This is a genomic window from Macrococcus brunensis (assembly GCF_004359615.1).
Lineage (GTDB): Bacteria > Bacillota > Bacilli > Staphylococcales > Staphylococcaceae > Macrococcus > Macrococcus brunensis.
On sequence record NZ_SCWA01000009.1, the window covers coordinates 1 to 89,506 of the forward strand.

Consider the following 89,506-nt stretch of genomic DNA (forward strand, 5'->3'; position numbering starts at 1 on the left):
AACTGGTTTCAAAGCTCCATCCCCATATTGTTCATGGTGTCCGTAAAGAGAATCAGGCCTTTGAATATAATAAGGATGCAGGTATGTTTGTATGTCCGGCAGGACAGTTAGCCGTTAGAAAAGCGCGACAGGGAAAAAAGCAGGGTCAAAACCAGACGGATACTTATTATTTTGACATTGATAAATGCCAGATCTGCCCTCTCAAAATAGGATGTTATAGAGATGGCGCTAAATCTAAAACATACAGCGTGACAATAAAATCAGAAACCCATAAACATCAGATGAAGTTCATGGATTCTGAAAGATTCAAGTTAATCTCAAGAAAACGATATATGATTGAGGCAAAGAACTCTGAATTAAAAAATAGACACGGTATGAAAAGATCAAAATACGCGGGTCTATTAAATATGGAAATGCAGACTGCTGCGACAATATTCGTAGTGAATATCAAAAGAATCATAAAACTTACGGATGAAAAATAGGATAAAAGAACCCGTCATTTCCTAATGTTGAGGAAATTGACGGGTTCTTTTACACTATTGAGTTGTTGGAATTAGTGAGCTTATAGAAAATCGTGAGATTTTCAGTGGCCTCTCATTTGATAGACTCTTTTTTAGCTTTTCTGTTATCTCTGATTTTTTTAATGGCTGCCAGTTTTTTGATCTCCGGGCGCATTGTCTTCATCTGCTGGTAACGCATAAAGTGAAAACTATTGGCAGAAATAAAGTCGATACGTTCAGCTGCATTCAGCGGTTTATATTCCAGTTGTTCAATCTGAGTAACATCAACAGACTTTTCATTGACTTCAAATAAGTATGCAATGAGCGCATCTTTATATTGTTCTAATAGGACTAACCCTTCTTCACTCTGCATCGCTTTGTCATCTGCTAATGCCTCAAGCTTCACTTCAAGTTCCTCAAAAATGGCCTCATTCTTCACCGACTAACACCTTCTTTCTTTTCTTTCCTTCTCGGCAGTCACTCAGCAGCGGACACTCATTACATTTAGGATTTTTAGCCGTACAGTGATAACGGCCAAAGAAGATAAGCTGGTGATGCGTTTTGGTCCAGCGTTCTTCAGGTACCTGCCGACATAGGGTCGCTTCAACTTCTGTGACATTATCTTTCCAGCGACAAATACCAAGACGCTTCGAGACCCTCTCAACATGTGTATCAACAGCCAGCGCAGGGACACCGAAAGCAACGGAGACAACGACATTAGCAGTCTTACGCCCGACGCCCGGTAGCTTGACCAGTTCTGCATGTTCTTTTGGCACCTGTCCTTCATATTCATCCAGCAGGATACGGCACAGCGACTGTATATTCTTCGCTTTATTTCTGTAGAGTCCTATAGAGCGTATATCCTCCATCAGTTCTTCTAGTGGCACACTGAGATAGTCGTGAGGTGTATGATACTTCTCAAAAAGTGATGCTGTCACTCTATTGACTGTTGCATCTGTACATTGTGCTGACAGTAAAACAGCAATCGTTAAGTCGAATGGATTGCGGTAGTTCAGCTCACACTCTGCATCAGGGAACATCTCCGCTATGACATTCAGCATCTCCATGGTCTTCTTTTTACTTAGCATAAGGATTCTCTCCGTTCACCCAGTCAAACACCGGAAAGTTTTGAATCGTTTTAGTCATTTTGCGGCCTGTCTTAAAATCGTTGCTGACTGTTTTAGAGTCATCTATCGTTTTGACATTCCGTTTCTGCCAGTTCAGCAAAATACGGTCTATATACTTAAAGCTGAGCTTATCATGTGATACGGCTTCGTCAAGAGCTGCCTCAATGATTTCCAGCGAGTGATGGTCACTATCCAGCCAGTGACTGAGTGTCTGCATCTCTATAGGGGTCAGCGGTCTGCTGAAGGCGGTTTCAAAGCGTTCGAACAGTGTATTGAAACTGACTTCATGACTGACTGTCTTTTCCTGAAAGCGTGCCTGCAGTTGTCGATCTAACGGCTCTAGTGAAATGATTTCACTGTATTGCTGATGACTGCGGTCCACATGTATCGTGATCAGGTCTTTTTGTATCAGTCCCTGAATCTGTGCAGCCACTTGTTCTGTCGATAACGACATCTCATCGGACAGCTCCTTAAACTCAGGCATCTCTTTGCCATCATATGGCATCAGTTTAAGCAGGACGACCAGCTCTGTTTCATTAATTTTTAAATGCCGGTAATCTTTTAAGAGAATGTGTGGCACTGATAAATGTTGATTAATAAGCATACTTTCACCTACAAGAAAACGCTAACGACTGTTAGCGTTTTGATTTTTATGGATAAAGTCTGTTCAGTAGACGTGGGAACGGACTTGTTTCTCTGACGTGTTCTACACCTGAAATCCAGGCCACTGTTCTTTCTAACCCAAGACCGAAGCCTGAATGCGGCACACTGCCGTATTTACGGAGGTCAGTATAGTAAGAATAAGCTGCCGGGTCAAGATCATGTTCTTTCAGGCGAGTTTCAAGAAGCTCAAGGTCGTTGATACGCTCTGAACCACCGATAATTTCACCGTAGCCTTCTGGTGCAATCAGGTCAGCACATTTCACTGTGCCTTCTTCCTCTGGATTTGGTTCCATATAGAATGGTTTGATTTTTGTCGGATAGTTGACGATGAATACAGGCAAATCAAAATGATTGGCAATCGCTGTTTCGTGCGGCGCACCGAAATCGTCGCCCCATTCAATATCATCGAAGGCCATTTCTTTCAGCATCTTGATCGCATCTGTATAAGTGATACGCGGGAATGGTGCTTTCACTTTTTCCAGCTTTTCAGTGTCACGTCCCAGCAACTTAAGATCAAGCTGACAGTTCTTAAGTACGGACTGTACGATATAGCTCACGTAGTCTTCCTGCACTTTCAGGCTGTCTTCATGCTGATAGAAGGCCATTTCCGGCTCAATCATCCAGAACTCAATTAAGTGACGGCGTGTTTTTGATTTCTCTGCACGGAAAGTCGGACCGAATGAGAAGACTTTACCATGTGCCATCGCTGCCGCTTCCATATATAACTGACCACTCTGTGAAAGAAATGCATCTTCGTCAAAGTATTTTGTATGGAAAAGTTCGCTTGTCCCTTCCGGTGCACTACCTGTTAAAATCGGCGGATCAATCTTAGTGAATCCTTCATTGTTGAAGAACTCATAAGTCGCACGGATGATTTCATTTCTAATTTTCATCACGGCGTGCTGACGTTTCGAACGTAGCCATAAGTGGCGGTGGTCCATAAGGAAGTCAGTACCGTGAGCTTTCGGTGTAATCGGATAATCCACTGCTTCGTGGATGATTTCAAGATCCGTCACTTCCATCTCGTAGCCGAAGTCAGAACGTTCGTCTTCTTTTATGACACCTGTAATATAAAGTGAAGTCTCCTGAGTGATGCCTTTAGCAACTTTAAAAAGGTCTTCACCGATATCTTCTTTGACAACGACTGCCTGCATAAATCCTGTACCATCACGTAACTGCAGGAATGCAATTTTGCCGCTAGAGCGTTTATTTAGGATCCATGCTCCAATAGTGACTGTCTGACCGACAAAATCGGCCGACTGATTGATAGTAATTTTATCTGCCATGTCTATTTCTCCATTCTTTCTTCTACAAATTGTTTGATACGTCTAATCGCTTCTGTCATCGAATCTAAATCTGTTGCGTATGACAGACGAATATTATCAGGTGAACCGAAGCTTGAGCCAGGAACAACAGCAACAAGTGACGTTTCAAGTAACTGCTCTACAAATTCGTCAGCACTATCTAGCCCACAAAGTCGAACTGTTTCTTTCACATTCGGATATAAATAGAACGCGCCTTTTGGCTTAATACATTCAATACCCGGTATTTCCATCAGCTGTGGATAAATCGTATCAAGACGAGACTTGAATGTCTTGTTCATTTCACGTAGGAAGGTCTGGTCACCGTCATACGCTTCGATAGCTGCCCACTGAGAAGGTGTTGTCGGATTACTTGTTGAATGACTCGCAAGATCCGTCATCGCTTTGATCAGCTGTCTATCACCGGCCGCATAACCGATACGCCAGCCTGTCATGGAGTGACTTTTCGATACACCGTTGATGATGACAGTCAGCTTTTTAATGTCCTCTCCTAAAGCAGCGATACTGATATGTTCGCCGTCATAGACAAGCGTCTCATATATTTCATCTGAAACGACAATGATTTGATTTTTTACTGCCCAATCAGCTACGGCCTGCAATTCTTCTTTAGAATAGATGGCACCTGTCGGGTTACTAGGTGTGTTCAAGATGATGGCTTTCGTCTTTTCTGATAACACGCCGTCCAGTTTATCTGTTGTCACTTTAAAAGCTGTTGATTCATCTGTCGTCACATAAACAGGTTCTCCGCCTGCCAGTTTGACCTGCTCTGGATAGCTGACCCAGAAAGGAATCGGAATAATGACTTCATCGCCTTCATCAAGTATCGACTGAAATAAATTGTAAAGTGCATGCTTAGCGCCTGATGCCACCATAATTTCGTTCAGTTCATAGCGCAGACCCTCATCGCGTTCCAGCTTCTCCTGAATCGCCTCTTTCAGCTTAGGAAGTCCGCCAGCTGGTGTATATTTCGTTTTGCCCGCTTCAACCGCCTTAAATGCAGCCTGAATGATATTTTCAGGTGTATTAAAATCCGGCTCACCTGCAGCAAGTCCGATGACATTTTGTCCTGCTGCTTTCAATTCATTCGCCTTAGCAGTGATCGCTAAAGTAGAAGAAGGGGTCAATTTTTGTACTCGTTGAGATAATTCCATTTCAACAGCTCCTTAATGATGATACTTTCAGTTTACCAAAGAAGCCCACTCAGGTTAAATCATTTCTTGTCTTCCGCTTCTTTTTTAGTGACTAAAGAAAGAAAATCTGTCACATCTCCTCTTTTAACGTCATATTTCGACAGAACACCGTCAAAAATATGATGGTAACTCGCTTCAACAATTCGCTTGTCCATACAGAGAATGATGCCCTGATCTTCTTCACGCCTGATCAGACGACCTGCAGCCTGTCTGATTTTAGTTGCTGCATACGGAAGCTGATAGTCATTGAAGCTATCCGCCAGTTCATCTTTCATGAGTAAGATTCGTCTGTCGCTTGGATGAATAAAGGGAATCGTGACAATCATGACACACTTAAATGCATCTGACTGATAATCCACCCCTTCATAAAACGACTGCGTCCCAAGCAGTACGGCACTGTCCAGCTGATTAAACTGATGCAGCAGTTTATGGGCATTGGACTGCGGCGTCTGTACGAGCGGTGTTGTGTCCAGTACATCTTTCAGATAGCTCTCCACTTCACCAATCATCTGATAATTATTGAATAAGACCAGCATTTTTTTATGGTCGGTTGCGAAATACGACGAAATGTAGAAGGCCAGCTGTTCGATATAAGTGTCGTAGTTCTGATACTGAAATTCAGGCATATCATCCGGTATAAAGAATGTCACTTTGTCCTGGCGCGTGACCGGATCAAAAACAGTGACATTTTTCTGGTGTGTGTCAAGCAGAGGACTCAGATGACTGAGTGACTCATTCAGCATCAGTGAACCTGATAGCAAAGTCAGTGAATCGAAATGACTGAAGAGTTGCGTGCTGAAAATATCACCCAGCTTTTTATCTTTAATGAATAAAGTAGTAGCTGTATAGTTGCGTCCAGGCTGAACAAAGACAAGTTTGTCAGCTGTAAGTGCAGTCGATATCTGCTGAAAAATCTGATAAACAAAGTTGACTTCTCTATTCACCATTCGATTTAGATCCAGCTGGTCTGTCATCGTTTTGAAGACGGTCATCTTGTCGAGCAGCTGAGACAGCACCTGAGAAGTTCTTATTCTGATGAAAATACTGCTATGGTCAAGTGCGATTTCCTGAAAGAACTGATCGTTCAGCTGTTCGACTTCCTGTATGACCGTCTTAAGTTCAAAGTGTGATACTGCCAGTTCATCGAGACTTCTTTTCGACTGATTCAGTAGCTGATATGCACTGAAGACCAGTCCATCTTCCTTCGCCAGCTGAGACAGATGATATTTCACGGTCTGGTAGTTCCAGGACGTATAAGTATGCTCAAGTGCAACTTCCTGCAGCTGATGACCTTCATCGATAATCAGATGACTGAACTGACCCGGAAATCCTTCTTTACCTGAATGCAGCAGATGTGCGTGATTCGTCACGCCAAGAACAGGCGCCTTGATTTTACGGACATCCTGATAGAGGTAGGTATCCTGCCTCCCCTTATAGAGTGTACGCATCAAATCCAGATAAATCTTGCGCCCACCGTTGATGTTCAGCTGACTGATATCTCCAGACTGTCCCGCGAGTAAAAAGACAAGTAACTGCATCTTAAGCAGCAGAATATCATGGTTTTCTTTCGTATCATCGAGCAAAAACTTAACAAACTCGACTGAAATATAATTGCGCTTACTTTTCAGCAGAATAAGCGGCACCTGCTGTCCAAGCGCTTTTTCAATCAATCCAGCGTCTGACTGAATCAACTGCTGTTGCAGTGCTTTTGTCGCAGTGGTCAGTAAGATGTTCTCTTCATGCTGTGCGAGATAGTAAGTAGCCGCTGTCAGATAAGCAAGTGATTTACCGCTCCCGACTTCCGCTTCTATCAGCTGCATATTATCCGTCACCATTGTCTCATAGATCAGTTCTGTTAAATAAAGCTGTTCCTGTCGGAAATGCAGCTGATTCACTTCTACAATTCTTCTATAAAATTCTGCCAGCGATTCATCAATCCTGACCTTCTGTGCGTCTATTTTTGTCATTCGATAAGCCAGACTTTTCAGTACTGGATACTGACTGACCGCCTGATGACGCTCTATCAATGGAAAGAGCAGTTTATCTATATCGTTACGCATCTTCTTTGAGAGATGATAAATCTGAATGAGCGTCTCTTTCGGCAGTGCAGCAAGCTTAGCGACAGCGAGCTGCATGATTTCAGCTGTTGCCTGAGCATCCGCAATCGCACTATGTGCATCATCCAGTCGTATACCCAGTGTCTCTGCTAAAGCACTTAACTGGTAACTTTCAGCATCGGGATAGACAATCTTAAAAAGATCGACTGTATCAATGCAGTGTCGTGGCTGAAAGGTAACACCCGCCTTATCAAAAAGCCCTGTCAGAAAATTAAGGTCGAAATTAATATTATGCGCGACAAATACTTTATCCTGTAAAAGAGCGAGTACATCCGGCATGATTTCTCTGAATGTCGGTGCCTGTCTGACCATGTCATCCGTGATACCGGTCAGTGATTCAATAAATGGAGGAATCGGCTGGTCGGTATAGACATAGCTGTCATAACAATCGATGATGGTCATATCATTCATAATGACAATACCAATCTGTATGATATCATCGACCGCAATATTATTCCCGGTTGTCTCTATATCGACTACTGCGTACTGCATGTCTTCCCTCCTAAAGTTCTATATCTGCGCTTATAAAGTGATGCAGTGTTCCTTCATCATCCTGAACAATTAAACGGCCATCATCCATCATCTCAACAGCTGTTCCCTCCACTACTTTCTTACCTTCTGTATAACGAAGTTTCCGCTGCCAGATGTTAGAATACTGCATATATTCCTCTTTGATATCACTGAATTCAAGAGTGATAAACTGCTGAAAAGCTTCTTCTATTTCAGTGAGCAGTTCCTCAAAAAACTGATAGCGGTTGATTTTCTGACCCGTTGCGGCCATAAGACTCGTTGCTTTCACTGCAAGTTCATCCTGAAAATCTGACAGTTCATGATTTAAATTGATACCAATTCCGCAGATAATATTTTGAATAGCTGAAGCATCGCCACTGATCTCAGTGAGAAATCCGCAGCATTTCCGGTCATCTATATAAATGTCGTTCGGCCATTTGATTTTTGCCTCAGCACCGCTCACACGACGAATCGTCTTAGCGATAGCAAGAGACATAAACAGGTTGAAAGTCATAATTTTATGGAGCGGTACCTCTTTTCTAAAGACCGCTGTCATCCACAGACCTTTAGACCCCTGGGAATCCCAGTTGCGGTTAAATCGGCCTCTTCCTGCTGTCTGCACTTCACTGACGACGATAAAAGGCTCATCTGTTTCCAGCATTTTTTCTTTTGCAACCAGCTGAGTGGATGTCACTTCTTTATAGACAAAGCGTTTCTTAAAATAAGAAGACTGCTTGATGATAAGTGCCATCATATCCTGATCCCATTCTTCCGGGAAACGAGTTAACTGATAGCCCTTATTCTGAACTGAACTCAGGCTAAATCCCTGCTGCTTGAGCAGCTCAATAGTCTTCCAGACAGCAGTCCGGCTGATGGACAGTTGTTCAGCAATCATCTGGCCGGATAAATAGGTCGACCGGTTATGATAGAGCAGCTCAAGAATGTCACTTTTATATTTTGCCATGTTGTTCCACCCATTTCAGTATCGAGTCACGCTGATTTTTCAACTGACCCGTAATAATCGCATCTTCAATCTCGGCAAGCATGTCCTTCAGCCAGCTGCCACCGCTTCGATCAAGATGTTTCATTAAATCATTGCCATTTACCTTTATATCCTGTCTTCTATGTATAATGCGATGCTGTGCATAGTCACTCGCATCTGCCTGATGACCCACCAGCGACTGGCATGATTGAATCATTGACAGTGGATAATGATAGACCAGACGCTCCATCATGTATTCTTCCTGCTGCTCAAGCTGCTGTAATACCATTACCGCTTGTTTAACTGCGCGGTAACTGTCATTAGATAGCTTCAGACTTTTAATCCCCTCTATGTCTGCATAACCTTTATAGATATGAAAGGCAATGTAGATTTCAAGTGATAAAGGAATTTCAAGTTTAAGCATTTCCTGCCACTCTCTGAAGTATGGCAGATGCTTGACAAGACCGCTTGCTGTCAATGTAGCGATTCCGGCAGATGGTATAGGACCATTCAGTAGTTTCTGTATTTCAACTATGATTCTTTCAATCGCCACATGGGCAATAAGGTGCGCACATATTTCAATAGCTTGCTGCGTCTTTTCTTCAATGCTGAAATCCAGAACACTCTGGAAGCGCGCCGCCCTGATCATACGAAGGGCATCTTCTGTAAAACGTGTTTCTGCATCGCCTACAGCACGAATCAAACGTTTCTTTAAATCATCCTGTCCTCCTGTATAATCGATGACTGACATGTTTTCATCAAGGGCCATCGCATTCACCGTAAAATCGCGCCTTAAGATATCCTCTTTAAGGTCTCTGACGAAGATCACAGTATCGGGCCGTCTATGGTCCTCATATTCTCCGTCTACTCTAAATGTCGTCACTTCAAATGTGCCGTTCAGGATGACCATCACCGTTCCATGCTCTTTACCAATCGGCACTGTCCGTTCAAATAACCCTTCAACTTCGTCAGGCAGAGCACTTGTCGTGATATCCACATCACTAATAGGCAGCTGCAGTAAATAGTTTCGGACGGCTCCTCCTACAATATAAGCCTCATACCCTGCACTTTTAAGTTGATTCAGTACAGGGATAGCAGACTTAAGCTTTTCCATCGATAAGCTCCTTGTAGAGCGCTTCGTATTGTGAAGTAATGGCTGTTGAAGAAAAACGTACTTTGATGTCTTCCAGCATATTGTGCTGCAGCTCTTTGTAATATTTCTCATCAGTCAACAGTTTAATGGCGTAGGCCGCTGCCTGTTCTGAATCTCCTACATCTACTAACAGCCCTGTTTCCTCGTGTCTGATCACTTCACCGATTCCGCCTGCTCTTGTACCAATACAGACGACTCCGCAGTTCATGGCTTCAAGGAGGACTAAACCAAAGCTTTCTTTCTCAGACATCAGTAAGAACAGATCTGACATCTGATAGAAGCTCGCCACTTGTTCCTGTTTACCGACAAACATGACATCTTCATCAACGCCAAGTTTAGAAGCTAGTCTTCTCATTTTAGATAGTTCAGGGCCATCACCGATCAGCAGCAGCTTGACTTTAATAGACTCGCGAACTTTTTTGAACGTATAGAGAATATCCTGTATCCTTTTCACTTTTCTGAAATTTGAGACATGTGAAATGACTTTATAGTCTGCCGGTATCCCGTACATTTTTTTCAGTTCAGTGTTATCGACCATCGTAAAATCATTTTCATTGATGAAGTTATACACCGTTCTGATCTGCTTATTCGGTGCAATGAGGGACATCGTGTCCGCAGTCAATGCATCGCTGACACTCGTGACAATATCGCTTTCTTCAATTCCAAAACGAATAGCACTTCTCAGTGTTGAATCATAGCCTAAAACAGTGATATCAGTTCCGTGCAATGTCGTGACGATTTTGACATCTTTACGGGCAATCTGGCGTCCTAAAATACCACAGATGGCATGAGGAACCGCGTAATGCATATGAAGCACATCTAAGTCATACGCATTGATGACTTCCGCTATTTTTGTGGCAAGCGTGATATCATACGGTGGATATTGAAAGACAGCATATTGATTGACATCGACCTGATGGATGGTAATATTCGGTCGCTGAAACTGTATTCTAAAAGGCGTATTGGAAGTGATGAAATGCACATCATGTCCTCGCTCGGCCATCTGTATACCGAGTTCTGTCGCAATAATGCCTGAACCCCCCATTGTCGGGTAGCAGGTTATCCCTATTTTCATGAAAGTCCTCCGTTCTCGTAATAAGTAATGACAGCAAGTGCTGTTCCTTCATTGGTTGCAAGCGGCACATCGTAGACGTCTGATAGCCTTAGCAGTGCTGAGACATCCGGTTCGTGCGGCTGAGCAGTCAGCGGGTCTCTGAAGAAGAAGATGGCATCTACTTCTTTGTTGGCGACAAGTGCCCCTATTTCCTGGTCTCCACCTAGCGGACCAGACTTAAAGCGATGGACGGTAAGTCCTGTCTCAGTAGATACCCGCAGTCCTGTAGTGCCGGTTGCATATAGTGTATGTTTACTGAATTCGTCCAGATGGTCCTGAATGAATCTGACCAGTGCTTCTTTCTTCTGATCATGTGCTATAATAGCAAATTTCATAGACTTATTTCCTTTCGAAGCGGTTAAAATCTCGCTCTTCGTATTTCTCCATCGTTGCATCAAAACTTTCAGTGAGATCAATACCCATAGAGTTGGCTAAGCAGATCAGCACAAATAAATTATCAGCTAGTTCGAGGCCGATTTCTTTTTGCTGTTCACTTAGCTTCTTCTGTTTAGGTCCGTAGACATGATTGACTTCCCTGGCCAGTTCGCCTACTTCTTCAGTCAGGCGAACCATGTTTTCCATCGGTGTAAAATAACCGACTTTAAAGCCGCTCATATAATCATCTACTTGCTGCTGCATGTCTTTTAATGTTTTCATAAGTCCTCCTATTGCGCCCTGACTTTCTTTCATTATATGATGGATAAAAGGGGTGTAACAATTTGAATATAAAATTAAAAGCAAGTAATATCATCTTGATATTAATCGGTAGTATTATCTTTAGTTTCGGTATCATCAACTTTAATATGGCTTACCATCTGACAGAAGGCGGCTTTACCGGTATCGCCCTCATATTATATCATTTATTTGGTATCAGCCCTGCTCTAATGAATCTGATTTTCAATATTCCGCTCTTTATCATCGGTTATAAGTTTCTCGGTAGAACGTCTTTTCTATATACATTAATCGGTTCGCTTAGTTCCAGTTTCTTTCTCTATATTTTCGAGAAATTTCCTTTTAACTTTTCTCTCGCAGAACAGGACCTGTTTCTTGTCGCTCTGCTAGGCGGTGTTATGATTGGCATCGGTCTCGGTATCATCCTACGAGCTGGCGGGACGACAGGCGGTGTTGATATTATCGCCCGTGTGACGAAAAAGGAATTCAACTGGCCGATGGGACAAGTCATCTTTATTTTTGACTGCATCGTACTCGTCATCACTTATTTCGCCCTAGGTGATATTAGAATCACGCTCTACACTTTAATCTGCGTCTTTGTGGGTGGTAAGATTATTGACATCGTTCAGGATGCAGGATATACAGCGCGAGGCGCACTTATTATCTCTGATGAATACAATCAAATCGGGGATGCTATCAATACCGTACTGGAAAGAGGCGTCACGCAGATTTCTGCGCATGGCCAGTATTCGAAGACAGAACGTCCCATGCTCTACTGCGTAGTCCCTAAAAACGAAATCTCAAGACTCCGTCAGTTGATCCATGCGATTGACCCTCATGCCTTTGTCTCTATGCTGGAAGTTCATGAGGTCCACGGTGAAGGATTTACGCTCGATGAAAATAAACAGCTGATACAGCAACATTAAAAAAAGTTCTATCCCGGAAGGATAGAACTTTTTAATTTAATCACTGCTTCTTGCCAGCATAAACATTCTCAGGAATTCTGCGACTGCGATAGCTGTAGCAGCAACATAGGTCATCGCAGCAGCTGAGAGCACTGACTTCGCATGACGGTATTCCTGTGTATCAACCATCTGTAACTTTTCAATTTGATTCATTGCGCGACGAGAAGCGTCAAATTCAACTGGCAATGTGACGATAGAAAACAGAACAGCGAAAAACATAAAGAATACGCCTGCCCAGATTGCTAAAGTCCCTAAACTGCTGCCAGATGATGAAATACCTGTTAAGACAGCACCGATCATAATAAGCAGATAGCTAAATGAAGTCCCTAAGTTCGCAAGGGGTAATAAACTAGAACGTACTTTCAAGAAGTTATAGCCTGTTGCATGCTGAATGGCATGTCCCACTTCGTGCGCGGCAATTGCAGTTGCTGCAACACTTGGCTGACGGAAGTTAGAAGGACTTAAAACCACTCGTTTTGTACGTGGATCATAATGGTCTGATAAGAAACCTTGACCTTCCAGTACTTGAACATCGTGAATGCCATTTGCAGCCAGAATTTCTTCTGCTACCTGTTTTCCGGACTTGCCTGAAGTCGATCTGACTTTAGAATATTTGTTGTATGTCGATTTAACCTTATGCTGGAAATACATAGGAATCAACATGATAATAACGAAATAAATAATATAGCTCATCGATTTCCTCCTAGATAATTTGCTTACCTCTATTTTATTGAGAAGGTCAGATTAAGTCAAATAATTCATGCCGACAAATTTACGCCACAGAATGACGATAGGTATGACCGTCAGCCAGAACGCAAAATAACCGATATGTCTGATGTAGGTCTCGAGCATACTATAGACCGGATACTGCATATAGACGTAATCAATCACATCATTATGAAAGACCCAGATAAGCGTCGCTAAAATATGCCATTTCTTTATCTTAAAAAACGGTAAAAATAAGAAAGCTTCTATCGCCATAATACCATGCGAGACACATAACATGAGTCCCGTAGCCGTCACTTCACCCATTTCAATGAAGGTGAAAATATTCATGACGACTGCCCACACACCATATTTAATCAGTGTGACAAAAGCGAGTGCCTCAAAAAGTCCAGAATGTTTTTTCAGGACAATGAAAAAGAGCGCGATACATAAAAAAAGACTCGCTGTCGGACTGTCAGGAACAAACGGCATGAAGTACCAGCGAGTATGTTCTAACTGCCCTAGATACCAGTAATAACCATAAAGTGTTCCTAAAAGATTGCAGATGATTAGAAAGATAAGAAAATAGCGGTTCGTCAACCAGAAATAAAGCTGCTGCATACAAATCCTCCTATAAAAAAAGAGTCATCTAAAAGATGACTCTCAATTGTTATTTCTTTAAAGGTTTACCGTTTTCATCAGTCAGTTCAAGTTTAGCTACATATTCAGCAACTTGCTTGATCTGATCTTTAGATAACGTATCTTTAAATGATGGCATTTTACCAGCACCATTTGTTACGAATGCTTCAACAGCTGCAGGCTGTAAGTTAGCTTCTACTAAGTTAGGACCTGCTCCACCTGTCAGCTCACCACCGTGACAACTTGTACAGTTAGACTTGATGATGTCTGTATAGACTGGATCTTTTTTATCTAAGTTAGAGAAAGTGATTTTACCTTGTGCTTCTTGTTTTTCCCAGTCATGATAGTGACTAGATTCCCAAGTTGTATAGAATAAAATAGCTACAGTCAGTAACATCATACCTGAAGCCACTGGACGTTTATACCATAAACGGTGACGGCTCGTATCTAACCAAGGCGCAAGCAGTAATGCTGCGAATGCGATACCTGGTAAGACGATAGCACCGAACGTGTTGAACGGACCAGAAGCGTAAGTGTATTTTAAGATCTGGTATAAGAATAAGAAATACCAGTCAGGAAGTGGTGTATACCCTGTATCAGAAGGATCAGCTACACGCTCAAGCGGCGCTGGATGCGCAACAGTTAAGCATAAGAATGCGATTAAGAAAACCGCACCTGTCATCCATTCTTTCAGTAAGAAGTCGGGCCAGAAACTTTCTGTTTTACCCGGAAATTCTGAATAATCTCTGTTTAATTTGGCTTTCTCGTATTTTTTAATACGTGAATCACCAACAAATGTCATCCCTTTACCGCGATGCATCTCTCATTACCTCCTTTTATATTCGGTTTATAATGGACCAGAAATACCTTGTTTACGAATCATAATAAAGTGAGCCGCTAATAACGCGAATAAACATGCAGGTAAGAAGAACACGTGAATCGCGAAGAAACGTGTTAACGTCTGAGCACCGACAATCTGTGCGTCACCGGCAAGCAACGTCTTCACCCATCCTCCGATGAATGGTACAGATTCTGCAATCTGAAGACCTACTTTAGTACCGAATAAAGCTTTCATATCCCATGGTAATAAGTAACCAGTGAAACTTAAACCAACCATAATAATAAAGATTAATACGCCGACAACCCAGTTTAATTCTCGAGGCTGTTTGTATGAACCTGTAAAGAATACACGAAGTGTATGCAGGAACATCATAACCACAACGATACTCGCACCCCAGTGGTGCATACCACGAACGATAACACCCGCTGCTACGTCATGCTGTAAATAGTAAACTGATTTCCATGCATTGACGATATCGGGTACGTAATACATAGTTAAGAACATACCTGATAATACTTGGATTACTGTGATGAAGAATGTTAAACCACCGAAGCAGTAGACGAATGCAGAAAAGTGATAAGCAGGGTTGACATGCTCAGGCACCTCATGATCCGCAATATCTCGCCAGATGGGTGTTACATCAAGTCGATCATCGACCCAGTCATAGATTTTCTCGATCATTTAATTACCCTCCTATTTCGCTAACTCATTCGGATGCTTTTTACCGATCGTCAGCATTCCGCCTTTTTCGCCTGTTTCATACTGATCAAGTGGTGCAAGTGGTGGTGTACCTGGAATATTCTTACCGTTCTTCTCGTAACGACCGTTATGACAAGGACAGAAGAATTGATTCGGATTGCTCGCATCACCATTCCAGTTAACCGTACAACCTAAGTGTTTACAAGTCGGTGAAAGTGCAACAATGTTTTCGCCGTCTTTATAAACCCAAGCGAATTCAGTAACTTCACTTGTATACCAAGCGTCTTTCTGTTCAAATTTAAAATCAACCTTAGTTGGTTCTTCTTTGATTTCAGAGACTTTGACACTTGTTGTAATCATATTTCCAGCCGCTCCACTCTTGAAGACTGGATCCAGCGCAAAACGACCTAATGGTAAAGCGATACCAGCAGCCATAAATGATCCAACTCCCATCAGGGAATAGTTTAAAAATTGGCGTCTTGTGACACGTTGGCTCATTTAGTTTTCCCCCCTCTAATGCTTTGTTAATTCAAAAATATACTAGGACATATCAATTTTAGCCTAATAAATTAGGATGGTCAATAAAATGTCGGAAATATGTCATGAAAATTTAATTACTTATTCCACATTGAAATAATCGTTCTCATCAAGTTTTTGACTTGTGGTTCAATCATTTCTTCACGCATGTCAGCATCCATTGAAGCAAGTGGAAATACATTCACTTTGAACTGTGTCTCAGCAGTTTCAAATCGAGAATGTGAAGGTGTCACAAAAAGGATATTTCTCATACCATAGCTTTTTAATTGTTCACCAATCACAGTCGCAAGTGTATAATCCTCCTGCACTTGTACAGGCGGAACAAGCAGGACTCTGCCTTTAAACTGATTTTCAACTGATAAGGTCATCATCTGAATCACTTCGTAGCTATCAACGATATTCAGAAGCTGGTTTCTATAATCCACATCGATAACAGGAATAATAGCTGTATCAATATATTCGAGCTGGTGCTTAATATCCTTTAAGTCCTGATGATTGAATAACATGTTAACGCTCCTTCAGTTTCTTAAGTAGCTTGCTGTAATAATCAAAATTTGATCTCTCATTCATGATCAGCGCTAAATCAATTCTTGTTTCGACCATCGCTGTCATCTGTCTTTTCATCCTGGCGGTTAAGATCACTTCGTCTGGCAGCTGCTGTTTCTCCATCTGTTCAAGCAGCCACTCGTATTCATACATCTGATTAATCTTATCATCTCTGAATGTGATATACAGATAAAATGGCTGTTCGATTTGGTTCAGAAGGTTAAAGATGACATCCGGTTCCGTCAATATCATATTGTCGTAGTTGAAGAGCAGCTGAAAGCTTGATGTTAGTGTCAGACCATTCTGTCCTTCCTCTGGTGCACTGAACCGGCAGTACTCCATGACAGGATGATCTTTCAGATAGTTAAGCACCCAGACTGTCTCTTTATTTCTAATATGATATTGAAAGAGAATATATTTGAGCAGACCGCGACGTTCTTCTACTAAATCAGTGACCATAAGGCTCAAAGTTCGGATCTAGTTTAATCAGCTGCTGTTCTACTTTGTCAGCCTGCTGGCCGATTTCAAGAAGATAGCTGTAATACTCGTTTAAATAATCTATATTTTCCTGCAGATCCGGATACACGTCCTCGAAGAAATGCTGAGCTTCTTTGTATCGTTCCAGCTGCTGATAACTGTATGCAAGCGTCCATTTAACGACTGGATCCATTTCTTCTTCATCAATCATTGAAAAGAGCTGAATCATCTCTTCAAACTTTTCTTCTTCTTTATAATAATCTGCAAGCAGCAATGACGCTTCTGTATAAGAAGGATCAATGGTCAGTGCCTGAATCAGCAGCTGCTCACCCTCTGTATCTTTCTGTCTTAACATAATGCGTGCAGTATCCACCATCAGTTCTTTGAAGAACTCATTGATCAGAAGCCCTTTTTTACCGACTAGTATCGCTTCATCGTACCTGCGCTCCGCTTCAAGCAAGTTGACAAGAACTAGATAAGCCTGCATATAGTCAGGATCTTTGTCTATTAAAGTGGTCAGCTCCTGCACGGCATCCTGCAGGTGATCATTTTTCTCAAGTGCCAGTGCTTTTTTAAAGAAATCGTCACTTGTCATATCTTCTTCATTCAGCGACTGATAATAGCTTTCAGCATCCTCGTAGTTACCTGCCTGAAGCATGCAGTCAGCTAACCGGCTTGTCAGATTGACACGGTTAATATGTGTCTCACCTGCTGATAACAGCTGTTCATAACGGCGCGCGGCCTGTAAATACTCACCATCATAGTAAAGCAGCTCCCCGAGCGCAAATGACACGATTAAATCGTCCGGTGCAAGTTCTTCTGCTTGTCGCAGCTTCTGCAGTGCCACTTCAAGCATATCCTGCTGCTGATAGAGGTCCGCTTCAAGCAGCAGACGTTCTGTTGTCAGTGGCGACTGGTGCAGAACTGTAAGAGCTTTATCAAGATCGTTTTCATCCACTAATCCTTCTATATAGTAGACGAGCAGTTCCTGTTCATCCGGATAAAGCAGATAAAGCTGTTCAAATACTTTAAGACCCTGTGGTACAAGACCATATTGATAAAGCGTTTCTCCTAATATAAATAAGGCATCATGGTCATCAGAACCAAGTGCACGATTTACATTGTCGTCCAGGTTCTCAATATGTTGCAGATGAATCTGATCAATCAGTTCATATATATTCATTCTTTCACTCCTAATTGCTCGAATTGTTTCATAAAGCCAGGGAAAGAGACATTGATACTATCAAAATCAGCTATCTCTACTTCACCTGTTATGAGGGTGGCAACGGCCAGCATCATGCCGATGCGATGATCACCATGACTATCGACACGCGTCGTCACCTGTTCTCTGCCTGGTGCTATTTCCATCCCGTCAGGTGTTGCCGACAGATTAAACCCTAGTCTGTTCAGTTCGCTCACCACTGTATCAATCCGGTTCGTCTCTTTTACCTTCAGTTCTTCGGCGTCACGAATGACACTTGTACCGTTCGCCTGTGTCATGAGTAAGGCGATAATCGGAACTTCATCTATTAAACGTGGAATCAGATCGCCTTCAAGTGTGACAGGTTTAAGGTCAGGCGTATAGCGTACTTCAATCATCGCGACCGGTTCGCCTTCATCAGTCTGATCGATAACACTGATATCGCCTCCCATCAGCTTGATGACTTCAATAATACCGTCTCTTGTCGGATTGACGCCTACGCGGTGCAATGTGACTGCACTACCTGGAGTAATAAGGGCTGCTACCATCAAAAAGGCAGCTGAGGAGATATCACCCGGTACTTTAAAATCAAAAGGCTTTAAATGTTCAATACCTCGTGCTGGTAGTTTAATTGTTTCTCCCGTTTCAAGCTCTACCCCGTATAAGGGCAGCATGGTTTCTGTATGATTTCTGGAAGCAGTCTTTTCAATGATGGTCACGTCACCTGCCGCATGCAGCCCCGCCAAGAGTATAGCTGACTTTACTTGAGCACTTGCAACCGGCATCGCATAATGAATACCTGTAATATCTGCAGGTTCAATGATGAGAGGCGTTCTGGTGTCATGATAGCTGCCTGAAATTTGCGCGTTCATCTCTTTAAGAGGTGCAATGACACGTTTCATCGGTCGACGTCCAATAGAAGCATCGCCTGACAGTACTGTCCGAAACGGCAGACCGGTCAGAAGACCTGCCAGTAGTCTTGTCGTTGTGCCTGAATTACCGGTGTCCAGCACTTGTGAAGGTTCAGTAAATTGCTTAAATCCTGGCGAATCAACCGTCACTGTGTTTCCCGAAATTTCAATCGTAACGCCTAACTGCCTGAAAATATTGATTGTACTCATACAATCTTCTCCCAGCAGTGCGCCTTCAATGATAGAGCGACCCGCCGCAATAGAGCTGAAAATAACAGCGCGATGGGTCATCGATTTATCGCCGGGCACATGTGTCTGACCTTTAAGAGGTCCAGTCAAATTAATATGCATCGTATGCTCCTAACTGATTAAATGCATGAAGTAATCGTTCTTTTGAAATGGCTTGTATACGCTGATCCATCAAAACAAACTGGATAGTACCGTCCTGATTTTTTTTATCCTTCAGCATCAGCTGATAATAGTTTTCAAATGGCAGGTAACGAACAGGCGTCAATCCTAGACGTCTGAACCAGTCTTTTAACGGTCTGATATCCATATCTGACAGAAGAGCTGTCAGCAGAAGACCATGCATCACTGCCTGGCCATGCGGAATGTGATGCGTGAATTCCACTGCATGACCAAACGTATGGCCAAGGTTCAGTACTTTTCTGAGCCCCGCTTCATGTTCATCTGCCTCTACTACTTTCAGTTTCTGCGCCATACCTTTTATCAGCCAGTAATCGATGGAATCTAAGTCAGCGAGCTTACTTTTATCAGCAAAGTCCTGCTGCAGCAATTGTACCGTCTCCGGTGAATCAAGTAAGGCATGTTTGATGATTTCTCCAAACCCGCTCAGCTTTTCCGCGTCAGGTAAGGTTGTTAAAAAATCAAGATCGTATACGACGGCTTTCGGTCGCTTAAATGCACCGATCAGATTTTTGCCGCTCTCGGCATTGATACCGACTTTGCCGCCAATAGCGGAATCATGAGCCAGAATAGTGGTCGGTACTTGAATAAAATCAATGCCTCTCAGAATAGTAGCTGCAATAAAGCCGGCGAAATCTCCGACACTGCCCCCACCGATAGCCACAATGACGGATTTCCTCGTCACGCCATTTTCAATAATCTCATTAATCGTCTTACTGTATTCAGTCAGCGTTTTTAACTTTTCCCCTGCTGTTACTTGATAGACGGTTGATAGAGAAGTGATGCATTCAAGACGTTCCCGGTGCAATGCCAGAACTTGATCATCGATAATAGCGATGACTTTATCGTAAGAGGACGTATCTAGTTTCTTAAGCGCGCCATGTTCGACATTAACTTTGTAATTGTCAGACGCATAATGTGTAGAGAGTTCCATTAAAATTGTCTCACTCTTTCTCTATGTGCTGTTATCTGCTCGGTTAACTGTTCCATATAGTTCGACTGGAATTCTTCTAAAACAGCTCGAGCAATTTCATACGCGACAGCATGTTCACAGACAATCGATGCAGCCGGCACCGCACAGCTGTCAGAACGCTCTATACTTGCCTGATAGCTTTCTTTCGTTTCAATATCAACTGACTGGAGCGGCTTATAAAGCGTGGGAATCGGCTTCATTACCGCATTGACTACAATAGGCATCCCGTTCGTCATGCCGCCTTCTAGTCCACCCAGATGATTGGATAATCTTGAGTATCCATGTTCATCAAACATAATAGCATCCTGAACTTCGCTGCCTGGCATATCTGCCATCTTAAATCCTTCTCCAAATGACACGCCTTTAAACGCATTGATGCTGATGACGCTTTGTGCGATGCGACCGTCCAGTTTACGGTCAAAGTGAACATAGCTGCCAAGTCCAGGGGGTGCATTCACGACTGTAACCTCTACTTCACCGCCGAGAGAGTCACCCGCTTTTTTAGCCGCATCTATACGGTCACGCATGCCCTGAGCGAGAGCATCATTGATTACTCTGACATCGTTGGAATCATTTTTACTTTTAATTTGCTCGATAGAATAAGTGCCCTCATCTCTGACTCCGCCAATTGATTTCACGCGACTGAAAATTTCGATATCCAGCTGCTGAAGTAAGATCTTACAGACCGCTCCCACTGCTACACGAGCAGCAGTCTCTCTGGCACTTGAACGCTCCAGTACATTTCGCAGATCACGGTGGTTATATTTCATACCGCCGACAAGATCAGCATGTCCTGGTCTCGGCTTAGTGATGACACGTTTCATTTCTTCTTGCGCGCTCTGTTCAATCGGTTCAACGCCCATAATATTCAGCCAGTGCTTGTGGTCGTCATTTTTAACAATCAGTGTGACCGGACTGCCCAGTGTTAAACCATGTCTGACACCCGACATAATTTCAACGGTATCCTTCTCAATCTGCATACGTCGACCACGGCCGTAACCACCTTGACGTTTAAACAGCTCCTGAGTGATGGCGTCTCCTGTCAGTTCAAGACCAGCCGGTAATCCTTCTATAATAACGGTGAGCTGCGGTCCATGAGACTCACCTGCTGTCAAAAATCGCAACATAATCTTCCTCCTGTAAATAACTATATTTTAGCACAAAAAAAGCCGTGTCATCACTGACACGACTTTTAAATTAGTAAACCCAGGCTGCATTTACTAATGAATAATCAATAATTTCGTCTTCTTTAAACCAGAGTGCGATTTCTTTCTCTGCAGAAGCCACTGAGTCTGAACCATGGATAATATTTTTACCCACTGTCATACCGTAATCTCCACGGATTGTGCCAGGAGCTGATTCTGCCGGATTCGTTTTACCGACTAAAGTACGGCCGATTTCAACAACGTTTTCCCCTTCAAGCACCATCGCGAAAACCGGTCCAGAAGTGATGAACTCAACCAGTTCACCAAAGAAAGGACGCTCGCTATGTTCGCCGTAGTGCGTTTTAGCTAAGTCTTCTGACACAGTCATTAATTTAGCACCTACAATTTTAAGTCCTTTGTTTTCGATACGGCTGACAATTGGTCCGATTAAGTTACGACCGACGCCGTCTGGTTTAATCATTAAAAAAGTTCTTTCCATGAAAAATACCCACCCTTTGTTTTTTTATAAAACCATAGATAGTGTACCATTGAAAACGATTTCTTTCAATTATCAAAATATTCTTTTTGTCATTTTAGCGAGCAGTTCTTCCATCTGCTGACGGTCATCACTCTCAGGTAACTGAAGTAAATGAAACTTTGCTTTTTCAGCATATTTTCTACTGACAGTAGAAGCAGGCTCTATTCCCTTCTTCTTAACATAGTCAATCAGCTGATTGAAATATTCATCAGTCTGACCTGCTGACAAACGGTTCAGTTCTTTTTTGACTGCAGCGTCTTCAGCTGCGAACATCAACGGCAATGTCACATGACCATTCCTGATGTCGCTGCCCACAGGTTTACCGAGCACCTCTTCAGAGCTGGTGTAATCAAGTATGTCATCAATAATCTGATAGCTCATGCCCATAAAGTGACCAAATTTAGCTAGATGGAAGACGGTCTGTGCATCGGTGTCTGTACTCATCGCACCTAATTTACAGCTTGCCTCTATCAGAACAGCTGTCTTACGATTAATCCGTCTCAAATATTCTGTCAGACTGACGGCTGAATCATAGCGGTCATATAACTGATCAAACTCTCCGTAACACACTTCGAGTATGATATCTGAGAAGTACTGATGAAAATCAGTGTTGTCTATATCAGAGATAAGCTGCAGTGCAGAAGCAAGCAGGTAATGACCTGTCTGGACAGAAGTCTGGCCATCCCACACTTCATGAATCGCATCTTTTCCCCGTCTTTTAGAGCTATTATCAATATAGTCATCATGAACAAGACTTGCCATATGCACGATTTCAAGTGCAGCAGCTGTCTTAATCAGTTCAACATGTCGATTTTGACCGAAACTACCTGACAGCAGGACAAAATAAGGACGTATTCTCTTGCCGCCTGATGACAGGATATGCGCGCTTGCCGCATTGATTCTCGATTCATCCCGGCTGACGATGTCATTAATAATCGCTTCAACCTCTTTAATTTGCCCCTTTAACATATAAGCTCATCCTTATTGTGGTTTATAGGCGAGATGCATAGCGCTCACGCCTCCTGTGAAACCTTTAAATTCAACTTTCTCAAATCCTGCCGCTGCAAATAATTTTGCCAGAGCGTAGCGATCCGGGAAATTAAAAGCTGATTGCTGTAACCAGCTGTATTCTTTCATCGACTTAGCAAAAACTTTACCAAACTGCGGCATCACATATTTGAAATACGCTTCATAACCTTGTTTAAATCCTGGCAGTGTCGGCTGACTCGTTTCCAGACATACGACCATACCACCGGGTTTTAGGACACGGTACATCTCTTCAATCGCCTTTGAATAGTCAGGCACATTCCGCAGACCGAAACCGATTGTCACGTAATCAAACGTATTATCTTCAAATGGCAGTTCCATCGCATTACCGAGCACAAGATTCACATTATCGTAAGCAGCTGTCTTCTGTTTGCCAACTTCAAGCATATTGGCACTGAAGTCAAGTCCAGTCACGTGTCCTGATTTGCCGACTGCCTGAGCAAGCTGAATCGTCCAGTCTGCAGTTCCGCAGCAGACATCAAGTGCCTGTGCACCGCGACTAACCTGCATACGTTTCATTACTTTTTTTCTCCAGCGCTTATGCTGGTTAAAACTGATGATATCGTTAAGACGGTCATAACGAGTTGATATATTTTCAAAGACACCATGAACGAGTTCTGTTTTCTCTTCTGGTGTGCGAGGCATTTCATTGTTAGTCATAGGGCACCTACTTTATTTAGTATAGAGTTCAGAGTGATTGATCAGCTGCTGGACAGTTGGATCATCTATTGAAACAAAAGGCAGAACAAATACAGCTTCTATTTCAGGTATTAACGCATCATCCTGTGACGTGTCATAAGCCGACATCAGAAGATTATAGCGTTTCACACATTCCGTCAGTTTTCTGAAAGTGGTCTGATCAAAATGTTCAGCGTTATAATGATAAAACTGTGCACTCAGCAGATCAGTTGCGAGTATGGTATGTGCTTTATTATGATTGTCTACTTTTCTACCGAGTCGCATTGCAGAATCAATAGCCAGTATACTTTTCTTGATATTGTCTGCGATGGAAAGTCGAGTCAGAATACTGACGAGATCAGCATTCGCTGCCGGACAGCGATAGAGAGGATAGCGTCTTTCCAGTTTTAAGTTGTCCTCTTTGTACTGTGTGTAAAAATCCATCCTGCAGCCTCCCAAACGTTATACTCCATTATAACTTAAAACAGGCGCTAATAAAGAAAAAAACTCAAGAAAAAAAGCCCTGATACAGGGCTTTCTTTTAAATCTCATTATTTCACTGCGTCTTTTAATGCTTTACCTGCTTTGAATGCAGGAACTTTGCTTGCAGGAATATCGATTTCTTTACCAGTTTGTGGGTTACGACCCTTACGAGCAGCACGTTCACGAACTTCAAAGTTACCGAAACCAATCAGTTGAACCTTATCTCCGTTTGATAAAGATTTTTGAATTGATTCAAAAACAGCATCAACAGCAAGACCTGCTTCTTTTTTAGTTAAGTTAGCACTCTCAGAAACTGCATTGATTAAGTCTGTTTTATTCATGTCAATTCACCTCCCCTAAGGTTATGTAATGATAAATGAATATCATTCTGTTATGACTTTAACACACAAAACGTTGATACTGCAACGTTTTATGTCCTGTTTCATCATTTTTTATCAGGATTAGCGTTCGATTTAAAGATAGGTTCGTTTTTCTCGTTCACCGTATAAGGCACACTGTATGCCGGCAGTATAGGTGAGTCTTTGTATAAAATGTAACGAATGTCTTCTCCCTGCTTTAACTTCAGCTTTTTCTCGCTGATGACTTTACCTAAATCCTGCGTGTAATCAATGATAAAGTCATTGCCGCCGTTGATATAAACAGGAAGCGCCTCACCACTATAAGGACTGTTGACAGTCGGATACTCATCCAGGCCATACTTTTTGTAAGCAATCTTATAGACATTCGGTCCTACTTTTTTATCAAGTGCGAGTGTTCTATCCTGAATATTCAACCTGATTCTTAAGTCTTTTAGCACTTCAGCATTGCGAAGATCGACAAGTTTCACTGTCGGATTTTTGTCCACGTCCATCATGACATATTGATAATAACCACCTTTTTCAAAGGATGAGCCAGGCAGTTCTGATATATAACGAGGCTGGAGTTTACCGAAGTCAACAGGATGCTTAACATACTGGTCATAAGACTGGTCACGGTCCTTTAAAGGCAATAGACCACTGTTATCCTGTCGGTACTGATCAACTGCCGTCTGTACCATATTGAGCTGGTCCAAAGGCGCGACCTGATTCTCCGCTTTCTCGACATTTGGATAGAAACATCCTGATAGAAAGAAGACTGGAACCACTAACATCAGCACTCGTTTAAGCATGACTGGAGCCACCTAAGACAATAATCATCAGCAGCCCACTGAGAAGCAGTGAACCATATGCCAGAATAGAAAGCGTAATTGATAACGCTCTATTCTTCACTTTAAAACGTGCTAAATATATCAGCACCATAGCCAGCATCATGAGTCCTAATGAATAAAAAGAGACCCACATTAAATCCATTCTTGTAATATTAAACATTTATTTCACCTATTCATTTGTTTTTTGACGGCTCATCAGTGCTCTGACGTTTTCTTCCACTGGACCTTTGTTAAACAGTACATCATAAAGCGCACCGGTAATCGGCATGTCTACTTCATAGGCAGCAGCCATCTCGTATGCCGCCTGAGTGGTTCTGACACCTTCTACAACCATGCCCATCTGATCAAGTGCTTCTTCGAGCGACTTACCTTTACCCAGCATTTCACCACAGCGCCAGTTACGCGAATGGACAGATGTACAAGTCACAATTAAGTCACCGAGACCTGCCATACCGAGATAAGTCATCGGATCAGCACCCATCTTGACGCCAAGACGGGTAATTTCAGCGAGTCCCCTGGTCATAAGAGCTGCTTTAGCATTATCTCCGTAACCTATACCGTCACTCAGACCCGCAGCAAGCGCGATGATATTTTTAAGTGCACCGCCTATTTCAACTCCGACCAGATCATCATTCGTATACACTCTAAAATAATCACACATGAATAAATCCTGACCGAGCTTTCTAATACTATCATCTGATGAAGCTATCGCGACAGTAGTCGGCTGGCGTGTCGCCACTTCTTCGGCATGACTCGGACCACTAAGTACTCCCACACCCTGCAGTTTATCTGCATCGATCTCTTCTTCAATAATTTCAGAAATCCGCTTGAAAGTCTTTGGTTCCAGACCTTTTGAGACGTGTATGACCGTTTTCTTGTCACGCACAATTGCATTGACCTGCTGACAGACATCACGCATCGCTTTTGTCGGTACAGCTGCTATTAAAATAGTGGCATGTGCAAGCGCAGCACTTAAGTCAGTCGTAGCTTTCATGCCATCATTTAAACGTATACCCGGTAAATAGCCTGGATTCATCTTTTCTTCTGTCAGTGCTTTAATGGTTTTGTCATCTCTGCCCCACATCAGGACATCATGATGATTGTCCAGAAGCACATTTGCAAGCGCTGTGCCCCAGCTTCCAGTCCCTAGTACCGTAATTGCTGTCATGAAATAACCTCCTAGTTACGTTTTCGAGTAATCAGATGAATAGGCGTCCCTTCAAATCCAAACGCATCACGAATTCTGTTTTCCAGGAAACGCTGATATGAGAAATGCATCATTTCTACATCATTGACAAAGACCACAAATGTCGGCGGCTCAATCGCAACTTGCGTCGTATAGAAAATATTCAGACGGCTGCCGTTATCAGTCGGTGTCGGATTCATTGCCACCGCATCTGTGATGACTTCATTAAGCGTACTGCTCTGAACACGTTTCTTATGGTTCTCACTCGCCATATTGATCAGCGGGAACAGTGTTTTCAGACGTTGATCTTTCAGTGCTGAAACAAATGCGATCGGCGCATAATCAAGGAACTGGAAGTGCGCACGGATATTGTCTTCAAATTTCTTCATCGTCTTAGAGTCTTTCTCAACAGTATCCCATTTATTGACAACGATGATGACTGCTTTACCTGCTTCATGAGCATAACCAGCGATCTTCTTATCCTGCTCAATAATACCTTCTTCTGCATCAATGACTACGAGCACTACATTTGAACGTTCAATAGCACGTAAGGCGCGCAGTACTGAATAGCGCTCTGTTGATTCATAGACCTTGCCCTTTTTACGCATACCTGCAGTATCAATCATGACATAGTCCTGGTCATCATAGCTGTATACCGTATCAATGGCATCACGCGTCGTACCCGCAATATTCGACACGATAACACGTTCTTCACCTAAAATACTGTTGATCAAGCTTGATTTGCCGACGTTTGGACGGCCGATCAGACTGAACTTGATGACATTGTCATCATATTCATCTTCTGCTTCTTCAGGGAAATGCTTACTTGCTTCGTCCAGAAGGTCACCGATACCGAGACCATGTGAGCCTGAAATCGGGAATGGATCGCCGAATCCGAGTGAATAGAATTCATAAATATCAGCACGCATCTCTGGATTATCAATTTTGTTGACCGCAAGCACAACAGGCTTGCTGGATTTAAACAGCAGCTTCGCGACGAAATCATCTTCATTCGTAATACCATCGCGCCCATTCACCATAAAAATAATGACATCTGCTTCGTCAATGGCGATTTCCGCCTGTGCACGAATCTGTTCCTGAAATGGCTCATCACCCAGCTCAATCCCACCTGTATCGATGATGTTAAATTCATGTGTCAGCCATTCGCCGCTTGAATAAATACGGTCACGCGTCACACCCGGTGTATCTTCAACGATTGATACCCGTTCTCCAATAATTCTATTAAATATCGTCGATTTACCGACATTTGCGCGGCCGACGATTGCTATAGTTGGTTTAGTCACTTTTTTCTTCCTCTCAATATATGATCTTTCCTATTTTAACACACCTTGATTTTTTCTCATAATCAAAAAAAGTAACGCCGAAGCGTTACTTTAAGAGTCAATCTTATAATTTTAAGTCTTTGAATTTATCAGCGAAAACGTCACCAAGTGTTGGTGCATCGTCGTTTGAGCTTGTATCTAAATATGAAGCGTCAAAGTCTTGACCTTGCTCTTCAGTTGCTTTAATAGATAAAGCGATACGCTCATCTTGTTTGTTGATGTCTAAGATTTTAACTTTAACTTCCTGACCGATTTCAAGCGCGTCTTCTACTTTCTCAAGACGGTCATGAGTGATTTGTGAGATGTGGACTAATCCGTCTACACCACCGATGTTAACGAAAGCACCGAAGCTTGTGATACGTGCGACTTTACCGTCAACAATTGAACCTACTTCAAGGTTTTGAAGTGTTTCAGCACGTTTCGCTTTGTTTTCTTCTTCTTCGATTGCACGGTGATTTAAAATCACACGATTTTTCTCCTGATCAAGCTCTTCAATTTTAAGTGTTAACTGGCGACCTTGATAATCAGAGAAGTCTTCGATGTATTCTGTTGAAATAAGAGAAGCAGGGATGAAACCACGAAGGCCGACATCTACTACTAAACCGCCCTTAACGACTTCTTTAACTTCAGCTTCGATTGTTTCGTTATTTTCGAATTTTTCTTTCAGGCTCTCGAAAGATTGTGATTCATCTAATTGACGTTTAGACAGGATGTAATGACCATCCTCTTCTTTATCTTCAATCTTCGTTACGAATGCTTCAATTTCATCTCCAACAGAAACAGCTTCTTCTGCTTTATCGATATGAAGACTTGTTAACTGGCTGATCGGAATAATTCCGTCAAATTTAGCACCTTCAATGAATACGATCACGTGTTTATCTTCGATCTTTTGAACCGTACCTTTAACTTTATCGCCTTCTTGAATTTCTGTAATCATGTTTTCGTTGAATTCTTCTGTCATAGTCTTATCCTCCTAAAATATAAAAGCTCTTTATCTAACGTTCTTATATTACCCTAAAAAAGTCAAGAAAATCGTCTTTATTCCAATTTATCTGACGCAAGTTTTAAAATAATTGCCGTTACGTCTTCAATAGAACGTCCTGTCGTGTCTATTTCAATTGCATCTCCTGCCTGAGTAAGCGGTGAGATCTCTCTTGTCATATCCAGATGATCGCGATGAGCAATATCTTCTTTGAGTTGTTCTACTGTACTTTCAATGCCACGAGCTTCGTTATCAAGCTGTCTTCTGTTCGCTCGTTCTTCAACAGACGCGACCATATAGATCTTCAGCTCTGCATCCGGAATAACAGTCGTCCCGATATCACGGCCATCCATGACGACCCCTTTATCGCGTGTCATCTGCTGCTGCAGTTCCACTAAAAAGCTGCGTACAGCACCCTGACTAGCGACATAAGAGACATTCTCTGTAATATCATTTTCACGAATACGTTCTGTGATATCTTCACCGGAGAGCAGTACACGCTGCCCGTTATCTGCTACAAGGCGTATGTCAATATCCTGCAACAAACGCTCAAAATCTTTGTCATCTGATTTTAAGTAAGCTAATGTAATGGCGCGGTACATGGCACCTGTATCTACATAAACCATATCGAGTGCAGCTGCTACTTTTTTAGCAATCGTACTTTTACCTGCTGCTGCTGGTCCATCTATCGCAATATTAATTTTTTTCATCATTCTTACCTGCCTTGTTGTTTTATCATTAATATTTTATCATAGAAGGATAAAGGAGGCACATATGAAAAAACTTCTCGTTATACATACCGGTGGCACTATCAGCATGTCTGAGAATTCAGATGGACAGGTCATCACCAATGAAATCAATCCTGTTTCAGGTCTCGCATCTGTTGAATCTCTTGCAGATATCACTGAACTGAATCCATTCCAGGTCCCTTCTCCGCATATGACTCTCCATCATATGAATACGCTCAGAAAACTGATCATCGAGCAGATCAATACAGATAATTATGAAGGCATCGTTATCACGCACGGTACTGATACACTTGAGGAAACAGCCTTTTTCCTGGACTTAACGCTGAATGTCAGTATTCCAGTCATTCTGACGGGCGCTATGCGTTCATCCAATGAAATCGGTACAGATGGACTCTACAACTATATCGCCGCAATCAGAACGGCCTGTGATGAACAGTCCAAAGGCAAAGGAGTGCTTGTCGTCTTCAACGATGAAATCCATAGTGCCATGAACGTCACTAAAACACATACATCTAATACAAGTACATTCCAGAGTCCGAACTATGGACCACTTGGCATCATCACCAAGAATACGATTTATTATCATCACCTGCCTGTTGTCAATCGTCCACTCGTCAAAGTAGATGAAACAGTCAAAGTCGGCCTGATTACAGCTCATAGTGATTTAGACGCTGAACTGCTGGAGTTCTTTATGACCCATGATTATGACGGGGTGGTCATCGAAGCTTTAGGACAGGGCAATCTGCCTCCGTCGTCGCTTGCCGGCCTGGATCAGCTTTTAGCAGCAGACATCCCTGTCGTGCTTGTCTCCCGTTGTTTCAACGGTATCGTCAGCAATAACTATGACTACGAGGGTGGCGGCTATGAACTGGAGAAGAAGGGCGTTATCTTCTCGAATGGTTTAAATGGCCAGAAGGCAAGACTGAAACTGATAGTCGGATTAAGCAACCATCTTAAAAAAGAAGATTTAAATACTTATTTCCGCAAATAAAAAAGAGGCTTATGCCTCTTTTTTATTTTTGATATCCTCTGCGATCAAGCCGCCATGAAACTTTCCATTTTCAATGAAAATGGAATTGGCATCATTGCCTGCTGCGATAACCCCTGCGATATAAAGATTGCTGATATTCGTCTCCATCGTCTCAGCATGGTATTTTGGTGCTGTACCGTATTCATTGGTCACAAGTTCCATCCCCATCGCCTGAAGGAAATCATAATCAGGATGATAGCCGATCATTGCGAATACATCATCATTCTGAATCGTCTGAGCCACACCGTCCACACTAAATGTAACGGTATCTTCAGTGATTTCGTTTAAGTTTGCATTGAAATACATCTTGATCTTCTCACTTCTGACCAGCCCGTCAAAGATAGGCAGAATCCAAGGTTTAACACTTTTGGAGTATTCGCTGCCACGATAAATAACGGTAACGTCAGCTCCCGCTTTCTCCAGTTCTATGGCAGCATCCACTGCTGAATTTTTCCCACCGATAATCAGGACTTTCTTATCGAAGAAAGGATGTGCCTCCTTAAAATAATGATGAACTTTCTCTAGCTCTGCACCAGGTACATCGAGTTTATTATGCTGCCCGTAGTAGCCGGTCGCCACTGTTAAATAGGTGCATGTGTAATTGTCTTTAGAAGTTTTCACTGTGAATGTATCATCTTCTTTCGTCACCGACAGTACTTCTTCACGTGTATTGATATTAAGGTTGTGATGTTTCACCACTTCTCGGTAATAGACGAGCGCCTGGTTTCTACGTGGTTTATGCTCTTCCACGATAAACGGTACGTCACCGATACCGAGCTTGTCACTCGACGAGAAGAATGTCTGGTGTGTCGGGTAATTATAGATGGCTTCTACTACATTCCCTTTTTCTATAATCAGAGTCTCTATTCCTTGACGGTTCTGTTCAATTGCCGCAGAAAGACCACAAGGACCTGCACCAATAATAATACTTTCTATATAACGCACAATGATCACCTTTCTCAAAAAAAGGAGCTCATATGAGCCCCTCTGTTAGTCTTGTTGAACATCCAGCACTTTAAATCCATTTTTAGCCAGATACTTCGTAAATTTTTCTACATCTTTTTGATTTCTATCGTCTACTTTTACAATCATTCGTCGATGCATTTTGTCTGTTTCATCAAACGTCACGAAAGAAATAGCATTGAGTTTGTATTTTTGCAGCGCCTGTGCCAGACGTTTAATACGACCTTCTGCATCAATTGATGTAATGGCAATTCGGGTACCAGACTGGTTCATACCGAACGCGCTCTTGAACTGTTCCATGACATCAAAACGTGTCACTACGCCTAAAAACTCATTGTTTTTGTTAATAATGCTTAGAATCGGGAAATCTTGCAGGCTTAAGAATGATTCTTCAAACAGCGAATCATCTGTCACGCTGTATTCATCAAGAGCCAGAATGTCCTTGATCTGAGTTTTCTCGATAAATTCTTCACGAGGCTGTGTATCTTTCTTGAAGAAATAGTGTCTGAAAATGTTATAACGAGTAACCGTGCCATGATAAACACCTTCGCTGACAACAGGCATCCCATCTATACCATGATGTTCAAGTTTATCAATGACTGATTTTACAGAATCATTTGGATTCGCAATATAACATTTCTCTTTTGGAATCATAATCGTTTTTAAATACATAAATCCATCCCCTTTGATGTTTTCTTATTTAGGAATAACAAGCTCCTGACCTACTGTCAGATTGTTGCCTGAAATGCCATTTGCTTTACGAATTTTGTCGACATTCGCCGGCGTACCGCTACCGTAATAACGGATTGCAATTCTATAAAGGTTTTCATTAGCGTTTACTGTATGCGTTGTGCCGCCACCTGTCGCTGCAGGTGCTTCTGTTGTTGCTGGTGCTTCAGTAGTCGCTTGAGTCGTTTTTTCAGTCGTTGCTTCTTCTACTGTCGCAGGTACTTCTGTTGTTGTTTCTTCCACTGTTGCAGGTACTTCTGTTGTTGTTTCTTCCACTGTTGCAGGTACTTCTGTTGTTGCTTTCTCAGTTGTTTTTTCTTCAGTTACTTTTTCTGTTGTTGCTTTTTCTGTAGTTGCTTCTTCTGTCGTCACTGCTTTTTCATTATGGTCATCTTTATTATCACGATTACCTAAGAACATGAATAACAGGAATAGAATCGGAATCAGAATTAATAATCCTGCCAGAATAGGCAACCAGCTATTTTTCTTTTCTTTTTCTTCTACTTCATGTTCTCTCTCTTCTTCATGATGGACAACTGGTTCTCCTGAGCCTGCAACAAATGTTTCTGATTTTACTTCACCTGTATGCGCTGGTTCTTCAATATGATGGTCTGCTGCTGCACCTGCTGCAACAGCACCTGTGCCTGCAGCGGCTGAACGACGGCGTTTCTTTTTAGAACCTTTGATGTTGTCAGCCGGTTCTTCTACTGACTCTTCTCGACGTCGACGATCAGCTGAACGGTTGCGTCTTGATACACCGCGTTTAGGAAATTCAGCTGAATCTGTATCATTAGAAAAATCTTCTCCGTCAAATACTAAATCGTCATTTCCTACTTCTTCCTGTCTCTCTACAGGTTGCTTACTTTTTTCGAACTCGTCTTTGAAATTATCTCTAGCCATTTTAACACCCACTTCATTTAAATTTATTTAAATATACCATTAATTATAGACAACTATAAAGCGAATAGTAAAGAGCTAGCCTTGTTTAAATAACGATTTTATATAATCCGCTCTGTTATCATTCTCTTTAACTTCCTGATACTTGTCAAAAGTGAATAAATTCTGGCCTTGACAGTACTCGCAGTGATTACAGGGCTTAATTCCATTATATAATTGATGACTCAGACACCCAGTCAGCTGTCCGTACTCCGCCATTTTTCTAAGCGCCGCTATTTTAGACAAATACTCCTTCTTTAGCACCTTTAAGACTTCAGTATCAGTGAAATTCGAACGAAGAATTCTCATTTGTTCCATCTTCTCTTCCGGTAATTGCGCGCCGTTGATATAAAGATTGAAATCTGATTCAGATAAATGATCTTCCTGCAGCAATCGATAGCTTAGGTTAAGGTCCTCGTCATCATAAAGAAGGATGGCCTGTGCTTGTTCACCGTCGCGGCCAGCACGTCCAATTTCCTGGATGTATTGAAGCGTTGACTTAGGCGCGTGGTAATGAATCACTGTCCGTACATTACTTTTATTGATTCCCATACCAAACGCACTGGTCGCACAGACGTAATGAATTCTGTCGCTGAGAAACGCAATCTGTACAGACATCCTTTCTTCATATGTCATATCAGCGTGGTAGGTCATGCCTTTATAGCGCTCCTTAAGCAGTTGATGAACTTCATTACAGCGCTTCTTAGATGAGAAATAAATAATAGTCGGCCCTGAAGTGTCAAGCAGTGTCTCGATTTCTTTCAGTTTATCTGCTGGATTTTTGACCGATAAAAAGATATTGCTGCGTTCCTCGCGTTTATCGACCAGTAACAGCTCCCTTCGTAATAGCTGGCTGATATCTCTAATAATTTTGTCATCAGCGGTCGCAGTCAAGGCGATTACCTGACAGCCAGGCTTCATCACTTCATGAAGCAATAGATAATGCGGCCTGAAGTCATATCCCCACTCAGAAATGCAGTGTGCTTCGTCTATGACCATGTGGGTCAGGTTCAGCTGTGCAACTGTCGCTCGTGCTTTGTCTGTTGCCAGCCATTCCGGTGAGCAGAAAATAAACTGATAGTCCTGCAGCTGACTAAAAATCAGACGTTTCTCCCGAATATCCAGATAGCTGTGAATACAGACTGCTTTCAGCCTTAAACGTTTCAGCTCAGCCACCTGGTCTTCCATCAATGAAATAAGCGGTGTGATCACCAGCGCCCGACCGTTTGAGGCTATTACAGGAAGCTGATAACAGAGTGATTTCCCTCCTCCCGTAGGCAGAAGCGCAAGTACGTCACGGCCTGTTTCAACCGCTTCAATCACTGCTTTCTGACTTGGCCGTAACTCTGAGAAGCCATATATTTTCTGCAGAATTTCTTCTGTTGTCATAGTTTCACTTCTTTCATAATCAGACAGAGAGCTATCTTGACTTTAAAGTAACTATCCATCTGAGATTCCTCGAAATAAGGTTTAAGCCGCTGATAATGATGCTGATGATAAAGAGAGCGTATCTCAGCGATTTCCGTTTCTGTCACATAGCGACTGACGTCTACCGGATAGTCTTTAATGATCATTTCTATGATATGGTCTTCAATGGTATGAAGTTTGACCCCTCTTTTTAATGCGATTGTATCAAGAGCCATTCCTTTAGTGATCCATTCTTTAGTCTGTTCAGTGGCACTGTGAAGTGGCATCCGGATATATAAGCCTTTAAAATAATCATGCTGATGGATTAGATGAGTCAGCAGATTGAGCTCTCGTAGCAGCATCAGAGAGTATTCTGTCTGTTCAAAGCCTGATGCTCTGCAGATCTCTTCTATCGAGAAATGGTTGCCTTTCGCATCCGGTAGCAGCTTGTAAGTGAATACAGGAAGTTCCTGCGCCATCTTGTCATACAGACTCAGCAGTTCTGTTTCGTATTCTTTAGGTTGACGCTTATATGAATGCAGCCAGCTTTTAACCTGATGCTGAATAAACAGATGATTTGAAACCGGATAGAAGTCTTTGATCTGATAAGACTGAGCTGCCATCGTCTGTGTCAGCAGTCTAAGTGCCTGAAATGTCATATGCGAAGCATCATAGAAATAGGGATAAAACCTGATATCTTCAGGCGTGTCACCAGTAAGTTCGGGCCGGCTATTATAAAAAGGAAGCTGTCCCTGCATCATCGCGTCAAAATAAGTCTGATGGGATCTGAAACCCATCAATATATTATTGAAGCTTTTATCTGTCTTCTCTGCGAATTTACGCTGTTTCGCCTGCTGATAAATAGAATCCATCAATGCCTCCAGATAATTTTTGTTGAAAAAAAGTGCATGAATCTCTAAAATATATATGTACTAGTTTAGCATTTTTAAGCAGGGAGGCGAACCATTTGGCTGGGAAATATACAATCGTAGATATGGATACATGCATCGCTTGTGGTGCTTGCGGTGCAGCAGCACCTGATATATATGATTATGATGATGAAGGCATTGCCTTTGTTATTCTTGATGATAACCAAGGAACTCAGGAAGTACCTGAAGAACTCGAAGAAGATATGATCGATGCGTTTGAAGGCTGTCCGACAGATTCTATTAAAGTAGCAGATGAATCATTTGACGGAGATGCACTTAAATACGAATAAAAAAGAAGGAATTCCACTGGAATTCCTTCTTTTTCATTTAAATCTCTTTTCAATAACAGGTAACAGCGGTCTGAAAATCAGCATAAAGACGATAGAAACTATCAGTCCTTTAATGATATTAAACGGAATAATACTTGCTGATACAATGGCTTTTAAGTTGTTAGTAATATCACTTAAGTTTGTAATCATACCGTATAAAGGCAGCAATATAAAATAATTCATGAGACTCATAATAAGCATCATGACTAACGTCGCTGCGATTAAACCGACCCATCTATTTCTGCGACCCGCATAATAAGCTGTTAAAACAAAACTAGCACCCGCTAAAAAGTTTGCGATAGGACCGATTGGTTCAACCGGCTTCACTGCAAAATTGAGTAAGTTTTTAATGAGTTCTATCATGACTGCGCCGATTGGTCCGACTGTAAACAGACCGATTAAAGCAGGTACATCACTGAAATCAATCGTTAAGTAAGGCGGCATAAAAGGCAGCGGAAACTTGAAGAACATCAGTACGAAACTGATGGCACTCAGCATGCTGATTAGAATCAGCTTCTTCGTTCTGTTGATACTTGACATATTCTTCTCCTTACATCCATCAACTGAAGGAAGGAGGCATCACAAATAAGCAAAGCTTTTTGCTCTGCGCTCCATCTTCTCCCATCCAGACTATACTGTCGGCTTCAGAATTACACTGAATCAGCCACCCGAAGGCAGGTCGCGGGCTATACCGCCGGTTCGGAATTACACCGTACCCCGAAGATGAATTATTTTATTTTTTCGGATTTTCATCCTTTTAATATATTAGCACAACTTTTTATTAAATCAATGTTTTGGAATCACAATTTTAAAAGTAGTCCCTCTACCCTGTTCGCTTGAAACTGTAATATGTCCACCGTGTGACTCAATGATGGACTTAACGATGAAAAGGCCGAGTCCGGTTCCATGTTTACCTCTCGTTCTTGCGGCATCCACTTTATAGAACCGGTCAAAAAGATGAGGCAGGTGTTCCGGTGAGATACCGACGCCTGAATCGCTGACTTCGATTGTGAGCGCGTCTCCTGCTTTCACGGTTAAATGAATCGCATCACCTTCGTGTGTATAACGAACAGCATTATCAACTAAATTTGTTAAAACCTGAATCATCTTGTCATAGTCAAGCGACCAGGCAAGTCCTGGCGGAGAATCTACGATAAGGCTGAGCTTATTATCAGTCAGAGACTGATTAAACGTTGATTTCACTTTATCAAGCAGCGCATCGACCGGCATTTCCTCAAGGTGCAGTTTAACGTCACCTGCGTCGTAGCGGGCGACATTAAGCAGTTCATTGACGAGGCGATTTAAACGTTTGCTCTCATCCAGAATGATATTTAAGAATTCTTTCCGGTCTTCCGGTGTTTCCACAATATCATCCAGTAACGCTTCCGTATAACCCTGCAGCATCTGAATTGGCGTTCTGAGCTCGTGCGACACATCAGCGACAAACCGCTTCTTCATCTCATCATTACGGTGCTCTTCAGTCATATCTCGAATCAGAGCAACTGCGCCTATCTGATTATTTGCAGCTGCACGTCTCACTGGTGAGATGATAACCACGAAGTAATGATTAAGTGTCGCGATTTCAACGACTTCTGAATCATTAGTTTTCACCACTTCTTCAAATGACTGTTCGAGCTGTATTTTGTCATCCTCACTAATCAAAGTAAGAAACTGCTCTGCTTTCGGATTCATCAGCTGTTGATCTAAATCCATATGATAACTGAGTACACCATCTGCCATGGCATTGATCAGTTTATCTCTCAGATTTCTTTCCGTTTCAATGGAAGCGATGTTGTTTCTGATGTCATCCTCCATTTTATTAAATGCAACAGTGAGTTCGCCTATTTCATCACGTGATGTCGTCTTGATTTTCTGGGCGCGTTCGCCTTTAGCCACCTGAAACGCTGATTCCTTAAGTCTGAGCAGCGGCTTCGTAATCTTATTGGATAAGAAAAAGGCAAAAATCGTTGACAGTACAATTAAAATTAAAGCCGTTATTAAGATAATCAGGCTGACATACTGGAGTGTCGAACTGATAGAGTTAATGTCCTGATAGAGAATAATCGCACCTTTGTCCTGAAATGCCTGAGACGGGAATCCAAGAAGAATGTAGCGATGTCTCTCATCCTGATAATTGACATCGATAATTTTAGTCACATGTTTGTTTTCATCAAAGACTGCATTAAAATCTGGATTGGTACGAAACTCATCAATCATGATTTGCTTCAGATCATCATGACGATCCGTCAGCTGTGATTTATTTTCAACGATAATCAGACCAGCGGGATTCTCAACAAGTTCCATGACATAGTTCATCGCGTCTTCCTGGTTATGCCGACTCATCAAAATACTTTCAATTTTATTCGCCTGCTGATAGAGGGTCTTCCCTGTCTCAGAGATAAAGTAGGAGTTGAAGAAACTGACGAGTGCAACCGATAATATAAGTAAAACTGTCGTTACTATCAAAATGATAGTGAACCACAGTTTTATGACAATACTATTTAAATAGTGCATCAGTCTCTTGCCTCGAACTTATAGCCGACGCCCCAGACTGTGTGAATCATCTCGGCAGCTTCTGGAGAAACTTTATTCAGCTTCTCACGTAAACGTTTGACATGGGTGTCCACAGTTCTCAGGTCACCGTAAAACTCATAATGCCAGACTTCTTTCAGCAGCTGCTCTCTATCAAAGACTTTGTCAGGTGACTTAGCAAGGAATAAAAGAAGTTCATATTCTTTCGGCGTCAAGCTGACTTCCTGATTGTTTGCCGTGACGCGGTGTGCATCATTATCAATGACAAGTGAATCAAACACGATCAGATCTTTCGCATGTGCGTCATTCTGGAAGAACATTGAAGACTGTGAACGTCTTAAAATGGCTTTGACCCGTAAGACGACTTCACGAGGCGAGAAAGGTTTGACGATATAATCATCAGCACCGATTTCAAAGCCTTCAACACGATTGTTTTCTTCACCTTTAGCAGTCAGCATAATGACCGGTGTCGATTTCTCTTCGCGGATTCTCTTGCAGACTGCCAGTCCGTCCATGCCTGGCAGCATGATGTCCAGCAGGACACAATGGAAATTCTGGCTGAGCGCCAGTTCCACTGCTGTTTCGCCGTCTGCTGCTTCTACTGTTTCGAATCCTTCGCGTTCAAGATACATTTTAGCAAGTTTTCTGATTCTATCCTCATCATCAACGATTAAAATTCTTTCCTTCATAAATGGACTGCCTCCTAAGCGTATGAATGTAAACCAGCAATAATTAAGTTAACAGCGATGACATTGAACAAGATAATCGCAAGACCTACTACAGCAAGCCAAGCTGATTTCTTACCTTCCCAGCCTCGACCGAGTCTTAAGTGAAGAAATACCGCATAGAATAAGAATGTAACAAGTGCCCATACTTCTTTAGGGTCCCAGCCCCAGAATCTGCTCCAGGCAATCTGTGCCCAGATACTAGCAAATAAAAGTCCTCCTAAAGCAAAGAGCGGGAAGCCGATAATAACGGAACGGTAACCAATCTCATCCATCAGCTGTAACGACACCTTGTTAGTAAGTGGCTTCACCATCGAGAAGATAGTTCTTCTCGTTATGAGACGAATTAATCCATATAAGATCGTCCCAATAATAATGGACCAGATCACTGTCGTCAGCTTCTGTGCATTTAAGACAGGCGGCACTTCAAGTCCAGTTGAGAAGCGTTCAACTTCCTGATAGTTATTATTGCCCTTAGGTACAACAGGGTAAGCATCTTTAAATGTCACGATGGCAGGCAGATGGTAATGGCTGACTGCATTGTTACCATTTTTATCAACATAAAAGTATTGATCATCATAATGGACAATACCTTTCATCACGATAGTTGTTAAAATAAATGCGATAACTAATACTGCGAAGTACATGACTACTTCAAGCCAGAAAGCATCTCGCGATTTCTCTTTCGCATCTACATAACGCAGTAAATAAATCAGACCAGCCATTGAGCTGACTGAGAGAATTCCGTATGAAATAGTCACTGTAATCACGTGAATCGCGAGCCAGTTACTTTGCAGTGCCGGAATAAGCGGGCTGACTTCACGCGAGAACATGCTGGCATAGACGATGACGAGCATGGCTACAGGCAGTGAGAACAAAGCCAGTATCGGCGTATGATAGATGGCGTTGATAATCAGGAAGCCACCGACCATCATGATACCGAACATCGTCAGGAACTCATACATATTGCTGACAGGTGCATGTCCTGCTGCAATCCAGCGGGTGATAAAATAAACAATCTGCATGATGAAACCGATTGTCGTTAAGATAATGCCTATCCGTTCATAGCGCTTATTTTTTGCTTTAATGCTAGCCGAAAATGGCAAGATAGCGATTAAATATAAAATAAAAGCGGCATACAAAGAGGTACTGCTGATATTCAGCCATGTTTCATGGTTCATTTTGTTTCCTCCGATTCGTACTTATCTTTAATAGCAGGCTGATTATTCTTTTCGAGAATAGTGTTCAGTTCATTTTTTAATCCAAAATAATTCTTACTTGTATGCGCTGCAATTTGATTGCCATTGACCCAGATTCTACGATGATTGATATATGATCCGATCGCCAGACCGAGCAGGAAGATAGTAAATCCGATAAAGAGATAAGGCAGAGTTAAATCCTTTTTAACATTGAGATAAGTCATCGTATGATTTGTGGCACTGACAAACTTGATAGCATGTTGATTATTCTGTGAAATATCCTGTGATGAACGGATTTTAAGCAGACTATACTCCGGCTGCTGATTAGCTTTATCCACTTCAAATACAAATGCAGGGTTCACTGTGTTAGGTGTTTTTGTAGCGAGTGTACCATTCGCTTCAATTTTATCAAAATCAGGTGCATAGTTTCGAAGATTAACAGTCAGATTATCTGCAATCTTGTATGTGGGTGCTGGTTCATCCAGATTAACTGTGAATGTCTGGCCGATTTCTTTTTCCGTCTTCTTATCAATCACTTTAAAGGTCATTGATTTAAGCAGGCTTTGATCATAACTGTTTTGATAGAGTTCAAAATGATCAAATTTAAAGGGGTGATTGACCTTGATGTTCCCTGTCTTCACTTCTTTCAGTTCTGGTTCAGCACCTGGTATCGAATCTTTCGTGTTTTCAAACAATGTCAGACGTGTCTCGTAATTTTTGGCAATTTTATTCATCGCACTGTCAGCTTTAGTCGATTCAGTGTTTGAGTTCATCTGCTGATCATAATGCTCGAGAATAAACTTATCGTTACGCATATAATATTGTTTGTCTGTACCAGGTATCGCTCTCGTATCGCCTTCTTTAACTGCAACTGCACCATCATAATACATGGCTGGCACAAATCTCAGCATACCCCCCATCAGCAGGATAATCAGACCAGTATGGTTGATATAAGGACCATATCTGCTGAGACGTCCTTTTTCAGCGAGAAGAGCATCGCCTTCACGCTTCACTTTATAGCGTTTCTCTTTCAGCGTCTGCTCAAGTTGATCTAAATCCGGATTGACGAGTTCCCCTGTCAGTCGCTGTCGTTTTAAGAATGAAGGATGCTTTCTAGTCGCCTGGTTACGGAGTGATTTAAAAAGGGGCACCCCGCGGTCAATACTCGCCGCTATAATAGAGAATGCTACAAGCCCCAGTAGAATCAGAAACCACCAGGACGTATATAAATTGTCGAGTCCCAGCTGGTGATATAGGTAACCGAGGGAACCATATTTCTCCTGGTAGAATGAAGCAGGATCAACGTTTGCAGGGATAAAATATTCCTGCGGCATGATGGAACCGATTGCTGCTGCAACGATAGTCAGTACAAGTAAGATAACACCTGTCTTCACAGAAGCGAAGAAATTCCATATCTTATCGGTTACTGTCTTATTTTTAGTTTTTGACCGTACAGCAGAACCGTCATAACGCATAATATCAGTCGTTTTTTTCTTATCGTAATCATCATTGATTAACCGGCCACAGTTCTGACAGAGCTGTGTGCCGGGTGGATTGACATGTCCACAAGTACAGACTATTGCTTTCTCATTCATATACTGACCTCACTTACGGTGTCACAGTGTTCATGTAATTTTTAATTGTCTGGTCGTTCATTTCACCTTTATGAATCGCTTTTACTTTACCATTTTTATCGATAACCACTGTCGTAGGCAGTGGATCAATTCCATAAGCATCAGCTACTTCGTTATCTTTATCAAAAGCAACAGGCAGATGAACTTCTTTTTTCAGTCCGCTGAAGAACTGTTCAACCTGTTGAGGCGTCTTTCTTAAGTGAATCGCTAATACCTCAACATTTTTACCTTTATATTCTTCATAGTTCTCGCTTAGTGCAGGCATCTCTCGTTTACAAGGCTCACACCAAGTACCCCAGAAATTAAGGATGACACCTTTTCCTTTATAGTCACTCATTTTGACGGTACTGCCGTCCATCTTCTGCAGCTCAAACTCCGGTGCATCGTCGCCTACTCCTACTGCTTTACTCTTACTCTGTGTCACTGTCGAATAGACGATGAAGGCAATCGCCAGTGCAATCAATGTCATTACTATATATTGAGTCCACTTTTTTGTTCTTTTATTCATTTTACTCCCTCTTTCTCACATAGATAGGTCTATTATATCACTCAGCTAAACGCCAATAGTGGCAACTATGTGAAATTTTAAGACTGGTTCTGAGCGAGGTTGCGTAAGGTTTTCACTTCATGAGGACTGAGATCTCTAGCGTCCCCTGCATTCAAACCTTTAAGATTGAGCGGACCGTATTCGACACGCGACAGCTTGACCACTTCATGACCGAAATGAGAAAACATTCTTCTGACCTGACGGTTGCGACCTTCTGAAATCGTGATCTCTACTAACGTCGAATTCTTTTCGCGGTCCTGAGATTTTACTTTGACGATAGCAGGTGCTGTTTTACCGTCCTCAAGCATAATGCCTTTCTCAAGTTGTCTGACTTGTTCACGAAGCAGATAGCCTTTTAGTTTGGCCACATATTTCTTCTTCACTTTATAACGCGGATGCGTCATCTGATTGGCAAATTCACCATCATTCGTCAAGAGCAGTAATCCAGACGTATCGTAATCAAGTCGACCTACAGGAAAGACGCGTTCTTCCAGCTGCGGGAAAAAGTCGGTGACAACAGTCCGGCCTTTATCATCTGATACACTGGTAATGACTTTAGTCGGTTTGTGAAAAAGAATATAGACCTTGTCAGGATTTTCGAGTGGAATTCCTTCCACTTCAATACGGTCAGAAGGTTTTACTTTAGTCCCAAGCGTCTTAACGACTTCTCCGTTAACAGTGACTTTACCTTCCTCTATCAGTGCTTCTGCCTTACGTCTCGAAGTGACACCGCTCCTCGCGATGACTTTCTGTAATCTATCTAACTGTTCCATGTTATTCTCCTTTTGTTGTTAATGACTTGAAGAAGAGATCCATCTCTTCTTTAGTATCTGTATCGCTGTCCTCGGGTAGTTCTTCAATGGACGTCAGACCAAATACTTGCAGGAAATAGTCGGTCGTATAGAGCTGCTGACTTCTTGATTCCTCAGTTTTGACAGCAACTAGCCCTCTTTCAATCAATGTTCTGACAGGTCCGTCAGAATTCACGCCTCGTAATGACTCAACATCACTTCTCGTCACCGGCTGGTTGTAAGCAATAATAGCCAGCGTCTCCATAGAAGCCTGAGTTAATTTTCGCTCTGACTGCTGGTCGACAAGTGAAGCCAGATAAGGCGTATATTCACTTTTCAGTTCTAAAAACCATTTACCGCCGTAACGTCGCAGCTGGAAAACCGCAGACGAAAAGTCAGCCGCCAGCTGTTCCACTTCATCATGGGTCATATTCAGTAAACTTTCAACTCTTTCACTTTCCAGCCCTTCATCTCCTACAGCATATAACAGAGCTTCGAATATATCTATTTTTGCCGGCATATTAGACTCCTTTTTCAATATAAATCTCACCGAACAGTTCCTGCTGTTCTACTTTAATTTCCTGGTTTTTCATCATTTCAAGCATGGCCATAAATAGCGTAATCAGCTGATGTTTCGTTTCTGAAAAATGAAAGAGTTCAGTAAACTTGATTTGTGAAGATCGTTTCAGCCTATCCTGAATCACGGTTGTGGCCTGTTGAATCGTATAATTCTCACGGCTGACTGTCATAACAGGAGCGACACGTTTTTTACGGCTTTTTGCTTTTTCATAGGCTGCTATTAAATCAGTTAATTTCAGTACCAGTTCAGCTGGCTCCGCTTTTTCAAATCCGGACAGATCCTGAGGTGCCTTAACAAAATGGTCACTTGCCGCTTCGCGTTTTTCCCCTAGTAAAGTTGCATAATATTTATAGTTCTGATATTCAATGAGCTGTGTCATGAGTTCTTCCCGCGGGTCTTCTTCATCCTCTTCTATTGCAGGCAGCAGCATACGGCTTTTAATGCGTAATAATTCGCTCGCCATGACCAGATACTCCCCTTGAATATTGATATCCCATTCAGACATCGAGTTGATATAATGAAGATATTGCTCTGTCAGATGTTTCATTGAAATATCATAAATATCTATTTCCAGTTTTTTAATGAGATGCAGCAGGAGGTCTAGTGGACCTTCAAATGCATCGAGTTTAACTTCATACATAATGAATCCTTTCAGGAGGTACTTTTAATGATCGATACGTTAGTTGAATTTTATTATTATTTTCTTCATGAGCGTCATTACTTCGAATGTCACGAAATTATGGAGGACGCCTGGAAAGAGAATTCAGTATACACTAAAAACGATATTGAAGTTGGCCTGATTCTACTGGCAACGAGTCAGTATCATCTGCGGCGGGGCAATAAGAAAGGTGCAAGAACCTGCCTTAAGAAGGCCTATCAGATTCTTAAAATGTACTCGCTCAGTGAAATAGGGCTTCATGACTCAGTCCTATATATTCTTGAAGAGAATATGACTTCGGAAGAATATGTGCCTCTTACGCTGCCCTTAACAAATGAAATGAAAGAGGCGATACATAAGCAGCATCCTGATTTTTCTGTGAAGCACGCGCCGGACGCTAGATGGATACATTTTCACAGGACGCGCGATAGAAGTGACGTCATTGAAGCGCGTCTAAAGTCAATGCGCGATAAACACCCAGTAGATGACACCCCAGATAAGCGCCATGATTAAGAGTGCAGTCAATGTGCAATATTTATTTTTCATAAGAACCTCCTACGCTCTAGGGTGTGTCTTCTTATAGACATCCCTAATCTGTTTCTTCGAGATATGAGTGTATAACTGTGTGGTGCTGATGTCGGCATGGCCCAGCATTTCCTGAACCGCTCTTAAATCAGCGCCATTTTCCAGCAGATGCGTTGCAAACGAATGTCTTAACGTATGGGGTGTCAGTTTTTTCTTGATGCCTGCGTCTTCTTTCAGCTGTCTGATGATCTTCCAGAACCCCTGGCGTGTCATTCTTCTCCCATGAAAATTCAGGAACAGACTATCTGTCATTTCTTTTTTCAGCATGCGTGGTCGTGTATGCTCAAGATAATGGCCGAGTACTTCCATAGAGGTTGTACCAAGTGGAATAATGCGTTCTTTGTTGCCTTTACCGAACACTCTGACGTAACCCATGATCAGATTGATATCATTGACGTTCAGATTGATCAGTTCACTCACACGCATGCCTGTCGCATAGAGCAGTTCGAGCATCGCCTGGTCCCTTTTACCGAACAGTTTGGACGTATCAGGTGACTTTAAGAACTGATCCACTTCCTGAATACTGAGGACATCCGGCAGATGCTGCGCAACTTTTGGCGGCTCTACCATAACGCTCGGATCTTTCACTGCATATTTCTCACGGAGCGCAAACTGGTGAAACCCTCTGATTGAAGCGGTCTGTCTGGCGATGGTTTTCTGAGATTTGTTCTGTTCTTTTAATTCGCCTAGATAAAGGCCGATTGTCACTCGGTCCACATTATCCAGGTGACCAATCTTTTCTTTATTTAAAAACTGCATATAGCCAGTTAAGTCCCGTCTATAGGCAGCAATGGTATTATCACTGAGTCCTTTTTCAATCGCGATAAAATGCAGAAATTCTTCTACGATATCTTCCATTTAATCACCTCTCTTAAAGTTTACCATAATCATTTTATAATCATATAAAAAACCGCAAATGATTGCGGTTATTTGTGGCATCTATGACAGATTCCATGAAATGTCAGTCGATGATCCATAATCTTAAATTGATAATCACGTTCTACTTTCTTCTCAACTTCACCGAGTAAGTCTTCTTCTATCTCATCAACCGCACCACATTCTACACATACGAGATGATGGTGAAAGTGTTCAGCTCCTTCTTTTCTAAGATCGAATCTTGCAACGCCGTCACCAAAGTTAATCTTATCAACCACTTTTAATTCTGCAAGTAGTTCCAGTGTTCTATAGACAGTTGCAAGTCCAATTTCAGGAGAACTTTCTCTTACTTTCAAAAAGACATCTTCAGCACTTAAATGATCTGATTCATTTTCCAGTAGAACCCGAACAGTTGATTCACGTTGAGGTGTCAATTTATAGGAAGCAGCGTGAAGCTGATCTTTAATTCTATTTATTCTTTCCTGCATAGTTCACCTACTCCTGACGGGCTTTTTATATTAATAAAATAGCAATAATCATCAGACAATGCAACTATCATTCACAATTAATTAGAATGATTATAATTTAGAAGAAGCGTCTGCAGAGCCAGAATCGTTTTTGCATCTCTCACCTGTCCAGATTGAAGCAAAGAATCGATCTCACTGAACGGTGTCCAGAAGAGTTCAATAAACTCATCATCATCTGCCGTATATTCAGTTGAATCTGTCAGCTCTTCTGCTTTATAGAGTGAGATCAGCTCATCACAAAATCCAGGTGACACATAAAATTCGTGAAGAAGAGTGAGCTTACCTGCTTCAAGTCCAGTTTCTTCAATCAGTTCTCTGCCGGCAGTCTTGACTCGTTCCTCGCCCGCTTCTACTTTCCCTGCAGGAATCTCAATCAGCACTTCGTCCATCGCTTTACGGAACTGTTTAATCAATAGTACTTGATCGTCTCTTACTGCAAGTATCGCCACCGCACCGGGATGTTTAACGACTTCACGTGTAGTCTGTCTGCCATTTGGCAGTTCCACTTGCTGCTTCTCTACTTTAATGATACGTCCATCGTAGATTTTTTCGACAGAAAGCGTTTTTTCAGTTAATGACATTGTTTTGCCCTCTTTTCCGTTCATGTTAAACTAATAATAATATAACACTAGGAGGTATTCATTTGAATTATAGAACAACTAAAAGTGGTCTGAAATTTTCTGAACTGGGTCTCGGATGTATGAATCTCCCTCTTGATTATCAGGAATCTAAAGAAATACTGAAAGAAGCATTATCATCAGAGATCAGTTATTTTGATACAGCGGACCTCTATAATAAAGGGGCGAATGAAGAACTACTCGGCAAGTTCTTCAAAGAGAATGGGCACCGCGAGGATATTATGATCGGCTCTAAAGTCGGCAATGAGTTCTTTCAGCATAGTGATGAAGTGAAATGGAATCCGTCACGAGAACATATTTTAAATAGTGTCAAGGATTCTCTCCACCGTCTTGGCACAGATTATATGGACCTCTATATGCTGCACGGCGGCATGATAGAAGATAATAAAGAAGAAACGATTGAAGCTTTCAATATATTGAAACAGGACGGCTTAATCAGAGCTTATGGCATCAGTTCTATTCGTCCTAACGTCATCCGTCATTATCTGGCGCACAGCGATATGGATGTCATCATGATGCAGTTCAACTTAATCGATAACCGTCCTGAAATGCTGCTCGATGAAATCAGCGCACGCGATGTCAAAATACTGGCGCGTGGGCCGGTGATGAAAGGGCTGCTGACTGAAAAATACGATTCTGTGGCAGATCGCAAGTTTGAAGAAGGTGTTTTTGACTACAGTCAGGATGAATTAAAAGAAATACTTGGTAAAATTGATGCACCTCTCACGGTCAGCACGATGAACTATCTGTTAAGCCAGCCGGTCGCAAGTATTGTAGGAGGCGCAAGTTCTGTCGACCAGTTAAAGGCAAATGTCGCTGCTTATCAGCAAGTGGACTACCAGACTCACGATAGAGCCTTATTTCACGACTTGAGCTACGAGGAACACCTATGAAACTGAGAAACATCGCAGTCTTTGCTTCAGCGCTGACGACACTGGCACTTGTCACCTCAGGCGCAGTGGGCAGTAACTATATCCTCAACTTTAAGATGCGGGATGTCGATGTCATCAGACGTCGCGAAATCAAGGCAAAGCGCTTGGACGAGAAAGCTTACCAGGCGCTGAATCCGAAGAAAGTTTCTATCGAATCGAAAAACGGCTACCACATCAATGCAGAAATCATTAAAAAGTATCCTCATAATCACTGGATGATTTTCTGTCACGGTGTTACAGAAAACAGTATTACTTCTATTAAATACATGAACCTTTTCCTTGAGCTGGGTTATAATGGTGTTATTTTTGACCACCGAAGACACGGTTCGAGTGGCGGCAAATTTTCAACCTATGGCTATTTTGAGAAACACGACCTGGAATCAGTCATCAGCTATCTCAAAGAAACATATGGTTTTGACCTGAAGTTTGGTGTCCATGGTGAATCGATGGGCGCTGCGACCATGCTTCTCTATGCAGGAGAACTGGCCAACGAAGCAGAGTTTTATATTTCTGACTGTTCATTTTCATCGTTTGAGAAGGTCCTGACACATATCATCGGCCAGAAACTGCAGATTGGTTCAGGCTTTCTGCTCAAATTCATTAATATTTTCCTTAGAATCCGTTCCAGATTTTCTCTTTATGCGGTCTCGCCTATCAAGGTTGTTCAGAATATAGAACAACCGATTCTTTTTATTCATTCTAAACCTGATCTTTTTATTCCTTACACGCATTCTGTTGACCTCTACAATAAAAAAGTGGGTCCTAAAAGAAAATGGTATCCGGAATATGGTGGTCACGCATCAAGCTTCAATGTGAATCCAGTGACATATCGCAAAAAAGTGAAGAATTTTCTGACAGAGTTTAACCTGCTGCCACAAGATTAAAACTTCTTCGACAAGAAGAATCTTCTTAATATTTTTTCGATTATTCGTGGCGCCAGATGATAGACAGTCAGGCTCTGATGCATCCAGCCTGGACGATTCACTTCCAGTTTTTTGTCGATCATCGCTTCGACAATGTCTCTTGCGAGTGCATCTTTATCCAGCTGGATGCTTTTTGTTGTGGACTCGTAAAGACCGGTCTTGTCTGCCCGGCTAAAGAAATTCGTCGCAATCGGACCTGGACTGACCGTCATGATGTGTAATTCCGGGTGCTCCAGTCTCAGAGCATTCGAAAAACTGAGCAAAGCGGCCTTAGTCGCTGCATAAACAGAACCATAAGGCGTCGTCACACGTGCAGCCTGCGAGGCAATATTGACGATGGATGCACCTGGTCTTAAAAGAGGTACCAGCCCCTTGATAAGTAACAAGGTATGTACAACATTCACGTTAAACATATCTGTAATATCTTCGTCTGTATGATGCTCAAACGATTTAAAGTAACCATAACCGGCATTGTTGACGATACCATCAAACGTCTGCCCGTCTCTCTGGACATCATTGATGAATTTTCTAACTTGCACTTTATCACCTAAATCAAGCTGAAAAACGGATATATTTTGATAGGTTTCTGAAAGTGACTTCAGACGTTGCTGGTTTCTACCGATCACTATAACATGTGCGCCGCGACCGATGAGTTCCTTAACAATAGATTCACCCAGTCCTCCTGTACCACCTGTCAAAATAATTTTTTTGCCTATCATCCTAACCCTCCACTGTTACTCATTTTCGTTCAATGTTACACTAGAATATATGAGAATGAAACCAAGGGGGCTACATCATGAAAATTGTTTTCTATGGTGCAGGAAATATGGCAAGTGCAATATTTGAAGGATTAATCAGCAGCAGTCTGTTGAACAGTCATGATATTTATCTGACAAACCGTTCAAGCGAGAACCAGCTGCAGGATTATCAGGAAAAACTGAACATCAGATACAGCTATGATGATATAGAACTCCTGACTGATGCTGACTATGTTTTTCTAGCGACTAAACCTTATGATTTCGATTCTTTGGCTGAACGCATCAAAGATAAAATTCAGCCAGGTAACCATTTCATTTCAATCATGGCAGGCATTTCGATCAATCAGATCAAGACTAAACTCCAGACACAGAACCCAATTGCTCGTATCATGCCAAATACTAATGCGCAAGTTCAGCAGTCCGTGACCGGCATTACTTTTTCAGAGTCTTTTGATGCGGGCCACAAGGACGAGCTATTTAAAATTCTCAACTCGTTTGGCACAGCACTAGAAGTAGAAGAAGATAAACTTCATCAGGTGACTGCCATTACAGGCAGTGGTCCTGCTTTTCTCTATTATATGTATGAACAATACATCAAAGCAGCGACGAAAATGGGTCTCGATAAAGACCATGTCGATGCTGCAGTGAGAAATCTCATCATCGGTACAGGACATATGCTGGAGGCAAGTGAGCTTGAAATTGAACAGTTAAGAGAAAACATCACTTCTAAAGGTGGGACAACGAAAGCAGGCCTTGATGCCCTGAAAAAGTATCCTGTTGAAGACATATTCACAGATTGTCTTGAACAGGCCATTAAACGAAGCAAAGAATTAGCAGATTAAAAAAGCGTCACTATCTTGAATTCAAGATAGTGACGCTTTTTTTGTTCAAAGTATCGTCCCGCTAATCCATTCTGCGGGACTTTACTGCCTCAGTCTATTGACACTGTCATAAAGTCATGTGCAATTTTAAAATTGAAATCAGGATTCGCCAGTCTGATTGCTTCTTCAAGCTCTGCAACATCCAACTGATGGTAGCGGTTGCTCACATGATTGATTAAAGTCAATTTAACTTGGTTTCGCTCTGCGAGACCGATTACATCTGCTATATGACTATGATGATATTGGTGGCTGAGCAAATGATCCCCTTCTAAATAAGTACTCTCATGCACGATAACATCTGCATTTACTGCAAGCAGGTCTTCATTTCTGTTCGGCATTGTATCGCCGAAAAATGTCACAATCTTGCCGGGCACCTCGTCAGCACGATAATCCTGAGTGTGATAAATCATACCTTCATATTCCACGGTATCTTGCATCTTGAAATCGCGATAAATAGGACCGGGCATAATACCTTCTGCTTGCAATTTTTCTTGCAGCAGTCGTCCCGGACTCGATGGGAACTCCAGTCTATAACCGTATGACGGAATACCGTGGGCTAACAGATGTATATTGATTGTAATCTCGTCTTCTATATAAATGTCTCCATCCTCTACTTCCACGACTTCCAGAGGATAATTCAGCCTTGACTCTGACAGCTTCAAAGTGGTCTCAATAAACTCCCTGATACCAGCTGGTCCATATAAAGTCAGCGGCTTATTTTCACCACCTTGAAAACTTCTTGATGATAATAATCCAGGCAGTCCAAAGATATGATCTCCGTGCATATGAGTGATGAAGATTCTTCTGAGCTTGCCAAGCTTGATTCTCGTATGGAGTATCTGATGCTGCACGGCTTCCCCTGCATCAAACAACCAGAATTCACTGAGAAACGGTTCAAGACTGAGAACCGTCGATTGTGTATTTCTTTCTTTTGTGGGCAAGCCTGCACTTGTTCCTAAAAATATGATTTCCACGTTTGTTCACCTACTTAATTTATCATGATATTATAGCATGTTTTAATTGTATTTTAAGTCATTGTATGAAAAAATAATAAGGAATTTAAACGAATCGAGGTCCCATAGATGGATATTGAAAAGCAGAATATTCCTTGTCTTATCACTATTTTTGGAGCTACAGGTGACTTAAGTCACCGCAAATTATTCCCATCATTATTCCACCTTTTTCAACAGGGTAATCTGAATGAGCATATTGCGATTATCGGTATTGGTCGTCGAAACTGGGATAATGCGAAGTTCAGAGAGGAAATCAAGGCTTCCATTACGAAACACGTCAAAGATACGGATCGTATTGATGACTTCATGACGCATGTCTACTATCAATCTCATGATGTCAATAATATTGAAAGCTACAAGAAACTGTTATCCTTCTCCGAGGAGCTTGATGCAGAGTACAAACTAGCCGGCAATAGATTATTCTATCTGGCGATGGCTCCGGAATTCTTTGGAACAGTTACTGATGCGCTGAAAGAAAGCGGTCTGACGGATACTGATGGCTTCACTCGTCTGATTATTGAGAAACCGTTCGGTACTGACCTGAAGTCAGCAGAAGCACTGAACGCTCAGATTACGCGTTCATTCAAAGAAGAGGAAATCTACCGTATAGACCATTATCTCGGCAAAGATATGGTACAGAATATTGAGATTCTTCGGTTCAGTAATGCGATGTTTGAACCGCTCTGGAATAATAAATACATTTCTAACATACAGGTAACTTCATCAGAAACTTTAGGTGTTGAAGATAGAGGCGGTTATTATGATAACAGCGGCGCACTGAAGGATATGGTGCAGAATCACATGCTGCAGATTGTATCACTTCTTGCAATGGAGCCTCCTATCTCACTTGAATCTGATGATATCAGAAATGAAAAAGTAAAAGCACTCCGTTCTATCAGACAAGTTAAACCTTCTGAAGTACGTAGTTACTTTGTGCGCGGTCAGTATGACAAAGGAACTGTTAACGGTGAAGCCGTTCCTAAGTACCGCGATGAAGAAAATGTTAATCCAGAATCAAACACGCCTACATTCGTCGCAGCAAAGGTCATGATTGACAACTTCCGCTGGGCAGGGGTGCCATTTTATATCCGTACCGGCAAACGAATGAAGAAAAAAGAAATACGTGTTGTTGTTGAATTCAAAGAAGTCCCGATGAACTTATATTACAAACGCGACCAGCATCTGGATTCAAATCTTCTTGTCATCAACATTCAGCCAAATGAAGGGATAGAGCTTCATCTGAATGCCCGTAAATACGTGGAAGGCATTGATACAGAACCTGTCAAATTATCCTATGCCTTAACCGCTCAGGATAAAATGAACACTGTCGATGCTTATGAAGGATTGATCTACGACTGTCTTAAAGGTGACGCGACTAACTTTACGCACTGGGAAGAACTTAAAGCCACATGGAGCTATGTTGATACTGTTGACCAGTACTGGCGAGAGCACCCGGCCCCATTCCCTAACTATCAGGCAGGCTCAAATGGGCCCGTTAAAAGTGAACTGCTGTTAACACGTGATAATCTGCACTGGTGGGATTTTTAATCAGCTTGAGACTTATGTCTCAGGCTTTTTTTGAGGAGAGGAAAACATGTCAGATGAAGAACTGAATATCATGACTCATGACGGAGAGCATCATTTTCCGACATTAAAACATTACCATCGTTATGAGGCAACTGCCTATCCGGATCTTGAACGGCTGGCCGAATATTTACTCAATCTTATCAAAAATGATCACTTTGTTGACTTCGGCTCGGGTTTAATGCGTGTGCCCATCGCTATGCACCATTTGCTCGGCATCAGGTCGACAGGTATTGAACTAAACAAGGCATTGTATCTGGCGAGTCGTCAAAATGTCGAACAGTACCGCCAGACATTTTATCCTGAAATCGATCTCGTGCGTTTTCCGGTTCAAGCTGTCAATTTAAACGTACTTGACTATCAATTTGATGGCAGCGAAAGTATATTGTTCTTTTTTAATCCATTTTCAGGCGAACTGTTCAGAACAATCATTCATCGTTTCTTATCGAGTTATCCGTACAAAAGACGCGCGTTTGTGATATTATATTATGCAAAGCATGAATATATTGACATCTTGGAGCAGTTCGGACTTTTTACAGAAATTCATCGCATTGAACTAGCCGACTATCAGGACGACCCCGATGATGTCATTGTTATTTATCAGATTGGTTAAATCTAGAAATGAGGCACTATGGAACCGTTAAAAATGATTCAGCAGACCATTGTCTACCTGGAAGATAATTTACTTAAACAAGTTGAACTGGAGGAATTAGCTCAGCATATCGGCGAATCCCCTTTCCATCTTAATCAGACGTTTACGATGATCACGGGGATGAATATAGAAGAATATATGAGAAATAGACGTCTCACTGAAGCTGCTGCAGAACTCGTTGACGGTCGCAGCAGTCTGCTTGAAATTGCCAGACAATATCAATACCCGGATGCTCCAGCGTTCAGTGATGATTTCAGGGATTACCATGGTTTATCGCCGCTTCAGGCTCGTTCACATCAAAATCAGCTGAAACAACTGAACCGTCTTTTCGTAAAATTCAGTGTCACAGAAGAACCTCCTATCCCCTACTTGATTCAATCTCGTGATTTTGCAAGAATGACAGGTTACCGGGAACAGATACGTACTAAAGAGCTGTACAATCATTTCCTGCTGGCTGATCTCTTATATAGTTACCAGGAAGACGGCAAAATACAGAACCTCACATCTAACCACCGTGTCCCGTTATATGTGGTCATTCATCCACATGCATACGGATTAGAAGTCTTTATCGGAATCGAGAGTAATGCCTCTACGGACCTTGAGACAGAGCATCTGCATCATCAGACGTTTGCGGTTTTCAAGGAAAGAGGTCATCTTGACTATGTTTTTAATGAAATCTGGCAGTCTATAGAACAGCAGGTTGCCGTCATGCTGAACTACAGAAAAAACGACTACTACATCATCCAGCTGAATGAGCCGCTTGATTTTGATAATCCATATAACAAAGTGCTCTTTCATTTACCTATCGATTAAAAAAACCCCTGTAGGCTGGTCTACAGGGGTTTTTTATAAGATTATTTCCAGTCTGTATGGAAAATACCTTCTTTATCTTTGCGTTCATATGTGTGAGCGCCGAAATAGTCACGTTGCGCTTGAATCAGATTGGCCGGCAGATCTTCAGCTCGATAGCTGTCGAAATATGTGATGGCTGCTGCAAAAGAAGGTACTGGGAAGCCCGCTTCAATCGCAACACCTGCTACGCGGCGTAATGAACCGTTATACTGTGAAACGATGCCATTGAAATAAGGATCTAATAATAAGTTCTGCAGTTCAGCATTGTTATCATAAGCATCTTTAATCTTCTGCAGGAACTGTGCACGGATGATACAGCCTTCGCGCCAGATCATCGCTAAGTCACCTAAATGCAGGTTCCAGTTGTTAGTCTCACTTGCGACTTTCATCTGACTGAAGCCTTGAGCGTAACTACAGATTTTGCTCATGTAAAGTGCCTGTCTGATTTGCTCAAGGAATTCTGCTTTATCACCTTTGAATTCATATTCATGGGCATCAAAAGCTTTTGAAGCAGCTATTCTTTCTTCTTTCTGTGAAGAAATGAAACGTGCAAATACAGATTCAGTGATGATTGTCAGTGGAATACCCAGGTCAAGTGCATTGATAGATGTCCACTTACCCGTTCCTTTCTGTCCTGCTTTATCCATCACTTTCTCAACAAGTGGTGTCCCGTCTTCGTCCAGTTTTCTGAAGATATCAGCTGTGATTTCAATCAGGTAAGAATCAAGTTCTCCGCTATTCCATTCTGCAAAAGTATCTGCAATCTCATCATGAGACATTTTCAGAACGTTTTTCATCAAGTTATAGCTTTCAGCAATCAGCTGCATATCTGCATATTCAATACCGTTATGCACCATCTTTACGTAATGACCCGCACCGTCCGGACCGATATAAGTGACACATGGTTTACCGTCTTCAGCTTTAGCAGCGATATCCTCCAGAATAGGTTGTACAAGTTCATAAGCTTCTTTCTGTCCGCCCGGCATTATAGATGGACCGTGAAGAGCGCCTTCTTCACCACCAGAGACACCTGTACCAATGAAATTAAGACCTTTTCCTGACAGATATTTATTACGGCGGATCGTATCGTTATAATTCGTATTCCCACCGTCAATTAAAATATCACCTTTATCTAAATGCGGAATCAGACTTTCAATTGTATGATCGGTTGCTTCTCCTGCTTTGACCATCATCAGAATACGACGAGGTGTCTCAAGACTCTGAACAAATTCCTCCAGTGTATAAGTCGGAAAAATATTCTTCCCTTCAGATTCAGCTACCATTTCTTCTGTCTTTTGGGGTGAGCGGTTAAAGACAGATACTGTGTAACCTCTAGATTCAATATTCCAAGCCAGATTCTTACCCATTACGGCAAGTCCGATGACACCTATTTGTTGTTTCGTCATGTAGATACCTCTTTCCTATTCATTTTCTTCATTATTATAACATAGAGCCTCTAGACGTACTAAGAAGAGAGTTGCGTTCTCGTAAGAATACTAATATGCAACTGGAATGTGTTATAATAGTTTCAAATATCTGTAATGGAGGAGATTGAATGGGTTTGCTCAGCATAGTTGCATTAGTTTATTATATACTTCCCTTTGTAATCGTTATTTTCATTGTCTGGTGGGTGAACTCAATGGTCTCTAAAAGTTATGAACAAAAAGAACGCCATTTCCAGCTACTCACTGAACAGAACAATCAGTTGATTTCTGAACTAAGACGACAAAACGAAGAAAAACACCTGTAACCAGGTGTTTTTCTTATTTTATACGAGCTTAATGATTTCAAGTACTTGTTCATTTAGTTTGACAAGTTCACTGATCGGCATTTTTTCCTGTTTCGTGTGAATGTCCTGATAACCGACTGCAAGAACGAGCGTCGGAATTCCGAAGCCATTAAAGATATTGGCATCACTACCGCCGCCACTTTTCTTTAAGACAGGTGTCAGTCCGACATTTTTAGCTGCCTGCTTAGCCACTTGTACCGCTTCACTATTTTCAGCTACATTGAATGCTGGATAGCTTGGTGTCACTTTAACTTCAGCACTTCCACCCATCTCAGACGCTGTCTGTTCGAATGTTTCTTTCATATGAGCCACTTGCTGATCAAGTTTACTTTGGTCTAAACTACGTGCTTCTGCTAAAATAAAGCAGCTATCGGCCACGATATTCGTCACAGTACCGCCTTCAAAACGTCCGATATTTGCAGTTGTTTCTGCGTCAATACGTCCGAGAGTCATACGGCTGACAGCTTTTGCAGCAATATTAATTGCACTGATACCATTTTCAGGTGCAAGTCCAGCATGTGCTGTCTTACCTGTGATATTGACTTCCAGTTTTGCCTGACTTGGCGCCGCCGTAACAATAGTCCCCACTTCGTTCCCAGAATCAAGTGCATAGCCGAACTCACTTGTCAGATACTCAGAGTCAAATGCTTTCGCACCGACCAGCTGACTTTCCTCACCTACTGAAATCACAATCTGCAGAGGACCGTGTTCAATATTTTCTTCTTTAATAACTTTTAATGTTTCGAGCAGAACAGCAATCCCTGCTTTGTCATCTGCACCAAGAATCGTCGTGCCATCTGAGTAAATGACCTCATCTTTGATCACTGGCTTAATCCCTTGACCTGGAGTCACAGTATCCATATGACAGGAGAAATAAATCGGTTTTCTGGATTCATCTCCTACAATATTGATAATTAAATTTCCGGCACCAAAGCCCGTATCTTTCTGACTGTCATCTTCAATGACATGGTAACCTAAATCTGTCATTAACTTCGTCAGATGGTCAGCTATCTCTCTTTCATGGCCCGTTTCACTGTCAATCTGTACAAGTTCTAAAAAGGTTTCTACTAATCGATCTTTGTTTAACATACGAACGCTCCTCATCATTTCAATAATTTGTTATAATAAATAAAAAAATAGAAAGGAATCAATCATGAATAATAACGCAAGAAGAATTTTGATTATCCTATTGTTGATAGCTGTTGTTGCAGCGCTTATCCTCTCTAGTGTTTTACCCTTTTTAACGATGTAATCTACAAAAGTAGATTACTTTTTTATTTTCTTAAAGAACCAAACTTAGATTTAATAATCAAGTAGGCTTCCAGCTCTCTTAACAACTGAAAAGCAGAGGCTCTTGAATGCAGCGCCTCATAATTATCTGGCAGAGGATGCTCTCTCATCTCAAGCTGAATCGCATAGAGATCATGCAATCTGATGGCAGTATGATCATTACTTGAAATGTTCTGCCCCATTTCGTGTATCAATTCACTCAGTTGCAGATGAAGCTGTTCTGACCGGCTGACGTCATTGATGAGGTCGACCATGCGATGAAGAAGTCTCGCCTGCTTGCTTCGCATATCGAAATAGTGATAATAAGAGTTCTGATTTCTTACAAAATGATTTTCTACATCCATAAAGGCCACCGATTTCGCCTTCTCGATTGTCAGCAGTGCCTGGTCGATCAGTTTATGGTCGAGTTCAATATCGACATATTTGAGCGCTTCACTGAATTCAGACATGATAACCTGAAACTCCTGTTCAATCTTAGTCCGGAAAAGATCCAGTTCTTTTGCGCGGTTCGGCATATAAAGATTGAGTACTAATGCAATGGAGAGCCCAACTATAATCAGTAAAGTCTCATTCAATATGAACCCGGCACTAACGCCTTTAGAGTTAAAGCAATGTAATATAATAACACAGGCGGTCACGACACCCTCCTGTGTACCTAGTACGACTGTCGTGGGTATAAAAAGTAGAACAACCAGTCCAAGCACCAGCGGATAATAGCCTAACAGTTCAAATATCGCACTGGCAAAAATGAGGCCAAGCAGACATGATATTAAACGAGCCCATGCGGCCTGTACAGATTTCATTTTTGTATTTTTGATACACAATACTACCAAAATAGCAGCAGATGAGAAATTGACGACTCCGAGATACTTGGCAATGATGACAGCGATTGCCATACCGAAAGCTGTCTTTAATGTCCGATAGCCTATTCGATAAGGATTCAGTTTAATGGTCTTCATGAAATAAAGCCAAGGTTTCCCTCGGCTTATCTTTCCTCCCCGTATTCTTCGAATAGGGCTTGAATATTCGTGATAACACTCATTGGATCGTGTCCTTCTATTTCGTGACGCTCAATCATAGAAATGATTTTACCGTCTTTAAGAAGGGCAAATGACGGACTTGATGGTGGATAACCTTCAAAATAGTCACGAGCTGTAGCCGTCGCTTCTTTATCCTGTCCTGCAAATACAGTGACAAGCTGATCAGGTAATTTATCGTAATGAAGCGCATGAGCAGCAGCTGGTCGAGCAATGCCGCCTGCACAGCCACATACAGAGTTAACCATGACAAATGTCGTACCTGGTTTACTGAACGCCTCATTTACTTCATCTGATGTTTTTAACTGCTGATAACCTGCATTCTCTATTTCCTGTCTTGCAGTATCAACGACTTCGTTCATATAGAGATTAAAATCCATTTCCATACTAAGCACCTCTTCAATTTTTGATACCCTTATCTTACCTAAACTTTGAAGAGATATCTACCATACAGGTTTATCTTCTTGAAATAAGTGAATGTTCATGACGGCTGAATGTACTTCTGACGCGCATCATCTGATCGATACGTTCTTCTGCCATTTTTTCAGCCGCTAAAGCTGTTGAAATATAATCACGTTTCGCTATTTCAAAGATTTTATCCATCTGATTATAGATTTCTTTCACTTTATCTGTCGCACGTTTTTCATTATAGCCATGAAGTTCGTCTGCTACATTGATGACGCCACCGGAATTAGCCACAAAGTCAGGTGCATAGATAATATTTCTGTCGGCAAGCTGAGCACTGTGTTTCTCCATGTCTTTCAGCTGGTTGTTCGCACTGCCACAAACCGCTTTCACTTTTAGCTGAGGAATAGTTTCGTCATTCAGAATACCGCCGAGTGCACACGGGGCAAATATATCTGCTTCAACACCGTAAATCGCATCGGGTTCTACTGCAGTTGCACCAAAGGCATTGACAGCACGGTCAATAGATTCCTGGAAGATGTCCGTCACAATCAGTTCTGCACCTTCTTCATGCAGATATTCACAGAGTTTATAAGAAACGTTCCCTACTCCCTGAACAGTCACTTTCAGACCCTTCAGTGAATCTGTGCCAAATGCTTCTTTAGCTGTACGTTTCATTGCCTGGTAAACGCCGTATGCGGTAACAGGACTCGGGTTGCCTGATGAACCATAGCTTTCAGACAGTCCGACTACAAAGTCTGTTTCCTCGTGAATCGTATCCATATCCGTCACAGAAGTCCCCACATCTTCTGCTGTGATATAACGACCATTTAAGCTTTCAATATATCTGCCAAGTGCTCTGAAAAGTGCTTCAGATTTATCTTTCTTAGGGTCGCCGATGATAACCGTTTTAGCGCCACCTAAATTAAGACCTGCTGCCGCATTTTTATAAGTCATTCCTCGAGCTAAACGCAGGGCATCTTCAATCGCTTCTTCTTCAGATTGATAAGGCCACATACGGCAGCCTCCAAGGGCCGGACCAAGCGTTGTATCATGGATGGCGATAATCGCTTTCAGACCGCTTGCTTTATCCTGACAAAATACCACTTGCTCATAATCATACTGCTCTAAAGTTTCAAAAATCATTTTCTTACCCCTTTTCGTGATTTCTCAGTTATTACAATAATATTATTGCATAAAAACTTTAATATTAAAACTATAATTGAATCAGGCTTTAGAAGTGTTTATTATTACCACTTTAAATTAATAAAGCGTTTACATTTAAGTTTTATTTTAATCATCACTTTTATTAAATTATATTAAAATAGTAATTAGAAAATTAAAAAGATACTTGTTTTTATTTCTCACTCATTCAGTTATAATATGTGCAGGTGATATTATGCAAAAAATTCTAGCGCTTATTGTGCTGATTATACCCATTTATCTTGCTGGTCTCGGCATTAAATGGATGAGAGATGCTGTATTCGGTGTTCTTGTTCCTGAGCTGCACTATATCTGGCTGCAATTTTTACTGGGTGCTATCTTTTCAGTGCTCGGCATCGCCTTTGTCGGCGGTTATATCCTGCACATGGAAAAGCGAAACAACCGGGTATCTAAAAAAGAGAAGTAACCGAGGTTACTTCTCTTTTTTCAGTTTGAGTGCGAGTTCTACTTCATCTGTAATAATGGCATCTACATCCGACTCCAGCCAGTATTTCAGATCACGCTCCTTGTTCACTGTGTAGATACGTACGGGTATACCATGTGACTGAATGAGTGCTGCATACTCACGCGACGTATAGTTTGTATCTGTATGTATCGCATCAAAAAGATATCGTTCTTTTAACAGCCAGGGCTGGTCAATATATTTAGTATAGAGAAGTGCAGTCTCTATCTCTGGAGCAAGCTGCTTCATCTTCAGAATCGTTTCAGGATGAAAACTTGATATGACGATCTGCGAAGTCTCATAATTTTTAAGTAAATGAGTCAGTTTCTCCTCCAGAATGCCATCAGTGACAGCTTTTATTTCAATATTTAATAGAAGTGAGGTCTCTTTTAAAAGTTCCAGTATTTCAACCAGCTTAGGTACACTTTCTTTTCTGACAGCTTTCGAATACAGCTTAATTTTGCGGATGGCATTATAATCCATCTCATGGACGAATCCCGCGTGTCCTGCCATGCGTTTGAAATGGTCATCATGAAAGACAACAATCTCACCATCTGACGACAGATGAATATCAAGTTCTATCCCTTCTGCACCGTATTGAATGGCTTTCCTGAATGCCGTCATCGTATTCTCGGTATACTTCGCTCTGTATCCTCTATGTGCAATGATTTTCATGATTTACCTCATCAGATATTCGAGTAATTCACCCGTAGTTGGTCGTACCATTTTTCCTTCTGCCTGCCAGTGCTGCTCAAGACCGTTATTCCATGCTTTTTCGATCGCATGTCTGATCGCTCGTTCAATTGTAGCTTTATTGACATCAAACTTTCGCGCAATCTCAGGATAAAGTTCTCCTGTTAGATGATTAATCTTTGATGGATCCTGCTCAAGTATATTCAGCGCTTCATATATATACTGTGTCCCTTTTAAACGCTGCGCAAAATAGTCCTTTATTAAATCTGAATCTTTCTGTTCTGTCATGCGAAGAATTGTCTGTGCAATCACTTCAAGCTTAACAGGCTTTAACAGGAAGTAATCGCCACCTAGCGTCAATGCTTCATTCAAAATGGATTCCTTGCCAAAAGCGGAGAAGCAAATTACCTTATAAGACCGATCTGCTGGAATGTCATTTTTCAGAAGAGTTAAACCATCAATATTCGGCAGTATAAGATCCAGCAGCAGAACATCAAAATTACCCCTCTGAATTATTTCCTGACCCTGCTGCCCATCATTTGCTACATCGGTCACAATCATCCCCTGTGAAGTCAGATAGCGATGGATACCAGCTGCCAGTTCCTGTGAATCTTCTATTATTGCTACTCGGATTGCCATTTGTCTCATCCTTTATTTTAATCTTTATTCTGAGAGATGAGTTCAGCTGCGTGCTCCAGCGTCAGAGGTGTCACTTCAACGCCAGATATCATACGTGCAACCTCTTTTACTTTGTCATCTCCAGTCAGTTCTGTCACTGTAGTGATCGTTCGATCATCACGCTCATGCTTTTCAATGAAGAGATGATGGTCACTGATTGCCGCTACTTGTGGTAAGTGAGAAATACAGATGACTTGTATATGCTCTGCAATCTGTTTCATCTTTTCAGCCATTTTCTGTGCGACACGACCTGAGACCCCTGTATCTACTTCATCAAACAGAATAGCTGTCTGTCCCCTGTTTTCTGCAAAAATAGTCTTTAAAGCGAGCATGATCCGAGACAGTTCACCACCAGATGCAATCTTTTCCAGACCTTTCAGAGGTTCTCCCTTATTCGGGCTGATCATAAATTCTATTGTCTCAAGCCCTGCTAACGTAGGTTCAGTCTTAGAAAATGCGATCTCGAAATTAGCACTTTTCATCTCCAGATGATGAATTTCATCAAGAATTTTATTACGCAGTTCTAGTGCATCTGTACGGCGTTCTTTTGATAACTGAGACCCTATTTTGAGCACTGCCTGGTACTGGTCTTCTATCTCTTTTTTCAGCTGCGAAGTGCTTTCTTCCAGATTCTCTATCTGATTGATCTCTGTTTCAAGTTCTGCTATTAGAAGAATCAGTTCATCATGGTTTTTCCCATATTTACGTTCGAACTGCTGAATCAGGTTCATTCTTGCTTCCATTTCATTCAGAAGATTTTCGTCGTATTCATTGGATGTCAGTTCATCGTATAGACGGTGCTTGGCATCTTCAAGCAGATAATAGACACTACTTGTTTCTTCCAGCAGAGAGGTGTACTGACCCTTTAGAATCTCATCAATTTCCTTCAGTGACTCATTAAAATCAAAAATCTTATCGATGATATTGTTTTCATCACTTAAATAACTTACTGTTTTCGTCAGTTCATTATTCAATTTCTCAAAGTTACGCAGCCGATTAATATCATCCTTCAGCTGATTGACTTCACCCGCTACAAGTTTAGCCTGCGTCAGCTCGTTATGCTGAAACTTAATTAAATCCAGGCGCTGGAGCAGCGACTCATCTTTTTGTTCGAGTTTTCTCAGCTCTTCTTTCTTTTCCTGATAGATTTTAAACGCTGCTGTGTATTCATCTATTGTCGGCTGATAGCGTCCACCTGAAAACTCATCCAGTAATCGGATATGATATTTAGACTTCAGTAAATGCTGCGTCTCATGCTGGCCATGTATATCAAGCAGCTCCTGCATCACTTGTTTCAGTTCAGTCAACGTGACCGTCTGGCTGTTGATTTTACAGATGCTTTTACCTGTTTTCATGATTTCACGTTTAACAATCATAAAGTCATCCTGCTCAATTTCTTTATCTTCAAGCAGTTGTCTGACATTCGGGTTGTCATCAATATCAAAGACCCCTTCAATGACTGCCTTGTTTTCACCGTGACGAACCAGGTTCTGACTGGCTCTTGCACCAATCAGCATTGAAATAGCATCAATAATAATGGATTTACCGGCACCTGTTTCCCCGCTGAGAACCGTCAGTCCATCTTTGATTTCAATGCTCAGTTCGTCAATGATTGCAAACTGCCTGATGGATAATGTCTGTAGCATAAATTAATCCCCCAACTATAACATATTGAACAATCGTTCAGTGACTACTTTACCGGCTTTCTCATCTCGACAAATAATTAGGCATGTATCATCCCCACAGATGGTACCAAGAATTTCTTCCCATTCAAGTTGATCCAGGATAGCGCCAATGGCCTGTGCATTACCAGGCAAAGTCTTTAAAACGAGTAAATTTGACGTGCCGTCCAGTTTAACGAATGAATCCATTAAATAACGTCCTAGTTTATCTAATGGATGAAATTTACGGTCCTTAGGCAGACTGTATACATATTGTCCACTTGGAGTTGGTATTTTAATCAGCTGAAGCTCCTTGATATCACGTGAAATAGTCGCCTGCGTCACGTTCAGGTTGACTTCATTCAGTTTTTCTACCAGCTCTTCCTGTGTCTCTATCTGCTGGTTAGAGATAATCTCTCTGATTTTAATCTGACGCATCGTTTTATTCGCCATAACGGACCTCCCTGTATATTTATACATTATGTTAGCATATAACTGACTAGTTGCCTAATAAAATAACCGATTAAAATAAATTAATCGGCTGTTTCAATCGTTACTTCTTCTATATCATCCTCATCGATTAGATGGGGTTTATCCTGATGGACCAGATAGATCAAATACTCAATATTTCCGTTAGCACCTTTAATAGGTGATACCGTTAATTTTTCAGCACTGAAGTGATGTTTCCCGGCAAAAGTCATAACCTCTTTTATGACTCTTTTGTGGACCTGTCTATTATGGACAACACCTTTTTCGCCCACTTCTTCTCTATGGGCTTCAAACTGCGGCTTTATGAGTGCAACGACTTCACCGCCAGGCTTTAAAATCGTATGAAGCTTCGGTAAAATCAATGATAACGATATAAAACTGACATCTATCGAAGCAAAGTCAGGTGTCTCAGAGAAACTTTCACTAGTCACAAAGCGGAAATTAGTCTGTTCCATGACGGTCACCCTTGGATCTATCCGCAAGCTATAGGCAAGCTGATTAGTTCCTACATCAATAGCATAACTTTTTCTGACGCCGTTCTGCAGCGCACAATCGGTGAATCCGCCTGTAGAAGACCCGATATCGACATGAATACGGTCCTGTAACTGAAGATTAAATTCACGAATTGCCTTCTCCAGTTTCAGACCTCCTCGACTGACATACCGTTTATCTAACCCTTTGATTCTGATTTTAGCATCAGCGGGATTGATTTTTTCAGCTCCGGAATGAATACGTTCATGCTCATTCAGCACCTTACCCGCCATAATATACCGCCGTGCTTCATCAAGACTCTCAAAGTATTCTCGTTCTACGAGCCATTCATCAATCCTCTGTTTTTTCATTCTGTACCATCTGCTTGATCTCATCGACAAAATGAGCAGTTGTCAGTCCAATCTCCTGAAGTAACAAGTCTACTTCACCTTGCTCAATATATTCATCCTGTATACCCAGTCTTTTTACAGGAACCTCATCACCATTGTCATTGAAATAACTAACAACAAGAGAGCCGAAACCGCCTGTCAGAATGGATTCTTCTACTGTCATAACAGGAATCCCGCGTGCGCTTAACTGATTGAGATATTCAGTATCAAGCGGTTTAATGAAACGTGCATTGACCACTTCGATATTAATACCTTCTTTTAAAAGAATCTCCTGTGCTTCAAGAATCGGCTGGAGTGTCGGCCCAAATGACAGAATCGCTGCGTCCTGACCTTCTCGCAGAACTTCCCACTTGCCGTATGGAACTCCATCAGACTTTTCTGTGACTTCTACTCCCAGCCCGTTACCGCGAGGATAGCGAATGGCAAGTGGACCACTATAGTCATTAAAAGCACTGTAAACCATCTTAGCCGCTTCGTCCTCGTCTTTTGGCATCATAACAGTCATGTTCGGCAGATGGGTCAGAAATGGTATATCAAATACCCCCTGGTGTGTTTCTCCATCAGCACCGACGAGTCCTGAGCGATCAATACCAAAAACAACATGCAGATTCTGACGGTCAATATCATGGAGAACCTGGTCATAGGCACGCTGCATAAATGTCGAATAGATGGCGACATAAGGCAGCATCCCGTTAGCAGCAAGCCCCCCTGCCATTGTCACAGCATGCTGTTCGGCAATTCCGACATCAAAGAACTGATCTGGTAATTGCTGCTGAAACTTCGTCAGTTTACTGCCTACTGGCATCGCAGGTGTAATGGCAACGATTCTTTTATCTTTCTCAGCAAGGGCCATGACATTATCACTCATCAGCTGGCTCCAGCTCGGTGCAGTGGCATTCCCTTTAATCTGTTCACCTGTATCCAGTTTATATGGCCCAAGTCCATGCCACGTTCCAATCTTATCATTTTCGGCATGTTCATAACCTTTACCTTTTTTAGTGATCACATGAATCAGGACAGGACCATTGATACGTTTAGATGTTTCAATTGCTTCGCCAAGTTCCCGGAAGCTGTGGCCGTCAACGGGACCGATATATTTGATGCCCAGTTCCTCAAAAAAGACACCTGAGACAACTAAATATTTCAGGCTGTCTTTAATCCGGTCTGCGGAATCACGAAGTTTATGGCCGCCCGGCAGCTTGCTCAGGAAGCCGTCGATGTCCACTTTAGCACGATTATAATTCTGATTGGTACGAAGACGTCCGAACATATTATGCATAGCACCGACGTTTGGCGCAATACTCATTTCGTTATCATTCAGAATGATCGTCATATTGGTTTTATCGTGACCGATATGGTTGAGTGCTTCAAGCGCCATACCACCAGTCAGTGCACCGTCGCCAATAATAGGGACGACGTGATAAGACTCACCCATAATATCACGTGCCTTCGCCATCCCCATCGCAGCCGATAATGATGTCGAGCTATGGCCAGCCTCCCAAACATCATGTTCACTTTCTGAACGTTTAGGAAACCCGCTTAAACCATTATGTTGTCTCAACTGATCAAACTGGTCTGCCCGGCCGGTCAAAATTTTGTGGATATAAGCCTGGTGCCCGACATCGAAAATCAGTTTGTCTTTCGGACTGTCAAAATGTTTATGCAGTGCAAGTGTCAACTCAACAACCCCCAGGTTTGCACCTATATGTCCACCAGTTACTGCACATTTTTCTATTAAAAATTTTCTAATTTCTTTACTTAACTGGATTAGCTCCTCGTCTGACAGACTTTTAATATCTGATGGAGTCTTAATTTTGCCAACATCCATGAGTTTTCCACCTACAGTCTCATTTATTAATTAAGTTTTATTATAGCATTGTCAGCCATAATGAACAAAAAAGCCATAACGGCTTTTTTTAGTTTTCACGTGATGTGATATAGTGAAGCAGATCAAGAAGAGATGCATTTCCATCAGATAGTTCATGAATCATCTGTTCTGTTTCAGTGACCATCTCCTGCATCGCTTCTTTTGCACCTGTCAAACCGAGTAGTGAGACATATGTGGATTTATCTTTTGAAACATCGCTGCCGGCAGATTTACCCATCTTCTCAAAGCTGCCTTCAACGTCCAAAATATCGTCTTTAATCTGAAAGATCAGACCAAAATTTCCGCCTATCTTGACCAGCTTCTGGATTACAGCATCAGACTGATCTGCAATAATGCCTGCACATTCGAAACAGGCCCGTATTAAATCACCTGTCTTATGACGATGGACAGTCTTCAGCTCATCAATGGTCAGCTCTTTATCTTCTGCAACCATATCGAGCATCTGGCCGCCGACCATTCCTCTGCTACCTGCCGCACCTGAAACCACTGTAATCAGTTTCATGCGCTGCTCTGCTGTCAGACTGTCATCCCCGCTGATTTGATGAAAACTATCAGTCAGTAATCCATCTCCCGCCAGAATAGCAACCGCTTCGCCGAATACTTTATGATTTGTCAGCTTTCCTCGTCTGTAATCATCATCATCCATCGCCGGCAGATCATCATGAATCAGAGAATATGTGTGTATCATCTCAATAGCTGCTGCTGTTTTTAGTCCTTTGTCAGCAGGAACCCCAAACAATTCAAGCGTTGAAAAAAGAAGCACTGGTCTGATGCGTTTACCGCCTGCAAGTAATGAATAGGTCATCGAGTCATCTAAAACCTGGCTGACTGGCTGGTCGTATAAACCTGACAGATACTGTTCTACCTGTTCTTTAGCTGTCATTCTGCTTCCTCTGCTGAACTTAACTGATTGATTTTCTTCTCTGCCTGAACCAGCTGTTCCTGACAGGCTTTTGATAACGCTACACCTTTTTCATACAGTTCGATAGACTCTTCAAGAGAGACTTGATCATTATCCAGTTTATTGACGATGGACTCCAGTTCTGTCATCATCGTTTCAAAATTTTTAGCCATGCGTATTCTCCTTTACTGAATTCACAGTTGCCTCAGCCGTACCGTCTGACAGCTGGATATGTATTTTTTCATTTGTTCTAAGCTCATCGATGTGACTGACAATCCCTTCATTGTTACGGACAATACTATAGCCGCGCTCCAGTATACCTGTCGGATTGAGGCTGCCGAGAAGACGGGACTGCAGATCCAGCTGATGTGCCGCTCTGCTAATTTTCTGGTTAAGCATCTGATTCATCTGCAGACTCAGTTCTTTTTCTTGTGAACGGAACAGCTGCAGCTTATGACTCAGACGGTCAGGCGTCAACTTGACTTCAAGACGTATAAATCGTTCACGGTGAAGACTGAAACGATGCTTGAGCAGATACTGCAGTTTTTGCTCTGTTTCATCTATCCGCTGCTGTTTCTGTTCAATCATCATCAATGGATTTCTGAATAAAGGATGATTCTGAAAACGAGACAGTCTTTCATTCTGGAATCGTACATGCTGCGTTAGACGCTGATTCAGGAAAAGATCAGTTGACTTCAGCTGCTGCATCAGGTCCATCTGGTCGGGTGTCGCCATTACAGCTGCTCCTGTGGGTGTCGGTGCTCGCATGTCAGCGACGTAATCACTGAGTGTCGTATCAGTTTCATGACCCACAGCTGAAATAATAGGTGTCTTCGCCTGAAAAATGGCTTCAACTACTTCTTTTTCATTGAATGCCCATAAATCTTCAATCGAGCCGCCACCACGTCCAACGATGATGACATCTACACCAAGATCATCGGCCTGTCTGATATTTTTGACGATATCACTCGCAGCGCCGTTACCCTGAACGAGAGTAGAAATATAATGCACTTCAGCAAGCGGATAGCGTCTTTTAAGCGTTGTTTCAATGTCTCGCACTGCGGCACCAGTCGATGCGGTCAGCACGGCAATCGCAGATGGATATTTAGGGAGCTTCTTTTTGTGCGCCTCTGCAAAATAACCTTTCTGCTTAAACTCTTTTTTCAATGCTTCCAGTTTTTCATACAGCTGGCCGACACCGTCCAGTGACATACTGTCCGCATATAACTGATAGCTGCCTCTGCTTTCGTATACAGAAACGCGCCCAGTAATCAGAACACCGTCTCCTTCTTTAGGTGTAAAATTCAGACGGGTTGCATCACGCTTAAACATCATGCCGTTCATCACTGCACTGCCGTCTTTCAGGGCAAAATAAAGGTGGCCGCTTGAATGATGCTTAACATTAGACAGCTCACCTTTAATATAGACCTTCTCCAGATAAGGGTCGCGGTCAAATTTTGCTTTAATGTACTGCGTCAGAGCACCTATAGAGAGATACTGCGTCATTGTTTTTGCTTGATGACTTCACTCAGAACACCGTTAATAAATTTATAGCTGTCATCGTCTCCATATTCCTTGGATAAGTTAACTGCTTCGTTGACGGCCACTTTATCAGGTACATCTGTATAAAGCAGCTCATAGACAGCAAGGCGCAGCAGGACGCGGTCAATTTTAGTCAGTCGTTCTAAGGTCCACTGCTTAAGATGCGGTCTAATCGCTTCATCAATGGCATCCTGGTTATTTTTAACGCCTTCCACCAGTTCATCCATAAACTGATCCTGTTCATTCGCTTCAAGAATAAAGCGCTTGGCATCAGATGCCTCTATCGGCTCTTTTGTCTCCATCTGAAATAGTACTTTTACTGCATGTTCTCTCGATTCTTTACGACTCATAGGTAATCTCCTTCAAAAATTCAGAGGATGCAAGCATCCTCTTAGTCATTAAATTTTATATTGATGATATGGATATTGATTTCTTTAGGGGTAAGTGCTGTCATATTAGTCAGAGCGTTCTTAATATTCTGCTGAACTTGTTTGGCAGTAGCAGAAATTTTAGTGCCATAATCAAAGATACAGTAGGCATCGATATAAATATCACTCTCTTTAACTACCACATTGACACCTTTGGCATTTTTTACGCCGAGCTTATCCAGTGATTTATTTCTCTGTGCAAGTGAGACACCTTTTACTTCACTGATCGCGATCTCAGTAATGACTTCAATGACATTAGGCGCGATTTCCACTGTTCCTAAATTCTGTTTAGACATAGCTTATGCCTCCCATCATATAATATGTTTATCATACCATTATTTTGCCGTTATTTTAACTGAAAAAGCAAAGAAAGAAGCCCGGGGGCTTCTTTCTTTATTCGATGTTCAGTTTATTCTCATTCAGGAAGTCTGTACTATATTCTGAACTTCTGAAGACAGGATGCTTGAGGAGCGCCTGATGAAAAGGAATGGTCGTATAGATACCCATGATGATATATTCATCCAGTGCGCGCAGTGCACATTGGATCGCTTCTTCACGCGTAGGCTGGTGAACGATGAGTTTCGCAACCATGGAGTCATAATAAGGTGGAATCGTGTAACCGTTATAACACGCTGAGTCAACACGAACGCCGTAGCCACCTGGCACTAAGTACTGCGTGATTTCACCGGCTGATGGCATAAAGTTTTTCACAGGATTTTCTGCATTGATTCTGAGTTCAATTGCATGCCCAGTAAACTGAACGTCTTCCTGCTGAAGCGTCAGTGGTTCACCCGCAGCAATCCTGATCTGCCACTTCACTAAGTCACAGCTTGTCACCATCTCTGTAACTGGATGTTCGACCTGAATACGGGTGTTCATCTCCATAAAATAGAACTGATCGCTATCCAGGTCATAGATGAACTCAATCGTACCTGCACTTTCATAGCCTACGACCTGTGCCGCTCTGACTGCTGCAGCTCCCATTTCAGCTCTTGTCTCACTCGTGATGGCAGGACTTGGGGATTCCTCCACCAGCTTCTGCATACGACGCTGAATCGTACAGTCACGCTCACCCAGGTGAATCGTGTGGCCGAAGCTGTCTGCCAGCACCTGAATCTCAATATGTCTGAAGTTCTCAATGAACTTTTCTATATAAAGGCCTTTGTTACCGAATGAAACTTCCGCTTCCTGCTCGGTCATGCGAAAGCCTGTCTCAAGTTCTTCTTCATTACGAGCGACACGGATTCCTTTACCGCCACCGCCGGCAGTCGCCTTGATGATCACAGGGTAACCGATACGCTCAGCTTCTGCTTTGGCATCTTCTACTGTGTCGACTAGACCGTCACTTCCCGGGACAACCGGTACATTTGCTTTAATCATTTCTTTTTTGGCGATATCCTTGATACCCATTTTATTAATAGCAGCATGTCCTGGACCTATGAACTTAATATTACAGGCCTCACACATCTCTGCAAAGTCAGCATTCTCAGCCAGGAAGCCATAACCTGGATGAATGCCATCACAACCTGTTGAGCTTGCGATTGATAAGATGTTAGGGATATTGAGATAGGAATCTTTAGAGTACTTTGGACCAACGCAATAAGCCTCATCCGCAAGCTGAGCATGAAGTGCTTCACGGTCGGCCTCTGAATAAATAGCGACCGATTGAATGCCCAGTTCTTTTAGGGCACGGATAATTCTGACTGCGATTTCTCCTCTGTTGGCAATGAGTACTTTTCTCATTATTTCACCTTGAAGAGCGGCTGACCATATTCCACCATTTGTCCGTCTTCAACCAGCACTTCAACAATCTCTCCGGCTACTTCAGCCTGAATCTCATTAAACAATTTCATGGCTTCTAAAATGCAGACAACAGAATCTGCTGTGACGTGATCACCTATCTGAACATAAGGTCCTTTATCAGGTGATGGTGACTGATAGAATGTGCCTACCATGGGTGCATTGATGGTCTGAGTTGCTTCCACTGCACTCTGAGTCTCTACTTGTGGCGCTTCTACTGCTATCTCCTGAACCTGCTGAGGTTGAATGGCAGCCGGTGCATATACTTCGCTGCCTTTTGTTTCTTTAAAAAGTTTTACTTTCTGTTCATTATCTTCTATTTCAATTGATGTAAGTGTTGAGTCTTCCAGTACTTTTATCAGTTCTTTAATTTGTTCAAGATTCATAATGTTCTCCTTTGGCAATCAAATTCATGTGCTATCCCTCATTTTACTTCAGTGGTCAGACCAATTCAAGAGAAAATAAAAAACCTCTCATCATGATGAGAGGTCTGATTGATTATCCACGAGAGACGTAAGAACCGTCAGTTGTATTGATGATTAATAAGTCACCTTGGTTAACGAATAAAGGCACATTGAGTGTATAGCCTGTCTCAACTGTAGCAGCTTTAGTCGCACCTTGTGCTGTATCACCTTTGATACCTGGTTCTGTTTCAGTGACTTCAAGTGTCACTGTGTTAGGGAGTTCAACACCCAGAGTTTCTCCCTGGTAGCTTTGAATATGAACTTCCATGTTCTCTTTAAGGAACTTCAGTTCATGTGACAGGTTTGCTTCAGGCAGTTCTGTCTGGTCATATGTTTCAGTGTCCATGAAGACATGAGAATCTCCGCTTGCATAAAGGTACTGCATTCTGCGGTTGTCAATTTGTGCTTTACCGACCTTTTCACCTGCACGGAATGTCTTCTCCTGAATAGCACCTGTACGTAAGTTTCTCAGTTTAGAACGAACAAACGCCGCTCCTTTACCTGGTTTTACGTGCTGGAACTCAAGTACACGCCAGATACCGTTATCTACTTCGATTGTTAAACCTGTTTTAAAATCATTAACTGAAATCATGAGTAATCCTCCTAAATTTGCTTTCTATAAAATAATAAGGTCTTTTGAAGAATGTGTAAAGCGCTTTAGTCCACTTTCAGTCACTAAAACATCATCTTCAATACGAACGCCGCCTAATCCTTCGACGTAGATACCCGGCTCAAGTGTGACGCACATATTAGGTTCAAGCTGCACATCTGAAGCCATGGACAGTCCCGGTCCCTCATGCACCTCGAGTCCGATACCATGGCCAAGTGAATGGCCGAATGCTTCACCATACCCTGCATCTGCAATAATCTGCCTTGCAATTTGATCTGCATCACGGCCCGTCATGCCTGATTGAATCGTTTCAAGTGCAGTCACTTGAGCTTTAAGAACGATATCATAAATCTGACGCATCTCTTCCAGTGGTTCACCTACTGAAAGCGTACGAGTGATATCAGATATATAGCCATTATAGATAGCACCATAGTCCAGTGTAATCATCTCGCCTTGTTCAATCACTTTACTGGACGCCACACCGTGTGGCAGCGCGCCTCTGACCCCTGATGCCACAATGGTATCAAACGAAGAACCGCTGGCACCTTGTTTACGCATAAACATCTCAAGTTCATTGCTGACTTCAAGCTCTGTTTTACCTGCCTGGATAAATGTCTGAATATGTTCATATGCTTGGTCAGCAATATCTGCTGCCTGCTGAATGATTTCGATTTCAAAAGGTTCCTTAACCATACGGATTTTTTCGACTTCTCCAGCGATGTCGACAAGCTCAGTCTGCTGGCTGAGTGCCTGATACTGCTGGAACGTTATCAGGTCTCCTTCAAAACCGGCACTTTTTATATTTCTGTCGTGCAGAACGGTCTTAATCGTATCCAGTAACCCTCCGCTTTGCTTGATAATCGTGAAGTCAGTCTGTTCCGTTGCCTGACTGATATAACGGAAGTCAGTAATCAGTAAGTTTTCTTCTCTAGTCATCACAAGTGCACCACTTGAACCTGTGAATAATGATAAGTAGCGTCTGTTATACGGTGAAAGAATAATGACTGCTTCAATCTTTTTATCAGCGAGCAGTTGTTGTATTTTATCAAATTTCATATTTATCCCCCATGTCTGAAAATTCTGTCTCATTATATGATAACATACTGGAGGCTAGCGTCTATAGGTCCATTCATCACTCATATACTTATCAGCAATACTGTAGACTTCTTCCAGCTGTTCATTAGTAAGGTCGTAAGGAACGAGTTCGATATTCAGTGCTTTTTCAAAGCCTTTATAAAATGCCTCTTCCATCTCCTCTATTGTCACGTGTCGGTCAGATAAATCATTAATAGCAACCGCTTTATCGCTGAAAGCATGCTGCATTTTTTCCCGCATTCTCGGATTCTGATAGATAAACAGATCGAATAGTTCATCAACATCAATATCCTGTAAAATTGAACCATGCTGCAGGATGACCCCTTTTTGTCTTGTCTGTGCACTTCCTGCTACCTTTCTGCCTTCAACGACCAGTTCATACCAGCTCGGTGCATCAAAACAGACAGAGCTTCTTGGATCCTTCAGTTTGGCACGCTGTTCTTCTGTTCTCGGTATAGCGAATTCAGCGTCGAATCCCAGTGCTCTGAATCCTTCAAGTAAGCCACCTGAAATGACACGATAAGCTTCTGTCACCGTCTGCGGCATATCAGGATGAGATTCCGGCACAACAACAGAATAAGTGAGCTCTTTATCATGCAGAACTCCTCGGCCACCTGTTGTTCTTCTGACGAGACCAATACCATTCGCCTTCACTTTTTCAATATCGATTTCTTTCTTCAATTTCTGGAAATAACCGATAGACAACGTTCTCGGATTCCAGCCGTAGAAGCGGATGACAGGCTGCATTTTGCCTTCTGACACCCAGTTCAACAATGCTTCATCTAAAGCCATATTGAAATATGGATTTTGTTTTTTTGTATTGATAAACAACCACTTTTCAGTCATAAAACCATCCTTATTGTAAATAGAGTAAATTAACTTTGAAATACGTGATATTAATCTTTATAATGATATTATGCTATTTTGAGGAGGAAACAGAATGACAGTATGGATTATTCTTGGAATCATCCTTCTTGCACTTATCATCTATATCGCGATTAGTTACAATATCAATCGTAAATCTGTTACAGAACTAAGTCAAGATGACTTTCAGGCAGGGCTTCGCCGTGCTCAAGTTATCGATTTACGTGAAAAAGCAGATTATGAATACGGTCATATCATAGGTGCGAGAAATATTCCAATGAGCATTTTCCGGACACGTATGCTTGGCCTGCGTAAAGATCAGCCGATTTATTTCATCGATAAAAATGGTGTCTCAAGCTACCGTGCAGCACGCATGCTGAAAAAGAACGGCTATGAACATCTTTTCATGTTAAAAGGCGGCTATAAGGAATGGAAAGGCAGAATTAAATCGAAGAACTAAAAAAAACTTCAATCCCTGATGTGGGATTGAAGTTTTTTTGTTACTTCTCGACTGTGCCTTCAAAACGAAGAACAGGTTTACGAGCAGCTGTTGTTTCATCTAAACGTCCGATGATTGTGTGATGTGGCGCTTCTAAAACAATATCTGGATTCTCTTCTGCTTCTTTAGCAATCTGAATCATTGTGTCACAGAATTTATCGAGTGTTTCTTTAGATTCTGTTTCAGTCGGTTCAATCATCATACATTCCTCGACGTTAAGCGGGAAGTAAATTGTTGGTGGATGGAAGTTGAAGTCAAGCAGTCTCTTCGCCATGTCTAAAGTACGGACACCGAGTTTTTTCTGTCTCACACCACTGATGACGAATTCGTGTTTACAATGTCTGTCATATGGCAGTTCGAAGTAAGGCTGAAGACGACGCATCATGTAGTTTGCGTTCAGTACAGCAGTCTCTGAAACTTCTTTCAGGCCATCTGGACCCATTGTACGGATATACGTATAAGCACGTAAGTAAATACCGAAGTTACCATAGAATGGTTTAACACGTCCGATAGATTGTGGACGGTCGTAATCAAATTTAAATGTATCGTTTTCTTTAACGATGTGTGGTTTTGGCAGGAACGGAATAAGATCCGCTTTCACACCAACAGGACCAGAACCTGGACCGCCACCACCGTGTGGACCCGTGAATGTTTTGTGTAAGTTTAAGTGAACAGCGTCAAAGCCCATGTCGCCAGGACGTACTTTACTCATAATGGCATTTAAGTTTGCCCCATCATAGTATAATTTACCGCCGGCCTCATGCACGATTTCACGGATTTCTAAAATATCTTCTTCAAAAAGACCTAATGTGTTCGGGTTTGTCAGCATGATTGCTGCTGTATCAGGACCTACAACGCGTTTTAAGTCTTCGATATCCACTAACCCTTGTTCGTTTGATTTAACAGTGACTGTTTCGAAACCTGCAACTGTTGCTGACGCCGGGTTTGTACCGTGAGCAGAGTCAGGTACGATGACTTTTGTACGCTCGTGATCACCATTTGATTCGTGGTAAGCTCTGATCATCATCAGGGCTGTCCACTCACCGTGAGCACCCGCAGCAGGCTGAAGTGTTACTTCATCCATACCCGTGATTTCCTTTAAGTGTTCCTGTAAGTCATAGATGACTTCCAGTGAACCTTGAATTGTTTTTTCGTCTTGTAATGGATGTGCCTGAGCAAACCCAGCCATACGCGCTATACGTTCATTGATCTTTGGATTGTATTTCATTGTACAAGAACCAAGTGGATAGAAACCTGTATCAACCCCGTGGTTTTTGTTAGAAAGCTCTGTGTAGTGACGCATTAAGTCAAGTTCAGCAATTTCTGGTAACATTGCTTTTTCTTTACGGATAAACTTACTGTCCAGAATATCCTTAACTTTTTTGCCTTCTACTTCAAGAGGTGGTAATGAATATGCGAAACGATTTTCTTTAGAACGTTCGAAAATTAATGGAGTTGCTCCTTTAAGCATTATAGGCACCTACTTTCTCAATGAATGTATCGATTTCTTCTTTCGTACGAAGCTCTGTAACAGCGATCAGCATATGTCCTTCGTATTTATCATCGATACGACCTAAGTCATAACCACCGATAAATCCTTCTTCAAGGAGCTGCTCATTGATTTCAGGAACTGGCTTGTTGAATTTAACAACGAATTCATTGAATGAAGTGCCAGGTAAGACATTGAATCCAGCTTCAATCATTTTGTCTTTCATATAGTTCGCTTTATAAAGGTTCTGTTCAGCCATTTCAACGACACCATTTTTACCTAATGCACTCATCGCAACAGAAGCAGCAAGGGCATTCAGCGCCTGGTTAGAACAGATATTTGAAGTCGCTTTATCACGACGGATATGCTGTTCACGAGCTTGCAGTGTTAACACGAAACCACGTTGACCTTCGTCGTCATGTGTCTGACCGACTAAACGACCTGGCATTTTACGAGTTAACGCTTTTGTTGCAGCGAAGTAACCACAGTGTGGTCCACCTAACTGAGCAGGGATACCAAATACTTGTGCATCACCTACAACGATATCAGCACCAAATTCACCTGGAGGTGTTAATAAGCCAAGCGCTAATGGATTACTTGATACAACGAATAACGCTTTAGTGCCTTCAGTAAATGACTTGATTGCTTCTAAATCTTCAATGCTACCGAAGAAGTTCGGATATTGAACCATCACACAAGCTGTATCCGCATCGATTGCAGCTTTAAGTGCATCTAAATCTGTCACAGTATCTTTTACATCGATTTCAACGACTTCTAAATTTTGACCTTTAGCATATGTCTGAAGAACAGCACGTGACTCATCGTTTACCGCTTTAGATACAACGATTTTCTTTTTACGAGTATGACCGCAAGCAAGCATTGCCGCTTCAGCGAAAGAAGTTCCGCCATCATACATAGAAGAGTTAGCAACGTCCATTCCAGTCAGTTCAGAAATCATTGTCTGGAATTCAAAGATAGCTTGTAATTCACCTTGAGAAATTTCAGGCTGATAAGGTGTATAAGCTGTGTAAAATTCTGAACGAGAAATTACATGGTCAACCACAATTGGCATGTAGTGATCATAAACACCTGCACCTAAGAATGATGCATGAGTTTCACTTGTAATATTTTTATTAGCAAGTGCAGACAGTTCTCTTAAAAGAGCTGTCTCTGATTTTCTTTTTCTAATATCAAGTGGACGATCGAAACGAACTTTTTCCGGGATATCAGCAAATAATTCGTCAATTGACTGAATGCCGATTGTCTCTAACATTTCCTGCTTATCAGTTTCAGTTAATGGAATATAACGATGGCTCATAATCTCTCTCCTTAGTTTTTATGGAATGGTGTTTTTACGACTTTAGCGGGTACTTTATTTTTTCTGACTTGAACATATACTTCGTTACCAATTTCAGTTTCCTTGATATCGATTAAAGCTAATGCGATTGAACGGCCAGATGAAGGTGATTGAGTACCACTTGTCACGTAACCAATTTTCTCGTCATTTTTATTGAAGACTTCATAGTCTGTACGTGCAATACCACGTTCTAATAATTCAAGACCTGCAGAACGACGTGCTGGACCCTCTTCTTTTTGTTTAGCGATGATGTCACGGCCAATAAAGTCTCCTTTTTGTAACTTAACACTGAAGCCCATTTTTGCTTCAATTGGAGAAATGTTTGGCGTGATATCCTGACCGTGTAATGGAAGAGCAGCTTCTAAACGTAATGTATCACGAGCCCCTAAACCACAAGGAACTACTCCAGCTTCAAGTAATCCATTCCAGATATCTACTGTGTCTTGTGCATAACAATAGATTTCATAACCATGCTCACCTGTGTAACCAGATTGTGAAAGAATGACTGTTTTACCGAATAACTCGACGTCCTGGATGAAACCGAACATTTTAAGTTCACTGATGTCTACAGTGACGAGTTTTTCCATTAATTCTTTAGCTTTAGGACCTTGTACAGCAATCTGACCATACTCACTTGAGACGTTCTTCACTTCTACGCCATCAATTTTGTGGTCTGTTAACCATTTATAGTCGATGTCAGTGTTTCCTGCATTGACAACTAATAAATATTTATTATCTTCTAACTGATAAACAACAAGATCGTCAACTACGCCACCTTGTTCATTTGTCATCATTGCATAAATAGCTTGAGACTGAGTAACTTTAGAGATGTCATTTGTCAGGACGTATTGCAGATAATCTAATGCTTTTTCGCCTTCAACTATAATCTCGCCCATGTGACTGACATCAAACATGCCGACATTTTCACGTACAGCAATATGTTCTTCTTTAATACTGGAGAATTGAACAGGCAGTGCCCAGCCAGAAAAATCAATTACTTTAGCACCATCTTCAATATATTTGTCATACAAAGGGGTTTTCTTAAGTTCTGTCATTATTTCTCCTCCATTAAATGAAATTATCTTATTATTACTAATAAGACATACAGTTAAATTGTAATAAAGTGACTATAACGATGCAAGACTATCCATAATCTCTCTTACACAATCATCGACACATCTACTAGAATCTACTTGCATGAATGCGATTTCATTATATCGTGAAACTCTCCTGTTGTACAACTCTTTAATTTGTAAAAATGTCCGGCCATTTGCGTTCGGCCGACTTTCATCATCTGTTATTCTTGAATATAATTCTTGAATATCTGTATCCAGCCAGATGTTCACTTGATTCATTTTTAGCATATGTATGTTTTCAGGAGTTTCAATGACTCCTCCCCCTGTAGCGAGTACAGCATCCTGACTCAGACATTCTTTCAGTGCACAGACTTCAATCTGTCTGAATTTCTCCTGCCCTTCAGTTTTAAATATTTCAGCAATGCTGCGGCCGTCTTTTTCTACTATATAACTGTCGAGATCAATAAATGGCTTGTCTAATACTTGAGCAAGTCTTTTACCAATCGTTGTTTTTCCTGCGCCCATAAAGCCCACTAGTACAATCGTCATTTATTCACTCCTGATTTCTGATATGATTTCCTGATAATAATAATCTTTCAAGTTATCCAATGTATTTAATTTTACCGTATACCTGACACTATAGGAACCAACATAAAATAAAACAATAGCTAACAGAATGAGTGCGAACGGAAACATCAGCCCATCATCTGATCTGAAAAACTTCATGAATCACTCTCCATTTATCCTGATAAGTCATTTCCAGATAAAATGAACCATTCTGCTCATAAAAGCGTGCTGACTTCACACGTTCCATCAGAATAACATAACCTGAATTTTCAGCTTTTCGAATAATTCTTAGTCCATCAAAAGAATAGTTATATGTTCTATAAGTGTCTTCTTTTGCAAGCAGTTCTTTATTGACCACTACAAGACGCATATCTTTAGTTTCTGCTATTAAATCGCGAAGACAAAGCTCAACATTGATATCATAGTTATCTTGCGCCGAAGCTTTAAAAATACTGATATTAGTGATAATAAGTGGAAACAAACTAATCAGCATGACTGCGATAGCTAAATTAAGAAGCATTTCCAGCAAAGTAAAACCCTCATCTTTTGCTGATGCAGTGGTTTTCGGTACAGAGTTCATTATTGTGCTCATAAATGCCTTCACCCCTTCTAACTTCAATCAATACTTGCCGGTATGTCTGTAGTTCTGTATAGGAATCTCTATAATGCTGACTCATATTCTGCAGCATAGGTAAGAGCATCATACAAATGAGTGAAGTGATAGCGAGACTGAGCATCGCATCTATTAATAAGAATGCTTTACTGGCTTTCAATACGGATTCTTCCTCTCACAACTTGAAAGATTAATTGAAATCGCTGATTATTAACAAAATATGTGATGGTGGCACCTTTACTCGCAAGTTCCCCTTTAAAGGTAATGGTCGAGTTGTTTCCACTATAAATATAGCCGTTACGAATACGATAACGCGTGTTGATGCCGAGCTGTGTCGATTTAATTAATATATCTTTTTGGCCAGGCAGAAAAGTCATTGTGATTGATTGTCCAGTCGAAACTGCCAACGTCTGATAGTAATTGATGACTGCTAAAAGTTCCTGGTTTGTCTCATCAACGTCTGCCTTCTTCGCATCAAACAGATGATAGCTCATCATGTTAATCATGATAAGCATGATTAACATGACGAGCAACATCTCTATATAACTGAATGCCTGATCAAGAGGCCGCAACCGCTTCACCGTTAACGATATTGATGGTCTTGCCATTCTTACACTGTGTCTGATTTTCCTTCAGAAAATCGGGCACTAAATCTTGAACATTAGTCGGTGTTTTCCCTGTCTGCAGTTTGTAAGCTTCCATCTGGCCTTGAACCATTTTGACCTGAGCGGTACATCCAGTTGACTGAACATTATCAGATTGTTTAGCGATGTTAGGGATAATAACGATGATAAGAACTGAAATAACTAATAAAACCAAAAGCATTTCTATGAGCGTAAAACCCTCATCTGTACGAAAACTCTGCTTGACCATACCTTTAATTTTCATTGTCATACTTTTCATATGCTTCCTCCTGTTATTGGATGCCGCTCATCATTTGCAGCATCGGTAAAATGATGACCAAGTATAAAGTGATGATAAGTAATGCAAGTAACATAAAAACAATGGGCTGTATCCACTTAATATATTGCAAGATCTGGTTTTCAAATTTCTTAAAGATATATCCTGAATAATATTTAAGTTCAATCTCCAGTTTAGAATTTTGTTCACCATGCTGAATGAAATGAATCAGTGATGATTCAAGTAAGTTAAGACGAGTGACAGCGTCAGGAAGTGAATAACCACTCAGTAATGAGCCATCGATTTCTTCTCCGATATATTTCAGGAGCCGGTCTTTATCCTGACTTTTAAAAATCTCTATAATTTTCAGCATTGCGATACCATTCGCTAAGAAGAATGACAGTTCACTACTGACGCGGTAGGTCAGCAATTTTCGGTGCAGACTATTGATAATCGGTACGCGTTTTAGAAGCCATAGTTGACGTTCAATCTCTGCACGTCTAAAAATAAGCATATATCCTGCTACCAATAAAAAGAAAGAGACCAGCAGAATAATCAGTAATTTAGGCAGTAAAAAGAGGATGGTAGTCATAAAAGTTAGTTCTGGAGAAATAGCGATACCCATTGAATCATACATATTCTTGAACTGCGGAAGAACGGTCTGATTGACCACCATGATAAGTCCAAAGAAAATGGAGATAAGTATCAGAGGATACTGAATGGTCTTTAAAAATTGCTGCCTGCTTGTCTTCTGAGACTGATTATACTGATGGCATTCCATTAGTGACCGATTGATATCACCATACTGCTCTGCAAAATAAACCTGTAATACGATGTGATTCTTATATTTCAGATGAGTGAGAACATCGCTGAGCGGTCTGCCATTTTCCAGCAGCAACAGACTCTCTTCTTTAATATCTCGTTTTATACCGTCGTACTGACTGAATAAAAATTGAACAGCAGCATATAAAGTAAAACCATTGTCCAGAAGCTCTGCAGTTCTGAGTAAAAAATCATCTTCGAACTGTTTTAGTCGATTAGTTGACCACACGATGTTTCTCCAGTTCTGATAAGGTGATTTGCTGTGAATGATAGAGCGTTTCCAGCTGTTCAGCGATAGAGATGTAATGATTCACAGCTTGATTCGAGAAATATTCTTCTACTTGCTGCTGATTGAACATCTCCAGTACTAGCTCCCTGCCAGTTCGCATTCTGATCAGCCGCTGATTAGTGATAAGCTGAACGGCCTGCTTTATCTCAGGTGGATTGTTACCCATTTCCATAAGACGCTCGATAGCTCCTGTACAGTTGTTCGCATGCAAGGTTGAAAGTACTAAGTGGCCACTCAGCGCCGCGTTAATGACCTGTTTTGCGGTCTCATCATCTCTGATTTCCCCGATCATGATAATATCAGGATCACAGCGCAGTATCGCTTTAAATGAGCTTTGATAAGTAATACCTGCTTTTTCATTGACGTTGACCTGTATAGTCTCATGCAAAGTCTGTTCAACTGGGTCTTCAATCGTGATAATCTGTTTCTGCAGTTTATCGCGTGCATAAGCAAGGAGATGATACATCAATGTGCTTTTTCCGCTTCCTGTTGGTCCTGTCATGAGAATAAGTCCGTGCGAAAGTTTCATCATCTGAAACAGAAGTTCATTGTCTATCAGGGGTTCTGCAGAGAATTCTGCTTTCAATAGTCGTAGCACAGCTGCTTCACTGCCCACTGACTGAGGTAATGTAGAAATACGGATATGATAAAGAGTATCTTCATGGGTAACTTGCAGCATACCGCTCTGAGAAGTTTTTCTTTCACTGACATTTAACTGTGAGACGAACTTCAAGTATGCTAATATTTTTTCGTATGTCGTGTGGTCCATCGTTGATATTCTCTCAATTACACCTTCAATACGCATTTTTAAATAGATATGCTCTGCTGATGGGACAAAATGAATATCTGACGCCTGTCTTTTAATACCTGCTGAAATAATTTCATCTACTTTTTCTTTCATAAATCCCTCCCTACTTAATAATCGAAGAAAAAACCTTATTCTTTTCTTTGTGGACAAAATAAAGGCTGAATAAATTTTTTCATCCTTAATTGACATCAGAGTTACCTATATTTAGAAGTGAAAATTAGGTTTACATCTAATGTGACAAACTTTATAATAATAAGTGACATGAACTGATTGATCAGAGAGGGGAGCACTAAATGGATAAAGTTTATAAAACTTTAGGATTCTGGACAGCTATCTTTGCAGTAATGTTCTATGTAGGCGGCATGGATATCGTTGCCTTTATTTTCGTAGCACAGACTGGCTTCTTCATTCTTCTTGGCTACTTAAACCTTACTGAAAGAATGTATATGTATATCTTTGCAGCTTACTTAGTTATCTGTTTCGTAGGATTTACTTATTATTCTACATTCCTACTGGAACCAGGTTTCGGTATGCATAAATAAAAAAAATCCTCAAGATAACTTGAGGATTTTTTTTATAGAAATGGGTTGTGGTCGCTTTCGTAAGCAAGCGTTGTTTTTGGACCATGCCCCGGATAAATCACTGTATCTTCCGGCAATGACATGAGTTCGTCAATGCTGTTCATCAACGTCTGAAGATTGCCTTCTTTAAGATCTGTTCTACCGATACCTTCTTTAAACAGCGTATCTCCCACGACAGCGAAATCTTCAAAAACAAAAGTCAGGCTACCCGGTGAATGTCCTGGTGTATGCATCACATCAAATTTGAATGAACCAAGGGTCTTCTGCCCCGGACGTAAAATCTCAGGCTTCACTCTCACCACGATTTCTTCCAGTCCATATGACTTAAACTTCTCTGAGCCATTTGATTCAGGATCAGACAGCCAGTATTTCTCTTCTTCTGCTACATAAACCTTGACTTGAAAAGCATCTAAAAAGTCTTCAACAGCACCGATATGATCAAAATGTGTATGAGTCAATAGGACTGCTTCTACTTGTTTATTTAAATTCTGTATCAAACTGTTGATCTTTTCGAATTCAGCACCCGGATCAATGACTAACAGAGTTTCTTCATTCTCGATGATATAGCAGTTCGTCTGAACAGGTCCTAAGCTTAAAGCATGTACTTTCATTCATTCCACTCCTTAAAATTACACTCGACAAAACCTAACATTAATTATACAATAATTAGTGATAATAAATGAAATAATGTTGGGGGTTGTACTATGCCATTTATTGATTCAGGCAAACTGGGCAAACTTTTTGGTATCGATATTCATATCGGTGTTAATATTTTCGCTATCTTAATGTTCTTAGTTTTCTTATTTGCACTCAAAGGACTTATGCATTCTTTTAAAACAAAAAACATATTAGGCATTATCTTCGGCTTGCTCGCAGCTGCATCATTCGGTTTCTTCTCTATCGCGACTATGCTGACTTATGGCTATCCAATTTTACATCACTAAAAAAAGACGATTTTCATCGTCTTTTTTTATTTAAGATGTTTATTCACTGAGTCCAGTTTATCAGCCATTTTTCGCGAGATATCTCGTCTGTCATCTATACGGATATTCGTGCAGACCCGTTTAACACCTTTATTGAACGGCGCTTCATGAATCTCACCAATCACTTCCAGAAGAACTGATAACTCACCCTCAATGAGGGTACTCATCGGCGTTAATTGATAGTCAATTAAACCCGCTTCTTTTTTCTCTTTTAAAATCGTCTGAATGTCTGCGATATATTGACTGACACTGACCGACTTCTCATCCAGTGGTATTACGACTACATCTACTATTGCCATTTTTAGACCCTCATTTCACATATTGTTTAATCAATCCAGCTGCACCTATAATACCGGCATCATTGCCCAGTTCAGCTGTTACTATCTTTGTACCCTCAATTGCAGGCTTAAACGTCATTTTTTTGTAAACTGACTCAATATGCTGAATCAGAAACTGTCCTGCTTTAGATACGCCGCCACCGATAATGACATATTTCGGATTCGTCATAACGCTGATGACACTGATTGCATATGCCAGGTGGTTTGCGACTTTACGAATAATATAGGTCGCAAACTCATCACCCTCTTTTGCAGCATCAAACACCATCTTCGCCTGAACTTCTTTGTTTTCGATCGCTTCCTGCAGAACCGTTGTAAACTGAAGTTCTTCGTAGTAGTAATAAGTCTGATTGACGACGCCCGTCGCACTGGCAACCGTCTCTAAACATCCCCGTCTTCCACAGTTACACTGGAAACGCTCTTTAGTGTCGACTTTGAAATGACCAATTTCGCCACCAGATCCATTATGTCCATGTACGAGTTCATTATTGGCGATAATACCTCCGCCAACACCAGTTCCGAGCGTGATACAGACAACATCAGGTTCGTTCTGGCCTGCTCCTTTAAACTTCTCACCGAGCGTTGCCGCATTGGCATCATTATCAATATATACAGGCTTGCCGCTCAACTTTTCAAATTCATCACGTACATGCTTAACACCGTGCCAGTTTAGATTGATAGCTCCATTCACAGTGCCTTTCTCGAAATCGACCGGCCCCGGTACGCCTAAACCAATGCCTTTCACATCTTCAAGCTGATAATTTTTAAGACTCGCATTCTTCTTAAAAGACTCATAAATATCACGCAGAATTCTATCGCCATCATTTTCTGTATGGGTCGGTATTTCCCATTTGTGAAGAATATCAAGGTCTTCACTTAATACCCCTAGTTTACATGTCGTGCCTCCGACATCTGCTGCCAGTATAATCATAGTTTTCCCATCTTTCTTTGGTTTAGAATAAGCCGTGCTTGTATAAACTCTTCATTTGAGATCAATCCACTCTGGTGGATATCTTTTAGTTCCTGATTCATCATTTCAATGGTATTATGTTCATCTTTAAAATAAATAATCAGTCCAAATTTTTTTAGGAGCTGCTGTACATCGTAAAATGATTTCATTTCTACTCACCAAATACTTTCAACTCATTTTTTAATTCTTTAGTTTCTTTTGCTGACATATATTTTTCCGCTTTATTAAAATAACTTTGCGCTTTTTTATAATCATCATTTGCCCGCATGGCTAGCGCCATCTGATAATTAAGAACAGCTGATTCTGGATAGCGTTTCAATCCTGTCTGCCAGGTCGCTATTCCCTCTGCCAAGGATTGATTATTGGCCAGCACAAGCCCGTATAAACGATAAGTATCTGCATCTTCATAACCTTTAGCAAAAATATCTTTAGCCATACTTTCCGCTTCTTTAAAGTCTCCATGTACCATGGCAGCCTGCACTTTATGATTATAAATATTCTCTTCGCTCTGACTAAATGTGTTCATTAACAGCAAAATGATGATAAGTGCTAGTCCCGCTGTCATCATATAAAAATAGAGTCTGGCCTGTTTAAACATCAAGGCTACAAAGAAGCCCCCGAAAAGCCCCCCAAAGTGTGCCCAGTTATTGACTCGGCCAAAAAGATTGCTCATCAGTAAGAAGATGAGGAGGCCGACTGCTGTCTGTATAAGCAATTTTTTCTCAAACCTTTTACTGATAATCATGTAGACAAATAACGCGCCTAAAAGTCCTGTAATAGCCCCACTTGCGCCTGCCGACAGAGCTGTAGTCTCGAAGGATAAGGAAAGTAAATTGCCTATTAGACCACTTATGAGATAGATCAGCAAAAACCTAAGCGGCCCAAAAAGGTATTCTGTCAGTTTTCCGAATATATAAAGGGACAGCATGTTCAGGAGTAGATGTGAAAAATCAAAATGGAGAAAGATGGATGTGAATACACGATAATACTCTCCGTGTACAAAATTAAAATGACTGAGTCCACCTTTTTCAATCAAGTTTCCTGAAGGGTTACTGAACGAAATCATTAAATTGATAAGAAAAATCAGGACGTTTAACACAATCAATATCGTTGTGACCGGACTGAACTTTGACATGGCTCGATCTATGTCATTATCAGCCATCAGTCGTTTATAATAGTAATTTTCAGATTGCCGACCTTTTATCCGGCTAAATACCTGATATTGTCGTGATACATCTATATGTCTCAGTTCACTGTATTTTGACAGACTATGGACTTTTATAGTGGAATTATTAAAGTCAGCGGGTACAGGCTGATTGATTAAATAGATATCAATTTTTACAGGATTGAAGTTTAGGATTTCTTTAATCTGATGCTGTGTTTTCTGTATCAAAAAATCCAGTGACTGAACGTTCTGCTTTTCTTTGACAAAACGAATTGCTTTCTTTGATTTTTGATTAATCAATAGCAGCTCATCCAATTTTACACGCTTAAAATCAGAGTAGCGACTAATTTTGTAAATCGTCTCCAGAAGCTGTTTAGAAGTAATCATCGACGTACTCCAGTAAAGGTACGTTTTTCAGTGATAATTTGATGAACAGGCTGATCGAAATCATCAATCGGTATATCCATAATCTGTGCATCTAAGATAACACTGACTGTTCGCCCGTTAAAAGAAGAGAGAAAACGATCATAATATCCCCCGCCATAACCAACGCGGTAGCCATCCGTGTTAAAACCGAGGCCGGGAACCAATAGTAAATCGACTTCATTATTGACTTCGGTCGGATTTTCAACTGCCAGTATCCCTTTTTCGTCTTTATGTAAATCAGCCGGTGAATGAAATCTCACAAAATCCATTGTTTTATTTTGATAATCACAGTTTGGCACATATACTTTTTTATTTTCAATCAGCGCAAACCTGATAATATTTTCTGTACTGACTTCATGATCCATGCTTAGTGTCACTCCAATGGACTCTGCATTCTGCCATTCAGTCGAATTAAATAATGTTTTTAATAACTCTATCTCAGCCAAATATTTATCAGTCTCTTTCAAGTACGAAATAACCTTTTTACGTATCCCTTTTTTCAATTCTTTGTTATTCATATCTGTCACCTCATCTATAATTATACATGAAATATTCAGCTAATAAAAAAAAACAGACACAAAAGTGTCTGTTCAGACTGTAGACAAAGTCTCCTCCGGAGATTATGTTTACAGTCTTTTTTTGTTAAAATATAAGAAATAAATTCAGCAGGTGATTATATTGATTAAGATGTCTGATCAAGAGTATACAAACCAAAAGCGAAATCAACTTGAAATGTACAGTCTGGAAGATCTTGTGCCACCCAATCATTTACTCCGAAAGGTTGATCAGGTCTTCGACCTGTCTTTCGTATATGATCTGGTTAAAGATAAGTACTCGATTGATAATGGCAGACCCAGCATTGATCCAGTCATTCTAATCAAGATAGTCCTGATACAACATCTGTTTGGGATCAAATCAATGAGACAGACGATTAAAGAGATAGAATCAAACTTTGCATACAGATGGTATCTTGGCCTTGGCGTAATGGATAAGGTTCCTCATTTTTCTACCTTCGGTAAGAACTATGTAAGACGTTTCAGCGATAACACACTTTTCAACGAAATCTTTGAAAGAATTCTAAAGACGGCTGAAGAAAATGGCCTAGTCGATAGCACCTCTCTCTTCATAGATTCAACTCACATAAAAGCCAACGCTAATAAAAATAAATATGAAAAACATGAAATTGAAAAGACCGCAAAACACTATCAGGATGAACTTGAAAAAGAAATAAACGAAATCAGAGAATCTGAAGGAAAAAAGCCTATAAAGCCGAAGGATGAGATAGAAACTAAAACTATCAAAGTAAGTACCACAGACCCTGAGGCTGGATATTATGTTAAAAGTGAAAGAGAAAAACAGTTTACGTATAGTGGACATGTCTGTTGTGATCAAAACGGATGGATAGTTGACCTTCATGTGACCCCGGGAAATGTACATGACAGTACTCAACTCCCTGAGATGATTGATAGATTAGAAGTGGTCTGTCAACATAATATTGGACAGTTTTTATAGAATATTTCTTTATATTCCCTTGGTGTTAGATAATTTAATGCGCCGTGCGGCCTGACATTGTTATACCAGTTCACATAATCAAAAAGTTCAAT

General features: G+C 41.4%; 106 protein-coding genes, 1 pseudogene and 1 riboswitch. Of the genes and pseudogenes, 17 read left to right on the forward strand and 90 right to left on the reverse strand.

The window, feature by feature from the left end; genetic code table 11:
- On the forward strand, positions 1-482 hold a 482-nt coding region (locus ERX27_RS05925; protein ID WP_208001763.1), incomplete at its 5' end, for a transposase.
- A 112-nt stretch (positions 483-594) separates the two neighbouring features.
- Here ERX27_RS05925 and ERX27_RS05930 read toward each other — a convergent pair.
- The 11 genes from ERX27_RS05930 to ERX27_RS05980 are packed head-to-tail and all read right to left on the reverse strand — an operon-like array spanning position 595 to position 11,335.
- On the reverse strand, positions 595-939 hold the full coding sequence (locus tag ERX27_RS05930) for a YpoC family protein (protein ID WP_133431919.1): 345 nt from the start codon (positions 937-939) through the stop codon (positions 595-597).
- Positions 929-1,588 carry an endonuclease III gene (gene nth, locus ERX27_RS05935; RefSeq protein ID WP_133431920.1) on the reverse strand — a complete coding sequence of 220 codons (660 nt, stop codon included), beginning with the start codon at positions 1,586-1,588 and terminating at the stop codon, positions 929-931. The genes ERX27_RS05930 and nth overlap by 11 nt, the downstream gene beginning before the upstream one ends.
- Complete coding sequence (locus tag ERX27_RS05940) at positions 1,578-2,231, reverse strand: DnaD domain-containing protein (RefSeq protein ID WP_133431921.1); 654 nt, start codon at positions 2,229-2,231, stop codon at positions 1,578-1,580. The genes nth and ERX27_RS05940 overlap by 11 nt, the downstream gene beginning before the upstream one ends.
- A 46-nt stretch (positions 2,232-2,277) precedes the next feature.
- The gene (gene asnS / locus ERX27_RS05945) at positions 2,278-3,576 is read right to left on the reverse strand and encodes an asparagine--tRNA ligase (protein ID WP_133431922.1); all 1,299 of its coding nucleotides are present in this window, start codon (positions 3,574-3,576) and stop codon (positions 2,278-2,280) included.
- Positions 3,577-3,578: 2 nt separating this feature from the next.
- Entirely contained in the window at positions 3,579-4,763 is a 1,185-nt protein-coding gene (locus ERX27_RS05950) for a pyridoxal phosphate-dependent aminotransferase (RefSeq protein ID WP_133431923.1), read from the reverse strand.
- A 59-nt stretch (positions 4,764-4,822) separates the two neighbouring features.
- A complete protein-coding gene (locus tag ERX27_RS05955) occupies positions 4,823-7,411 on the reverse strand; it encodes a helicase C-terminal domain-containing protein (protein ID WP_133431924.1) in 2,589 nt (862 codons plus the stop codon).
- A 10-nt stretch (positions 7,412-7,421) separates the two neighbouring features.
- Positions 7,422-8,393: a biotin--[acetyl-CoA-carboxylase] ligase gene (locus ERX27_RS05960; protein WP_133431925.1), complete on the reverse strand. Its 972-nt coding sequence runs from the start codon at positions 8,391-8,393 to the stop codon at positions 7,422-7,424.
- Positions 8,380-9,525, reverse strand: coding sequence for a CCA tRNA nucleotidyltransferase (locus ERX27_RS05965; protein ID WP_133431926.1), 1,146 nt, complete (start codon positions 9,523-9,525; stop codon positions 8,380-8,382). Before ERX27_RS05965 ends, ERX27_RS05960 begins: the two co-directional genes overlap by 14 nt.
- Positions 9,512-10,639, reverse strand: coding sequence for an N-acetyl-alpha-D-glucosaminyl L-malate synthase BshA (gene bshA / locus ERX27_RS05970; RefSeq protein WP_133431927.1), 1,128 nt, complete (start codon positions 10,637-10,639; stop codon positions 9,512-9,514). Before bshA ends, ERX27_RS05965 begins: the two co-directional genes overlap by 14 nt.
- Positions 10,636-11,013, reverse strand: coding sequence for a methylglyoxal synthase (mgsA, locus tag ERX27_RS05975; protein ID WP_133431928.1), 378 nt, complete (start codon positions 11,011-11,013; stop codon positions 10,636-10,638). The genes bshA and mgsA overlap by 4 nt, the downstream gene beginning before the upstream one ends.
- A gap of 4 nt (positions 11,014-11,017) precedes the next feature.
- Positions 11,018-11,335 carry a nucleotide pyrophosphohydrolase gene (locus tag ERX27_RS05980; RefSeq protein ID WP_133431929.1) on the reverse strand — a complete coding sequence of 106 codons (318 nt, stop codon included), beginning with the start codon at positions 11,333-11,335 and terminating at the stop codon, positions 11,018-11,020.
- A gap of 62 nt (positions 11,336-11,397) precedes the next feature.
- Between ERX27_RS05980 and ERX27_RS05985 the strand changes: the two genes are divergently transcribed.
- Positions 11,398-12,276, forward strand: coding sequence for a YitT family protein (locus ERX27_RS05985; protein WP_133431930.1), 879 nt, complete (start codon positions 11,398-11,400; stop codon positions 12,274-12,276).
- Between the two features lie 36 nt (positions 12,277-12,312).
- On the opposite strand, the gene ERX27_RS05990 is transcribed toward ERX27_RS05985, so the two are convergent.
- From ERX27_RS05990 to cmk, 22 genes are all read right to left on the reverse strand, one after another.
- Positions 12,313-13,008, reverse strand: a complete 696-nt coding sequence (locus tag ERX27_RS05990; protein ID WP_133431931.1) for a zinc metallopeptidase — start codon at positions 13,006-13,008, stop codon at positions 12,313-12,315.
- A gap of 51 nt (positions 13,009-13,059) precedes the next feature.
- Positions 13,060-13,641 (reverse strand): DUF1405 domain-containing protein, encoded by a 582-nt coding sequence (locus ERX27_RS05995; protein WP_133431932.1) that lies wholly within the window; start codon positions 13,639-13,641, stop codon positions 13,060-13,062.
- A 49-nt stretch (positions 13,642-13,690) separates the two neighbouring features.
- A complete protein-coding gene (locus tag ERX27_RS06000) occupies positions 13,691-14,479 on the reverse strand; it encodes a menaquinol-cytochrome c reductase cytochrome b/c subunit (RefSeq protein ID WP_133431933.1) in 789 nt (262 codons plus the stop codon).
- A gap of 27 nt (positions 14,480-14,506) precedes the next feature.
- Positions 14,507-15,181 carry a menaquinol-cytochrome c reductase cytochrome b subunit gene (gene qcrB / locus ERX27_RS06005; RefSeq protein WP_133429078.1) on the reverse strand — a complete coding sequence of 225 codons (675 nt, stop codon included), beginning with the start codon at positions 15,179-15,181 and terminating at the stop codon, positions 14,507-14,509.
- Positions 15,182-15,193: 12 nt separating this feature from the next.
- Positions 15,194-15,697: a QcrA and Rieske domain-containing protein gene (locus ERX27_RS06010; protein WP_133431934.1), complete on the reverse strand. Its 504-nt coding sequence runs from the start codon at positions 15,695-15,697 to the stop codon at positions 15,194-15,196.
- Positions 15,698-15,813: 116 nt separating this feature from the next.
- A complete protein-coding gene (locus ERX27_RS06015) occupies positions 15,814-16,242 on the reverse strand; it encodes a DUF2487 family protein (protein WP_133431935.1) in 429 nt (142 codons plus the stop codon).
- 1 nt (position 16,243) lies between these two features.
- Positions 16,244-16,741: a YpiB family protein gene (locus ERX27_RS06020; RefSeq protein WP_133431936.1), complete on the reverse strand. Its 498-nt coding sequence runs from the start codon at positions 16,739-16,741 to the stop codon at positions 16,244-16,246.
- The gene (locus tag ERX27_RS06025; protein WP_133431937.1) at positions 16,731-17,942 is read right to left on the reverse strand and encodes a tetratricopeptide repeat protein; all 1,212 of its coding nucleotides are present in this window, start codon (positions 17,940-17,942) and stop codon (positions 16,731-16,733) included. The genes ERX27_RS06020 and ERX27_RS06025 overlap by 11 nt, the downstream gene beginning before the upstream one ends.
- Positions 17,939-19,222 (reverse strand): 3-phosphoshikimate 1-carboxyvinyltransferase, encoded by a 1,284-nt coding sequence (gene aroA / locus ERX27_RS06030; RefSeq protein WP_133431938.1) that lies wholly within the window; start codon positions 19,220-19,222, stop codon positions 17,939-17,941. Before aroA ends, ERX27_RS06025 begins: the two co-directional genes overlap by 4 nt.
- Positions 19,212-20,231, reverse strand: coding sequence for a 3-dehydroquinate synthase (locus ERX27_RS06035; protein WP_133431939.1), 1,020 nt, complete (start codon positions 20,229-20,231; stop codon positions 19,212-19,214). The genes aroA and ERX27_RS06035 overlap by 11 nt, the downstream gene beginning before the upstream one ends.
- A complete protein-coding gene (gene aroC / locus ERX27_RS06040) occupies positions 20,231-21,394 on the reverse strand; it encodes a chorismate synthase (protein ID WP_133432017.1) in 1,164 nt (387 codons plus the stop codon). Before aroC ends, ERX27_RS06035 begins: the two co-directional genes overlap by 1 nt.
- A 73-nt stretch (positions 21,395-21,467) precedes the next feature.
- Positions 21,468-21,914 (reverse strand): nucleoside-diphosphate kinase, encoded by a 447-nt coding sequence (ndk, locus tag ERX27_RS06045; protein WP_133431940.1) that lies wholly within the window; start codon positions 21,912-21,914, stop codon positions 21,468-21,470.
- A 72-nt stretch (positions 21,915-21,986) separates the two neighbouring features.
- On the reverse strand, positions 21,987-22,922 hold the full coding sequence (gene hexs-b, locus ERX27_RS06050) for a hexaprenyl-diphosphate synthase large subunit (RefSeq protein ID WP_133431941.1): 936 nt from the start codon (positions 22,920-22,922) through the stop codon (positions 21,987-21,989).
- A 12-nt stretch (positions 22,923-22,934) separates the two neighbouring features.
- Positions 22,935-23,660, reverse strand: a complete 726-nt coding sequence (locus ERX27_RS06055; RefSeq protein WP_275422233.1) for a demethylmenaquinone methyltransferase — start codon at positions 23,658-23,660, stop codon at positions 22,935-22,937.
- A gap of 12 nt (positions 23,661-23,672) precedes the next feature.
- Positions 23,673-24,122 (reverse strand): hypothetical protein, encoded by a 450-nt coding sequence (locus ERX27_RS06060; RefSeq protein ID WP_133431942.1) that lies wholly within the window; start codon positions 24,120-24,122, stop codon positions 23,673-23,675.
- A gap of 107 nt (positions 24,123-24,229) precedes the next feature.
- Positions 24,230-24,502 (reverse strand): HU family DNA-binding protein, encoded by a 273-nt coding sequence (locus ERX27_RS06065; RefSeq protein ID WP_133429068.1) that lies wholly within the window; start codon positions 24,500-24,502, stop codon positions 24,230-24,232.
- Positions 24,503-24,606: 104 nt separating this feature from the next.
- Positions 24,607-25,329, reverse strand: coding sequence for a hypothetical protein (locus ERX27_RS06070; RefSeq protein ID WP_165983106.1), 723 nt, complete (start codon positions 25,327-25,329; stop codon positions 24,607-24,609).
- Positions 25,322-25,528 (reverse strand): DUF2768 domain-containing protein, encoded by a 207-nt coding sequence (locus ERX27_RS06075; RefSeq protein WP_133431944.1) that lies wholly within the window; start codon positions 25,526-25,528, stop codon positions 25,322-25,324. Before ERX27_RS06075 ends, ERX27_RS06070 begins: the two co-directional genes overlap by 8 nt.
- A gap of 9 nt (positions 25,529-25,537) precedes the next feature.
- On the reverse strand, positions 25,538-26,536 hold the full coding sequence (locus ERX27_RS06080) for an NAD(P)H-dependent glycerol-3-phosphate dehydrogenase (protein ID WP_133431945.1): 999 nt from the start codon (positions 26,534-26,536) through the stop codon (positions 25,538-25,540).
- 11 nt (positions 26,537-26,547) lie between these two features.
- On the reverse strand, positions 26,548-27,858 hold the full coding sequence (der, locus tag ERX27_RS06085) for a ribosome biogenesis GTPase Der (protein WP_133431946.1): 1,311 nt from the start codon (positions 27,856-27,858) through the stop codon (positions 26,548-26,550).
- Between the two features lie 103 nt (positions 27,859-27,961).
- Entirely contained in the window at positions 27,962-28,858 is an 897-nt protein-coding gene (locus ERX27_RS06090; protein ID WP_133431947.1) for a S1 RNA-binding domain-containing protein, read from the reverse strand.
- 77 nt (positions 28,859-28,935) lie between these two features.
- A complete protein-coding gene (gene cmk, locus ERX27_RS06095; RefSeq protein WP_133431948.1) occupies positions 28,936-29,589 on the reverse strand; it encodes a (d)CMP kinase in 654 nt (217 codons plus the stop codon).
- A 64-nt stretch (positions 29,590-29,653) separates the two neighbouring features.
- Between cmk and ERX27_RS06100 the strand changes: the two genes are divergently transcribed.
- Entirely contained in the window at positions 29,654-30,619 is a 966-nt protein-coding gene (locus tag ERX27_RS06100) for an asparaginase (protein ID WP_133431949.1), read from the forward strand.
- A 9-nt stretch (positions 30,620-30,628) separates the two neighbouring features.
- On the opposite strand, the gene ERX27_RS06105 is transcribed toward ERX27_RS06100, so the two are convergent.
- The 5 genes from ERX27_RS06105 to ERX27_RS06125 form a co-directional block, all read right to left on the reverse strand.
- A complete protein-coding gene (locus ERX27_RS06105) occupies positions 30,629-31,603 on the reverse strand; it encodes a YpdA family putative bacillithiol disulfide reductase (protein WP_133431950.1) in 975 nt (324 codons plus the stop codon).
- Between the two features lie 45 nt (positions 31,604-31,648).
- Positions 31,649-32,293 carry a CBS domain-containing protein gene (locus ERX27_RS06110; protein ID WP_133431951.1) on the reverse strand — a complete coding sequence of 215 codons (645 nt, stop codon included), beginning with the start codon at positions 32,291-32,293 and terminating at the stop codon, positions 31,649-31,651.
- 24 nt (positions 32,294-32,317) lie between these two features.
- Positions 32,318-33,250: a LysM peptidoglycan-binding domain-containing protein gene (locus tag ERX27_RS06115; RefSeq protein ID WP_133431952.1), complete on the reverse strand. Its 933-nt coding sequence runs from the start codon at positions 33,248-33,250 to the stop codon at positions 32,318-32,320.
- A gap of 75 nt (positions 33,251-33,325) precedes the next feature.
- Positions 33,326-34,675 carry a RecQ family ATP-dependent DNA helicase gene (locus tag ERX27_RS06120; RefSeq protein WP_133431953.1) on the reverse strand — a complete coding sequence of 450 codons (1,350 nt, stop codon included), beginning with the start codon at positions 34,673-34,675 and terminating at the stop codon, positions 33,326-33,328.
- Positions 34,672-35,565 carry a helix-turn-helix domain-containing protein gene (locus tag ERX27_RS06125; protein ID WP_133431954.1) on the reverse strand — a complete coding sequence of 298 codons (894 nt, stop codon included), beginning with the start codon at positions 35,563-35,565 and terminating at the stop codon, positions 34,672-34,674. The genes ERX27_RS06120 and ERX27_RS06125 overlap by 4 nt, the downstream gene beginning before the upstream one ends.
- Positions 35,566-35,687: 122 nt before the next feature.
- On the opposite strand from ERX27_RS06125, the gene ERX27_RS06130 reads away from it, so the two are divergent.
- Positions 35,688-35,912 carry a ferredoxin gene (locus ERX27_RS06130; RefSeq protein ID WP_133432019.1) on the forward strand — a complete coding sequence of 75 codons (225 nt, stop codon included), beginning with the start codon at positions 35,688-35,690 and terminating at the stop codon, positions 35,910-35,912.
- A 33-nt stretch (positions 35,913-35,945) separates the two neighbouring features.
- On the opposite strand, the gene ERX27_RS06135 is transcribed toward ERX27_RS06130, so the two are convergent.
- The 9 genes from ERX27_RS06135 to ERX27_RS06175 form a co-directional block, all read right to left on the reverse strand.
- Positions 35,946-36,482 (reverse strand): ECF transporter S component, encoded by a 537-nt coding sequence (locus tag ERX27_RS06135; protein WP_243715870.1) that lies wholly within the window; start codon positions 36,480-36,482, stop codon positions 35,946-35,948.
- 78 nt (positions 36,483-36,560) lie between these two features.
- A riboswitch (FMN riboswitch) is annotated at positions 36,561-36,680 on the reverse strand.
- A 57-nt stretch (positions 36,681-36,737) separates the two neighbouring features.
- A complete protein-coding gene (locus ERX27_RS06140) occupies positions 36,738-38,465 on the reverse strand; it encodes an ATP-binding protein (protein WP_133431956.1) in 1,728 nt (575 codons plus the stop codon).
- Positions 38,465-39,172 carry a response regulator transcription factor gene (locus tag ERX27_RS06145; protein WP_133431957.1) on the reverse strand — a complete coding sequence of 236 codons (708 nt, stop codon included), beginning with the start codon at positions 39,170-39,172 and terminating at the stop codon, positions 38,465-38,467. Before ERX27_RS06145 ends, ERX27_RS06140 begins: the two co-directional genes overlap by 1 nt.
- A 14-nt stretch (positions 39,173-39,186) precedes the next feature.
- Positions 39,187-40,389 carry a c-type cytochrome biogenesis protein CcsB gene (gene ccsB / locus ERX27_RS06150; RefSeq protein WP_133431958.1) on the reverse strand — a complete coding sequence of 401 codons (1,203 nt, stop codon included), beginning with the start codon at positions 40,387-40,389 and terminating at the stop codon, positions 39,187-39,189.
- Positions 40,386-42,002, reverse strand: a complete 1,617-nt coding sequence (gene resB, locus ERX27_RS06155; protein WP_133431959.1) for a cytochrome c biogenesis protein ResB — start codon at positions 42,000-42,002, stop codon at positions 40,386-40,388. The genes ccsB and resB overlap by 4 nt, the downstream gene beginning before the upstream one ends.
- 13 nt (positions 42,003-42,015) lie before the next feature.
- Positions 42,016-42,549 carry a thiol-disulfide oxidoreductase ResA gene (resA, locus tag ERX27_RS06160; protein WP_133431960.1) on the reverse strand — a complete coding sequence of 178 codons (534 nt, stop codon included), beginning with the start codon at positions 42,547-42,549 and terminating at the stop codon, positions 42,016-42,018.
- Between the two features lie 77 nt (positions 42,550-42,626).
- Entirely contained in the window at positions 42,627-43,361 is a 735-nt protein-coding gene (locus ERX27_RS06165; RefSeq protein ID WP_133431961.1) for a pseudouridine synthase, read from the reverse strand.
- Position 43,362: 1 nt separating this feature from the next.
- Entirely contained in the window at positions 43,363-43,899 is a 537-nt protein-coding gene (gene scpB / locus ERX27_RS06170; protein ID WP_133431962.1) for an SMC-Scp complex subunit ScpB, read from the reverse strand.
- Between the two features lies 1 nt (position 43,900).
- Positions 43,901-44,599, reverse strand: coding sequence for a segregation and condensation protein A (locus tag ERX27_RS06175; RefSeq protein ID WP_133431963.1), 699 nt, complete (start codon positions 44,597-44,599; stop codon positions 43,901-43,903).
- A 27-nt stretch (positions 44,600-44,626) separates the two neighbouring features.
- Between ERX27_RS06175 and ERX27_RS06180 the strand changes: the two genes are divergently transcribed.
- Positions 44,627-45,130, forward strand: coding sequence for a DUF309 domain-containing protein (locus tag ERX27_RS06180; protein ID WP_133431964.1), 504 nt, complete (start codon positions 44,627-44,629; stop codon positions 45,128-45,130).
- A 42-nt stretch (positions 45,131-45,172) separates the two neighbouring features.
- Here ERX27_RS06180 and xerD read toward each other — a convergent pair whose 3' ends face one another.
- From xerD to ERX27_RS06195, 3 genes are all read right to left on the reverse strand, one after another.
- On the reverse strand, positions 45,173-46,060 hold the full coding sequence (gene xerD / locus ERX27_RS06185) for a site-specific tyrosine recombinase XerD (protein ID WP_133431965.1): 888 nt from the start codon (positions 46,058-46,060) through the stop codon (positions 45,173-45,175).
- A gap of 68 nt (positions 46,061-46,128) precedes the next feature.
- Complete coding sequence (fur, locus tag ERX27_RS06190) at positions 46,129-46,566, reverse strand: ferric iron uptake transcriptional regulator (RefSeq protein WP_133431966.1); 438 nt, start codon at positions 46,564-46,566, stop codon at positions 46,129-46,131.
- 77 nt (positions 46,567-46,643) lie between these two features.
- A complete protein-coding gene (locus ERX27_RS06195) occupies positions 46,644-47,186 on the reverse strand; it encodes an NUDIX hydrolase (protein ID WP_133431967.1) in 543 nt (180 codons plus the stop codon).
- A 62-nt stretch (positions 47,187-47,248) separates the two neighbouring features.
- Here ERX27_RS06195 and ERX27_RS06200 point away from each other — a divergent pair, with 62 nt between their 5' ends.
- A complete protein-coding gene (locus ERX27_RS06200; protein ID WP_133431968.1) occupies positions 47,249-48,136 on the forward strand; it encodes an aldo/keto reductase in 888 nt (295 codons plus the stop codon).
- Complete coding sequence (locus ERX27_RS06205) at positions 48,133-49,059, forward strand: alpha/beta hydrolase (protein WP_133431969.1); 927 nt, start codon at positions 48,133-48,135, stop codon at positions 49,057-49,059. Before ERX27_RS06200 ends, ERX27_RS06205 begins: the two co-directional genes overlap by 4 nt.
- Here ERX27_RS06205 and ERX27_RS06210 read toward each other — a convergent pair.
- A complete protein-coding gene (locus ERX27_RS06210) occupies positions 49,056-49,817 on the reverse strand; it encodes an SDR family NAD(P)-dependent oxidoreductase (protein ID WP_133431970.1) in 762 nt (253 codons plus the stop codon). The two genes, ERX27_RS06205 and ERX27_RS06210, sit on opposite strands and share 4 nt — an antisense overlap.
- 77 nt (positions 49,818-49,894) lie before the next feature.
- On the opposite strand from ERX27_RS06210, the gene proC reads away from it, so the two are divergent.
- Positions 49,895-50,698 (forward strand): pyrroline-5-carboxylate reductase, encoded by an 804-nt coding sequence (gene proC, locus ERX27_RS06215; RefSeq protein ID WP_133431971.1) that lies wholly within the window; start codon positions 49,895-49,897, stop codon positions 50,696-50,698.
- 89 nt (positions 50,699-50,787) lie between these two features.
- Here the strand turns inward: proC and rnz are convergent, their stop codons facing one another.
- A complete protein-coding gene (gene rnz / locus ERX27_RS06220) occupies positions 50,788-51,711 on the reverse strand; it encodes a ribonuclease Z (protein WP_133431972.1) in 924 nt (307 codons plus the stop codon).
- Between the two features lie 108 nt (positions 51,712-51,819).
- Between rnz and zwf the strand changes: the two genes are divergently transcribed.
- From zwf to ERX27_RS06235, 3 genes are read left to right on the forward strand one after another with little or no spacing between them, the layout of a single operon-like run.
- The gene (zwf, locus tag ERX27_RS06225) at positions 51,820-53,298 is read left to right on the forward strand and encodes a glucose-6-phosphate dehydrogenase (RefSeq protein ID WP_133431973.1); all 1,479 of its coding nucleotides are present in this window, start codon (positions 51,820-51,822) and stop codon (positions 53,296-53,298) included.
- Between the two features lie 46 nt (positions 53,299-53,344).
- A complete protein-coding gene (locus tag ERX27_RS06230; RefSeq protein ID WP_133431974.1) occupies positions 53,345-53,947 on the forward strand; it encodes a hypothetical protein in 603 nt (200 codons plus the stop codon).
- An 18-nt stretch (positions 53,948-53,965) separates the two neighbouring features.
- Positions 53,966-54,799: a helix-turn-helix domain-containing protein gene (locus ERX27_RS06235; RefSeq protein ID WP_133431975.1), complete on the forward strand. Its 834-nt coding sequence runs from the start codon at positions 53,966-53,968 to the stop codon at positions 54,797-54,799.
- Between the two features lie 41 nt (positions 54,800-54,840).
- Here ERX27_RS06235 and gndA read toward each other — a convergent pair whose 3' ends face one another.
- Positions 54,841-56,244, reverse strand: a complete 1,404-nt coding sequence (gene gndA, locus ERX27_RS06240) for an NADP-dependent phosphogluconate dehydrogenase (protein WP_133431976.1) — start codon at positions 56,242-56,244, stop codon at positions 54,841-54,843.
- Positions 56,245-56,393: 149 nt separating this feature from the next.
- On the opposite strand from gndA, the gene ERX27_RS06245 reads away from it, so the two are divergent.
- Positions 56,394-56,588 carry a hypothetical protein gene (locus ERX27_RS06245; protein WP_133431977.1) on the forward strand — a complete coding sequence of 65 codons (195 nt, stop codon included), beginning with the start codon at positions 56,394-56,396 and terminating at the stop codon, positions 56,586-56,588.
- An 18-nt stretch (positions 56,589-56,606) separates the two neighbouring features.
- Here the strand turns inward: ERX27_RS06245 and ERX27_RS06250 are convergent, their stop codons facing one another.
- The 4 genes from ERX27_RS06250 to ERX27_RS06265 all read right to left on the reverse strand — a co-directional run bounded on the left by ERX27_RS06250 (position 56,607) and on the right by ERX27_RS06265 (position 60,505).
- The gene (locus tag ERX27_RS06250) at positions 56,607-57,716 is read right to left on the reverse strand and encodes a M20/M25/M40 family metallo-hydrolase (RefSeq protein WP_133431978.1); all 1,110 of its coding nucleotides are present in this window, start codon (positions 57,714-57,716) and stop codon (positions 56,607-56,609) included.
- Between the two features lie 185 nt (positions 57,717-57,901).
- Positions 57,902-58,876, reverse strand: a complete 975-nt coding sequence (locus ERX27_RS06255) for an aromatic acid exporter family protein (RefSeq protein ID WP_133431979.1) — start codon at positions 58,874-58,876, stop codon at positions 57,902-57,904.
- 26 nt (positions 58,877-58,902) lie between these two features.
- On the reverse strand, positions 58,903-59,340 hold the full coding sequence (locus ERX27_RS06260) for a BrxA/BrxB family bacilliredoxin (protein ID WP_133431980.1): 438 nt from the start codon (positions 59,338-59,340) through the stop codon (positions 58,903-58,905).
- 70 nt (positions 59,341-59,410) lie between these two features.
- Positions 59,411-60,505, reverse strand: a complete 1,095-nt coding sequence (locus ERX27_RS06265) for a Glu/Leu/Phe/Val dehydrogenase dimerization domain-containing protein (RefSeq protein WP_133431981.1) — start codon at positions 60,503-60,505, stop codon at positions 59,411-59,413.
- Between the two features lie 253 nt (positions 60,506-60,758).
- Between ERX27_RS06265 and ERX27_RS06270 the strand changes: the two genes are divergently transcribed.
- Complete coding sequence (locus tag ERX27_RS06270; RefSeq protein WP_133431982.1) at positions 60,759-60,989, forward strand: DUF2627 domain-containing protein; 231 nt, start codon at positions 60,759-60,761, stop codon at positions 60,987-60,989.
- 6 nt (positions 60,990-60,995) lie between these two features.
- Here the strand turns inward: ERX27_RS06270 and ERX27_RS06275 are convergent, their stop codons facing one another.
- The 16 genes from ERX27_RS06275 to ERX27_RS06350 all read right to left on the reverse strand — a co-directional run bounded on the left by ERX27_RS06275 (position 60,996) and on the right by ERX27_RS06350 (position 75,001).
- Positions 60,996-61,700: a glycerophosphodiester phosphodiesterase family protein gene (locus ERX27_RS06275; RefSeq protein WP_133431983.1), complete on the reverse strand. Its 705-nt coding sequence runs from the start codon at positions 61,698-61,700 to the stop codon at positions 60,996-60,998.
- A gap of 3 nt (positions 61,701-61,703) precedes the next feature.
- Complete coding sequence (locus ERX27_RS06280) at positions 61,704-62,357, reverse strand: response regulator (RefSeq protein ID WP_165983107.1); 654 nt, start codon at positions 62,355-62,357, stop codon at positions 61,704-61,706.
- A gap of 17 nt (positions 62,358-62,374) precedes the next feature.
- Complete coding sequence (gene recN, locus ERX27_RS06285; protein WP_133431985.1) at positions 62,375-64,042, reverse strand: DNA repair protein RecN; 1,668 nt, start codon at positions 64,040-64,042, stop codon at positions 62,375-62,377.
- Between the two features lie 15 nt (positions 64,043-64,057).
- A complete protein-coding gene (gene ahrC, locus ERX27_RS06290) occupies positions 64,058-64,510 on the reverse strand; it encodes a transcriptional regulator AhrC/ArgR (protein WP_133431986.1) in 453 nt (150 codons plus the stop codon).
- A gap of 80 nt (positions 64,511-64,590) precedes the next feature.
- On the reverse strand, positions 64,591-65,388 hold the full coding sequence (locus ERX27_RS06295) for a TlyA family RNA methyltransferase (protein WP_133431987.1): 798 nt from the start codon (positions 65,386-65,388) through the stop codon (positions 64,591-64,593).
- Positions 65,369-67,255 (reverse strand): 1-deoxy-D-xylulose-5-phosphate synthase, encoded by a 1,887-nt coding sequence (dxs, locus tag ERX27_RS06300; protein WP_133431988.1) that lies wholly within the window; start codon positions 67,253-67,255, stop codon positions 65,369-65,371. Before dxs ends, ERX27_RS06295 begins: the two co-directional genes overlap by 20 nt.
- Before the next feature lie 88 nt (positions 67,256-67,343).
- The gene (locus ERX27_RS06305) at positions 67,344-68,198 is read right to left on the reverse strand and encodes a polyprenyl synthetase family protein (protein WP_133431989.1); all 855 of its coding nucleotides are present in this window, start codon (positions 68,196-68,198) and stop codon (positions 67,344-67,346) included.
- Positions 68,195-68,389, reverse strand: a complete 195-nt coding sequence (gene xseB, locus ERX27_RS06310) for an exodeoxyribonuclease VII small subunit (protein WP_133431990.1) — start codon at positions 68,387-68,389, stop codon at positions 68,195-68,197. The genes ERX27_RS06305 and xseB overlap by 4 nt, the downstream gene beginning before the upstream one ends.
- The gene (gene xseA, locus ERX27_RS06315; protein ID WP_133431991.1) at positions 68,382-69,722 is read right to left on the reverse strand and encodes an exodeoxyribonuclease VII large subunit; all 1,341 of its coding nucleotides are present in this window, start codon (positions 69,720-69,722) and stop codon (positions 68,382-68,384) included. Before xseA ends, xseB begins: the two co-directional genes overlap by 8 nt.
- A complete protein-coding gene (gene nusB / locus ERX27_RS06320) occupies positions 69,719-70,108 on the reverse strand; it encodes a transcription antitermination factor NusB (RefSeq protein WP_133431992.1) in 390 nt (129 codons plus the stop codon). The genes xseA and nusB overlap by 4 nt, the downstream gene beginning before the upstream one ends.
- A 41-nt stretch (positions 70,109-70,149) precedes the next feature.
- On the reverse strand, positions 70,150-70,482 hold the full coding sequence (locus ERX27_RS06325) for an Asp23/Gls24 family envelope stress response protein (protein ID WP_133431993.1): 333 nt from the start codon (positions 70,480-70,482) through the stop codon (positions 70,150-70,152).
- A gap of 97 nt (positions 70,483-70,579) precedes the next feature.
- Complete coding sequence (gene accC / locus ERX27_RS06330) at positions 70,580-71,929, reverse strand: acetyl-CoA carboxylase biotin carboxylase subunit (protein ID WP_133431994.1); 1,350 nt, start codon at positions 71,927-71,929, stop codon at positions 70,580-70,582.
- A complete protein-coding gene (gene accB / locus ERX27_RS06335; protein ID WP_133431995.1) occupies positions 71,929-72,372 on the reverse strand; it encodes an acetyl-CoA carboxylase biotin carboxyl carrier protein in 444 nt (147 codons plus the stop codon). The genes accC and accB overlap by 1 nt, the downstream gene beginning before the upstream one ends.
- A 112-nt stretch (positions 72,373-72,484) precedes the next feature.
- The gene (efp, locus tag ERX27_RS06340) at positions 72,485-73,042 is read right to left on the reverse strand and encodes an elongation factor P (protein WP_133431996.1); all 558 of its coding nucleotides are present in this window, start codon (positions 73,040-73,042) and stop codon (positions 72,485-72,487) included.
- A gap of 24 nt (positions 73,043-73,066) precedes the next feature.
- Positions 73,067-74,116, reverse strand: coding sequence for a M24 family metallopeptidase (locus ERX27_RS06345; protein WP_133431997.1), 1,050 nt, complete (start codon positions 74,114-74,116; stop codon positions 73,067-73,069).
- A gap of 54 nt (positions 74,117-74,170) precedes the next feature.
- Positions 74,171-75,001: a lipoate--protein ligase family protein gene (locus tag ERX27_RS06350; protein WP_133431998.1), complete on the reverse strand. Its 831-nt coding sequence runs from the start codon at positions 74,999-75,001 to the stop codon at positions 74,171-74,173.
- 94 nt (positions 75,002-75,095) lie between these two features.
- Here ERX27_RS06350 and ERX27_RS06355 point away from each other — a divergent pair, with 94 nt between their 5' ends.
- A complete protein-coding gene (locus tag ERX27_RS06355; protein WP_133431999.1) occupies positions 75,096-75,479 on the forward strand; it encodes a rhodanese-like domain-containing protein in 384 nt (127 codons plus the stop codon).
- A 40-nt stretch (positions 75,480-75,519) separates the two neighbouring features.
- Here ERX27_RS06355 and gcvPB read toward each other — a convergent pair whose 3' ends face one another.
- The 10 genes from gcvPB to comGA form a co-directional block, all read right to left on the reverse strand.
- Positions 75,520-76,989 (reverse strand): aminomethyl-transferring glycine dehydrogenase subunit GcvPB, encoded by a 1,470-nt coding sequence (gene gcvPB / locus ERX27_RS06360; protein ID WP_133432000.1) that lies wholly within the window; start codon positions 76,987-76,989, stop codon positions 75,520-75,522.
- The gene (gene gcvPA / locus ERX27_RS06365) at positions 76,982-78,325 is read right to left on the reverse strand and encodes an aminomethyl-transferring glycine dehydrogenase subunit GcvPA (protein WP_133432001.1); all 1,344 of its coding nucleotides are present in this window, start codon (positions 78,323-78,325) and stop codon (positions 76,982-76,984) included. Before gcvPA ends, gcvPB begins: the two co-directional genes overlap by 8 nt.
- Positions 78,326-78,336: 11 nt before the next feature.
- The gene (gene gcvT, locus ERX27_RS06370) at positions 78,337-79,422 is read right to left on the reverse strand and encodes a glycine cleavage system aminomethyltransferase GcvT (protein WP_133432002.1); all 1,086 of its coding nucleotides are present in this window, start codon (positions 79,420-79,422) and stop codon (positions 78,337-78,339) included.
- 69 nt (positions 79,423-79,491) lie between these two features.
- Positions 79,492-79,989 carry a shikimate kinase gene (locus tag ERX27_RS06375; RefSeq protein ID WP_133432003.1) on the reverse strand — a complete coding sequence of 166 codons (498 nt, stop codon included), beginning with the start codon at positions 79,987-79,989 and terminating at the stop codon, positions 79,492-79,494.
- Positions 79,990-80,143: 154 nt separating this feature from the next.
- Positions 80,144-80,527, reverse strand: coding sequence for a competence type IV pilus minor pilin ComGF (locus tag ERX27_RS06380; protein ID WP_243715871.1), 384 nt, complete (start codon positions 80,525-80,527; stop codon positions 80,144-80,146).
- Between the two features lie 19 nt (positions 80,528-80,546).
- Positions 80,547-80,780, reverse strand: a complete 234-nt coding sequence (locus ERX27_RS06385) for a hypothetical protein (RefSeq protein ID WP_133432005.1) — start codon at positions 80,778-80,780, stop codon at positions 80,547-80,549.
- On the reverse strand, positions 80,767-81,144 hold the full coding sequence (locus tag ERX27_RS06390) for a hypothetical protein (protein WP_133432006.1): 378 nt from the start codon (positions 81,142-81,144) through the stop codon (positions 80,767-80,769). The genes ERX27_RS06385 and ERX27_RS06390 overlap by 14 nt, the downstream gene beginning before the upstream one ends.
- Positions 81,145-81,178: 34 nt before the next feature.
- The gene (gene comGC / locus ERX27_RS06395) at positions 81,179-81,493 is read right to left on the reverse strand and encodes a competence type IV pilus major pilin ComGC (RefSeq protein ID WP_424960614.1); all 315 of its coding nucleotides are present in this window, start codon (positions 81,491-81,493) and stop codon (positions 81,179-81,181) included.
- 43 nt (positions 81,494-81,536) lie between these two features.
- Entirely contained in the window at positions 81,537-82,571 is a 1,035-nt protein-coding gene (gene comGB / locus ERX27_RS06400) for a competence type IV pilus assembly protein ComGB (RefSeq protein ID WP_133432007.1), read from the reverse strand.
- Positions 82,558-83,532 (reverse strand): competence type IV pilus ATPase ComGA, encoded by a 975-nt coding sequence (gene comGA, locus ERX27_RS06405; RefSeq protein ID WP_133432008.1) that lies wholly within the window; start codon positions 83,530-83,532, stop codon positions 82,558-82,560. Before comGA ends, comGB begins: the two co-directional genes overlap by 14 nt.
- Before the next feature lie 200 nt (positions 83,533-83,732).
- Between comGA and ERX27_RS06410 the strand changes: the two genes are divergently transcribed.
- Positions 83,733-83,981 (forward strand): DUF2626 domain-containing protein, encoded by a 249-nt coding sequence (locus ERX27_RS06410; RefSeq protein ID WP_133432009.1) that lies wholly within the window; start codon positions 83,733-83,735, stop codon positions 83,979-83,981.
- Positions 83,982-84,013: 32 nt separating this feature from the next.
- On the opposite strand, the gene ERX27_RS06415 is transcribed toward ERX27_RS06410, so the two are convergent.
- Positions 84,014-84,631, reverse strand: a complete 618-nt coding sequence (locus ERX27_RS06415; protein ID WP_133432010.1) for an MBL fold metallo-hydrolase — start codon at positions 84,629-84,631, stop codon at positions 84,014-84,016.
- A gap of 93 nt (positions 84,632-84,724) precedes the next feature.
- Between ERX27_RS06415 and ERX27_RS06420 the strand changes: the two genes are divergently transcribed.
- Positions 84,725-84,964 carry a DUF2759 domain-containing protein gene (locus ERX27_RS06420; RefSeq protein WP_133432011.1) on the forward strand — a complete coding sequence of 80 codons (240 nt, stop codon included), beginning with the start codon at positions 84,725-84,727 and terminating at the stop codon, positions 84,962-84,964.
- A 26-nt stretch (positions 84,965-84,990) separates the two neighbouring features.
- Here ERX27_RS06420 and ERX27_RS06425 read toward each other — a convergent pair whose 3' ends face one another.
- From ERX27_RS06425 to ERX27_RS06445, 5 genes are read right to left on the reverse strand one after another with little or no spacing between them, the layout of a single operon-like run.
- On the reverse strand, positions 84,991-85,302 hold the full coding sequence (locus tag ERX27_RS06425) for an MTH1187 family thiamine-binding protein (RefSeq protein ID WP_133432012.1): 312 nt from the start codon (positions 85,300-85,302) through the stop codon (positions 84,991-84,993).
- 10 nt (positions 85,303-85,312) lie between these two features.
- Entirely contained in the window at positions 85,313-86,272 is a 960-nt protein-coding gene (locus ERX27_RS06430; RefSeq protein ID WP_133432013.1) for an ROK family glucokinase, read from the reverse strand.
- Entirely contained in the window at positions 86,269-86,460 is a 192-nt protein-coding gene (locus ERX27_RS06435; RefSeq protein WP_133432014.1) for a YqgQ family protein, read from the reverse strand. Before ERX27_RS06435 ends, ERX27_RS06430 begins: the two co-directional genes overlap by 4 nt.
- Positions 86,461-86,462: 2 nt before the next feature.
- Positions 86,463-87,863, reverse strand: coding sequence for a rhomboid family intramembrane serine protease (locus tag ERX27_RS06440; RefSeq protein ID WP_133432015.1), 1,401 nt, complete (start codon positions 87,861-87,863; stop codon positions 86,463-86,465).
- Entirely contained in the window at positions 87,860-88,420 is a 561-nt protein-coding gene (locus ERX27_RS06445) for a 5-formyltetrahydrofolate cyclo-ligase (protein ID WP_133432016.1), read from the reverse strand. Before ERX27_RS06445 ends, ERX27_RS06440 begins: the two co-directional genes overlap by 4 nt.
- Positions 88,421-88,589: 169 nt before the next feature.
- Here ERX27_RS06445 and ERX27_RS06450 point away from each other — a divergent pair.
- Positions 88,590-89,375: pseudogene (locus ERX27_RS06450) on the forward strand (transposase); the annotation flags it as partial.
- An 11-nt stretch (positions 89,376-89,386) separates the two neighbouring features.
- Here the strand turns inward: ERX27_RS06450 and ERX27_RS06455 are convergent.
- Positions 89,387-89,506 (reverse strand): IS3 family transposase (locus ERX27_RS06455; RefSeq protein ID WP_165983039.1); only part of this gene is annotated, 120 nt, incomplete at its 5' end.

Bases quoted from the DNA above. Each gene is read 5' to 3' on its own strand.
- ERX27_RS06025 (WP_133431937.1), bottom strand. From the start codon at position 17,942: ATGAATATATATGAACTGATTGATCAGATTCATCTGCAACATATTGAG.
- ERX27_RS06090 (WP_133431947.1), bottom strand. From the start codon at position 28,858: ATGACAGAAGAATTCAACGAAAACATGATTACAGAAATTCAAGAAGGC.
- nth (WP_133431920.1), bottom strand. From the start codon at position 1,588: ATGCTAAGTAAAAAGAAGACCATGGAGATGCTGAATGTCATAGCGGAG.
- ERX27_RS06440 (WP_133432015.1), bottom strand. From the start codon at position 87,863: ATGATTACTTCTAAACAGCTTCTGGAGACGATTTACAAAATTAGTCGC.
- ERX27_RS06410 (WP_133432009.1), top strand. From the start codon at position 83,733: ATGGATAAAGTTTATAAAACTTTAGGATTCTGGACAGCTATCTTTGCA.
- ERX27_RS06230 (WP_133431974.1), top strand. From the start codon at position 53,345: ATGTCAGATGAAGAACTGAATATCATGACTCATGACGGAGAGCATCAT.
- ERX27_RS06235 (WP_133431975.1), top strand. From the start codon at position 53,966: ATGGAACCGTTAAAAATGATTCAGCAGACCATTGTCTACCTGGAAGAT.
- ERX27_RS06255 (WP_133431979.1), bottom strand. From the start codon at position 58,876: ATGAAGACCATTAAACTGAATCCTTATCGAATAGGCTATCGGACATTA.
- ERX27_RS06020 (WP_133431936.1), bottom strand. From the start codon at position 16,741: ATGGTCACTGATTTAGTAGAAGAACGTCGCGGTCTGCTCAAATATATT.
- recN (WP_133431985.1), bottom strand. From the start codon at position 64,042: ATGCTACAGACATTATCCATCAGGCAGTTTGCAATCATTGACGAACTG.
- ERX27_RS06120 (WP_133431953.1), bottom strand. From the start codon at position 34,675: ATGACAACAGAAGAAATTCTGCAGAAAATATATGGCTTCTCAGAGTTA.
- nusB (WP_133431992.1), bottom strand. From the start codon at position 70,108: ATGAGTCGTAAAGAATCGAGAGAACATGCAGTAAAAGTACTATTTCAG.
- ndk (WP_133431940.1), bottom strand. From the start codon at position 21,914: ATGGAAAGAACTTTTTTAATGATTAAACCAGACGGCGTCGGTCGTAAC.
- ERX27_RS06060 (WP_133431942.1), bottom strand. From the start codon at position 24,122: ATGGATTTTTACACACAGTACAAAGAGGACAACTTAAAACTGGAAAGA.
- ERX27_RS06420 (WP_133432011.1), top strand. From the start codon at position 84,725: ATGCCATTTATTGATTCAGGCAAACTGGGCAAACTTTTTGGTATCGAT.
- hexs-b (WP_133431941.1), bottom strand. From the start codon at position 22,922: ATGTTAAAGGGGCAAATTAAAGAGGTTGAAGCGATTATTAATGACATC.
- ERX27_RS06100 (WP_133431949.1), top strand. From the start codon at position 29,654: ATGAAAAAACTTCTCGTTATACATACCGGTGGCACTATCAGCATGTCT.
- ERX27_RS06430 (WP_133432013.1), bottom strand. From the start codon at position 86,272: ATGATTATACTGGCAGCAGATGTCGGAGGCACGACATGTAAACTAGGG.
- comGA (WP_133432008.1), bottom strand. From the start codon at position 83,532: ATGAAAGAAAAAGTAGATGAAATTATTTCAGCAGGTATTAAAAGACAG.
- cmk (WP_133431948.1), bottom strand. From the start codon at position 29,589: ATGAAAAAAATTAATATTGCGATAGATGGACCAGCAGCAGCAGGTAAA.
- ERX27_RS06295 (WP_133431987.1), bottom strand. From the start codon at position 65,388: ATGAAAAAACAGAGGATTGATGAATGGCTCGTAGAACGAGAATACTTT.
- ERX27_RS05965 (WP_133431926.1), bottom strand. From the start codon at position 9,525: ATGGAAAAGCTTAAGTCTGCTATCCCTGTACTGAATCAACTTAAAAGT.
- scpB (WP_133431962.1), bottom strand. From the start codon at position 43,899: ATGCCGGCAAAAATAGATATATTCGAAGCTCTGTTATATGCTGTAGGA.
- asnS (WP_133431922.1), bottom strand. From the start codon at position 3,576: ATGGCAGATAAAATTACTATCAATCAGTCGGCCGATTTTGTCGGTCAG.
- xseB (WP_133431990.1), bottom strand. From the start codon at position 68,389: ATGGCTAAAAATTTTGAAACGATGATGACAGAACTGGAGTCCATCGTC.
- ERX27_RS06245 (WP_133431977.1), top strand. From the start codon at position 56,394: ATGGGTTTGCTCAGCATAGTTGCATTAGTTTATTATATACTTCCCTTT.
- comGC (WP_424960614.1), bottom strand. From the start codon at position 81,493: ATGGTCAAGCAGAGTTTTCGTACAGATGAGGGTTTTACGCTCATAGAA.
- ERX27_RS06280 (WP_165983107.1), bottom strand. From the start codon at position 62,357: ATGGCAATCCGAGTAGCAATAATAGAAGATTCACAGGAACTGGCAGCT.
- ERX27_RS06125 (WP_133431954.1), bottom strand. From the start codon at position 35,565: ATGGATTCTATTTATCAGCAGGCGAAACAGCGTAAATTCGCAGAGAAG.
- ERX27_RS06145 (WP_133431957.1), bottom strand. From the start codon at position 39,172: ATGAAGGAAAGAATTTTAATCGTTGATGATGAGGATAGAATCAGAAAA.
- ERX27_RS06390 (WP_133432006.1), bottom strand. From the start codon at position 81,144: ATGTTAATCATGCTTATCATGATTAACATGATGAGCTATCATCTGTTT.
- ERX27_RS06195 (WP_133431967.1), bottom strand. From the start codon at position 47,186: ATGTCATTAACTGAAAAAACGCTTTCTGTCGAAAAAATCTACGATGGA.
- ERX27_RS05950 (WP_133431923.1), bottom strand. From the start codon at position 4,763: ATGGAATTATCTCAACGAGTACAAAAATTGACCCCTTCTTCTACTTTA.
- ERX27_RS05960 (WP_133431925.1), bottom strand. From the start codon at position 8,393: ATGGCAAAATATAAAAGTGACATTCTTGAGCTGCTCTATCATAACCGG.
- ERX27_RS06115 (WP_133431952.1), bottom strand. From the start codon at position 33,250: ATGGCTAGAGATAATTTCAAAGACGAGTTCGAAAAAAGTAAGCAACCT.
- gcvPB (WP_133432000.1), bottom strand. From the start codon at position 76,989: ATGCTTAAAGGAGCAACTCCATTAATTTTCGAACGTTCTAAAGAAAAT.
- ERX27_RS05995 (WP_133431932.1), bottom strand. From the start codon at position 13,641: ATGCAGCAGCTTTATTTCTGGTTGACGAACCGCTATTTTCTTATCTTT.
- ERX27_RS06380 (WP_243715871.1), bottom strand. From the start codon at position 80,527: ATGCTTCTTAATTTAGCTATCGCAGTCATGCTGATTAGTTTGTTTCCA.
- dxs (WP_133431988.1), bottom strand. From the start codon at position 67,255: ATGGATGTTGGCAAAATTAAGACTCCATCAGATATTAAAAGTCTGTCA.
- ERX27_RS06165 (WP_133431961.1), bottom strand. From the start codon at position 43,361: ATGGAACAGTTAGATAGATTACAGAAAGTCATCGCGAGGAGCGGTGTC.
- ERX27_RS06425 (WP_133432012.1), bottom strand. From the start codon at position 85,302: ATGGCAATAGTAGATGTAGTCGTAATACCACTGGATGAGAAGTCGGTC.
- ERX27_RS05990 (WP_133431931.1), bottom strand. From the start codon at position 13,008: ATGAGCTATATTATTTATTTCGTTATTATCATGTTGATTCCTATGTAT.
- ERX27_RS06305 (WP_133431989.1), bottom strand. From the start codon at position 68,198: ATGACAGCTAAAGAACAGGTAGAACAGTATCTGTCAGGTTTATACGAC.
- efp (WP_133431996.1), bottom strand. From the start codon at position 73,042: ATGATTTCAGTTAATGATTTTAAAACAGGTTTAACAATCGAAGTAGAT.
- zwf (WP_133431973.1), top strand. From the start codon at position 51,820: ATGGATATTGAAAAGCAGAATATTCCTTGTCTTATCACTATTTTTGGA.
- ERX27_RS05955 (WP_133431924.1), bottom strand. From the start codon at position 7,411: ATGCAGTACGCAGTAGTCGATATAGAGACAACCGGGAATAATATTGCG.
- accB (WP_133431995.1), bottom strand. From the start codon at position 72,372: ATGAATCTTGAACAAATTAAAGAACTGATAAAAGTACTGGAAGACTCA.
- aroA (WP_133431938.1), bottom strand. From the start codon at position 19,222: ATGCATATTAATTTGACTGGACCTCTTAAAGGTCAGACACATGTGCCC.
- ERX27_RS06210 (WP_133431970.1), bottom strand. From the start codon at position 49,817: ATGATAGGCAAAAAAATTATTTTGACAGGTGGTACAGGAGGACTGGGT.
- ERX27_RS06355 (WP_133431999.1), top strand. From the start codon at position 75,096: ATGACAGTATGGATTATTCTTGGAATCATCCTTCTTGCACTTATCATC.
- ERX27_RS06065 (WP_133429068.1), bottom strand. From the start codon at position 24,502: ATGAATAAAACAGACTTAATCAATGCAGTTTCTGAGAGTGCTAACTTA.
- ERX27_RS06345 (WP_133431997.1), bottom strand. From the start codon at position 74,116: ATGAAATTTGATAAAATACAACAACTGCTCGCTGATAAAAAGATTGAA.
- ERX27_RS06080 (WP_133431945.1), bottom strand. From the start codon at position 26,536: ATGACAGCAATTACGGTACTAGGGACTGGAAGCTGGGGCACAGCGCTT.
- ERX27_RS06435 (WP_133432014.1), bottom strand. From the start codon at position 86,460: ATGAAATCATTTTACGATGTACAGCAGCTCCTAAAAAAATTTGGACTG.
- ERX27_RS06250 (WP_133431978.1), bottom strand. From the start codon at position 57,716: ATGTTAAACAAAGATCGATTAGTAGAAACCTTTTTAGAACTTGTACAG.
- ERX27_RS06015 (WP_133431935.1), bottom strand. From the start codon at position 16,242: ATGTTATTCAATCATCAGGACTTAAAGGATATTAAGCACCAGCTCGAA.
- ERX27_RS06130 (WP_133432019.1), top strand. From the start codon at position 35,688: ATGGATACATGCATCGCTTGTGGTGCTTGCGGTGCAGCAGCACCTGAT.
- ahrC (WP_133431986.1), bottom strand. From the start codon at position 64,510: ATGGCGAATAAAACGATGCGTCAGATTAAAATCAGAGAGATTATCTCT.
- ERX27_RS06445 (WP_133432016.1), bottom strand. From the start codon at position 88,420: ATGAATAACAAAGAATTGAAAAAAGGGATACGTAAAAAGGTTATTTCG.
- ERX27_RS06415 (WP_133432010.1), bottom strand. From the start codon at position 84,631: ATGAAAGTACATGCTTTAAGCTTAGGACCTGTTCAGACGAACTGCTAT.
- ERX27_RS06055 (WP_275422233.1), bottom strand. From the start codon at position 23,660: ATGACTAACAATGAAATGCCTCGCACACCAGAAGAGAAAACAGAACTC.
- ERX27_RS06180 (WP_133431964.1), top strand. From the start codon at position 44,627: ATGATCGATACGTTAGTTGAATTTTATTATTATTTTCTTCATGAGCGT.
- mgsA (WP_133431928.1), bottom strand. From the start codon at position 11,013: ATGAAATTTGCTATTATAGCACATGATCAGAAGAAAGAAGCACTGGTC.
- ERX27_RS06035 (WP_133431939.1), bottom strand. From the start codon at position 20,231: ATGGAACTCTCTACACATTATGCGTCTGACAATTACAAAGTTAATGTC.
- ERX27_RS06270 (WP_133431982.1), top strand. From the start codon at position 60,759: ATGCAAAAAATTCTAGCGCTTATTGTGCTGATTATACCCATTTATCTT.
- ERX27_RS06000 (WP_133431933.1), bottom strand. From the start codon at position 14,479: ATGCATCGCGGTAAAGGGATGACATTTGTTGGTGATTCACGTATTAAA.
- xerD (WP_133431965.1), bottom strand. From the start codon at position 46,060: ATGGAAGATATCGTAGAAGAATTTCTGCATTTTATCGCGATTGAAAAA.
- gcvPA (WP_133432001.1), bottom strand. From the start codon at position 78,325: ATGAGCCATCGTTATATTCCATTAACTGAAACTGATAAGCAGGAAATG.
- xseA (WP_133431991.1), bottom strand. From the start codon at position 69,722: ATGACGCAGTATCTCTCTATAGGTGCTCTGACGCAGTACATTAAAGCA.
- ERX27_RS06205 (WP_133431969.1), top strand. From the start codon at position 48,133: ATGAAACTGAGAAACATCGCAGTCTTTGCTTCAGCGCTGACGACACTG.
- ERX27_RS06075 (WP_133431944.1), bottom strand. From the start codon at position 25,528: ATGTTTAATATTACAAGAATGGATTTAATGTGGGTCTCTTTTTATTCA.
- fur (WP_133431966.1), bottom strand. From the start codon at position 46,566: ATGCAGGAAAGAATAAATAGAATTAAAGATCAGCTTCACGCTGCTTCC.
- ERX27_RS06375 (WP_133432003.1), bottom strand. From the start codon at position 79,989: ATGACGATTGTACTAGTGGGCTTTATGGGCGCAGGAAAAACAACGATT.
- ERX27_RS06265 (WP_133431981.1), bottom strand. From the start codon at position 60,505: ATGATTTTTGAAACTTTAGAGCAGTATGATTATGAGCAAGTGGTATTT.
- ERX27_RS06325 (WP_133431993.1), bottom strand. From the start codon at position 70,482: ATGTCTAAACAGAATTTAGGAACAGTGGAAATCGCGCCTAATGTCATT.
- ccsB (WP_133431958.1), bottom strand. From the start codon at position 40,389: ATGAACCATGAAACATGGCTGAATATCAGCAGTACCTCTTTGTATGCC.
- ERX27_RS06110 (WP_133431951.1), bottom strand. From the start codon at position 32,293: ATGTATTTAAAAACGATTATGATTCCAAAAGAGAAATGTTATATTGCG.
- bshA (WP_133431927.1), bottom strand. From the start codon at position 10,639: ATGAAAATAGGGATAACCTGCTACCCGACAATGGGGGGTTCAGGCATT.
- ERX27_RS06350 (WP_133431998.1), bottom strand. From the start codon at position 75,001: ATGACTGAAAAGTGGTTGTTTATCAATACAAAAAAACAAAATCCATAT.
- ERX27_RS06140 (WP_133431956.1), bottom strand. From the start codon at position 38,465: ATGCACTATTTAAATAGTATTGTCATAAAACTGTGGTTCACTATCATT.
- ERX27_RS05980 (WP_133431929.1), bottom strand. From the start codon at position 11,335: ATGAAAACATTAAAAGACATGCAGCAGCAAGTAGATGATTATATGAGC.
- proC (WP_133431971.1), top strand. From the start codon at position 49,895: ATGAAAATTGTTTTCTATGGTGCAGGAAATATGGCAAGTGCAATATTT.
- qcrB (WP_133429078.1), bottom strand. From the start codon at position 15,181: ATGATCGAGAAAATCTATGACTGGGTCGATGATCGACTTGATGTAACA.
- resA (WP_133431960.1), bottom strand. From the start codon at position 42,549: ATGAATAAAAGAACAAAAAAGTGGACTCAATATATAGTAATGACATTG.
- gndA (WP_133431976.1), bottom strand. From the start codon at position 56,244: ATGACGAAACAACAAATAGGTGTCATCGGACTTGCCGTAATGGGTAAG.
- ERX27_RS06275 (WP_133431983.1), bottom strand. From the start codon at position 61,700: ATGAAAATCATTGCACATAGAGGATACAGAGCGAAGTATACCGAGAAT.
- resB (WP_133431959.1), bottom strand. From the start codon at position 42,002: ATGAATGAGAAAGCAATAGTCTGTACTTGTGGACATGTCAATCCACCC.
- ERX27_RS06070 (WP_165983106.1), bottom strand. From the start codon at position 25,329: ATGCTTAAACGAGTGCTGATGTTAGTGGTTCCAGTCTTCTTTCTATCA.
- accC (WP_133431994.1), bottom strand. From the start codon at position 71,929: ATGAGAAAAGTACTCATTGCCAACAGAGGAGAAATCGCAGTCAGAATT.
- ERX27_RS06010 (WP_133431934.1), bottom strand. From the start codon at position 15,697: ATGAGCCAACGTGTCACAAGACGCCAATTTTTAAACTATTCCCTGATG.
- ERX27_RS06175 (WP_133431963.1), bottom strand. From the start codon at position 44,599: ATGTATGAAGTTAAACTCGATGCATTTGAAGGTCCACTAGACCTCCTG.
- ERX27_RS06260 (WP_133431980.1), bottom strand. From the start codon at position 59,340: ATGGAAATGGATTTTAATCTCTATATGAACGAAGTCGTTGATACTGCA.
- ERX27_RS05940 (WP_133431921.1), bottom strand. From the start codon at position 2,231: ATGCTTATTAATCAACATTTATCAGTGCCACACATTCTCTTAAAAGAT.